At 69.6% G+C, this 115343-nt stretch carries 102 protein-coding genes, 2 tRNA genes and 2 pseudogenes (2 of these 106 cut by a window edge); 73 read left to right on the top strand and 33 right to left on the bottom strand.

The window, feature by feature from the left end; translation table 11 throughout:
* From CPY97_RS10315 to CPY97_RS10305, 3 genes are all read left to right on the top strand, one after another.
* Positions 1–279: the 3' portion of a MaoC family dehydratase gene (locus tag CPY97_RS10315; RefSeq protein ID WP_096422470.1), read on the top strand. Its footprint begins 201 nt before the window's first position; 279 of the gene's 480 nt are visible here — the last part of the coding sequence; its start codon lies beyond the left edge, outside the window; it ends in the stop codon at positions 277–279.
* On the top strand, positions 279–1097 hold the full coding sequence (locus CPY97_RS10310; protein WP_269457850.1) for an HpcH/HpaI aldolase/citrate lyase family protein: 819 nt from the start codon (positions 279–281) through the stop codon (positions 1095–1097). Before CPY97_RS10315 ends, CPY97_RS10310 begins: the two co-directional genes overlap by 1 nt.
* A 62-nt stretch (positions 1098–1159) precedes the next feature.
* A complete protein-coding gene (locus CPY97_RS10305) occupies positions 1160–2113 on the top strand; it encodes an SDR family oxidoreductase (RefSeq protein ID WP_096422468.1) in 954 nt (317 codons plus the stop codon).
* Here CPY97_RS10305 and CPY97_RS10300 read toward each other — a convergent pair.
* The 5 genes from CPY97_RS10300 to CPY97_RS10280 all read right to left on the bottom strand — a co-directional run bounded on the left by CPY97_RS10300 (position 2052) and on the right by CPY97_RS10280 (position 8788).
* On the bottom strand, positions 2052–2648 hold the full coding sequence (locus CPY97_RS10300; RefSeq protein ID WP_096422466.1) for a DUF2510 domain-containing protein: 597 nt from the start codon (positions 2646–2648) through the stop codon (positions 2052–2054). The genes CPY97_RS10305 and CPY97_RS10300 overlap by 62 nt on opposite strands.
* Before the next feature lie 4 nt (positions 2649–2652).
* Positions 2653–3066, bottom strand: coding sequence for a globin (locus CPY97_RS10295; RefSeq protein ID WP_096422464.1), 414 nt, complete (start codon positions 3064–3066; stop codon positions 2653–2655).
* On the bottom strand, positions 3067–4077 hold the full coding sequence (locus CPY97_RS10290; protein WP_096422462.1) for a mechanosensitive ion channel family protein: 1011 nt from the start codon (positions 4075–4077) through the stop codon (positions 3067–3069).
* A gap of 133 nt (positions 4078–4210) precedes the next feature.
* Positions 4211–6757 (bottom strand): aminopeptidase N, encoded by a 2547-nt coding sequence (gene pepN, locus CPY97_RS10285; RefSeq protein WP_096422460.1) that lies wholly within the window; start codon positions 6755–6757, stop codon positions 4211–4213.
* A 63-nt stretch (positions 6758–6820) separates the two neighbouring features.
* Positions 6821–8788 (bottom strand): alpha-amylase family glycosyl hydrolase, encoded by a 1968-nt coding sequence (locus CPY97_RS10280; protein WP_096422458.1) that lies wholly within the window; start codon positions 8786–8788, stop codon positions 6821–6823.
* 39 nt (positions 8789–8827) lie between these two features.
* Here CPY97_RS10280 and CPY97_RS10275 point away from each other — a divergent pair, with 39 nt between their 5' ends.
* Together CPY97_RS10275 and CPY97_RS10270 are read left to right on the top strand one after the other, a co-directional pair.
* Complete coding sequence (locus CPY97_RS10275; protein WP_096422456.1) at positions 8828–10249, top strand: NAD(P)/FAD-dependent oxidoreductase; 1422 nt, start codon at positions 8828–8830, stop codon at positions 10247–10249.
* Positions 10246–10593, top strand: a complete 348-nt coding sequence (locus tag CPY97_RS10270; protein ID WP_231923921.1) for a cupin domain-containing protein — start codon at positions 10246–10248, stop codon at positions 10591–10593. Before CPY97_RS10275 ends, CPY97_RS10270 begins: the two co-directional genes overlap by 4 nt.
* A 30-nt stretch (positions 10594–10623) precedes the next feature.
* Here the strand turns inward: CPY97_RS10270 and CPY97_RS10265 are convergent, their stop codons facing one another.
* The gene (locus CPY97_RS10265) at positions 10624–11400 is read right to left on the bottom strand and encodes an SDR family oxidoreductase (RefSeq protein WP_096422454.1); all 777 of its coding nucleotides are present in this window, start codon (positions 11398–11400) and stop codon (positions 10624–10626) included.
* A gap of 119 nt (positions 11401–11519) precedes the next feature.
* Here CPY97_RS10265 and CPY97_RS10260 point away from each other — a divergent pair, with 119 nt between their 5' ends.
* The 4 genes from CPY97_RS10260 to CPY97_RS10245 are packed head-to-tail and all read left to right on the top strand — an operon-like array spanning position 11520 to position 15103.
* Positions 11520–12005: a ribose-5-phosphate isomerase gene (locus CPY97_RS10260; protein ID WP_096422452.1), complete on the top strand. Its 486-nt coding sequence runs from the start codon at positions 11520–11522 to the stop codon at positions 12003–12005.
* A 5-nt stretch (positions 12006–12010) separates the two neighbouring features.
* Positions 12011–12994, top strand: coding sequence for an Fpg/Nei family DNA glycosylase (locus CPY97_RS10255; RefSeq protein ID WP_096422450.1), 984 nt, complete (start codon positions 12011–12013; stop codon positions 12992–12994).
* An 8-nt stretch (positions 12995–13002) separates the two neighbouring features.
* Positions 13003–13641 (top strand): FMN-binding negative transcriptional regulator, encoded by a 639-nt coding sequence (locus CPY97_RS10250; RefSeq protein WP_096422447.1) that lies wholly within the window; start codon positions 13003–13005, stop codon positions 13639–13641.
* Complete coding sequence (locus CPY97_RS10245; RefSeq protein WP_096422445.1) at positions 13622–15103, top strand: amidohydrolase; 1482 nt, start codon at positions 13622–13624, stop codon at positions 15101–15103. Before CPY97_RS10250 ends, CPY97_RS10245 begins: the two co-directional genes overlap by 20 nt.
* Positions 15104–15139: 36 nt before the next feature.
* Here CPY97_RS10245 and CPY97_RS10240 read toward each other — a convergent pair whose 3' ends face one another.
* Both CPY97_RS10240 and CPY97_RS10235 read right to left on the bottom strand, forming a co-directional pair.
* On the bottom strand, positions 15140–15625 hold the full coding sequence (locus CPY97_RS10240) for a Dps family protein (RefSeq protein WP_096422443.1): 486 nt from the start codon (positions 15623–15625) through the stop codon (positions 15140–15142).
* 117 nt (positions 15626–15742) lie between these two features.
* Positions 15743–20212, bottom strand: a complete 4470-nt coding sequence (locus tag CPY97_RS10235) for an SCO7613 C-terminal domain-containing membrane protein (protein WP_096422441.1) — start codon at positions 20210–20212, stop codon at positions 15743–15745.
* A 139-nt stretch (positions 20213–20351) separates the two neighbouring features.
* Between CPY97_RS10235 and CPY97_RS10230 the strand changes: the two genes are divergently transcribed.
* On the top strand, positions 20352–20846 hold the full coding sequence (locus CPY97_RS10230) for an RNA polymerase sigma factor (protein WP_161494116.1): 495 nt from the start codon (positions 20352–20354) through the stop codon (positions 20844–20846).
* A gap of 32 nt (positions 20847–20878) precedes the next feature.
* On the top strand, positions 20879–22288 hold the full coding sequence (locus tag CPY97_RS13615) for a hypothetical protein (RefSeq protein ID WP_096422437.1): 1410 nt from the start codon (positions 20879–20881) through the stop codon (positions 22286–22288).
* Between the two features lie 312 nt (positions 22289–22600).
* Here the strand turns inward: CPY97_RS13615 and CPY97_RS10220 are convergent.
* A tRNA-Gly gene (locus CPY97_RS10220) sits at positions 22601–22674 on the bottom strand.
* A gap of 151 nt (positions 22675–22825) precedes the next feature.
* Here CPY97_RS10220 and CPY97_RS10215 point away from each other — a divergent pair.
* From CPY97_RS10215 to CPY97_RS10200, 4 genes are all read left to right on the top strand, one after another.
* A tRNA-Pro gene (locus CPY97_RS10215) sits at positions 22826–22902 on the top strand.
* A gap of 35 nt (positions 22903–22937) precedes the next feature.
* Positions 22938–24281 (top strand): trigger factor, encoded by a 1344-nt coding sequence (gene tig, locus CPY97_RS10210; RefSeq protein ID WP_096422435.1) that lies wholly within the window; start codon positions 22938–22940, stop codon positions 24279–24281.
* Positions 24282–24469: 188 nt separating this feature from the next.
* Positions 24470–25060: an ATP-dependent Clp protease proteolytic subunit gene (locus tag CPY97_RS10205; protein ID WP_096422433.1), complete on the top strand. Its 591-nt coding sequence runs from the start codon at positions 24470–24472 to the stop codon at positions 25058–25060.
* A 35-nt stretch (positions 25061–25095) separates the two neighbouring features.
* A complete protein-coding gene (locus tag CPY97_RS10200) occupies positions 25096–25758 on the top strand; it encodes an ATP-dependent Clp protease proteolytic subunit (protein WP_096422431.1) in 663 nt (220 codons plus the stop codon).
* Positions 25759–25833: 75 nt separating this feature from the next.
* Here the strand turns inward: CPY97_RS10200 and CPY97_RS10195 are convergent, their stop codons facing one another.
* The 3 genes from CPY97_RS10195 to CPY97_RS10185 form a co-directional block, all read right to left on the bottom strand.
* Complete coding sequence (locus CPY97_RS10195) at positions 25834–26541, bottom strand: copper resistance CopC family protein (RefSeq protein ID WP_161494115.1); 708 nt, start codon at positions 26539–26541, stop codon at positions 25834–25836.
* Between the two features lie 87 nt (positions 26542–26628).
* Positions 26629–27285 (bottom strand): DUF1775 domain-containing protein, encoded by a 657-nt coding sequence (locus CPY97_RS10190; protein ID WP_096422427.1) that lies wholly within the window; start codon positions 27283–27285, stop codon positions 26629–26631.
* 90 nt (positions 27286–27375) lie between these two features.
* Positions 27376–28032, bottom strand: a complete 657-nt coding sequence (locus CPY97_RS10185; RefSeq protein ID WP_150129256.1) for a hypothetical protein — start codon at positions 28030–28032, stop codon at positions 27376–27378.
* Positions 28033–28205: 173 nt separating this feature from the next.
* On the opposite strand from CPY97_RS10185, the gene clpX reads away from it, so the two are divergent.
* Positions 28206–29483 (top strand): ATP-dependent Clp protease ATP-binding subunit ClpX, encoded by a 1278-nt coding sequence (gene clpX / locus CPY97_RS10180; RefSeq protein ID WP_096422423.1) that lies wholly within the window; start codon positions 28206–28208, stop codon positions 29481–29483.
* A gap of 40 nt (positions 29484–29523) precedes the next feature.
* On the opposite strand, the pseudogene CPY97_RS13895 reads toward clpX, so the two are convergent.
* From CPY97_RS13895 to CPY97_RS10170, 3 genes and pseudogenes are all read right to left on the bottom strand, one after another.
* Positions 29524–29676 (bottom strand): annotated as a pseudogene (locus CPY97_RS13895) (alpha/beta hydrolase); the annotation flags it as partial.
* A gap of 65 nt (positions 29677–29741) precedes the next feature.
* A complete protein-coding gene (locus CPY97_RS10175) occupies positions 29742–30965 on the bottom strand; it encodes an IS256 family transposase (protein ID WP_096420889.1) in 1224 nt (407 codons plus the stop codon).
* A gap of 73 nt (positions 30966–31038) precedes the next feature.
* Complete coding sequence (locus tag CPY97_RS10170; RefSeq protein ID WP_161494114.1) at positions 31039–31644, bottom strand: alpha/beta hydrolase; 606 nt, start codon at positions 31642–31644, stop codon at positions 31039–31041.
* Between the two features lie 198 nt (positions 31645–31842).
* Here CPY97_RS10170 and CPY97_RS10165 point away from each other — a divergent pair, with 198 nt between their 5' ends.
* The 11 genes and pseudogenes from CPY97_RS10165 (at position 31843) to CPY97_RS10115 (ending at position 44172) form a co-directional block, all read left to right on the top strand.
* Positions 31843–32367 (top strand): pyridoxine/pyridoxamine 5'-phosphate oxidase, encoded by a 525-nt coding sequence (locus CPY97_RS10165; protein ID WP_096422419.1) that lies wholly within the window; start codon positions 31843–31845, stop codon positions 32365–32367.
* A gap of 146 nt (positions 32368–32513) precedes the next feature.
* Positions 32514–33728, top strand: a complete 1215-nt coding sequence (locus CPY97_RS10160) for an ROK family transcriptional regulator (RefSeq protein WP_096422417.1) — start codon at positions 32514–32516, stop codon at positions 33726–33728.
* Entirely contained in the window at positions 33725–34711 is a 987-nt protein-coding gene (locus tag CPY97_RS10155; RefSeq protein WP_096422415.1) for a carbohydrate ABC transporter permease, read from the top strand. The genes CPY97_RS10160 and CPY97_RS10155 overlap by 4 nt, the downstream gene beginning before the upstream one ends.
* Positions 34704–35534: a carbohydrate ABC transporter permease gene (locus CPY97_RS10150; RefSeq protein WP_096422413.1), complete on the top strand. Its 831-nt coding sequence runs from the start codon at positions 34704–34706 to the stop codon at positions 35532–35534. Before CPY97_RS10155 ends, CPY97_RS10150 begins: the two co-directional genes overlap by 8 nt.
* A 64-nt stretch (positions 35535–35598) precedes the next feature.
* Positions 35599–36870 (top strand): ABC transporter substrate-binding protein, encoded by a 1272-nt coding sequence (locus tag CPY97_RS10145; protein WP_096422411.1) that lies wholly within the window; start codon positions 35599–35601, stop codon positions 36868–36870.
* A gap of 83 nt (positions 36871–36953) precedes the next feature.
* Positions 36954–38099 carry a glycoside hydrolase family 15 protein gene (locus CPY97_RS10140; RefSeq protein ID WP_173826880.1) on the top strand — a complete coding sequence of 382 codons (1146 nt, stop codon included), beginning with the start codon at positions 36954–36956 and terminating at the stop codon, positions 38097–38099.
* On the top strand, positions 38096–40327 hold the full coding sequence (locus tag CPY97_RS10135) for a TIM-barrel domain-containing protein (protein ID WP_096422409.1): 2232 nt from the start codon (positions 38096–38098) through the stop codon (positions 40325–40327). The genes CPY97_RS10140 and CPY97_RS10135 overlap by 4 nt, the downstream gene beginning before the upstream one ends.
* 79 nt (positions 40328–40406) lie before the next feature.
* A pseudogene (locus CPY97_RS10130) lies at positions 40407–41606 on the top strand (benzoate/H(+) symporter BenE family transporter); the annotation flags it as partial.
* On the top strand, positions 41603–42403 hold the full coding sequence (locus CPY97_RS10125) for a hypothetical protein (protein WP_096422405.1): 801 nt from the start codon (positions 41603–41605) through the stop codon (positions 42401–42403). The pseudogene CPY97_RS10130 and the gene CPY97_RS10125, both read left to right, overlap by 4 nt.
* Before the next feature lie 9 nt (positions 42404–42412).
* Positions 42413–43741, top strand: coding sequence for a GNAT family N-acetyltransferase (locus tag CPY97_RS10120; protein WP_096422403.1), 1329 nt, complete (start codon positions 42413–42415; stop codon positions 43739–43741).
* Positions 43742–43827: 86 nt separating this feature from the next.
* Positions 43828–44172 (top strand): hypothetical protein, encoded by a 345-nt coding sequence (locus tag CPY97_RS10115; protein ID WP_096422401.1) that lies wholly within the window; start codon positions 43828–43830, stop codon positions 44170–44172.
* 13 nt (positions 44173–44185) lie between these two features.
* Here CPY97_RS10115 and CPY97_RS10110 read toward each other — a convergent pair whose 3' ends face one another.
* Together CPY97_RS10110 and CPY97_RS10105 are read right to left on the bottom strand one after the other, a co-directional pair.
* Positions 44186–44617 (bottom strand): aldehyde dehydrogenase, encoded by a 432-nt coding sequence (locus CPY97_RS10110; RefSeq protein WP_231923920.1) that lies wholly within the window; start codon positions 44615–44617, stop codon positions 44186–44188.
* A gap of 79 nt (positions 44618–44696) precedes the next feature.
* Entirely contained in the window at positions 44697–46727 is a 2031-nt protein-coding gene (locus tag CPY97_RS10105; protein ID WP_096422397.1) for a M3 family metallopeptidase, read from the bottom strand.
* Between the two features lie 150 nt (positions 46728–46877).
* Between CPY97_RS10105 and CPY97_RS10100 the strand changes: the two genes are divergently transcribed.
* Complete coding sequence (locus CPY97_RS10100) at positions 46878–47489, top strand: ArsR/SmtB family transcription factor (RefSeq protein WP_096422395.1); 612 nt, start codon at positions 46878–46880, stop codon at positions 47487–47489.
* Positions 47490–47833: 344 nt separating this feature from the next.
* Here the strand turns inward: CPY97_RS10100 and CPY97_RS10090 are convergent, their stop codons facing one another.
* From CPY97_RS10090 to CPY97_RS10075, 4 genes are all read right to left on the bottom strand, one after another.
* Complete coding sequence (locus tag CPY97_RS10090; RefSeq protein ID WP_419866104.1) at positions 47834–48058, bottom strand: hypothetical protein; 225 nt, start codon at positions 48056–48058, stop codon at positions 47834–47836.
* A gap of 27 nt (positions 48059–48085) precedes the next feature.
* Positions 48086–48529 (bottom strand): GNAT family N-acetyltransferase, encoded by a 444-nt coding sequence (locus CPY97_RS10085; protein WP_096422389.1) that lies wholly within the window; start codon positions 48527–48529, stop codon positions 48086–48088.
* A gap of 54 nt (positions 48530–48583) precedes the next feature.
* Positions 48584–51172: a valine--tRNA ligase gene (gene valS, locus CPY97_RS10080; RefSeq protein ID WP_096422387.1), complete on the bottom strand. Its 2589-nt coding sequence runs from the start codon at positions 51170–51172 to the stop codon at positions 48584–48586.
* Positions 51173–51312: 140 nt separating this feature from the next.
* Positions 51313–52710, bottom strand: coding sequence for an MFS transporter (locus CPY97_RS10075; protein WP_231923919.1), 1398 nt, complete (start codon positions 52708–52710; stop codon positions 51313–51315).
* Between the two features lie 275 nt (positions 52711–52985).
* Here CPY97_RS10075 and ileS point away from each other — a divergent pair, with 275 nt between their 5' ends.
* The 13 genes from ileS to CPY97_RS10015 all read left to right on the top strand — a co-directional run bounded on the left by ileS (position 52986) and on the right by CPY97_RS10015 (position 65065).
* The gene (gene ileS, locus CPY97_RS10070) at positions 52986–56261 is read left to right on the top strand and encodes an isoleucine--tRNA ligase (protein WP_096422385.1); all 3276 of its coding nucleotides are present in this window, start codon (positions 52986–52988) and stop codon (positions 56259–56261) included.
* Positions 56262–56306: 45 nt separating this feature from the next.
* Positions 56307–57665: a bifunctional folylpolyglutamate synthase/dihydrofolate synthase gene (locus CPY97_RS10065; RefSeq protein ID WP_096422383.1), complete on the top strand. Its 1359-nt coding sequence runs from the start codon at positions 56307–56309 to the stop codon at positions 57663–57665.
* Entirely contained in the window at positions 57662–58129 is a 468-nt protein-coding gene (locus CPY97_RS10060; RefSeq protein WP_096422381.1) for a DUF4233 domain-containing protein, read from the top strand. Before CPY97_RS10065 ends, CPY97_RS10060 begins: the two co-directional genes overlap by 4 nt.
* Positions 58130–58552: a nucleoside-diphosphate kinase gene (gene ndk, locus CPY97_RS10055; protein WP_096422379.1), complete on the top strand. Its 423-nt coding sequence runs from the start codon at positions 58130–58132 to the stop codon at positions 58550–58552.
* 63 nt (positions 58553–58615) lie between these two features.
* Complete coding sequence (gene ftsY / locus CPY97_RS10050) at positions 58616–59488, top strand: signal recognition particle-docking protein FtsY (RefSeq protein WP_096422377.1); 873 nt, start codon at positions 58616–58618, stop codon at positions 59486–59488.
* Positions 59489–59513: 25 nt separating this feature from the next.
* A complete protein-coding gene (gene ffh, locus CPY97_RS10045; RefSeq protein ID WP_096423593.1) occupies positions 59514–61094 on the top strand; it encodes a signal recognition particle protein in 1581 nt (526 codons plus the stop codon).
* Between the two features lie 44 nt (positions 61095–61138).
* Positions 61139–61369, top strand: coding sequence for a hypothetical protein (locus CPY97_RS13610; RefSeq protein ID WP_197702225.1), 231 nt, complete (start codon positions 61139–61141; stop codon positions 61367–61369).
* Positions 61323–62474 (top strand): amidase, encoded by a 1152-nt coding sequence (locus tag CPY97_RS10040; protein WP_197702224.1) that lies wholly within the window; start codon positions 61323–61325, stop codon positions 62472–62474. Before CPY97_RS13610 ends, CPY97_RS10040 begins: the two co-directional genes overlap by 47 nt.
* A gap of 126 nt (positions 62475–62600) precedes the next feature.
* Positions 62601–63071 (top strand): 30S ribosomal protein S16, encoded by a 471-nt coding sequence (rpsP, locus tag CPY97_RS10035; RefSeq protein WP_096422375.1) that lies wholly within the window; start codon positions 62601–62603, stop codon positions 63069–63071.
* A 5-nt stretch (positions 63072–63076) separates the two neighbouring features.
* The gene (locus CPY97_RS10030) at positions 63077–63313 is read left to right on the top strand and encodes an RNA-binding protein (protein WP_096422373.1); all 237 of its coding nucleotides are present in this window, start codon (positions 63077–63079) and stop codon (positions 63311–63313) included.
* Complete coding sequence (gene rimM, locus CPY97_RS10025; protein WP_419866103.1) at positions 63310–63942, top strand: ribosome maturation factor RimM; 633 nt, start codon at positions 63310–63312, stop codon at positions 63940–63942. The genes CPY97_RS10030 and rimM overlap by 4 nt, the downstream gene beginning before the upstream one ends.
* A gap of 2 nt (positions 63943–63944) precedes the next feature.
* A complete protein-coding gene (trmD, locus tag CPY97_RS10020; RefSeq protein ID WP_096422371.1) occupies positions 63945–64628 on the top strand; it encodes a tRNA (guanosine(37)-N1)-methyltransferase TrmD in 684 nt (227 codons plus the stop codon).
* A complete protein-coding gene (locus CPY97_RS10015) occupies positions 64625–65065 on the top strand; it encodes a hypothetical protein (RefSeq protein ID WP_096422369.1) in 441 nt (146 codons plus the stop codon). The genes trmD and CPY97_RS10015 overlap by 4 nt, the downstream gene beginning before the upstream one ends.
* On the opposite strand, the gene map is transcribed toward CPY97_RS10015, so the two are convergent.
* Both map and CPY97_RS10005 read right to left on the bottom strand, forming a co-directional pair.
* Positions 65049–65816, bottom strand: a complete 768-nt coding sequence (gene map / locus CPY97_RS10010) for a type I methionyl aminopeptidase (RefSeq protein ID WP_096422367.1) — start codon at positions 65814–65816, stop codon at positions 65049–65051. The two genes, CPY97_RS10015 and map, sit on opposite strands and share 17 nt — an antisense overlap.
* A complete protein-coding gene (locus CPY97_RS10005) occupies positions 65813–66472 on the bottom strand; it encodes a TetR family transcriptional regulator (RefSeq protein WP_231923918.1) in 660 nt (219 codons plus the stop codon). Before CPY97_RS10005 ends, map begins: the two co-directional genes overlap by 4 nt.
* A 225-nt stretch (positions 66473–66697) precedes the next feature.
* Between CPY97_RS10005 and rplS the strand changes: the two genes are divergently transcribed.
* The 8 genes from rplS (at position 66698) to CPY97_RS09965 (ending at position 73202) form a co-directional block, all read left to right on the top strand.
* On the top strand, positions 66698–67045 hold the full coding sequence (gene rplS, locus CPY97_RS10000) for a 50S ribosomal protein L19 (RefSeq protein WP_096422365.1): 348 nt from the start codon (positions 66698–66700) through the stop codon (positions 67043–67045).
* A 118-nt stretch (positions 67046–67163) separates the two neighbouring features.
* Positions 67164–67931, top strand: coding sequence for a signal peptidase I (lepB, locus tag CPY97_RS09995; RefSeq protein ID WP_096422363.1), 768 nt, complete (start codon positions 67164–67166; stop codon positions 67929–67931).
* Positions 67932–67935: 4 nt separating this feature from the next.
* Positions 67936–68616: a ribonuclease HII gene (locus CPY97_RS09990; protein ID WP_096422361.1), complete on the top strand. Its 681-nt coding sequence runs from the start codon at positions 67936–67938 to the stop codon at positions 68614–68616.
* Between the two features lie 10 nt (positions 68617–68626).
* Positions 68627–68950 (top strand): DUF2469 family protein, encoded by a 324-nt coding sequence (locus CPY97_RS09985; RefSeq protein ID WP_096422359.1) that lies wholly within the window; start codon positions 68627–68629, stop codon positions 68948–68950.
* 97 nt (positions 68951–69047) lie between these two features.
* Positions 69048–69398 (top strand): YraN family protein, encoded by a 351-nt coding sequence (locus CPY97_RS09980; RefSeq protein WP_096423587.1) that lies wholly within the window; start codon positions 69048–69050, stop codon positions 69396–69398.
* Entirely contained in the window at positions 69398–70927 is a 1530-nt protein-coding gene (locus CPY97_RS09975) for a YifB family Mg chelatase-like AAA ATPase (RefSeq protein WP_096422357.1), read from the top strand. Before CPY97_RS09980 ends, CPY97_RS09975 begins: the two co-directional genes overlap by 1 nt.
* Positions 70924–72270, top strand: a complete 1347-nt coding sequence (gene dprA, locus CPY97_RS09970) for a DNA-processing protein DprA (RefSeq protein ID WP_231923917.1) — start codon at positions 70924–70926, stop codon at positions 72268–72270. Before CPY97_RS09975 ends, dprA begins: the two co-directional genes overlap by 4 nt.
* The gene (locus CPY97_RS09965; protein ID WP_096422355.1) at positions 72267–73202 is read left to right on the top strand and encodes a phosphodiesterase; all 936 of its coding nucleotides are present in this window, start codon (positions 72267–72269) and stop codon (positions 73200–73202) included. Before dprA ends, CPY97_RS09965 begins: the two co-directional genes overlap by 4 nt.
* 3 nt (positions 73203–73205) lie before the next feature.
* Here CPY97_RS09965 and CPY97_RS09960 read toward each other — a convergent pair whose 3' ends face one another.
* A complete protein-coding gene (locus CPY97_RS09960; protein ID WP_096422353.1) occupies positions 73206–73718 on the bottom strand; it encodes a MarR family transcriptional regulator in 513 nt (170 codons plus the stop codon).
* Positions 73719–73811: 93 nt separating this feature from the next.
* On the opposite strand from CPY97_RS09960, the gene CPY97_RS09955 reads away from it, so the two are divergent.
* Positions 73812–75989 (top strand): MMPL family transporter, encoded by a 2178-nt coding sequence (locus CPY97_RS09955; RefSeq protein ID WP_096422351.1) that lies wholly within the window; start codon positions 73812–73814, stop codon positions 75987–75989.
* 4 nt (positions 75990–75993) lie between these two features.
* Positions 75994–76932: a tyrosine recombinase XerC gene (locus tag CPY97_RS09950; protein WP_231923916.1), complete on the top strand. Its 939-nt coding sequence runs from the start codon at positions 75994–75996 to the stop codon at positions 76930–76932.
* A gap of 37 nt (positions 76933–76969) precedes the next feature.
* Here CPY97_RS09950 and CPY97_RS09945 read toward each other — a convergent pair whose 3' ends face one another.
* A complete protein-coding gene (locus CPY97_RS09945; protein ID WP_231923915.1) occupies positions 76970–77509 on the bottom strand; it encodes a murein hydrolase activator EnvC family protein in 540 nt (179 codons plus the stop codon).
* Positions 77510–77799: 290 nt separating this feature from the next.
* Here CPY97_RS09945 and rpsB point away from each other — a divergent pair, with 290 nt between their 5' ends.
* From rpsB to CPY97_RS09895, 10 genes are all read left to right on the top strand, one after another.
* A complete protein-coding gene (rpsB, locus tag CPY97_RS09940) occupies positions 77800–78774 on the top strand; it encodes a 30S ribosomal protein S2 (RefSeq protein ID WP_096422347.1) in 975 nt (324 codons plus the stop codon).
* A gap of 28 nt (positions 78775–78802) precedes the next feature.
* Complete coding sequence (gene tsf / locus CPY97_RS09935) at positions 78803–79630, top strand: translation elongation factor Ts (RefSeq protein ID WP_096422345.1); 828 nt, start codon at positions 78803–78805, stop codon at positions 79628–79630.
* Positions 79631–79747: 117 nt separating this feature from the next.
* The gene (gene pyrH, locus CPY97_RS09930; RefSeq protein WP_096422343.1) at positions 79748–80461 is read left to right on the top strand and encodes a UMP kinase; all 714 of its coding nucleotides are present in this window, start codon (positions 79748–79750) and stop codon (positions 80459–80461) included.
* A gap of 223 nt (positions 80462–80684) precedes the next feature.
* Positions 80685–81260, top strand: coding sequence for an EamA family transporter (locus tag CPY97_RS09925; protein ID WP_197702279.1), 576 nt, complete (start codon positions 80685–80687; stop codon positions 81258–81260).
* A gap of 51 nt (positions 81261–81311) precedes the next feature.
* On the top strand, positions 81312–81866 hold the full coding sequence (gene frr / locus CPY97_RS09920; protein ID WP_096423581.1) for a ribosome recycling factor: 555 nt from the start codon (positions 81312–81314) through the stop codon (positions 81864–81866).
* On the top strand, positions 81866–82858 hold the full coding sequence (locus tag CPY97_RS09915) for a phosphatidate cytidylyltransferase (protein ID WP_096422341.1): 993 nt from the start codon (positions 81866–81868) through the stop codon (positions 82856–82858). Before frr ends, CPY97_RS09915 begins: the two co-directional genes overlap by 1 nt.
* Before the next feature lie 44 nt (positions 82859–82902).
* Positions 82903–83451 carry a DivIVA domain-containing protein gene (locus CPY97_RS09910; protein ID WP_096423579.1) on the top strand — a complete coding sequence of 183 codons (549 nt, stop codon included), beginning with the start codon at positions 82903–82905 and terminating at the stop codon, positions 83449–83451.
* Positions 83452–83497: 46 nt separating this feature from the next.
* Positions 83498–84196: a transglycosylase SLT domain-containing protein gene (locus CPY97_RS09905; RefSeq protein WP_231923914.1), complete on the top strand. Its 699-nt coding sequence runs from the start codon at positions 83498–83500 to the stop codon at positions 84194–84196.
* Positions 84197–84289: 93 nt separating this feature from the next.
* Positions 84290–84508: a hypothetical protein gene (locus tag CPY97_RS09900; protein ID WP_331716202.1), complete on the top strand. Its 219-nt coding sequence runs from the start codon at positions 84290–84292 to the stop codon at positions 84506–84508.
* Positions 84509–84516: 8 nt separating this feature from the next.
* Entirely contained in the window at positions 84517–85257 is a 741-nt protein-coding gene (locus tag CPY97_RS09895; protein ID WP_096422339.1) for an alpha/beta hydrolase, read from the top strand.
* A 37-nt stretch (positions 85258–85294) separates the two neighbouring features.
* Here the strand turns inward: CPY97_RS09895 and CPY97_RS09890 are convergent, their stop codons facing one another.
* On the bottom strand, positions 85295–86356 hold the full coding sequence (locus CPY97_RS09890; RefSeq protein WP_096422337.1) for an AI-2E family transporter: 1062 nt from the start codon (positions 86354–86356) through the stop codon (positions 85295–85297).
* 37 nt (positions 86357–86393) lie between these two features.
* Positions 86394–88577, bottom strand: coding sequence for a DivIVA domain-containing protein (locus CPY97_RS09885; RefSeq protein WP_161494113.1), 2184 nt, complete (start codon positions 88575–88577; stop codon positions 86394–86396).
* 305 nt (positions 88578–88882) lie between these two features.
* Between CPY97_RS09885 and CPY97_RS09880 the strand changes: the two genes are divergently transcribed.
* Entirely contained in the window at positions 88883–90763 is a 1881-nt protein-coding gene (locus CPY97_RS09880) for a hypothetical protein (protein ID WP_096422333.1), read from the top strand.
* Entirely contained in the window at positions 90760–91770 is a 1011-nt protein-coding gene (locus CPY97_RS09875) for a tetratricopeptide repeat protein (RefSeq protein WP_096422331.1), read from the top strand. The genes CPY97_RS09880 and CPY97_RS09875 overlap by 4 nt, the downstream gene beginning before the upstream one ends.
* Here CPY97_RS09875 and glgB read toward each other — a convergent pair.
* On the bottom strand, positions 91767–93959 hold the full coding sequence (glgB, locus tag CPY97_RS09870) for a 1,4-alpha-glucan branching protein GlgB (protein ID WP_096422329.1): 2193 nt from the start codon (positions 93957–93959) through the stop codon (positions 91767–91769). The genes CPY97_RS09875 and glgB overlap by 4 nt on opposite strands.
* Positions 93959–95977 carry an alpha-1,4-glucan--maltose-1-phosphate maltosyltransferase gene (locus tag CPY97_RS09865; protein WP_419866102.1) on the bottom strand — a complete coding sequence of 673 codons (2019 nt, stop codon included), beginning with the start codon at positions 95975–95977 and terminating at the stop codon, positions 93959–93961. Before CPY97_RS09865 ends, glgB begins: the two co-directional genes overlap by 1 nt.
* A 431-nt stretch (positions 95978–96408) precedes the next feature.
* On the opposite strand from CPY97_RS09865, the gene glgP reads away from it, so the two are divergent.
* On the top strand, positions 96409–98961 hold the full coding sequence (gene glgP / locus CPY97_RS09860) for an alpha-glucan family phosphorylase (protein ID WP_096422325.1): 2553 nt from the start codon (positions 96409–96411) through the stop codon (positions 98959–98961).
* Positions 98962–99149: 188 nt separating this feature from the next.
* On the top strand, positions 99150–100283 hold the full coding sequence (locus tag CPY97_RS09855) for a hypothetical protein (RefSeq protein WP_096422323.1): 1134 nt from the start codon (positions 99150–99152) through the stop codon (positions 100281–100283).
* On the opposite strand, the gene ybaK is transcribed toward CPY97_RS09855, so the two are convergent.
* Both ybaK and glgX read right to left on the bottom strand, forming a co-directional pair.
* Positions 100280–100759, bottom strand: a complete 480-nt coding sequence (gene ybaK, locus CPY97_RS09850; protein WP_096422321.1) for a Cys-tRNA(Pro) deacylase — start codon at positions 100757–100759, stop codon at positions 100280–100282. The two genes, CPY97_RS09855 and ybaK, sit on opposite strands and share 4 nt — an antisense overlap.
* A complete protein-coding gene (gene glgX, locus CPY97_RS09845; protein ID WP_096422319.1) occupies positions 100752–102851 on the bottom strand; it encodes a glycogen debranching protein GlgX in 2100 nt (699 codons plus the stop codon). The genes ybaK and glgX overlap by 8 nt, the downstream gene beginning before the upstream one ends.
* Positions 102852–102931: 80 nt before the next feature.
* Between glgX and CPY97_RS09840 the strand changes: the two genes are divergently transcribed.
* The 5 genes from CPY97_RS09840 to CPY97_RS09820 all read left to right on the top strand — a co-directional run bounded on the left by CPY97_RS09840 (position 102932) and on the right by CPY97_RS09820 (position 110351).
* Complete coding sequence (locus CPY97_RS09840; protein WP_096422317.1) at positions 102932–104131, top strand: cysteine desulfurase family protein; 1200 nt, start codon at positions 102932–102934, stop codon at positions 104129–104131.
* A 134-nt stretch (positions 104132–104265) separates the two neighbouring features.
* Positions 104266–105489 (top strand): tRNA 2-thiouridine(34) synthase MnmA, encoded by a 1224-nt coding sequence (gene mnmA, locus CPY97_RS09835; protein ID WP_096422315.1) that lies wholly within the window; start codon positions 104266–104268, stop codon positions 105487–105489.
* A gap of 141 nt (positions 105490–105630) precedes the next feature.
* Complete coding sequence (gene ligA / locus CPY97_RS09830) at positions 105631–107901, top strand: NAD-dependent DNA ligase LigA (RefSeq protein WP_231923913.1); 2271 nt, start codon at positions 105631–105633, stop codon at positions 107899–107901.
* 427 nt (positions 107902–108328) lie between these two features.
* Complete coding sequence (locus CPY97_RS09825) at positions 108329–109828, top strand: alpha/beta hydrolase (RefSeq protein ID WP_096422313.1); 1500 nt, start codon at positions 108329–108331, stop codon at positions 109826–109828.
* A gap of 70 nt (positions 109829–109898) precedes the next feature.
* Positions 109899–110351 carry a hypothetical protein gene (locus CPY97_RS09820; protein WP_096422311.1) on the top strand — a complete coding sequence of 151 codons (453 nt, stop codon included), beginning with the start codon at positions 109899–109901 and terminating at the stop codon, positions 110349–110351.
* A gap of 66 nt (positions 110352–110417) precedes the next feature.
* Here CPY97_RS09820 and CPY97_RS09815 read toward each other — a convergent pair whose 3' ends face one another.
* Entirely contained in the window at positions 110418–110873 is a 456-nt protein-coding gene (locus CPY97_RS09815; RefSeq protein WP_096422309.1) for an META domain-containing protein, read from the bottom strand.
* Between the two features lie 192 nt (positions 110874–111065).
* Here CPY97_RS09815 and gatC point away from each other — a divergent pair, with 192 nt between their 5' ends.
* On the top strand, positions 111066–111365 hold the full coding sequence (gene gatC, locus CPY97_RS09810; RefSeq protein ID WP_096422307.1) for an Asp-tRNA(Asn)/Glu-tRNA(Gln) amidotransferase subunit GatC: 300 nt from the start codon (positions 111066–111068) through the stop codon (positions 111363–111365).
* A complete protein-coding gene (gene gatA, locus CPY97_RS09805) occupies positions 111362–112867 on the top strand; it encodes an Asp-tRNA(Asn)/Glu-tRNA(Gln) amidotransferase subunit GatA (RefSeq protein ID WP_096422306.1) in 1506 nt (501 codons plus the stop codon). The genes gatC and gatA overlap by 4 nt, the downstream gene beginning before the upstream one ends.
* On the opposite strand, the gene CPY97_RS09800 is transcribed toward gatA, so the two are convergent.
* Entirely contained in the window at positions 112864–114525 is a 1662-nt protein-coding gene (locus tag CPY97_RS09800) for an HNH endonuclease signature motif containing protein (RefSeq protein WP_096422304.1), read from the bottom strand. The genes gatA and CPY97_RS09800 overlap by 4 nt on opposite strands.
* A 110-nt stretch (positions 114526–114635) precedes the next feature.
* On the opposite strand from CPY97_RS09800, the gene CPY97_RS09795 reads away from it, so the two are divergent.
* Positions 114636–115343: the 5' portion of a DUF6498-containing protein gene (locus tag CPY97_RS09795; RefSeq protein WP_096422302.1), read on the top strand. It continues 114 nt past the right edge of the window; 708 of the gene's 822 nt are visible here — the first part of the coding sequence; the start codon lies at positions 114636–114638; its stop codon lies beyond the right edge, outside the window.

Here is a 115343-nt window from a genome sequence, read left to right as displayed (position 1 = left end):
ATGATGACGCTCGCCGTCATGGTCGGCGCCTCGGTGCAGCAGCTCACGCAGGGAACGATCGTCGCGAACCTGGGCCTCAGCGACGTGCGCTTCCCGCACCCCCTGCACCACGGCGACACCCTCTACAGCGAGACGCTCGTCGTCGAGAAGCGCCTGTCAGAGTCGCGGCCCGGCCAGGGCATCGTGACACTCGAACACACCGGCCGCAATCAGCACGGCGACATCGTCGGCGTCGCCCGCCGCGCCGTGCTCATCTGGCAGGAGGGTGCCGCACGGTGATCGCCTTCGCAATGGGGCCCGCGCTGCTGTTCTGCCCGGCCGATCGGCCCGAGCGCTACGTGAAGGCGGCCGAGCGCGCCGACGCCGTCATTCTCGATCTTGAGGATGCGGTCGCTCCCGATTCAAAGGATTCGGCGCGCGAGGCGCTCGCCGCCTCCCGCCTCGACCCCGCCACGACGATCGCGCGCATCAATCCGCTGGGAACGGCCGACGCCGAGGCCGACCTCGAGGCGCTCGCCGGCACCGAGTACCGCACGGTGATGGTCGCGAAGGCGGAGGACGCCTCGGCGCTCGCCGAGCTCGTCACTCGCGGCTACTCCGTCATCGCACTCTGCGAGACGGCCGCGGGCATTGTCGCCGCGGGCGAGCTCGCCGCCGTCGACGGCCTCGTTGCCCTCATGTGGGGAGCGGAAGACCTCGTCGCATCGATGGGCGGCACCGCGAGCCGGGATCCGCACGGCCGGTACCGCGCGGTCGTCCAGCACGCGCGCGCCAGCGTTCACCTCGCCGCCGCCGCCCGCGGAAAGGCGACGATCGACGCCGTGCACCTCGATATCGCCGACGAGGCGGGACTCGCGGAGGAGGCGGCGGATGCCGCAGCCCTCGGATTCGTCGCGACCGCGTGCATCCACCCGAGCCAGGTCACCGCGATCCGGCGCGCGTACGCACCGAGCCCCGAGCAACGCGAGTGGGCGAAGCGCGTGCTCGCCGCCTCGGTGGGGGAACGGGGCGTCTTTCGCTTCGAGGGCCAGATGGTCGATGAGCCCGTGCTGCGCCACGCCCGCTCGGTGCTGGCGCGGCACCGTTCCTCCGACTGAGGAATGCGCGGGGTCGGCGGCGGGTTACTGTCGACGTCCCGCCCCCACGCGAAGGAGTTCCCATGTCGATTGCCGTTCTCGGAGCCACCGGCCACCTCGGCCGCGCCGCCATCGATCACCTGCTCGCCCGTGGTGTCGCGCCAAGCGAGCTGATTGCCGCGGGCCGCGCCGTTGAGAAGCTCGACGGGCTGCGCGAGCGCGGCGTCGACGTTCGCGCCGTCGACTATGCCGACGCGGCATCGATCGATGCCGCCCTGGCGGGCAGCCGCGTCGTGTTGCTCGTCTCGGGCAGTGAGATCGGCCAGCGCGTCGCCCAGCACGCCGCGGTCATTGCCGCAGCCGAGCGCGTTGGCGCCCAGCGCCTCGTCTACACGTCGATCGTCAACGCGCTCGACTCGCAGCACCTGCTCGCTCCTGAGCACGCCGAAACCGAGCGGATGCTCGCTGCCAGTTCCCTCGCGGTGACCGTTCTGCGCAACAACTGGTACATCGAAAACTTCGCCGCCGACGTCGCGACCGCCGCCGAGACGGGCGTCGTCGCCTCGGGCGCCGGCGAGGGGCGCATCGCGAGTGCCACCCGTGACGAGTACGCCGAGGCGGCCGCCGTTGCTCTGCTCGACGACGATCATGCGGGTCAGACGTACGAGCTGACGGGCCCCGAAGCCTGGAACCACCTCGAGCTGGCGAGCGCGCTCAGCGAGCTACTCGGCCGCGAGGTCGTGTACGACGCGCTCGACCCGGAGGAGCAGCGCGCGCAGCTGACTTCTGCCGGCCTCGACGACGCCACCGCCGGCTTCATTGTGGGGCTCGACGCCAACACGCGCGCCGGCGAGCTCGCTGCCGTGAGCGCAGACCTCGAGCAACTGCTGGGCCGCCGCCCGCGCGATCTCCGCGCGCAGCTCGCCACGCTGATCAGCGCGGGGCCGAGCGGCCGCTTGGCCGGGTCAGCCCTACCTACAGCGGAACAGCCGACAGTGTCGCGTTCACGATCTGCACCGAGATCGAGAAGACGATGATGACGAGCAGGGCCTGCAGGGCGATCGTCGCCCACATCGGGGTGAGGCCCGTGCCGGTGCGGCGGCGCGCCACGATCGAGCGGCCGATCACGTAGACAAGGCTCCAGAGAATCGCCCAGGCCCAGTGAAACGGGCGGTCGATCTGGCGCGCGCGCAGGGCCCGCCAGTCGAGCAGGGCGATGCCGATGCCGGCGATCCAGGCCACGAGGCCGAGGGCGTTTGCCGCGGGCGCCGTGACCGGTGCCCCGCCGGTGACCGTGCCGTCTGGGTCGACCTCGACGGCGGCGAGTGTCTGGGCCAGCACGGCCTCCACGTCGAGCGTGAGCGCCGACCAGATGCTGATCAGCGGCGCGAGAGCCAGCAGCCAGATCCAGATGGTCGTCGGCGAGGTTCCCGCCGGGGCGGGCTGGGGTTCGTAGGCCGGCGCCGTGTAGCGGTGGCGGGTCTTCTCCGACCACTCTTCCCCGTCCCACCAGCGCTCAGCGGCTTCGCCGTTCGGGTCGGGGTACCAGCCGGCCTGCGTCGGTCGTGTCATCGCGTTACTCCTCGAACGTGTTGACCATGGCGTAGGCGGCGCGCTGCAGGTAGTCCCACAGGGCCTCCTCGTGCATCGGGGGCAGCGCGAGTTCGTCGAGCGCCGCGCGCATGTGCGTGAGCCAGCGGTCGCGCGCATCCGGGTTGACCTTAAAGGGCATGTGCCGCATGCGCAGGCGCGGGTGGCCGCGCTGCTCGCTGTACGTGCTCGGGCCACCCCAGTACTGCTCGAGGAAGGCCGTCAGGCGCCACACCGCGCCGTCCATGTCGTTATCGGGGTACATCGGGCGCAGCACCTCGTCATGCTCGATGCCCTCGTAGAAGCGGCGCACGAGGCGTTCAAAGGTCGCGTGCCCGCCGATCTGCGTGAAGAAGCTGTCCGTGGGCCCGCCGGTGGGGCCGAGCGTGATGTCGGCCACCTAGGCGTCCTTCTCGGATGCGACGGGCAACTGCTTCGTCTTCGGCGCACCGCCGCGCGTGCTCGGCTTCTGCTCGGTTGCCTTGCCGGCACGGTCGAGACCGTCCATGACGACGCGGTTGAGCGCGGGCAGCGCCACCCCGAGCTCGTCGAGGGCGAGCTTCAGGCGCAGGCGCAGCTCGCGCGCCACTTCGAACTGCTCGGGGCCGCGCACCTTCATGACGAGGCGCACGACGAGCGCCTCGGCTGAGATCGACTCGATGCCCCAGATCTCGGGCTTTTCGAGCACCTTGCGGCGCCACTTCGGGTCGTCCGCGAGTCGCTGAGCGGTCTCGAGCATGGTGCGCTCGACCGCCTCGACATCGCTCGTGTACGGAGCCGGAAGGTCGATGATGACGCGCGCCCAGCCCTGCGACTTGTTGCCGACGGTCACGATCTCGCCATTGCGCACGAACCACAGGGTGCCGCCGACGTCGCGCACCTGCGTGACGCGCACGCCGACCGACTCGACGACTCCGTCGACCGGCCCCTGCGTCGACTGCAGCGAGACGATGTCGCCCACGCCGAGTTGGTCCTCGAAGACCATGAACAGGCCGTTCAGCATGTCCTTCACGAGGCTTTGGGCCCCGAAGCCGAGGGCGGCGCCCAGCACACCGGCCGAGGCGATGAGGGCCGTGACCGAGAAGTTCAGCTCGCTCAAGATCAGCACGATCGTGACGGCGACGATCGACCACGTCACGAGGTTGCGCAACACACTGCCGATCGTGCGGGTGCGCTGCACGACGCGCACAGCGTGCAGCGGCGACGCGCTCAACTCGACGGTGTGTTCGACCGCCTGTGCCTTCTTCACGCCCGACACGACGCGGTCGACGACGCGTCGAATCGAGATCAGCAGCACCCAGCGCAGGATGACCGCGCCGACGATCACCCCGGCGATGCGGAACACCGCCTCGTTCGTCTGCACGAACGTGACGATGCCCTCCCAGAGCCCTGCCCAACTGAAACCGTCCATTGCGGCAAGCCTAGCGACGGGGTCTCTGCGTTCGGATCAGGCGGCCGGCGGTCAGCGCAGACGCGACTCAGCCCCGCGCATCCCGATGGGCGAGTGCGCGGGGCTGAGATCGTGAGCGGATGCTCGGCGCGGGTTACGCGCGCGCGTCGCGACGCTGCGCCTGAACGGCCCGCTCGACGCCGGCCAGGTTCTCACTGACCATGCGACGCAGGGCCGCGGGCTGCTCGGCGTTCGCCTCGAGCCACGCGCGCGTCTTCACGATGAGGTTCTCGTTCGCGAGCGCGGCCGGGTACAGGCCGAGAATCAGGTACTCGGCGATCTTGTAGGTGCGCGACTCCCAGATCGGCACGATCGCGTCGAAGTACGCGTCGACGAGCTCGGCGAAGCCGGTTGGGCCATTGGCGTGCTGCCAGCCCATCGTCGTCATGCGCACGATCGCGTTCGGCACGCTGTCGTCGTTCACCAGCTGGTCGAAGACGGCGCGCTTGGCGTCGGCTCCGGGCAGGGCGGCCCGGGCGCGCGCCGCGGCCTGCTGACCGTTCGACGTGTTGTCCTTCTCGAGCGCGGCGTCGATCTCGCTCGTGCCGATCGCGCCGTTCAGGGCGAGGCCTTCGATGAGCAGCCAGTCGAGGTCGGTGTCGACCTCCAGGCCCGGCAGCGTGATGGTGCCGTCGCGCAGCCCGCTGAGGGTTGCCACGTGGGCGGGCGTCGCGGCCATGTTCGCGAAGTACTGCACGAACTGGAACTGTGCGTCGCTACCCGGCTCGGCCTCGGCGGCCAGCTGCCACAGGCCGTCGGCGACGGCGACGACCGTTTCCTCGCGGGTGGACGGCTCGACGTAGGTGCGGGCGACCTGCGCGAGCTGCATGAGCGTCGTGCGGATCGTCGTCGACTCGGTCTCGCTCGCGATGTTGTTCAGCACGAGCCGCACGTAGTCGCGCGGCGCCGTTTCGCCGTCGCGCGTCGCATCCCACGCGGCACCCCAGACGATGGCGCGCGCGAGGGGGCTCTCAATCGCCTTGAGGTGCGCGATGGCGGTCTCGAGCGACGCGTCGTCCAGGCGAATCTTCGCGTAGGCAAGGTCGTCGTCGTTCAGCAGGATGAGCGCGGGGCGGGTCATGCCCACAAGCTCAGCGACCTTGGTGCGCTCGCCGTCGACGTCGAGCTCGTGACGGTGGGTGCGCACGAGTGCGCCGTCGTTGAGTTCGTAGAAGCCGATCGCCATGCGGTGCGGGCGGATCGTGGGGTAGTCGGGGTGCGCGCTCTGCAGCACCGCGAACGACGTGATCCGCCCGTTGTCGTCGATCTCGAGCTCGGGACGCAGCGTGTTGACGCCGGCCGTCTCGAGCCACTTGGCGCTCCAGTCGGTCAGCTCGCGGCCGCTCGTCGCCTCCAGCTCGCGCAGCAGGTCGACCAGCTCGGTGTTGCCCCAGGCGTGCTTCTTGAAGTAGTTCGAGACGCCCGCGAAGAAGTCCTCCTCGCCAACCCACGCGACGAGCTGCTTGAGCACGCTGCCACCCTTGGCGTAGGTGATGCCGTCGAAGTTGACCTGCACGTCTTCGAGGTCGCGAATGTCGGCGACGATCGGGTGGGTGGAGGGCAGCTGGTCCTGCTTGTACGCCCAGCTCTTCTCCATCGCCTGGAAGGTCGTCCAGGCTTCCGTCCACTCGGTGGCCTCGGCGGTCGCGATGGTCGAGGCCCACTCGGCGAACGACTCGTTCAGCCACAGGTCGTTCCACCACTTCATGGTGACGAGGTCGCCGAACCACATGTGGGCGAGTTCGTGCAGGATCGTGACGACGCGGCGCTCCTTCACGGCGTCGGTCACCTTCGAGCGGAAGACGTAGACCTCGGTGAAGGTCACGCAGCCCGCGTTCTCCATCGCGCCGGCATTGAACTCGGGCACGAACAGCTGGTCGTACTTCTCGAAGGGGTATGGCACGTCGAACTTCGACTCGAAGTAGGCGAAACCCTTGCGGGTGATGTCGAAGATGTAGTCGGCGTCGAGGTACTCGAACAGCGACGCTCGAGCGTAGATGCCGAGCGGAATGGTGCGGCCGTCGCTGGAGGTGAGCTCGGAGTGCACGCTCTGGTACGGGCCGGCCACGATGGCGGTGATGTAGCTCGAGATGCGCTGCGTCTCGGGGAAGGCGAAGACCGCGCTGTCGCCCTCGACCGTAGGTTCGGGGGTGACGCCGTTCGAGACGACCTTCCAGTGCTTCGGCGCGCGCACGGTGAAGGTGAACGTGGCCTTGAGGTCGGGCTGCTCGAACACGGCGAAGACGCGGCGGCTGTCGGGTACCTCGAACTGCGAGTAGAGGTAGACCTCGCCGTCAACGGGGTCGACGAAACGGTGCAGGCCCTCGCCGGTGTTCGTGTACTCGTGGTCGGCGACGACCGTCAGCTCGTTCTCGGCGGCCAGGTTCGGCAGCTGGATGCGAATGCCGTCGGCCACCTCGGCCGGGTCGAGCTCCACCCCGTTCAGGGTGACCGCGTGCACCTCGCGCGTGATGGCGTCGATGAACGTCGAGGCGCCGGGCGTCGCCGTGAACGTCACCGTCGACGTCGAGCGAAAGACCTCCGGCCCGGTCGTCAGGTCGAGTTCGACGCGATAGCTCTGGGTCGATACGAGCGACGAGCGCTCGCTCGCCTCCACGCGGGTGAGGTTGTCTGCGGGCACGGTTGCGGCCTCCTTCGGCGACGGACGTGAGTGGCGCGGCTCGTGGCCGCACAGCCGCCCAGCCTAGTGCGCGGGCCCGAGCGCCGCCCCGTCGTTCACCGAGGCAAGCGCCGGGTCGTCGACCACGCGCATCCAGACGATGCCGTGTTCGGGAATCGTGAGGTCCGTGCGCAGCGACCGCCGCTCGCCGGTGATCAGGTCGACGCCGGTCGGCGGCTGACCAGACAGGGTCAGCGCCGTGACCGTCTGCGGCTGGTCGGCCATGTTCGCGAAGCACAGGATGCGCGTGGCCATTCCCTCGTACACGCCCGGTCGCTGATACCCGAGCACGTGCGGGTTCTTCGCGTCGAAGCCGATGAGCGCGCCCCCCGCGAACTCGGGGGTGCGGCGGCGTAGCTCGATAAGGGCCGTCAGCATCGTGTAGAGCCGGCCGGCATCGGTCGTCGGATCGTGCCGCGACGCATACTTCTCGGCCGGGTAGAAAGGCCGCCCCGACCACCGGCTGTCGTCGGCCTTGCCGGGGTCGTCGCGGTACGAGTAGTCGTTCGTCTGGCCGACCTCGTCGCCCAGGTAGATCAACGGCAGGCCGCCGGTCGACAGGGCGATCGAGTGGGCGAGCACGATGCGGTCGATCGCGCCGCGGTCACCCGCCTCGAGCCCCGTCAGCGACGCGGTCGCCCCGCTGATGCGGCAGTCGCCCGTCTTCGGGTTGTCTTGGAATGGAATGCCGCGGGCGAAGCTGCCGGGGAATCGCCCGACGTAGAAGTTGTTCAAGAAGCGCCGGTGCTCGAAGCCGTTGATTCCGAGCTCGGCGGCGTCCTCGTCGGCGAAGGTCCAGCCGATGTCGTCGTGGCTGCGCACGTAGTTCACCCACGCCGTGCCGTCGGGCAGATTGTGGCGGCGGTCGAGCGCCTGTTGCAGAAAGCGTGCATCCCGCGTCGCCAACGAGTTCCAGATGAGCGCCATTTGCAGGGGGTTGTACGAGATCTGGCACTCGCCCGGCGAGATGTACTCGATCACCTGGTCGGGGTGCACGATCGCCTCGCTCTTGAAGATCAGCGCGGGAGCGGCGATGCGGCACACGGCGTTGAAGGCCTGCAGCAGCAGGTGCGCTTCGGGCAGCGACTCGCAGCTCGTGCCGAGCTTTTTCCAGATGAAGGCGACCGCGTCCATGCGCAGCACGTCGATGCCCTGGTTGGCAAGGAAGAGCATCTCGCCGGCCATCGCGCGGAACACCGCGGGGTTCGCGTAGTTGAGGTCCCACTGAAAACTGTGGAAGGTGGCCCACACCCAGCGTCCCGATCCGTCGGGCATGGGCACGAACGAGCCGGGGTGGTCGTCGGGGAAGATCTCGCGCACCGTCTCTTCGTACCGATCGGGCATGGTGCGGTCGGGGAAGATCCAGTAGTAGTCCTCGAACTCCTTCTCGCCCGCGAGCGCGCGCTGGGCCCACTCGTGCTCGTTCGAGGTGTGATTGAAGATGAAGTCGACGACGAGGGCGATGCCGTTTGCCCGCAGGTCGGCGGCGAGTTGCGTCAACTGCTCCATGTCGCCGAGCGCGGGGTTGACCTCGCGGTAGCTCGACACCGCGTAGCCGCCGTCGCTGTTCGGCTCGGGCGCCAAGAACAGGGGCATGAGGTGCAGATACGTCAGCCCGAGTTCGCGAAAGTACGGGATGCGCGCGCGCACGCCCTCGAGGTCGCCCGCGTACCGGTCGACGTACGCAACGCCGCCGAGCATCCGATTTGACTGGAACCAGGTGGGTTCCGCCTCGCGGGCCGCATCGAGTTCCTTCAGATCGGCGGGGCGCCGCTGCCAGCTCGCGGCGAGCTCGCCGAGCAGCGCCTCGAGGTGCCGCGCCACCGACGCGTCGTCGCCGTATACGCGCTCGAACAGAGCGGCGAGTCGCGGAACCTCGCGTTCGGCGCGCGCTCGGAAGGCGGACCAGTCGGCGTCGGAGGTCTCGGGCCGCCGCGCCGTCTCCAGGATGCTCGTGTCGATACCGAGAGGATGCTCCATTGCCTGCCTCATCTATTGTCCAAGTGGATAACCTCTGGCACTCTGGAGGTTATGGCCTCCACGGTATTCGAACGACGCCCTGCCGACCCTGCGCTCGTGCGCGCGGCGCTCGCCGACTCGCGCCTCAGCGTGTTCTGGCTCGACGACCTTCCGGCTAGCGAGCGGCAGCCACGACTCACTCGGCGGATCCACGCCGACCTCGCCGTCGTCGGTGGCGGCTACACGGGCCTGTGGACGGCCCTGCGCGCGAAGGAACGCGACCCCGAGCGGCGCGTCGTGCTCGTGGAGGGCAAGACGATCGGCTGGGCGGCATCGGGTCGCAACGGCGGCTTCGTCGAGGCGAGCCTCACCCACGGCGAGAAGAACGGTGAGGCTCGCTACCCCGACGAACTCGAGACGCTCGACCGCCTCGGCATGCAGAACCTCGACGAGATTCAGCAGACGGTTGAGTCACGCAACTGGCAGTGCGACTTCGAGCGCGTCGGCTCGTTCGCCGTTGCGACCGAGCCGTATCAGGTGGCTGAGCTCGCCGAGGCGCACGACGGCGAGACCGAGCACTTCTACGATGCCGAGGCGATGCGCGCGCAGATCGCGTCGCCGACCTACGAGGGTGGTCTCTGGTCGACCCGCGATACCGCGCTCGCCCACCCGGGCAAACTCGCGCGCGAACTGCTGACCGCGTGCCTCGAGGCGGGCGTCGAGGTCTTCGAGTCGTCGCCCGTGCTCGAGCTTCGCGCCGAGCCCGACGCGGTCGAGCTGCGCCTGCGCGACGGGGGAGTGGTGCGCGCGAACCGCGTCGCGCTCGCCACCAACGCCTTCCCGTCGCTGCTCAAGCGCTACCGCCTGCACACCGTGCCGGTCTACGACTACGTGCTCATGACCGAACCGCTCACGGATGCTCAGCTCGCCTCGATCGGCTGGTCCGGTCGTCAGGGGGTCGCCGACTCGGCGAACCAGTTCCACTACTACCGACTGTCGGCCGACAACCGGATCCTCTGGGGCGGCTACGACGCCATCTACCATTTCGGCGGACGCATCCGCCCCGAGTACGACGACCGCCGAAAGAGCTACGAGCGTCTCGCGAGCCACTTCTTCACGACCTTCCCGCAGCTCGAGGGGGTGCTCTTCACCCACCGCTGGGCGGGCGTCATCGACACCTCCAGCCGCTTCTTCGCCTTTCACGCCACGGCGCATCGCGGACGCGTCGCCTACTCGGCGGGCTTCACGGGTCTCGGCGTCGCCGCCACCCGTTTCGCTGCCGACGTCATGCTCGACCAGCTCGCGGGGCTCACGACGGAGCGCACGTCGCTGAAGGCCGTGCGCGACATGCCGCTGCCTTTCCCGCCGGAGCCCGCGACCTTCCCGGCCGTGCAATCGGTGCGCTGGGCGCTCGACCGCGCCGACCACAATCACGGCCGCCGCAATCTTTTCCTTCGCACCCTCGACGCTGTCGGCCTAGGCTTCGACTCGTGAGCGAATTGCCCCTCGACGCAGCCACGGTGCTGCAGGCCCTCGAGCTACCGCTCGAGCACGAGCCCGTCGACGCCGACCAGGTGATCGACGGCTCGCCCACCACCGGCGTGGCGGCGCTGACCGAGATCGACGATTGGGAGATCGGCGTCTGGGAGATCACCCCAGGCACCGTCACCGACGTCGAGGTCGACGAGGTCTTCATCGTGCTGAAGGGGCGGGCAATCTTGCGCCGCGACGACGGCAGTGAGACCGAGCTCGTCGCCGGCAGTGTCGGCCGCCTCGAGGACGGCGAAGAAACCGAGTGGGAGGTCCACGAGACCCTCCGCAAGATCTACATCGCCTGATTCTCGATCAGCCGACCGCGTGCATCCGGCCTACCAGGTCGAGTCTCCGCGAATCACGACGTCGCTGCCGCCGTCGATGAAGACGACCTGTCCGCACAGGTGCGTGTTCTCGACGCTCGTGAGGTAGCCGATGAGGTGCGCGACCGTCTCAGGCGTGCCGACGCCGTTCAAGGGCATCGGCACCATCTCCAGCAGCTGCTTCTCGGCCTCGGGGGTCGCCATCATGTTCGCGGTCATCGGTGTGCGCATGACCCCCGGCGCGACCGCATTCAACGGGATGCCCGCGCCTGCCCACTCGGCGCCGGCCGCGTTCCGGCGAATCCAGCGCGCGAGCGCGCGCTTCGTCGTGCCGTAGATGGTGGAGGCCGTGCCTGCGTCGATGAGCTCCTGCGCGCGGTGCAACGCGGCCGGCTCGTCGTGGGCGAGCATCGCCTCGAGCAGCTCGTCGTCAACGGGGAAGAGCGACGCCATCGAGGCCGTCGCGACCGCGCGCGGCGAATCGGACCCGGCAAGGAGGGGCCGGAGTCCCTCGAGTGTGGCGAGCGCGCCGAAGTAGTTCACCCCGACCGTCGCGGGCAGTTCGCGAGCGAGCCCGGCGTTCGCGACGACCCCGTCGATCGTGCCCCCCGACAGTTCGCGCACGCGGGCAACCATGTGGTCGCGCCCCTCGTGCGTGGTGAGGTCGGCGGCGACGTCAGAGCCGTCGAGGTCCACCCCGATCACCGTGTCTCCGCGTGCGGTGAGCAGTTCGGCCGTTGCCTTCCCGATTCCGCTTGCTGCTCCTGTGACGACAATCGTGCGTGCCATGGGGATCGTGTCTCCTTCGACAGGGGGTGGGTGGGCACGGTCTGTGCCGCCGCCTCCAGCCTGTCGCAGACCCTGCACGGCGCGCCAGGGTCTTTCGGCCCGCGCCTAGAATTGCGGGTATGCGCATCCACGTTGCCACCGACCATGCCGGACTCGATTTCAGCCGCACGGTGCAGCAGCACGTGGCGAGCCAGGGCCACGAGGTCATCGACCACGGCCCGGTCGACTACGACCCGCTCGACGACTACCCAGCCTTCTGCATCAACGCCGCCCGCGCCGTCGCGCGCGACCGCGAGGCCGGCGTCGAGTCGCTCGGCATCGTCTTCGGCGGTTCGGGCAACGGCGAGCAGATGGCCGCCAATAAGGTCGAGGGCATCCGCGCCGCCCTCGTCTGGAACGAGGCCACCGCCGTGCTGTCGCGCGAGCACAACGACGCCAACGTCATCGCGATCGGCGCCCGCCAGCACGCCGTTGACGAGGCGCTGCGCTTCATCGACATCTTCATCCAGACCCCGTTCCCCGGCGAAGAGCGGCACGTGCGTCGCATCGGCCAGCTCGGCGAATACGAGACGACCGGTCAGATCACCGGCCACGAACTTCACTAGCCGACGTGCCCGAGGGTCACTCCGTCCATCGCATCGCGCGGCAGTTCGAGCGTCACTTCGTCGGTGAGACGGTTGCCGCGTCGTCGCCGCAGGGGCGCTTCGCCGAGGGTGCGGCACTGATCGACGGGCGCACCATGACGCAGTCGCGCGCCGTCGGCAAGCAGCTGTTCCTCGAGTTCGACGAGGCGCTGTACCTCCGCGTCCACCTCGGCATCTACGGCGCGTGGGATTTCGGCGGCGCGGTGAGCCGTGACGCGACCACGCGCGCGTCGCGTGGTCGCATGGGGCAGACCGGGATGCGCGGGGCCGCCGACGACACCGTCGTCGGCGAGCACGAAGACTCGCTCGCGTCGATCGGCGCCCCCCGGCGAACCCGCCTGCGCATGGCCGAGCAGGAGACCGAGACAGAAACGTTCGAGGGCTTCCCGCCCGAACCCGTCGGGCAGGTGCGGGCGCGGCTGCTCACGGAGACGGCCGTCGCCGACCTGCGCGGTCCGACCGCGTGCGAGGTCATCGACGCAGCCCAGGTGCAGCAGGTGATCAATCAGCTCGGGCCCGACCCCCTGGTCGACGACCCCGATGAGGGCGAAGAGCGCATGGTCGAGCGCGTCCGGAAGCGTCGCACCCCGATCGGGCTGCTGCTCATGGACCAGTCGGTGGTGAGCGGCATCGGCAACGTGTACCGCGCGGAGATCTTGTTCCGAGCGCGCCTTGATCCGCACATCCCAGGTTCGCAGTTGAGCGACGAGACCGTGCGCGACCTCTGGCGCGACTGGCGCTACCTGCTTGGAGTGGGGGTCGACACGGGTCAGATGCTCACGATGGACGACCTCGACGAGGAGGCGCGCGCCCGAGCGCTGCGCAGCCGGGCCGACCGGCACTGGGTCTACAAGCGCGAAGGGTTGCCGTGCCGCGTCTGCGGAACGCACATCGTTCTCGAGATGGCCGCCGCCCGCAAGCTTTACTACTGCCCGACCTGCCAGCGATAGGGGCCGCCATGCGCCACACACCGCACTACCTGCTCGAGGACCGTGACGAGGTGCGGCGGCTCGTGCGCGAGAACCCGTGGGCGACGATCGTGTCGCACGTGCCCGATCAGGGCATCGTCGCCTCGCACTACCCGTTCCTCCTCGACGAGGAGGCGAGTATGGGGGATGAGATCGTGCTCCTCAGCCATGTGGGCCGCCCCGATGAGCAGCTGCACCGGCTCGGGGACAGCGAAGTGCTCGTGATCGTGCAGGGTCCGCATGGCTACGTCTCGCCCAGCTGGTACGCGCCGGGCGACAACATCCCGACCTGGAATCACGTGACCGCGCACCTGTACGGCGTGCCCGAGATTCTCGACGATGCCGAGAACTTCCGTGTGCTCGCCCACCTCACCGACCACTTCGAGCGACTGGTGGGGGAGAGCGCACGAAGCCTCGCGTTCGACGAGGAGTATTCTCGGAGGGTCGCCCGGGGAACGGTCGGGCTCAGACTGCGGGTCACCCGCATCGACGCTCGACGGAAGCTCAGCCAGAACAAACCGGCCGAGGTCGTCGACCGCATCATCGACGAGCTCGAGGGTGACGGACCGTACGCGCACAACGGGCTCGCCCGCGAAATGAGGAGGGTGCATGATCCGCGCCGTTCGTAACGCCCGCCCTCTCGGCGGTCACGACCCGGTCGACCTCGTGCTGCGCGACGGCATCATCGCGGCCGTCGCCCCCGCCGACGCTCTCGATATCGCGAGTGGGCCCGACGTGATCGACGCGGACGGCCGTTTCGTACTGCCGGGCCTGTGGGACGAACACGTGCACATGACGCAGTGGGCACAGGCGCGGCGTCGCATCGATGTCGGCGAGGCCGAGTCGGCTGCCGAGGCCGCCGCCATCGTGCGCAGCGCTCTCGCCGGACGCACGGACGCCGACGACGTCATCGTCGGCATCGGTTTCCGCGACGGGCTCTGGCCCGACACCCCGACGGCCTCCGTGCTCGACGCGGTCGTCGCCGACCGTGCGCTTGTGCTCATCAGCGCTGACGTGCACTCCGTGTGGCTGAACTCGGCCGCCATGGTGCGCTTCGGCGTCGAGAGCGGCGACGGGCTGCTGCGTGAGGAGGCGGCGTTCGCCGTCACTCGCACCCTCGATTCCGCCAGTGACACGGTCATCGACGAGTGGGTGCGGGAGGCGGCTGCCGATGCTGCCGCTCGCGGCGTGGTGGGCATCGTCGACCTAGAGATGCGGTGGAATCTCGACGACTGGATGCGCCGGGTCGGCGGCGGATTCGACGCCCTGCGCGTCGAGTTTGGCGTGTACCCCCAGCACCTCGACCGCGCGATTGCTCAGCGTCTGCGTAGCGGCCTGCCGGTTGCCGGCGAGGTGTCGGTCGGCCCGCTCAAGGTCATCACGGATGGTTCGCTCAACACCCGGACCGCCTACTGCTGCGACCCGTACCCGGATGCGACGGAGCACGCGTACGGCCTGCTGACGGTTCCGCCGTGCGATCTGCAGCCGCTCATGGCGCGGGGGCACGCTGCGGGGTTCCGCCTCGCGATTCACGCGATCGGCGACGCCGCCAATCGTCTCGCGCTGGACGCGTTCGCGCGCCTCGGCCACGGCGGCCGCATCGAGCACGCTCAGCTGGTTCGGCGCAGCGATCTGCCACGCTTCGCGGCCCTCGGCGTCACCGCGAGCGTGCAACCCGAGCACGCGATGGATGACCGCGATGTCGCCGAACGCTACTGGCCGGGCCGCACGCACCGCGCTTTCCCCCTGCGCGACCTGATCGACTCGGGTGCCCACGTAGTGCTCGGCTCGGACGCGCCGGTCGCACCTCTTGACCCCTGGATCGCGATCTCGGCCGCGACCGCCCGCACGCGCGACGAGCGGGCACCGTTCCACGCCGAGCAGGCCATCACCGTCGCCGAGGCGCTGGCCGCCTCGACACGCTCGCGCATCGCCGCGGGCGAGCACGCCGACCTCGTGCTCGTCGACGCCGACCCGCTCGAGAGGGATGCTCGTCAGCTGCGATCGATGCCGGTCGCGCACACCCTGATGGCGGGCCGTCCCACCTTCGGGCCCGCCGTCGCCGCGCAGCGGGACGCCGCCACGGCCTAGGGCCGCAGCGGCGTCGATCGCGCTATCGCGCGTCGCCTATTCGGCGATGTGCGAAAACAGGAACCAGCGGTCTTGCTCGAGGCCGTTGGTGATCGCGATGGCGATGTCTTGGCTCACCTCGTCGAGTTCTTCCAGCCCCTTGATGGCGGCGCGCAGGGTGACGAGCGACGCGTCGATGCCGGCGATGATGTCGGCGATCAGCAGGTCGGTCTGCTGGAATCCCGCCCGCACGGGCGGGACGGTGGTTTCTTTCGCCACCGTCGCAGCGCGCGCGTCGAGCGGAAGCCCGAGGGCTGCGATGCGTTCGGCGGCCTGGTCGCTGTATTCGCGGGCGTGGTCGACGAGCGTGTCAAGCAACTCGTGCACGGCCTGGAAGTTGCTACCGCGCACGTGCCAGTGCGCCTGCTTGCCCTCGAGGGCGAGGGCCGTCAAGTTGATCACCACGGGAGCGAGGTACTGCGAGACGCCCGAGATCATGTCGGGGTCGGTGGTCTGCTCGGGTGCTGCGGCGACGTCAGTCATGGCGTCCTCTCTATCGGTGTCGCCCCACGATCGGCAGGGCTCTGCTCCCACCGTATTGCGCCATCAGCGCTCATGGACACTTCTTCCAGGTGCCTCCAAGCGACTATCAGGTGACCGTCAGCGCAGTTCCGAAATGCGCCGCACGGTGTTCTTGACGTTCTGCACGCGGCGCTCGTAGCGCGCGGCGACGGCGACGATGGCGACGCCAGCGATTCCGAGCCACAACCACCACTCGATGCTCTGGCCGATCTCGGCGATGAGCGGCCACGTCTGAATACCGGCGTGCACGAGCAGCACCGTGACGCCGACGAGGAACGGCGCCTGAAGTCGCCGGACGACGCCGCCGATCAGGATGATCGTGGCGGCGATGCCGAGCGCCGCGATTCGCCACACGCCCCCATCGACGTCCACGGCGATGAGGCTGGGGAGCAGCAGCGCAACGAAGCCGGGCGTCAGCCAGGGGAGGCTGCGCGCTGCCGCACGCCGGTCGAGCTCGAAGGTGCCGATGAGCAGCAGGGCGAGGGCGAGCGGAATGGCGATGAGTTCGACCTGCTCCATGGCGCCCGAGAGGCCGATGATGGCAGAGCAGAGAGCGGCGGTGCCGGCCGTCGCGGCGGTGGTCACGCTCACGGTGCGCGGAACGGCGAGCTCGTCTGACCGGGGAAGGGTGACCCAGGTCGCGGCCGCGGTACCGATCAGCATCACGACGATGAGCACGGCAGCGACCTGGAGGGGGGCATCGACGGGCGTGCCCCCTCGGGTGGCCGCTTCCAGATCGACGCGCACCGTGACACTGATGGAGAGCACCACCTGCGTGACGACCGCCACTCCCAGCAGGAGCTGCGGCAGGCCCCGCCAGCGGATGCCGGAGTGCACGCGACCGATGATGACGGCGAGCACCAGCGCGGTCGCGATGACCCCAACGCTCGCCCCGCGGGTTACGGGTCCCTCTCCGGCAAGCGCGGCGAGCGGGAGGCCCGCGACGGCGAGGGCGCTCACGGCGATGATGGTCGGGCGCGAAACGGTCCGGGTAGCCGAGTCGGCAACAGGGACGCGCGCGAGGAGTCCGGCGATGGCCAGCAGCACGGCGGCCAACGGAAGGGTGAACGGTTCGGGGTTCTCGACTCCTCGATCGGCGAGGAAGCTCCACAGCGCGGCGGTCGCGCTGGCGAGGGCGGCCCAGCCGAGGAAGCGGCGTTTGCTCTGCGAGCCGAACAGCCCGTCACGGCTGATGGCCACGGCGAGGAGCAGGACGGCGCTCATGGTCAACGGGAGCGAGAACCGGCCTCCGTCGGTCACGAGGATGGCCGTCGGAACGGCGATCGCCGCGAGGCCGATGTCGAGGGCGAGTCGGTCGCGGCCACGCACGGTGAGCGCTCCGATCACGGCCAGCACCGTCATGGCGCTGAGGGCAGCGAGCGCCAACTGAGCGTCCGGAACCCGAACGTCATCGTCGATGAGGGCGACCGCGGTGCGGATTCCCTGCGCAGTGACGAGTGCGGCGGCGAGGCCGAGCGTCGCGAACGCGGCGGTGCGATCGATGCCGCGGCGAGCATCCGTGAGCAGGGCGGTGAGGGCGAGCAGAAGCGCGGCAATGGCGCCGGCGGCCAGCAGGGTCCGGTCGCCGCTTTCGACGACAATCGCGAGGGCGAGCACGAGCGCGACGGGCACGGTGGCGGCGACGGTCGCCGCGCGCTCGGCGATGTCACGGCGCGGAAGCCGAGCGAGCCCGAGAACGATGGCGGCAAGCAGAAGCGTGGTTGCCCCCGTGTCGACAGCGAATGCGGTGGCGACGGTCGGGCCGAGTGCGACCACGATGAGGGCAGCGACCGCCGCGGAGAGCGCTCGTCCCGGACCGTCGGCGGGCGTGCGCCAGCGCAGCGCCACGGTCACGGCGAGGAGCGCGGCCCCGATGGGCAGCACGGTTGCGGCCTCGTTCCGGGCGATGGTGTCGCCGAGGAAGAGCGCGAGCGCGACCACGGCGAGGAGGAGCGTGGCCGCGGCAGCAAGCACGCGAAGGAGTTGCGGGGTCGCAGTCCAGTCCCGGGCGGCGAGCGCCAGCGCTCCGACGGCGGCAATGAGCATCGACAGCGGCGCGAGACCGCCGTCGAGTGCGACGGGAAGGGCGGCGATCGCGGTCACCCCGACGCCGCTGTCGACCACCCAGCGCGCGGTGCGTCGGGTGGTGAGGGCCGAGGCCGCCGCGACGAGCACGAGAGTTGCCAGGGCGACGATGGCCCGCTCGTGTGTCGACACGGAGGTGGCGGCGGCGCTCGCCGCAACGCTGTCGATCACGACCCGGTCGCTGAGAGCAACCGCTGCCAGGGCGACCAGGGCGAGTCCTGCGTAACGCCCATACGTGCTACGCGGGTCGCTCGCGACAACGACGACGGCGATCAGGAAAGTGAGCGTACTCACCACCGGCTGCAGGCTGGTGGTGGCCGGGGTCACCACCAGTTGCGCAATTGCCAGGCTGAGCCCGAGGGGCAAGAGGGTGGTGCTGAGGAGGGCGCGTTCACCTGGCTCCCGGCTGAGCACGCGGCCAAGGATCACCACGACAGAGACGACGGCGAGGCTGAGCGCGACCGGGTCGAGCGCCGTGATCGACGCAATGCTCGGCGCTGAGGCGGCGGCGAGCAGACCGCTGACTGTCGTCGCCACCGCACGCGCATTCGCATTGTGTGCCGCCCGCCGCCCGAGGCCCAGGGCGACGAGTGCGACGACGATGCCGACCCACCAACTGTCGTCGACGGCCCATCCGAGACTCACGGCGATGAGTGCGGCAGCGACGGCGGCAACGCTGAACCCGAGTCGCACTGCCGCGCGGCCGATGCTGTCGCCGCGCGTGCGACGGAACGAGAGCGCGAGGGCGGCGGCAATGCTGACGACGGTGGCGCACGTCATGAGCGCCCACCACGTCGGCATGACGGCCGACGTCAGGGCAACCGTGAGTCCGGCGCCGGCGGCCAGTGGCAGGGCCCGCCCCGATTCACCGAGACGGCCTGCGGCGCGCGCCGCTGCGACGAGGATGGCGATCGCCACGGCGAGGCCGGCGACCGCGGTCACCTGCAGCGAGCCCACTCCGAGCACGTCGGAGGTGACCGTCCGATCGGCGTCGGCGCGCGAGGCGACGGCGTCACCGAGCGGTGTGAGCACAATCACCAGCGCGAGCGTCGCGGCCAGGGCGCCCACGATCGCCGCACTGATCCCAGCGGCGGTGATGGCGGGTCGCCCGGGGTCGGTCCCCATGCGCATCCGGGCGATGTCGGCGGTCGCCAGCAGCGTGGCCGGGGCGAGCAGGGCAAGGGCGAGCGTCGCCGCCTCGGACTCGGTCGCGGCAGCCGCGACGGTGAGACCGGTCAGCAGTCCGATCGAGCCGAGCGCCGCGAGCGCTGCGGCGATCACGGTGTCGAGGGTGCCACCACCCGTGCGGGTGAGCAGCCATGCGGCAAGGCCGGTGAGGAACGCGACGCCGATGACGACGGCGGTGCCCCACCACCAGCCGGATGTGCTGAGCATCGCAACCCCGATGAGCGCCGCCACGGCCGCAACGACGAGAGCGACGAGGGGCGTGCGTGCGGCGGCGCTCACCACGGCTGACGTGTGCGAGATGGCGAACGCGCGTCGGCCGGCGACCAGCACGACCACGGTGGCGGCGGCCGCGACGAGCGCAGCCAGCGACGGTGCGGCGCCGCGCGGCAGGTCTGAGGCGAGGTGAACCGCGAGCAACGCCGAGCCAGCGGGAATGAGATTCGCTCCCACCAGCAGCGGCGAGCGGTGCCCACCCAGACGCGCCCAGATGAGAGCGATGACGGCGACGACGAGCAGGGCGCCGCCCCAGTAGCCGGTTTCGGGAACGGCGCCGAGCCCCGCGACGTCGGTGCGGCGAACCGCCCACGCATCGAGAAGCAAGATGACGGTTCCGAGCGCGGCGAGACCTTCCGCGGTTGCCCCGAGCCCGCGACGGGCGAGCAGGCTGGCAACGACGAGGGTCGCGAGAGACGCGAGCGCAATGATGACGGAGCGGGCGACCACACCGTAGGCGATGAAGACGTAGATGACCCCGAACAGGGCGAACACGCTGAGCAGCGCGATACCGACGATGACCAGCGCGATCTGGATGCCCGATCGGCGCGGCCGCTCGTCCACCGCTGGCGGCGCGACGGCAGTCGGCGGCGCGGCGGTCTGAGCGGCCGGCACAGGTTCTGGGGACGGGAGCGGTAACGCCGGTGCGGGGGGCGCGACGGCGGGTTCACGAACCTCCGGTGCGGTGGTCGCCGAGCGCGCAACGGCGGCCGGGGGAGCGGTGGTGGGCGCGGCAGCCGGCGCGGCCTGAGCGGGCTCTGCGGGGGCGACCGGCTCGCGACGCATGCGGTCGATGATTCGCAGCCGGGCATCCAAGCCGTCGGCGATCGTGGTCGACAGTGACGCGAGTTCCGCCGCCAACGGATGCGCGAGGTTCAGCCCGCAGACGTGGCACACGGCGGCGCGCAGGGGTGCGAAGCATGCCGGGCACTGTTCGGTCGAGCGCAGGTCGTTCGGCGATCGGGGGAAGCTCGCCGTTCCGGGCGCGGGGGTGGGCCTCATGCCGCCACACGCTAGCGCTCAGCGTGTCGGCGGCAACAGACCACCGCACTGTTGGGGATGAATCAGGGCTGGGGAGAACGCAGGGCGGCACGACGTGTCGTGCGCGCCTCGCGCGGACGCGGGGCTCCACAATGGCGTCGTGCCCCCCGAAAGCGACCCCTTCGTCGCGGTCTACACGCAGCACCTCGGTGCCGTCAGCGCCTACCTTGCCCGACGCGTCGACCGCGACGCCGTCGACGACCTCGCGGCCGACGTGTTCGCGATCGCGTGGCGCAAGCGCGACAGGGTCGCTGCGGGGGAGGAACTGCCGTGGCTCTACCGCATCGCCTCGTACGTCGTCGCGAACCACCGCCGCCAACTCGCCTCCCGCACGAGCGTGCTCGCCCGGCTCACCGCACAGGATTCCGCGCCCTCCGCGGAGGACATGGTTGTGGCCGACCGGGCGCTCGCCGAGGCCTGGCGGGCGCTCTCTGCCCGCGACCGCGAGGTGCTCGCCCTCGGGGTGGTGGAAGGCCTTAGTCCGGAGGAGGTTGGGACCGCTCTGGGCGTCACCGCTAATGCGGCGAGCATTCGCCTGCACCGTGCCCGCACCCGCCTCGCCGAGCTGCTGCAGAAAAATTCTGACCCGAGCTGAAAGATTGGCCCGCCCCGCGACGTAATCAGGGCATGGGCACCACTCCCGACGACCTCGACGGTCGCCTCAAGCGGTCACTCGACGTCGGCGCGCCCGACCTCTCGAGCGACATCGTCACCGGTGCGCCGGGCCGCAAGGCCCCGCGCATGGTCAACCGCGGTCGGGTGGCGCAGGTCGCCGCCGGCTCGCTCACCGCGGTCGCCGCCGTCAGCGTCGGCGCACTCGTCATCGGCGGTTCGCTCACCGCGACCCAGCCGCCCCTCTTCACTGCGGCATCGGGCGGCGCCGACGGCGCGCGCATCGCCGGCGCTGAGGCTGCCATCGGGGCCGACGCCATGATCATGCCCTGGGTGCAGTATGAATACCTGGCGGGGGATGCGCTCGGCACCTCGGGCGGGACGGGATCGGTCTACGAGCTGCGTCGCCTCGGCACTCCCGAGGACACGCTTGCGCGGATTGCCGGCCTCTACGGCGTGGAGGGTTCGGTCGAGCGCTCGGAGTGGTTCAGTGACGACTACCCCAGCTTCGTGGTCGGCCCGGAAGACGGCACCGCGCCCGCGGTGACCACCACCTGGGTGGGCACCGGCAACTGGTGGTACTCGAATCCACTCCCGTTCCGCGAGGATGTGCCGAGCCCGAGTCTCGCGCCGAGCGGCGCGGAGGCGCAAAGGCTCGCCGCCGAGCTGTTCGCCGGTGCGGGCCTCACGATCTCGCCCGACCAGATTGTCGTTTACGCCGACGAGTGGCAGACCACCGCGACGGGTCACCTGGTCGTCGCCGGGCAGCGCACTGCGCTCGACTGGTCGGTGTCGTGGTCGGCGACCGGCGACATTCAATGGGCGAGCGGACACGCCGTGGAAGCCGTCGAGCGCGGGTCGTTCGGCACGGTCTCGGCCCGCGACGCCGTCGAGCGTCTCGCCGACTGGCGCTGGGGCGCCGCCCCCGGCCCCGATTTCCAAGGTGACGTGAGCTTCATCGCCGCCGATGCGCCTGTGTCGAGCGGGATGGCCCGCACCGAGGGTGACCTGGTTGAGCCAGCGCCCGGCGAGCCGGGCGTGTCTGAGCCGGGCAGCCCCGGAGAGGGTGTCGACCCTGTCGAGCCGACCGAGCCGACCGAGCCTACCGAGCCGGAGCCCGCACCCGAGCCCGAGCCGACGGTCGAACCGGCACCCGAGCCGACGGTCGAGCCCGCACCGGAGCCCCTGCCCGAACCTCTTCCTGAGCCCGAGGTGGTCACCGTCACGCTCGACGAGGCCACCCCGACACTGCTGCTCATGTGGGATGCCGACGGCAACGCCTGGCTCGTCCCCGGCTACGCCTTCGAGATGCCGGACGGTTGGTTCTCGGGTGTCGTCTCGCTCGTCGAGGGCGTCATCGCCCTCCCCGAGCCCGTGGAGTTCGACATCCTGCCCATTGAGGAGGGCGTGGTCGAGGACCGTTAGACAGCGCGGGTGTCCGCGGCGTCAGCTGAGGTCCCAATCGCCGGCGTGTCCTCCTCCGACACGCCGGCAACGACCCGTCGCGGCCGACGTCGCGGACACTCTGGCCAACAGCCAGCAACACGAATGCCCTGCCAGGCGGCCGGTGGCCACCCGTCAGGGCACTGGAGGGGATGACGGGAATCGTCCCCACCGCCCCTCCACCCGCCGCTGACGCGGCGCGCGGAGCCTCCGGCGGCGTGGGCCCACCCAGGGGTTCGATTCGCAGCAACACGAATGCCCTGCCAGGCGGCCGGTGGCCACCCGTCAGGGCACTGGAGGGGATGACGGGAATCGAACCCGCACCATCAGTTTGGAAGACTGAGGCTCTACCATTGAGCTACATCCCCGCGACGGGCGTGCGAACCCGCGCAGTGCACCAGCGTAGCGCACCCAGAACCACGGTCGGCGGTCGCACGCGGCAACTCGGCTAGACTCGCTACGGCCATTTTTCGTCCGCGACCGTTCGTCGTGACGCGCGCATGGTCACGGTCGCGGTCGCGGGGCGTAGCTCAGCTTGGTAGAGCGCCCGCTTTGGGAGCGGGAGGCCGCAGGTTCAAATCCTGTCGCCCCGACCAGGCCCCCACACGTCCACACACCCAGGAGATCCCCTTTGGTCCAGTCCACGGTCGAGAAGCTCAGCCCGACGCGCGCGAAGCTCGTCATCACGGTTACCCCCGATGAGCTGAAGCCCAGCATCGAGCACGCGTACAAGCACATCGCCGAGTCGGTCACGATTCCCGGCTTCCGCAAGGGCAAGGTGCCGCCGCCCATCATCGACCAGCGCGTCGGCCGCGCCGAGGTGCTGAACCACGCGGTCAGCGAGGGCCTCGACGGCTTCTACCGCGCCGCGATCACCGAGCAGGGCATCCGCGCCCTCGGCCGCCCATCGGCCGACGTGACCGCCTGGCCGAACGAGAAGGACTTCTCGGGCGACCTCGAGGTCACCGTCGAGGTGGATGTTCGCCCCGACTTCGACCTGCCGGCATACGAGAACGAGACGGTCACCGTCGAGGCCGCCGAGGTCACCGACGCGGAGATCGACGAAGAGCTCGAGAACCTGCGCACCCGTTTCGGCACCCTCGTCACCGTCGACCGCCCGGCGAGCAAGGGCGACTTCGTGCAGCTCGACCTGGTCGCGACCGTCGGCGGCAACACCGTCGACAGCGCCAACTCCATTTCGTACGAGGTCGGCTCGGGCGAGCTGATCGACGGCATCGATGAGGCGGTCGACACGCTGACCGCCGGCGAGTCGACCACCTTCGAGTCGAAGCTGCTGGGCGGCGACCACGAGGGCGAGACGGCTCAGATCGAGGTGACCGTGCAGTCGGTGAAGGAGCGCGAGCTTCCTGAAGCCGACGACGATTTCGCGCAGATCGCGAGCCAGTTCGACACGATCGGCGAGCTGAAGGACGACATTCGCGAGCAGCTCGCTCAGCGCAAGTCGTTCGGTCAGGGCGCTGAGGCGCGCGAGAAGCTGCTCGAGTGGATGCTCGAGCAGGTCGAGATCCCCGTTCCCGACGCGCTCATCGAGGATGAGGTGCACCGTCACCTCGAGAACGAAAACCGTTTGGAGGACGACGAGCACCGGGCCGAGGTTCACGTCTCGACCCGCAAGACCTTCACGACGCAGATCCTGCTCGATGCCCTCGCCGAGAAGGAGGAGGTGAAGGTCAGCCAGGACGAGCTGACCCAGTTCCTCATCCAGGGCGCGCAGCAGTACAACATGGAGCCGGGCGAGTTCATCAAGATCCTCGACCAGAACGGCCAGATCCCCGGCATGGTCGGCGAGGTCGCCCGCTCGAAGGCGTTGTCTGTCGCGCTCAGCAAGGTGACCGTTGTCGACACCGCCGGCAACGCCGTCGACCTGTCGCGCTTTACTGCCGCGGCGACCGCCCCGGTCGGCGACGGCGTCGTCGAGGGCGACAACGACGCGCACGAGGGGCACGACCACTAAGCGTTCCGCGATCGGGGGGCCCCGTGCATCCCGAATCGACCGGGCCCGCATCCGTCCAGGGTGCGGGCCCGTCGTCGTTTCCTGAAGACCAGCCGACACCCGCTCTGCCCACGGCGAACACGGCCGGGCAGGGGCACAGCGGTCGCGTAGATTCGGTTGCACAGAGACGACCCCAAGGAGCTTTCTCAATGGCCGAACCGGCACTGCCCAACAACGTCTTCGACAAGCTGCTGAAAGACCGCATCATCTGGCTCGGCTCGGAGGTGCGCGACGAGAACGCCAACGAGATCGCGGCGAAGCTGCTCTTGCTCGCGGCCGAAGACCCCGAGAAGGACATCTACCTCTACATCAACTCGCCCGGTGGCTCGATCACCGCGGGCATGGCGATCTACGACACGATGCAGTTCGTGCCGAACGACATCGTCACCGTCGGTATCGGCATGGCCGCCTCCATGGGGCAGTTGCTGCTCACGGCCGGCACGAAGGGCAAGCGGTACATCACGCCGAACGCGCGCGTGCTGCTGCACCAGCCGCACGGTGGCTTCGGCGGCACCTCGAGTGACATTCAGACGCAGGCCGCGCTCATCAACGACATGAAGCGTCGCCTCGCCGCGATCACGGCCGACGCGACCGGCAAGACGGTCGAGCAGGTCATGGAAGACGGCGACCGCGACCGCTGGTTCACCGCCGACGAGGCGCTCGAGTACGGCTTCGTCGACCACATCCGCGCCTCGGCGAGCGATGTCGTCGGCGGCGGCGGCACCGAGCACGCGAAGTAACCCGGCCGGTACAGAAGAGACATAAAGGACTGATCATGCAGATGCCCACCGGCGGAATTCCCGCGCACCTCATGCCCCACAGCCGCTACATCCTGCCGAGCTTCGAAGAGCGCACGGCCTACGGCTATAAGCGTCAAGACCCGTACGCGAAGCTGTTCGAAGACCGCATCGTCTTCCTCGGCGTGCAGGTCGACGACGCGAGCGCCGACGACGTGATGGCCCAGCTGCTCGTGCTCGAAAGCCAAGACCCCGAGCGCGACATCGTGATGTACATCAACTCGCCCGGTGGCTCGTTCACCGCGATGACGGCGATCTACGACACGATGCAGTACATCCGCCCGCAGATTCAGACGGTTGTGCTCGGCCAGGCCGCGTCGGCCGCCGCCGTGCTGCTCGCCGCTGGGTCGCCTGGAAAGCGCCTCGCGCTGCCGAACGCCCGCGTGCTGATCCACCAGCCCGCCACGGGCGACGCGGGTCGCGGCCAGGCGTCCGACATCGAGATCCAGGCGAAAGAGATCGCGCGCCTGCGCGAGTGGCTGGAAGAGACGCTGTCGAAGCACTCGAACAAGTCAATCGAGGAAGTGCACAAAGACATCGACCGCGACAAGATCCTCATCGCGCAGGAGGCGCTCGAGTACGGCCTCATCGACCAGGTGCTCACGAGCCGCAAGACGCAGCCGGCGCTGACGGCCAGCTAACGCTCCGCGCGCTCCGCGAACGACGAGAGCCCCGCATCCAGAATGAGGATGCGGGGCTCACGTCGTCAGAGACCGTTACACACGGCGTCGGCGCGAGTACACGACACCGCCGACGATGGCGGCGATGAGTGCCAGCACACCAAGGCCGATCCCGATCGCGAGACCCGTTGGGATGCCCATGGCTGCGGACGCGTCGTCGGTCGCCGGAGCCTCCGTCGCATCGGGCTCGGGCGCCGGCTCGGCGGTCGCGTCGGGCTCAACGACCTCGAGCTCGGGCGTCGACTCCGGCTCGGTGCCGGGCGCGGGGTCGCCACACACGAGCGGCGCCTCGCTGCCCGGCGTGATCGCCGCGGCGGGATCCGGTTGGTAGTCGAACTGGTAGGTGCCCGACAGGGTGTGGCTGTCGGCCGAAATGAACTGATACGACACGGTGTAGGTGCCGGTGTCGCCGAGCCAGGCACCCATGCTCATGCCGACGCCGTCGACGACGAGGCATCCGTCGCCGTAGAACTGGCCCTGCTCATCGGTGACCTGCAGGGCGAAGCCGGTGGCGTCGCCGGCGATGTCGAGCAGGTTCTCGTTGGTGAGAATCTCGAAACGCTCCGGCGGGAGGGTGACGGTTGCGCCCTCTCCGGGGTTTGTCGACACGACGAAGTTGTGGGCGGTCGCGGGCAGCGCCGGCGCGAGAGCCAGTAGGCCCGCGGCGGCAATCGCGGTCGCGGCGAGCGAGCGAGATCGCCGTGGAGTGCGTGTGCGGGGTGATGTGGTGCGTGAGTACGTCACGAAAGTGCCTCCTTGGTAAACAAACACGGTAGGGGAGGCGGTCGAAGGCCCCGGTGTGAGACCTTTCGACCACCTCCGAATCGGGTGCTACGCCGTCGCGCGACGGCGGACGCTCCACAGGCTCACGCCCAGAGCGCCAGCGCCGAGCGCCAGACCGCCCCCTCCGACCACGCGCGCGAAAACGTCGTCATCGGTCGCCGCGCCGGTTTCGCTGGCACCGTGTCCGTGGGCGTCGCCGGTCGCAGCCGTCACGGTGAAGGCGGGGACGTCGTCGCCCACCCACTCAGCAGTGCCCTCGGTGCAGGTCTGCACGGTGGGGAATTCGAGGCTCTCCCCTTCCGCGTCGTCCGGCACCCGGAACGATAGCTCGAACACGTCGCGCAGATCGGCGGCGAGCGGCTCGGCGATCGCCGTGTAGACGACGGCCGTGACCCGGTTCGGGTCGGCGGCATCCTCGAACTGCTTCTCGACACTCCAGTTGGGGTTCACCGTCGGCGTGACCGATGGCACCGACTCGGGCATCGAGATCGTCACGACCTCGGTGGGTGATGCCTCACAGCCATGAGGAACCGAGAACGCGACAACCGTGTACGAGCCTGCGGCGGTCGATGTGGCGCTTGCCGAGACATGGGCGCTGGCGGATAGCGGCGCCGCGAGGGCGAGCCCTGCTCCGGCGACCACGGCCGCGGTCGCCATTCCGAGACGGGATGCGCGAGCGGGAGTAGAGGAACGAACAGTGGACATGGTGAAACCTTTCTCGTCGGTAGGGGCGAACGCGCGACGCGCGCGTTCGCGGGCGAACGCTCGCAGCGCGAGCGCTCGCCACCCGCGGCCTCAGAGGGAGACCGTGCGGGTGGAGGTGACGAGAGAGGTCGGAGGGCCGCGCCTCGGATGGACGGCGACGGCGACGGCTGAAGGTGCCGGTCGGTGAGCTGCGGCGGGATGCGCGGGACGGGTCGACGGAGCTGCCAGCGCGATCGGCGTGGCACCGAACACGATCAGGATGCTGTGGGCGACGCTGGCGAGTGCGCGTACGATCGCGGCGCGCCCGTACATGAGGGTGGCGAACGCAACGACCGCCGCACCGGCGTGGGAGGCAAGCATGGGCGCGGCGCTCAGCGCGGCGATGGCTGGGGGAGCGTCAATAGCGATCCCCGCCACACCGTGGTGAGCGTGTCCCCCCGAGGGGGTGGGCGAACCGGCGTGTCCGAAGAAGGAGAACAGGCCGTGGAAGATCGCCTGGTCGATGAGGACGCCGGCGGCCGCTCGACCGGCCGTCAGTCGGCGACCGATGACGAGCATCCCGAGGGGGACGCCGACGAGAAGTGCGGCCACAAGTGCGGGCGCGGAGGCGATGCCCCCGCCGGCCAGACCGTGGGCAGTCGCGGCTGCGGTGATGGCAACGACGGCGACAACTGCAGACGATGCGACGCGAAGGCGCCGGGCTCGCATACGTTCGTCGATCATCATCGCCCTCTCAGCGTAGGTCACGCGCTGTGCGTGTTCCTGCGAGTGATTCGCGGCTGTCGCCCGCCAGGTTTGGTCGGTCTCGTCGCTTCGTGGTTATGTTCGGGCGACGCGCCCGGGGGAGAGCGCGTGCGCGAACGTCGGTGGTGGGGGTTAGGCTCGACCCACACCGTTCACGGTCAGGAAGGGAGGCGCTCATGGCCCGTATTGGTGAGAGCGCCGACCTGCTCAAGTGCTCGTTCTGCGGCAAGAGTCAGAAGCAGGTTCAGCAGCTCATCGCTGGCCCCGGCGTGTACATCTGCGACGAGTGCGTCGAGCTGTGCAACGAGATCATCGAAGAGCGCCTCGCCGAGTCGGGCGAGGCCGCGTCTGCCGACTTCGAGCTGCCGAAGCCGCGCGAGATCTATTCCTTCCTCGGCGAGTACGTCATCGGCCAGGAGGCAGCGAAGCGCGCACTGTCGGTGGCCGTCTATAACCACTACAAGCGCATCCGTGCCGGCCAAACCATTCAGCCGGCCGATCAGAAGGCCGACGACGTCGAAATCGCGAAGAGCAACATCCTGCTCATCGGCCCGACCGGATGCGGCAAAACCTACCTGGCACAGACTCTCGCGAAGCGCCTCAACGTGCCATTCGCCGTCGCCGACGCCACCGCGCTGACTGAAGCCGGTTACGTCGGCGAAGACGTCGAGAACATCCTGTTGAAGCTCATCCAGGCCGCCGACTACGACGTCAAGCGTGCCGAAACGGGCATCATCTACATCGACGAGGTCGACAAGATCGCCCGCAAGGCCGAAAACCCGTCCATCACGCGCGATGTGTCGGGCGAGGGCGTGCAACAGGCGCTGCTGAAGATTCTTGAGGGCACCGTGGCGAGTGTTCCCCCGCAGGGCGGGCGCAAGCATCCCCACCAAGAGTTCATCCAGATCGACACGACCAACGTGTTGTTCATCGTCGCGGGCGCCTTCGCGGGGCTGGAAGACATCATCAGCCAGCGGGCAGGCAAGCGCGGCATCGGCTTCGGTGCGCCGCTGCACGACAAGTCGAAAGAGCTCGACCTCTTCAGCGAAGTGCTGCCCGAAGACCTGCACAAGTTCGGGCTGATCCCCGAGTTCATCGGGCGCCTTCCCGTCGTGACGACCGTGTCGCCGCTCGACAGCGACGCACTCATCGACATTCTCACCACCCCGCGAAACGCGCTCATCAAGCAGTATCAGCGCATGTTCGAACTCGACGGTGTCGAGCTCGAATTCTCGCAAGAGGCGCTTGACGCGATCGCCGACCTCGCGGTGCTGCGCCAGACCGGCGCCCGCGGCCTGCGCGCGATCCTCGAAGAGGTGCTCGGGCCCATCATGTTCGACGTGCCGAGCGACGACGACGTGCAACGCGTGATCGTCACCCGCGAGGCCGTCATCGACAATGCAGCGCCGACCATCGTGCCGCGCCGGCCCGCCCGTCGCGAGAAGTCGGCCTAACGACTCCCGGGCATCCGCCCACTCTCTCCCGGCGCACGCCTCAGCGCGTGATACGGCCGACAAGCTTGGCGGTAGCCTGCGTGATCTGCGCTTGCACGGCATCCGTGGACACCGACGCCTCACCGACACCGAACTGCGTGCCATAGTCGCCGAACAACGAATGGTTCGCGCCTTCAACAGTGACCGTGACGGTATCATCGGGTGACGTCCCTTTGAGTGGTGGAGTTTCTCAACAACGTGCGGGATCAGCTTCTGTGATTATGCCGCAGCGAGTTCGGGGATCGCGACCTCCTCTTTTTCGACGTTGAGGAGCTTCATGGAGTGCTCGCTGAAGTAACGGCGGTCGGCCCCGTCCCATTCGTCGTGTTGCTCGATGAGGACGTGTCCGGCGAGGCGCAGCAGCGCCGCCGGGTTCGGGAACGTGCCGACGACATCGGTGCGGCGCTTGATCTCCTTGTTCACCCGCTCGAGCGGGTTCGTGGACCAGATCTGCCGCCAGTGCTGCTGCGGGAATCCGCAGAACGCGAGGATGTCGTTCTTCGCCTCTTCGAGCATGTCCGCGATCTTCGGGTGCGAGCGGGTGAGCATCCGGGTGACTTCGTGGAACTGCGCGAAGACGTGCTCTGTGTCGGGTTGGGCGAAGATGGTGCGGATGATCGACGCGACCATCGGGCCGGCGGTCTTCGGGACCTGGGAGAGCACGTTCCGCATGAAATGCACCCTGCATCTCTGCCAGCCGGAGCCTTGGAACACCGTCTCAATCGCAGCGATCAGTCCGGTATGGGCGTCGCTGATGACCAGCTTGACCCCGTCGAGGCCGCGGGCCTTGAGGGAGCGGAGAAACGTCGTCCAGAACGGCTGCGACTCGGTGTCGCCGACCTCGAAGCCCAGCACTTCCCTGCGCCCGTCCGCGGCGACGCCGATGGCGACGACGACGGCTTGAGAGACGACACGCCGGCCGACCCTCGCTTTGCAGTAGGTCGCGTCGAGGAACACGTACGGGTACGTGGTGTCGGCGAGCGGGCGGTCTCGGAACGCGGCGACATCCTCGTCCAGGTTGGCGCAGATCCGCGACACCTCGGACTTGGAGATCCCGGTGTCGGCGCCGAGCGCTTTGACGAGGTCGTCGACCTTGCGAGTCGAGACACCGTGGACGTACGCCTCCATCACGACCGCAAACAGGGCTTGGTCGACCCGGCGGCGGCGTTCCAGCAGCGACGGGAAGAACGACCCCGCGCGCAGCTTCGGGATCCGCAGATCGAGATCCCCGGCCGTGGTCGAAAGGGTGCGGGGTCGGGTCCCGTTGCGGACCGCGACCCGACCCTCCGAACGTTCGTAGGGGGCAGCGCCGATGAACGCGGCAGCCTCGGCGTCGATCAGCTCCTGGTAGAGCGTCTCGGTCGCGACCCGGATCCGGTCGGTGACATCGGTGAGTTTCAGTTCCCCGAGGAGCTCGAGGAGGGCAGACTGGTTAAGAGCCATCGTGCGTTTGTGTCTTCCTGTGAGTGACTTTGATCGGTACTCACTGACCATCGCACGATGGCTCACCACGTTCTCAACGTGACACTCGAGCCGGGAAACTACACCACCACAGGGGACGCCACCTATCATCGGGCAGCAGATTCGCCCGCTCAGCGATGTCCTTGGGTGTTCTGATGCGGTCGTTGCTCGCGACCAACGATGTAACGGCGAGCGTGGAGGTCGACAGATCGCTGGCGCAGTGGCTGCCGAGCAGCAACAGCCCGGCCACGTCCGGGGCGGCGTGAACACCATGTTCGCTTCCCGCCGCCAGCGCCCACTCGCAGGCGAGCGTGCCGCCAGAGGAGTGCCCTCCGACAATCCAGCGGCCGATCTCCGGCGCCTCCGCTGTAAACGCTTCGAGGGCTCGAGACTCGAGAGCCGGCAGGTTGAGGGCCGGGCGGATGATGACGACCGTCGTCCCCGTGGTGGCCACGATCCCGCTCAACTTGTAGAGGTAGGCCGACGACTCAACCCGAGCCGAGGGAACGAACACGAGCCCAATCCCCTCACCCTCTCCGCCCCCGATGGTCGGCCGGATCACGAACGCTCGGTCGGTGCCGGTGATCTCGATGGCGTTGCTACGCCAGGCCGCGAGGAACGGGTCGGCGTCGGCCCGGTACGGAGTGAATGCGTACAGCAAGAAGCCCGCGACGACAAGGCCGAGCAGCGCGAGTGCCGCGCCGACAACGATGAGTGCACGGCGGGCGCGAGCGGCATGGTTCGAGTGAACGCGATGGGGGAAGGTCGCCGCAACGGGACCGTCGAAGTCTCAGCCTGCCGCCACACTTCTCACAGTGATCGCTGGCGGGTGATCAGGCTCGGGGGATACGCTTCGGCCATGTCGGACACGCTGCGTTCCCGCCTCCGGGCCCTGCCCGATTTCCCCGACGAGCTGCCGGTCTTCGACCGCGCTCACGCCCCCGACGACCCGCAAATTCTCTTCCTGCAGTGGCTCGATGACGCTCTGTCGCACGGACTCCTCCAGCCCCACGCCTTCACCCTGTCGACCTCCGGCCCGACCGGGCACGTCACCGCCCGCACCCTCATTCTAAAAGACCTTGACCGCGGGCAGTGGATCTTCGCCGGTGCCCGCTCGACCCGCAAGGGCATCGACCTGGCCGCGAACCCGAGCGCCGCCATGACGTTCTTCTGGCCCCAGCGTGGCCGTCAAGTGCGCGTGACCGGCGAGGTGGAAGAACTGCCCGCCGACGTTGCCGCCGCAGACTGGCGCGCCCGCCCCGAGACCGGCGACGACGTGAACCCCGACTGGGCGGCGTGGGCACTCACCCCCAGCGAGATCGAATTCTGGCAAGCCCGGCGCGACCGCGATCACGTGCGCCACTGGTACCGCTACGGCAGCTGACCAGCCCTTTTCTTCTTCCGCGGCCAGCGCGCTCTGACGAGATCGCCGCTAGCCACGCCCGCCTACTTGCGCGCCAGAAAATTGTTCTTGACATCGTTCGTGACTTCATTCTACGTTTTGTTTAGTCCTGAACTAAGGGGAGAACAATGGCGATCCGCCCCACGGCCCGCACCGACGTGACCCGCTCGGCGGTGCTCGCGCACCTCGGTGCTCACGGGCCCGCGTCGCGCGCGGACCTCGCCCGCAACCTCTCCGTCTCCCCGGCCCTCATGACCCAGCTCACAAAAGACCTGCTGGGCGACGGACTCATCCGAGAGCTTGCCGAAACCCGCTCGCAGGGCGGCCGCCCCGCACGGATGCTCGGCCTCGTCCAGAGCGCCGGTCGCGCCGTTGGCGTGAAGGTGGCCGCTGACCACCTTGCCCTCGTCGAAGTCGGCATCGACGGCGCGGTCTCCCGCGCTGAGAGCGTCGCGTTCGACGCCTCGAGCGCGACCATGCTGAGCGACCTGGCCGCGAGCATCCGCGCGTTCATCGGCAGCCGTAGTGCGACCCCGCTGCTCGGCATCGGCGTTGGGGTTCCCGGTGATGTCGACCGGCAGGGCACCGGCGTCGTGCATTCGGCGCAGCTCGGCTGGCAGAACACCCCGCTCGGCGACGTACTGCGTCGCGAGCTCGGACTGCCGGTGCTCGTCGAAAACAACGTGACGGCCCTCGCCATCGCCGAGCGCCTCCACGGTGTGGGGCGTCAGCACGAAAACTTCCTCGTCGTCACGATCGGCACCGGCGTGGGCGCGGCGATTGTGGTCGACGGCTCGGTCGTGCGCGGCGCCCGCGGGGGAGCGGGCGAGATCGGCCACCTGCCCGTTGTCGACGGGGGCCCCCGTTGCCGCTGCGGCAACGCCGGCTGCCTTGAGGCGTTGGTCGGCGAAGACGCGCTCGTCGCTCGAGGCCGCGAGCGTGGCGTCATCGGGGGCGCCGACGGCATCGAGCAGTTGCGAGACGCGGCTGACCGCGGCGACAGTGCCGCCACGTCGATCTTCGGAGAAGCCGGACACACCCTCGGCCGCGCGCTCGCCGGCCTCGTACACACGCTCGACCCCGAGATCGTCATCGTGCTCGGAGAGGGCACGGCCGCATGGCAGCACTGGTCGTTCGGCTTCGAGCCCGCCTTCCGCGCCTCCCTGATGCCGTCCCGCCGCGGGGTACCCGTTGCCGTCGAAACGTGGCAAGACGAGAGCTGGGCGCAGGGCGCCGCGGCCCTCGTCATCTCGACCCCCTTCGACGCCGAGGGCGTCGCCGGAGAGCAGGGCACCGAGGTGCGCCGCCGCCTCGTCGAGCAGGCCGGGGGCAGCGACTCATGACGAGCATCCTGCCGCTGACCGAGCCGGCGATTGCCGCGCGCGCCGCGACTGACAGCGACGACGCGTCGGCTCCGCCGGCCGCGCCACGCCGCACCGCTCGAGGTTCCCGCGCCCGCCGCGTGCGGTACGCCCTCACCGTTCTTGCGTTCCTGTTGCCGAGCGCGATCCCGCTCACCCTGTTCGTGCTCACCCCGATGGTGAGCGCAGCCTGGATCAGCCTGCACGACTGGAACTTGCTCAGCCCCATGACGTTCGTCGGGCTCGACAACTTCGCGGGCCTCATCGCCGATCCCGACACCGCGCGCGTCTTCGGCAACACGATCTCCTACATCGTCGGCTACCTGCCGCTCGTCTATATCGGTGGCCTCGCGCTGGCCCTCGGCCTCAACCGCGCCATGCGCGGCCGGAACCTGCTGCGCGGCATCTACTTCCTGCCCGTGGTCACCAGCTGGATCGTTGTCGCAATCGTCTGGCGCTGGCTCCTCGCTCCTGAGAACGGCGTCGTCAACGGCGTGCTCGGCTTCCTCGGCATCGACGGGCCGGGATGGTGGACCGACCCGAGCTGGTCGATGCCGTCCATCATCCTCGCGAGCGCGTGGAAAGACCTCGGCTTCGTCATGGTGATCCTGCTCGCGGGCCTGCAGTCGATCAACACCGACCTCTACGACGCCGCCAAGGTCGACGGCGCGGGGCCCTGGCGGCGCTTGATCAGCGTCACCCTCCCCATGCTCAGCCCCAGCACGTTCTTCGTTGTCGTCATCTCGCTCATCAACGGCTTCCAGGTTTTCGACCAGGTCTACGCGATGACGGGTGGAGGGCCGGCAGGCTCGAGCCAGGTCGTCGTCGGCGAAATCTATGACCTCACCTTCCGCTACGGCTCGGCCGGCGAGGCGAGCGCTCTGTCCTGGATGCTCTTCGTCGTCATTCTCGCCGTCACCGTCGTGCAGGTCATCGGCCAGAGGAGGTGGGTGCACTATGCGTGAGGTATCCACCCGAAACCGCGCTACGCGCATCCTGATCGCCGGTGTGCTCGTCGTCGGCGGGCTCGCGATGATGTTCCCGTTCGTCTGGACGGTCGTGACCTCGCTCACGCCCGGCGCGAACCTCGGCAGCCCCATTCGGCTGTGGCCCGAGAACCCGTCCCTCGGGGCGTACGAGACTCTCTTCACCGAGAGGCCGTTTGCACGGGTCGCGATGAACAGCCTGATGCTTGCGGCCATCACCACGATCGTGCAGTTGTTCACGAGCGCGACCGCGGCCTACGCGTTCAGCCGCCTGCCGTTCCGCGGCCGCGGCATCGTGTTCGCCGTGTACCTCGCGACGATGATGATCCCGCTGCAGGTGCTGATCGTGCCGCTGTTCGCCCAGCTGCGCACGTTCGGGCTGCTGAACACCTACCTCGGCGCGCTCTTGCCGACCTTCGCCACCGCGTTTGGCATCTTCCTGCTGCGCCAGGCCATCAACCAGGTGCCGCGCGAGCTGGACGAGGCGGCCACGTTGGATGGTGCCGGCCACTTTCGGATCTTCGCCACGATCATCCTGCCGAACATCAAGCCGGCGCTCGCGACGCTCACGATCTTCGCCTTCATGGGCAGCTGGAACAGCTTCCTGTGGCCGCTGATCGTGCTGCGCGACCCCACCCTGCAGACGCTGCCCATCGCCCTCGCGGGGTTGCAGGGCCAGTACACGACCGCGTGGGACGTGGTCATGGCCGGAAGCGTCATCAGCGTGCTGCCCATGCTCGCCATCTATCTGTTCGCCCAGAAGTACATCATTCAGGGCGTCGCCAGCTCGGGGATCAAGTAGCCCCGGGAATCACCCCATCCGATCCGCACCACCGGAACCGCAGTATCAAAGGAGATATCACCCCATGAAGCGCACATTCCGCCTCGCCGTCGGCATTGCCGCCGTCGGCGCCCTGGCACTCACCGCCTGCGCCGCCGAGGCGCCCACCGACCCGGCAACCCCGGGCGGCGAAACGCCGACCGAAAACGTCACCATTACCTACACGAACTTCATCTCGAACGGCGGCAACGAAGAGAACCTTCAGACCATCGTCGACGCCTTCGAAGAGGAAAACCCCGGCATCACCGTCGATGTGACCACGTTGCCCTACGGCGACTACGGCACGGCGCTGCAGACCGACCTCGCGGCCGGAACGGTGAGCGACGTGTTCGACATCGAGTACGCGAACTATGCCGCCTACCAGGCAAACGGCGTGCTCGCGCCGCTCGAGGTGTCGGACCCCAGCGCCTACCGCCCCTCGCTGCTGGAGGCGTACGCGACGGACGGTCAGTCGTACGCGTTGCCGAGCTCGTTCTCGACGGTCGTCTTGTTCTACAACGCCGACCTGTTCGATGAGGCCGGCCTCGACTACCCCACGAACGACTGGACGTGGGCCGACGAGCAGGCGGCCGGCGAGGCGATCTCTGCCCTCGGCGACGACATCTGGGGCAGCCACCAGCCGGTGTCGTTCTACGAGTACTACAAGGTGCTCGAGCAGAACGGTGAGTCGTTCCTCAACGACGACAACACCGCGGTTGCCTTCAACACCCCGGGCGGCATCGAGGCCGCCGAGTGGCTGACCGGCAAGAGCGGCACGCTCATGCCGACCATTGAGGCCGGTCAGGGCACGCCCGACTTCGACACGAACCTCTTCCTCGAGGGCCGCCTCGGCATGCTGCACACGGGCATCTGGATGTTCGGCGCCTTCGCCGACGCGCCGTTCGCGTGGGACATCGCCGTGGAGCCGGGCAACACGCAGCAGGCGAGTGCCGTGTTCTCGAACGCGGTCGGCGTCTCGGCGTCGAGCGCGAACATCGAGGCGGCGACGAAGTGGGCCGAGTTCCTCACCAGTTCGCAGACGATGGTCGACATCCGCCTCGACGCCGGCTGGGAGCTGCCGCCGATCGCCGACGACAGCCAGCTCGAGGTCTACCTGGCGAAGGACAACCCGGCGAACCGCCAGGCCGTGTTCGACTCGCTCGACGCGGTCGCTCTTCCTCCGGTTGTGGCGACCGGGCAGACTGAGATGCAAGACATCATCGGCGAGGAACTCGTCGAGGCGCAGGCCGGCCGCAAGTCCGTCGCCGACGCCCTGGCGAGCGCCGAAGAGCGCATCAACGCCGCCATCGGCGGCTGACCGGCCTGACCCAGCTCGGGCGGGGCTCGGCCGGACACACCCGGCAGGGCCCCGCCCCCGTCACGCCCCGGAGGGCCGATACCATGACCGCACTGACCACCCCGGTCGGCACCGACGCGCTCGCCGACCTCGCGCGCTCGAGCGTCTCGCTCATCACCTCTCTTCAACATCCCAGCGGCGCCTACCCCGCCAGCCCCACTTTTTCCGCCTATCAGGGCTACAGCTGGTTCCGCGACGGCGCGTTCATCGCCGACGGCGTGTCGAGCGCCGGTGCCGTCAACAGCGCATCCCGCTTCTTCGATTGGTGCCAGCGGATGCTCGTCGAGCGCCGTTCGCGCATCACCGAGATCGTCGAGGCGGCGGCCGCGGGCCGTCCCCTGCCCGACGAGCACATGCTGCCGACCCGCTTCACCATGGAGGGTGCGGAGGGGGACGACGACTGGTGGGACTTCCAGACCGACGGCTACGGCACGTGGGTGTGGGCCGCCGTCGCTCACGCCGACCGCCACGGGCTCGACGTCGCGCGCTGGCGTGATGGCATCGCCCTCAGCGTCGACTACCTCGCGGCCACGTGGTCACGCCCCTGCTACGACTGGTGGGAGGAGCACCGCGAGCAGGTGCACGTCTCAACGCTTTTGTGCATCGTGGCTGGCCTTGAGGCCGCCGTTCGCTCAGCCGCCGTTGAGGGCGATCGCGCCGACGCCGCCCGCGGGGCCGCCGCGGCCGCGCGTGACCTCGTCGCCCGACGCGGCGTGCACGACGGCCACCTGACCAAGTGGCTCGGGTCGACCGACGTCGACGGGTCACTGTCGGCAGCGATCGCGCCGCTCGGCGTCATCGACGCGACGAGCCCGCTCGGCCGCGCGAGCATCCGAGCGGTCGACGACGCTCTCGACGTGGGCGGGGGCGTGCACCGCTTCTCGTTCGACACCTTTTACGGTGGCGGCCAGTGGCCACTGCTGAGCTGCATGCTCGGGCTGGCATACGCCGCCGCCGGCGATCGGCCGGCCGCGCTAGCCCGACTCGAGTGGGCGGCCCGCACGGTCACCCCCGAGGGTTACCTGCCCGAGCAGGTGTCCGACCACCTGCTCGCGCCCGAGCGGCGCGCCGAATGGGTCGAGCGCTGGGGCGACGTGGCAACCCCCCTGCTCTGGAGCCACGCCATGTTCGTGCGCCTGGCCATCGAGCTCGACATCATCACGCCGCACGTCCCGGAGGAGGGCGCATGATCCGGCACCGCCCCTCCGGCAGCGGCCACCCGTACTCGGTCGACACCGAGCAGCGCGATCCGGTCGACCCGGTTGCCGGGTCGCCGCTGACGCTCGGCGTGCGCGTCACCCCCGACGTCGACCAGGTCACGCTGCAGTGGGACGACGGTGACAGCGTCACCACGCACCCCCTGACCCGCACGCAGCGCCGCTCGCGCGGGCAGGCCGTCGACGGCGGGCACCTCGCGAGCGCGCAGGCGCGCCTGGCCCGCGCGGCCGGGGGTTTCTCGGTCACGCTCAATGGGCTTGCCTCCGGCACCCACGCTCGCTACCGCTTCGTCGGCGGCCCCGACGGCGCGCCCGAGTCGCAGCGCACCCGCTGGTTCGCGGTGCGCGTCGCCGGCTGGCGCGCCGCCGCAGACGACACGGTCGCCGCCGATCCGGCCGTGGGGCTCGTGCCCGGCAGCGTCGCGGTGCTCGACGACGGCGAGCGCCTCCTGCGGGTGCGCTTCGCGCTCACGCTCGCCGATGGCGAGAAGGTGGCCGGTTTCGGGGAGCGTTTCGACGCGCTCGACCACCGTGGCGCATCCCTCGACTCGGTCGTCTTCGAGCAGTACAAGTCGCAAGGTCTCGAGCGCAAAACCTACCTGCCGATGCCGTTCGCGCACGTCGTGGGCGGCCGCGGCTGGGGCTTTCACGTGCGCACGAGCCGCCGCGTGTGGTTCGACGTGGGCCAGACGCGGGGCGACCGCCTTGTGATCGAGGCCGAGGTCGATGCGGCGAGCGCAGCATCCGGCGTTCTGTCGGTCGGCGGATACGAGGGCGACCCGCACACCGTTCTCGATGCGTTTCTCGCCGAGGTGGGCCGACCCGAGCAGCTGCCCGACTGGGTTCTGCGACTGTGGGCTAGCGGCAACGAGTGGAACACGCAGGCCGAGGTCATGCGGCAGGTCGACCTGCACCGCGAGCACGACATTCCGGTGGGCAGCGTCGTCATCGAGGCGTGGAGCGACGAAAGCACCTTCCACATCTGGCGGGATGCGCAGTACACGCCGCGCGAGGACGGCGGCCCCATGCGGCTTGCCGACTTCACCTTCCCGGCCGACGGCGCCTGGCCCGACCCCAAGGGCATGGTCGACGAGCTACACGCGCGCGACATAGCGCTGCTGCTGTGGCAGATTCCGCTCATCAAGATGCGGCCCCACCCGCGCGGCCAGGTTCGGCACGATGCGGATGCGGCCGTGCGTGAGGGTGTTCTGATTCGCGAGCCGGGCCCCGACGGTCGGTTGCGCCCCTACCGCAACCGCGGCTGGTGGTTTCCGCTCAGCCTCATGCCCGATCTGACCGACGAGCGCGCCGCCGAATGGTGGACGAACAAGCGCCGGTACCTCGTCGAGGAGCTCGGCATCGACGGCTTCAAGACCGACGGCGGCGAACACGCCTGGGGCCGTGAGTTGGCCTACCTCGACGGACGCCGCGGCGACGAGGCGAACAACACGTTCCCCGTCGCGTACGCGAAGGCGTACGGCGACCTGTTGCGCCGGGCCGGGAAGGCGCCGGTGACGTTCTCGCGCGCGGGCTTCACCGGTTCGCAGTGCCACGGCGCGTTCTGGGCGGGCGACGAGAACTCGACGTGGGAGGCGTTTCGCTGGTCGCTCTTCGCGGGGCTCAACGCCACCGCGAGCGGCATCCTCTACTGGGGGTGGGATATCGCCGGCTTCAGCGGCGAGATCCCGACGGCCGAGCTTTACCTGCGCTCGATGGCGGCGGCGACGTTCGTACCGATCATGCAGTACCACTCCGAGTTCAACCACCACCGCACGCCCAGTCGTGACCGCACGCCGTGGAACATCGCCGAGCGCACCGGCGACGACCGCGTCCTTCCGGGCGTGCGTCGGCTCGTGCACCTGCGCGAGCGTCTCGTGCCCTATCTCTCTGCCGAGAGCGCGTGGGCGATCGGGCAGGGAACGAGCCTCATGCGGCCGCTGTTTTTCGACTGGCCGAACGATGAGGCGCTCTGGGCGCACCCCCTGCAATGGATGCTCGGCCGCGACATCCTCGTCTCACCGGTTACCCAGGAGGGCGCCACGACCCACACCGCGACCCTCCCGGACGGCGACTGGGTTCACGCCTTCACGGGGGAGAGGGTCGGGGGCGGCGCCGACACCCGGGTCGTTCCGTGGGACGAAGTGCCCGTGTACGTGCGCGCCGAGGCGTGGGCGACCCTGGCGGAGGTGTTTGGTTCGTAATTCAGGAAGCCGGCGCCCCGAGCGTTAGCTCTCGCGCTGTACACGCGCCGGTTCCTGAGTTACGAACGACGCCGCGGCTAGGCTCAGCCTCGTGCTGCAGCCGATCATCGCCGGGGTCATCGGCGCGCTGACGGGCTTCGCCAGCTCGTTCGCACTCGTCATCGCCGGGCTCATCGCCGTCGGTGCGTCACCCGCGGAGGCGGCGAGCGGCCTGCTGATCCTGTGCATCGCGCAGGCGCTGCTCGCCGGGCTTTTGTCGTGGCGCTTCCGCCTGCCGCTGTCGTTCGCCTGGTCGACGCCGGGTGCCGCGGTGCTGGTGGCCGCCCAGGGTGTCACCGACGACTACTCGGCCGCCATCGGCGCGTTCCTTGTGTGCGGGGTGCTGCTCGCCATCACGGGACTCTGGCCGGCGCTCGGCCGCGCGATGACGCGCATCCCGATGCCGATCGCGGGCGCGATGCTGGCGGGCATCCTCGTTCCGATCTGCATCGCCCCCGTGACGGCGTTGATCGAGCAGCCGGTGCTCGCCGCGCCGGTGATTGTCGTCTGGCTGGTGCTTCTGCGCTTCGCCACGCGGTGGGCCGTGCCAGCCGCCATGCTCGTCGCGATCGTCGGCATCGTCATCACCGGCGCCGATGCGGTTGCCGAGGCACCGCTCGCGCCGGTGCTCGCGCTCACCCCGCCCGCGTTCGATGCCGCCGTCATCGTCAGCCTCGGCGTGCCGCTGTTCATCGTCACGATGGCCGGGCAGAACGTGCCCGGCTTCGCCGTGCTGTCGACGCTCGGCTACCGCGAGGTGCCCGCCCGCGCCATCCTGACGTCGAGCGGCGCCGCGACCGTGCTCGCCGCCCCCTTCGGCGGCTTTGCCCTGAATCTTGCGGCGATTACCGCCGCGTTGATGGGCGGTCCGGATGCGCATCCCGACCCCTCGAGGCGCTTCATCGCCCCGATCGCCGGCGGCGCCACCTACATCGTGCTGGGGCTTGCGGCCGGCGCAGCGACGGCGCTCGTGACAGCCGCGCCGCCGATCCTGATCATCGCCGTGGCGGGCCTCGCGCTGTTCTCGGCCCTCGCGTCGGGACTCGTGGCGGCCTTCGAACCGCCCGATACCCGCGTTGTCGCCGCGGTCACTCTCGTCGTCGTCGCCTCGGGCGTCGTCGTCGCCGGAATCGGAAGCGCTTTCTGGGGACTCGCCGCCGGGTCTATCGTGATGCTCGTGACCCGCACGCGGTCACCGCGCCCGGCAGCGCTGCCGGAAGAACAGGGTGAGGCGCCATGAACCCCGACATCATCTCCGCGGCCCGCAAGGGTGCCATCTACGGCATCATCATCTCGTTCTCGGCGGCCGCCGTCGTGGGGATCGTCGCCCTGCTGGGCGGCGACTTCGGCGAAACGCAGGGCAAGATCCTGCTCACCACCGTCCTGTTCGGCGCGGCGTCGATCACCGCGCTGTGCCATCTCGCGATTGCGGACCGCTCGATGCGCATCGTTGCGGCCGCCGGCCTCCTCGCCAGTCTTGCGGCGCTCGTGCCCGGCATGGTGCTGATCTGGCGCGACTGGAACCTGCCCGACCTCGACACCTGGCTGCAGGCGTTCGGAGTCGCCGGAATCCTCGCGGTGAGCCTCGCCCACGCGAACCTGCTGCTGCTTCTCGCCGGCCGTCGTCGACGTCCCATTCGCATCGGGCTTGCCGCCACCCTCGTGGCGATCGGCATCGTGGCGATCCTGCTGATCCTTCCGATCGTGACCGAGGGCGACATTCCAGGCGACGACGGCGACCTGTATTGGCGGGTGTTCGGCGTGATCGCCATCCTCGACGTGCTCGGCACGGTCGTCGTACCCGTGCTCGCCATCTTCGTGCGCGACGAGCCGCGCCAGCCCGTGCCGCAGGTTTCGGGGCGCGCGTCGCTACACGGCGCTGACGACGACCCGAACGCCCTCGTGCTCACGGTGCCGGGCACGATCGCAGAACTCTTGCAGGCCCGTGCGATCGCGTCGGGCGTTCCCGTCGAGGTCGTCGCGATTGAGCTGCTTCGGCAGGGAGCGAGCGTCGGCGCGGACGACGCCGACCGCTAGCCTGGCGCCATGCCGCGTCACCCGTTCCAGTCCCTTCCCGTTCCTGCCGAGCAGGCGGCCGCCCTCGCCGCCCGTGGTCTCCGCTTCGGCCTCGTCGACCTCGATGACGAGGCGCAGTGCGCGGCGTGGCTGCGCGCCGACCTGCGCGGCTTCTACGCCGACGACCCCGAGGATGGCGAGCTCGCCGACCGCTTCACCCCCTTTCGCGACAGTCGTCTCGCCGCCGTGTGGGATGACTCTGCTGCCGACCCGGCGACCCCGGTCGCGACGGTCAGTTCGTGGCCAACAAGGCTGACAACCCCGGGCGAGCGCTACGTCGAGGCCTGGGCCATCAGCTCAGTCACGGTCGCGCCGACGCACCGCCGCCGCGGCATCGCTCGCGCCCTGCTCGAGTCAGAGCTGGCTGCTGCGCGTGAGCACGGCGCTCCGCTCGCGGTGCTCACGGTCTCAGAGGCGACCATCTACGGGCGCTTCGGGTTCTCGCCCGCCGCCTTCGCCGCATCCCTCTCGATCGAGCAACGCCGCGCCAACTGGACCGGTCCCGTTCCTGAGGGCCGCGTGCACCTCGTCGAGCGGGCTTCCCTACGGCAGCAAGCGCCCGAGATCGAGCGCCGCGCGCGCCACGGAGTTCCCGGCGAGATCGACCGCTGGCCACGACTGTGGGATCGCATGTTCGCCCTCACCGGTGACACGAAGAAAGACGCGGGAGCCCTGCGCGCGGTGCGCTACGACGACGCCGACGGCGAGCCGCAGGGGTTCGCGCTCTACCGCGTCGCCGAGCAGGGCAGCGACTTCACGAAGCACCGCGTGACGGTCACCGAGCTGATCGCAGCCACCCCCGACGCGTACGCCGCGCTGTGGCGCTACCTGCTCGACCTCGACCTCGTCGCCGGGATCACGGTCGACTTGCGCAGCGTCGACGAACCGCTGCGCTGGCAGGTCGCGGATGCTCGTGCCGTGCGCACGACGGACGTCACCGATCATCTGTGGGTGCGCATCCTCGACGTGCCGGCCGCCTTCGCCGCGCGCGGCTACGCAGCCGAGGGCAGCCTCCTGCTCGACGTGGACGACCCCGACGGTATCGCGGCAGGACGCTACCTGCTCACCGCCCACACCGACGGGTCGGGGGAGTGCGCGCCGCTCGACGGGGATGCGCCCGACGGCGCGGCGCACCTCGCGCTCGACGTGCGGGCCCTCGGCTCGCTGTACCTCGGGGGCGTCAATGCGGCCACCCTCGCCGCCGCTGGCCGCATTGCCGAGCAGACGCCGGGCGCCGCCGTCGCCGCCGACGCGATGCTGCGTAGCCCGATCGCTCCGCGCCTCAGCATCTGGTTCTGACGGGGCGCGTCGCACCGAGCGCCGCGTATTGCGTCGTGTGACGCGATCGCTGGCGGCGGGGGGCAGCGCCTTCGTATCGTTGCCGCATGTTCGCCGACTCGACCTCGCACTCGCAGCGCCAGCACTCGCTGATTGACTGCGACGCGATGTGCACGTCGAGCGCGGCGGGCCACGCCGTGTCGCCGATACAGGACCGCGTGTCGTCCGCGACGCCGGGCAAGTGGCGCGACGCGATCGTTGTGGCAGCCTCGGTGGGCGGCTGGATCGAGGTCGTCACCCTGTGCGACGACCAGTCGATCATGCTGTGGAACCACGCCGACCTTACGGGCGAGCTTCTGCCGGGTGCCCCGGTGTCGCTGCACGCGGTCTACGACGTGCTGAAAACGGCCGACGCGAAGCACAGCGTGCTCCGCGTCGGGGTTGGTGTGTAAGACCCTCGAGTCGTTAGCTCATCTGGCGCATCGAGGCCATCATGTCCTCGCACGCGGCGACCAGCTCGTCGCACGCCCTCGCGCACATGCGGCAGTGATCGTTCATGTCGGCGTGCATCGAGCACTCGGCCGAACACGCCTTCGCCATCATCATGCAGGCCTGCATGGCGGCCATCATGGCATCCATCTCCATGCCGGCAGGGCGCATCATCATGCGCATCATCGTGTTGCTCATGTCGGCGCAGTTCATGCAGCGGGCGCTGCACGTCTCCATGCCGTCCATGCCCATCATGCTGCTCACGCACATCGTGCACGCCTGCTCACAGGCGGCGGCAGCCTCCACGAGATTCTGCATCGCCTCCATATCCATACCCTCGACCATCGAGTCGGCCATCATCATGCGCATATCCATCGGGAGTCCACCCTCTCCGTTGTTGTTCGTCATCGTGTCCGTACTGCGTGACGACACGTTACGCGCGTGCTCGACGCGTGGCTAGGGATTGCGCCTGCGACGAAGCTGACAATTAGGCCGCGAGCCCCCGGCGCTCGAGCAGCGGCTCGATACGGGCCTCGCGGCCCCGGAACTCGCGGTACGCCTCGAGCGGGTCGCGCTTGCCGCCGATCCCGAGCACGTATTCGCGGAAGCGGTCGCCGTTGGCGCGGGTCAGGCCGCCGTTCTCTCTGAACCACTCGACCGTGTCGGCGTCGAGCACCTCGCTCCAGATGTAGCTGTAATACCCAGCGTCGTAGTCGCCCGAGAACGTGTGGGCAAAATACGTCGAGCTGTAGCGGGTCGGCACGGCCGGGTTGTCGAGTCCGACCCGGGCGAGCGCCTCCGCCTCGAACGCGGCGACGTCGGTGACCGCGTTCGCCTCCTCCGGGCTCAGCCGGTGCCACGCCTGGTCGAGGAGGGCGGCAGCCAGGTACTCGCTCGTCGCGAAACCCTCGCCCCACGTTTCGCTCGCGCGGATCTTCTCGATCGTCTCGGCCGGAATCGGCTCGCCGGTTTCGTGGTGAACGGCGTAGTCGTCGACGAGACCGGGCCACAGCATCCACATTTCGTTGACCTGGCTCGGGAACTCGACGAAGTCGCGATAGACGTTTGTACCCGTGAAGTGCGGGTAGGTAACGTGCGCGAACAGACCGTGCAGGGCGTGCCCGAATTCGTGGAAGAACGTGTTCACCTCGTCGAAGGTGAGCAGGGTCGGCGCGCCTGCCGGGGGCTTCGGCACATTCAAGTTGTTGACGACCACGGTCGGGTGGTCGAGCAACTCGTTCTGGCCGATGAGCTCATTCATCCAGGCGCCGCCGCGCTTCGCGTCGCGGGTGTACAGATCGAGAAGGTAGAGCCCCAGCTCGCTGCCGTCCTCGTTGTGCACCTCGAACACCCGCACGCCGTCGGTGTACCCGACGAGGTCGATGCGCTCGGTGAAGGTGATGCCGAACACCTGGGTGGCGGCGGCGAACACGCCCTTCTGCAGAACGCGCTCCGCTTCGAAGTACGGACGCAGGGCGGCGGTATCGACGTCGAACTCGGCGGCGCGCACCTTCTCGCTGTAGAACGCCCAGTCGTGCGCCTCGATGGGGTGACCGGCAAGAGCCTCAAGCTTGTCCTGCTCGGCCCGCGCATTCTGTGCCGCCGCCGGGGCAAGCTTCTCGAGCATGGCGGCGATATTCTCGGGTGTCTTCGCGGTCTGGTCGGCCGCGACAAATGCGGCGTGGTTGTCGAATCCGAGCAGACGAGCGCGCTCTGCCCGCAGCCGCACGATCTCGAGCAGCACCTCGCGGTTGTCGTGCTCGCCACCCCGACCGCCGCGGGCTCGTGAAGCGGCCATGATGCGTTCGCGCAGTTCACGGTTCGTGAGTGACGCGAGGTAGGGGTGACCCGTCGGCAGCACGAGCGAGACGAGGTACTTGCCGTCCAGCCCGCGGTCGGCAGCGGCTTGCGCACAGGCGGCGATCTCGCCCGAGGTCAGTCCGTCGAGCTCGGCCACGTCGTCGACGACGACGGCGAGGTCGTTCGTGTCCGCCAGGAGATTCTTCTCGAACTTCGTGGTGAGCGTCGACAGGCGGCTGTTCAGTTCGCCAAGGCGCGCCTTTGCGGTGTCGTCGAGCCCGGCGCCGGCGAGCGACATCTCGGTATGGCGCCGCTCGATCAGATACCGCTGCTCGTCCGTGAGGTCGAGCTCGTCAAGCCGTGAGTGCAACGTGTCGATGCGGGCGAACAGTGCGGCATCGAGTGTGATTGCATCCTGGTGCGCCGACAGCAGGGGAGCGTACTGCTCCTCCAGCGCGTTCGTCGCGTCAGACGAGTTGGCGCTCGACTGGTTGTAGAACACTCGCAGCACGCGCATGAGCAGCTGGCCACTGCGCTCGAGCGGTTCCATGGTGTTGGCAAATGTCGGCTCATCGTTTTGCGCGGTGATCGCGGCGATCTCGGCGCGCTGCTCGGCCATGCCGGCGTCGATCGCCTCGGCATAGTGCTCCTCGCGGATCTCGGCGAACGGAGGCAGCTGGTAGGGCAGGGTGCTCGGCGCGAAAAACGGATTCGTCATCCGGCCACTGTATGCCGCTTGCTTTGGTGCGCGTGTCAGGGATGCACGCCCCGGCTCTCGCACAGTGCGCCGACGGCAAAGAAGCGCTTGCAAATAAAACAATGCAAAGAATTGCTTGCAAAGGAAACTTTGCAATGCTATCTTTGTGACATGACCTCCACCGACACCACCGACGGCCGCGTCGCCGACCTCGACGGCCTCAAGGCGCTGGCACATCCGCTGCGCGTGCAGATCATCGAGGCGCTGTCGACCTACGGTGCGCATACCGCGAGCACCCTGGGCGAGCGGCTCGGAGAGTCGAGCGGGGCCACCAGCTACCACCTGCGCCAGCTCGAAAAGCACGGCTATGTGCGCGAGGTCGAGGGGCGCGGCACCGCCCGCGAGCGCTGGTGGGAACGCACTCCCGGCCCGATCACGATGGGCGGGCCCGAGCTCGACCAGAGTGAGGCGGGCAAACAGGCCAGCCGCGTCATCATGCGCGAGTGGCTGCACCACCGCGAGGCGGGGGTGCGCGACATCGTCGAGCGCGGCATGACCGAGCTTGCCGAGCGCTGGCAGCACTCCACCATGCTGCACTCCGCCAGTGTCCACGTGACCGCTGAGCAGCTCCACGAATTGAACGAGCAGATCTTCGATCTGGTCAGTCAGTTCGCTGCCGAGCATCGCGGCCAACGGGTCGTCGGTTCCCGACCCGTCCAGATCCAGTACTTCGCCTTCCCCGTGCTCGATGGGCACGAGATCACCGAGGAGGACGCGTCATGACCACCATGAGCATCCCCGTAGTTCCCCGCATCGCCCGTCGGCGACCGGTCGTTCGCCGACTGGCGCTGGCGGCTGGCGTCGCGCTCATCGCCTGGGCCAAGATGCCCAGCGCACATGCAACTCACGAACAGCAAGCGCTCAGGCTGCGGGCAGAGACTGACCGCAGACGGGCTGCTGAAGGGTTCCGATTCGGGATCGCGCAGTAGCCCGCCCTAGGTCACACCTCGCACCCCGCATCACGCGGCGCAGGAATCGATGGCACCGAACGGATGTTCCGAGCATCCGCCATCGACCGGGAGATACGCCCCGGACCTCCCGCCGCGTGAGGCGGGGTGCGAGCCTGTCTAGCGGTCGAGCTCGTCGGCGTCGTCCTCGTTCGAGACGTGCACCCGACCGCTCGGGCTCACCCGGATCGTCGTGCCATCGTCCAGCTGCACGACCGGCCGGCCCTCGAGCCACGTCAAGGTCCAGCGCCACTGCGTCGTGTCGAAACCGAGCAGCTCACCCTCCACGCGGTGAATCGCCGCGACGACCTCGGGAGTCAACTGCGGCGGGGGAGTATCGCCCACGGCCCATCGTGTACCCAGTTGCACGTCTCAGATCTCCTTCTCGTAGGTGACCCAGGTGGTACGGGTCGCCACCCGGTCGTACACGCGTTGTGCGCGTTCGTTGTCGGCGGCCGTGATCCAGCGCAGTGTCCCGCCGCCGTGGCGGGCCGCGTGCTCGCTGATCGCCTCGATCAGGGCCGTTGCGATTCCCTGACCCCGTGCATCCGGGTCGGTGAACAGGTCGTCAAGGTACCAGCCGGGCCCCGCGGTGAACGTGTCGGGTTGCTCGCGCACGTGAGCGAATCCGACGATTGTGCCCGCGTCATCGTCGGCTACAAAACAGAGCAACGGATGCTCGGGATCGCGAATCCACGCCCAGACGCCCTCGAGCGCGCTCGCCGGAAACTCGGTTTCGTAGAAGACGCCGTACGCCGTGAACAGTTCGCGCCAGCGCGCGTGATCACCCTCGTCGATCGGCCGAACGTGAACCATCGCACCAGTGTGGCAAAGGTGCGCATGCCTCCGCCAGCAGATGTCAGGCTGCGGTCAGCTGGTCGGCAGCTCGCCGAGCTCGATCGACACGACCGCGATCTCGTCGGCCTCCGTCAGCTCCAGCTCGGCGATGCGGCCGACGGCCTTCAGGTCGTCCACGGCGAACGACAGCAGCGCGGGGGCGGCGAGCACGGCCCGGGTCACGGGCGTCTTCTGCGAGGCCTTCGCGTCGGTCTTCGCCCGGCGCACGCCGATCAGGGCCTGCGAGACGAGGGCAAGCAGCCCGCCGTGCTGAGCGTCGACACCGATCTCGTCGACGGTCGGCCACGCGGCGGTGTGCACGCTGCCGTCGTGCGTCCAGCTCCAGACCTCCTCGGTCGCGAACGGCAGCACGGGGGCGAAGAGGCGCAGCATGACGTCGATCGCGAGGCGCAGGGCCGCGACGGCGCTCGCCTGGCCGACTTCGCCCTGCGAGCCGTAGGCCCGCTCCTTGACGAGTTCAAGGTAGTCGTCGCAGAACGTCCAGAAGAACTGCTCGGTGGTCTCGAGCGCCCGCGCGTGGTCGTAGCCGTCGTACGCGGCGGTCGCGGTCTGGACGACCTCCGACAGCGTGGCGAGCATGTCGATATCGAGCGGTTCGGTGACAGCTTTGCTGCCGGCCTCGGCCGCCTCGGGTGCGGGGAATGAGTAGACGAACTTCGCGGCGTTCAGCACCTTGATCGCGAGGCGCCGGCCGATCTTCATCTGCTTCGGGTTCTGCGGGTCGAAGGCCGCGTCGGTGCCGAGGCGCGAGCTAGCTGCCCAGTAGCGCACCGCGTCGGAGCCGTGGGACTCGAGCATCGCGGCGGGGGTCACGACGTTGCCCTTCGACTTCGACATCTTCTTGCGGTCGGGGTCGACAATGAAGCCCGAGATGCCGGCGTTCGTCCACGGCACCGTGCCGTGTTCAAGCTCGGCGCGCAGCACGGTCGAGAACAGCCAGGTGCGAATGATGTCTTGGCCCTGGCTGCGCAGGTCGTAGGGGAACACCAGGTCGAACAGCGCGGGGTCTTCCTCCCAGCGACCGGCGATCTGCGGCGTCAGGCTCGAGGTCGCCCAGGTGTCCATGATGTCGACCTCGCCGACGAAGCCGTTCGGCTCACCGCGCTGGGCCTCGTCGAAGCCGGGGGCCGGCATCGATGACGGGTCGACCGGCAGCTGGTCCTCGCTCGGGACGATCGGCTCGCCCGTGATCTCACCCTGCTCGTCCAGTCGGTACCAGACGGGAATCGGCACGCCGAAGAAGCGCTGACGCGAGATCAGCCAGTCGCCCGAGAGGCCGCCGACCCAGTTCTCGTAGCGCACGCGCATGAAGTCGGGGTGGAAGGCGACCTCGCGGCCGCGCTCGATGAGGCGCGCATTGAGGGCCTCATCGCGGGCGCCGTTCGTGATGTACCACTGGCGGGTGGTGACGATCTCGAGCGGCTTGTCGCCCTTCTCGAAGAACTTCACGGGGTGTGTGATCGCGCGCGGCTCGCCGTGCAGGTCACCTGACTCGGTCAGCAGCTCGACCATGCGCGCCTTCGCGCTGAACACGGTCTTGCCGGCGAGCTCGGCGTACACCTCGGCGGCGGCGCCCTCGATGCCGGGGGGCGGGTCGGCGAGAATGCGCCCGTCTTTGCCGAGAATCGGGCGGGTCGCGAGGTCGAGCTCGCGCCACCAGATCACGTCGGTGACATCACCGAAGGTGCAGACCATCGCGATGCCCGATCCCTTGTCCTGCTGGGCGAGACGATGCGCGACAACGGGAACCTCGACGCCGAAGAGCGGTGTGCGAACGGTCGTGCCGAAGTAGGGCTGGTAGCGCTCGTCATCGGGATGCGCGACGAGCGCCACGCAGGCCGCGATCAGTTCCGGCCGGGTCGTCTCGATCTCGATCGTGCCGCCGTCGGGCGTGTGGAACGACACCCGGTGGTAGGCGCCGGGCATCTCTTTGTCTTCGAGCTCAGCCTGGGCGACGGCGGTGCGGAAGGTCACGTCCCACAGCGTCGGGGCGTCGGCCTGGTAGGCCTCCCCTCGGGCAAGGTTGCGCAGGAACGCGCGCTGCGCGGCACGCTGCGCCTCGTCGCCGATCGTGCGATAGGTGAGCGACCAGTCGACGCTCAGGCCGAGCGCCCGCCACAGGTCTTCGAACTGCTTCTCGTCTTCGACGGTGAGCTTCTCGCACAGCTCGATGAAGTTGCGGCGGCTGACCGGAACCTGGTCGGCGGCCTTCGACGACTTGTTGTCGCCGCCCTCGAACGGCGGGGCGAAGTCGGGGTCGTAGGGCAGCGACGGGTCGCAGCGCACGCCGTAGTAGTTCTGCACGCGACGCTCAGTGGGCAGCCCGTTGTCGTCCCAGCCCATCGGGTAGAACAGGTGCTTGCCGCGCATGCGCTGGTAGCGCGCGGCGAGGTCCATGTGGGTGTAGCTGAACACGTGGCCGATGTGCAGCGAGCCCGACGCGGTCGGCGGGGGAGTGTCGACGGCGTAGACGCACGACTTGCCGGCGGCCTCGGCTGCGGCCCGGTCGAAGCGGTACGTGCCCTGGCGCTCCCACGCCTCGCCCCACTTCGCTTCGAGTCCTTCGAGGGCGGGCTTGTCGGGCAGGGCGGCGTGGGACATCGAAAAACTCGCTTCGCTATGGGCGGCACCGTGTCAAGAGGTAAGGGTGCCTGAGTGTGGGGTCGGCGTTCAGTGTACCGGCGGCAGAACGGGGGCCGACTGGGCGTCGACCCCCGTTCGCGCGGCGTGCGAAGCGCGCGTTACGCGGCGGCGGTGTCTGCCGGGATGCGCGCGGCGGCCGGATCGTCCTCGTCGCGATCAACGCGCATCCGGATCGCGATGAGGGCGCTCACGAGCGTGATGGCGCTCATCGCGGCGAGCACGACGCCGGGGTGCCACCACGCGTTCCCGGACAGCTCGCCGATCGTGAGCGTCAGCGCGGGTACGAAGCCCGACACGACGGCGGCCAGCGAGTAGGCGAAGCCGAGGGCCGAATAGCGGTAGCGCTCGTCGAAGAGCTCGGTGAAGATGCCCCCGAGGGCAGCCCAGCTCATCGTGGGCAGGATGCCGCCGATCACCATCATCGCCACCAGCACGCCGAAGTTCGCGAACTGCAGGAAGAAGTAAATCGGGAACGCGACGAGCAGGGTGCCGAGGGCGCCCCACGCGATGACCTGGCCGGAGCCGATGCGGGTCGCCCACGCGCCGAACAGCGGAATCGTGACGAGTTGCAGTAGGCCGCCGATCGTCGTCGCGATCAGCAGTTGGTAGTACTCGAAGCCGAGCTGCGTCACGCCGTAGTTGATCGTGTACGTGTTCATCAGCGAGTACGAGCCGATGCCGAGCAGGGCGACGCCGACGGCGACGAGGATCGTCACCGGCTGGCGCTTCAGCAGCTCGGCGAGCGGCACGCGCACGCGCTTGTTGGTCGTTGCGACGGCCTGGAAGACGGGCGTCTCGGTGACGGTGACGCGCAGGTAGAGCGACACGAGCAAGAGGGGAATCGCGGTGAGGAACGGCAGGCGCCACGCCCACTCGGTGATCTGCTCGTTCGTGAGGGCGAGGGTCAGCCAGATGAAGGCGCCGGCCGACAGGATCGAGCCAATCGGCGAGCCGAGCTGCGGCATCGCGGCGGCGAAGGCGCGCTTCGCGCGGCTCTCGTGCTCGGTCGCGATGAGCACCGCGCCGCCCCACTCTCCGCCGAGCGAGATGCCCTGCAGGAGGCGGAGCACCACGAGGATCGCGGCGCCGAACCAGCCGGCCTGCTCGTAGGTCGGCAGCACACCGATGAGGCCGGTCGCGACGCCCATGAGGGTCACCGTGACGATGAGTGTCATGCGGCGACCGAGCCGGTCACCGATGTGACCGAAAATGATCGCGCCTACCGGGCGGATCACGAAGGCGAGCGCGATCGACAGGAACGCCGCGAGGGTTCCGCCGAACCCGCCGAGCGGGTCGAAGAACAGCGGGCCGACGAAGAAGGCCGCGAAGTACGCGTAGATGTAGAAGTCGTACGACTCGAGCGAGGTTCCGACGAGCGACGCCCAGCGCGCGCGACGCGCGATGCGGGGGTCAGAGGGTGCTGCGAGGTCGCGGGGCGCCGCGGTGCTCGCCGAGGGGGACGTGGTGGGCGCTTTGCCACGTGCGTTATCAGACACGAGTAGTCGAGCGTACGCGGTGCGCCGCCTATTCCCGCATCCCGCTAGAATCGGCGCATTGACTGCGATCCGGCCATCACCGGGGAGTCCTCGGAAGAACGTGGCCCAGGCCGCCAGTAGACCCGAGCGGGGCAGGCCCGTCACAGCCGGTGAGTGAGAGGCGCGCGGCCCCGACGGCGGGGGTGCGGGCAAGCGGGGTGGTACCGCGGCAGGCCGTTTTTCGGCCGGTCGTCCTCGCGGTACGTGAGCTGACGCATCCACTGACCGGAGACACCATGGGTTACCCGCTGCATCGCGACACCGACGGCATCGTCGCCTCCCCGCGCTTTCCTGAGCTCGAGCGCGAGGTGCTCGACTATTGGGCCACCACCGACACGTTCCGCCGGTCGGTGGCGAACCGCGACGGATGCGACGAGTGGGTCTTCTACGACGGCCCGCCGTTCGCCAACGGCCTGCCGCACTACGGGCACCTGCTGACGGGATACGCGAAAGACCTGTTCCCGCGCTTCCAGACGATGCGCGGCAAGCAGGTGCATCGCCGCTTCGGCTGGGACACCCACGGCCTGCCCGCCGAGCTGGAGGCAATGAAGCAGCTCGGCATCACCGAGAAGGCCGAGATCGAGGCCATGGGCATCGAGGCGTTCAACGCGAAGGCGCGCGAAAGCGTGCTCGTCTACACGAAAGAGTGGGAAGACTACGTCACCCGCCAGGCCCGCTGGGTCGACTTCGAGAACGACTACAAGACCCTCGACATCTCGTTCATGGAGAGCGTGCTGTGGGCGTTCAAGACCCTCATCGACAAGGGTCTCGCCTACGAGGGCTACCGCGTGTTGCCCTACTGCTGGCGCGACGAGACGCCGCTGTCGAACCACGAGCTGCGCATGGACGACGACGTCTACCAGATGCGTCAGGACCAGTCGGTGACGGTCACATTCCCGCTCGTCGGCGCGAAAGCCGAGGCGCTCGGGCTCACCGGCGTGAAGGCCCTCGCCTGGACGACGACCCCCTGGACGCTTCCGACGAACGCGGCGCTCGCCGTCGGCCCCGAGATCGCTTACGCGATCGTGCCGGCGGGCCCGAACGGCGCGGCGGATGCTCGGGGTGCGGCGAGCGCGGACGACGCGGTCGAGGGCGAGTCGCTGTATCTGCTCGCCGCCGACACCATCGCCGCCTACGCCAAGGATCTCGGGTACGAGTCGGCAGCGGATGCGCAGGCGGCCGTCACGCGCACCCTCACCGGCGCTGAGCTCGGCGGAGTTCACTACGACCGACTGTTCGACTACTACGCCGACGTCGAGACGTACGGCATGCAGAACGCCTGGCAGATCCTCGTCGCCGAGTACGTCGCCACCGGCGAGGGCACCGGCATCGTGCACCAGGCGCCCGCCTACGGCGAGGACGACCAGAACGTGTGTGCCGCGGCCGGCATCCCGGTCATCATCTCGGTCGACGATGGCGGCACGTTCCTCGACCAGGTGAGCGATGTGGCGGGCCTGCAGGTGTTCGAGGCCAACAAGACGCTCACGCGCATGCTGCGTGAGGCGGGCCGCCTGCTGCAGGTGCGTAGCTACGAGCACAGTTACCCGCACTGCTGGCGCTGCCGCAATCCGCTCATCTACAAGGCCGTGTCGAGCTGGTTCGTGCGTGTCACCGAGATCCGCGACCGCATGCTCGAACTCAACGAGCAGATCACGTGGGTGCCCGACAACGTCAAGCACGGCCAGTTCGGCAAATGGCTCGAGGGTGCGCGCGACTGGTCGATCAGCCGCAACCGGTACTGGGGCAGCCCCATTCCGGTGTGGAAGAGCGACGACCCGAACCACCCCCGCATCGACGTCTACGGCTCACTCGCCGAGCTCGAGGCCGACTTCGGCGAGCTTCCCCGTAACGCCCACGGCGAGGTCGACCTGCACCGCCCGTTCATCGACTCGCTCACCCGACCGAACCCCGACGACCCGACGGGCCGGTCGACGATGCGCCGCATCGAGGACGTCTTCGATGTCTGGTTCGACTCGGGCTCGATGCCGTTCGCGCAGGTGCACTACCCGTTCGAGAACGCCGACTGGTTCGACAGCCACAACCCGTCGGACTTCATCGTCGAGTACATCGGGCAGACCCGCGGCTGGTTCTACACGATGCACATCCTCGCCACGGCCCTGTTCGATCGCCCGGCATACAAGAAGGTCATCAGCCACGGCATCGTGCTCGGCAACGACGGGCAGAAGATGTCCAAGAGCCTGCGTAACTATCCCGACGTCGGTGAGGTGTTCGATCGTGACGGCGCGGATGCGATGCGCTGGTTCCTCATGTCGAGCTCAGTTATCCGCGGCGGCAACCTCGTCGTCACCGAGGAGGGCATCCGCGCGGGCGTGCGCGAGTTCCTGCTGCCGCTGTGGAGCACGTACTACTTCTATGGGCTCTACGCGAACGCTGCGGGTCTCACGGATGCGCGGCGCCGCACCGACTCCAACAACGTGCTCGATCGTTACCTGCTCGCGAAGACCCGCGGACTCGTCGAGACGGTCACCTCAGAGCTTGAGAACCTCGACTCGCCGATGGCGGCGGCAGCCCTCCGCGACTTCGCCGACGTGCTGACGAATTGGTACGTGCGCCGCTCACGTGAGCGCTTCTGGTCGGGGGATGACCGTGCCGCGTTCGACACGCTGCACACGGTTCTCGAGACGCTCGCCCGCGTCGCCGCCCCGCTCGCCCCGCTCGTGAGCGAGGAGGTCTGGCGGGGCCTCACCGGTGGCAACAGCGTGCACCTCACCGACTGGCCAGAGGCCGAGGAGTTCCCCGCCGACGACGCACTGGTCGCGGCCATGGACCGGGTGCGCCAGCTCGCAAGCGCGGGCCTCGCCCTGCGCAAGGCCCGCGGCCTGCGGGTGCGCCTGCCGCTCGCGCGCCTCACCGTGGTTACCCCCGAGGTGACCGCGCTCGAGCCGTTCGCCGACATCGTGCGCGACGAGCTGAACGTCAAGCAGCTCGACCTCGTCGAGTTCGACGACTCGCTCGTCGAAGCTCACGGCATCACCCGCCGGCTCGCGGTCAACGCCCGCGCCGCCGGCCCCCGCATCGGCAAGCAGGTGCAGCAGGTGATCCAGGCCGCGAAGGCCGGCGACTGGAGCGTCGACGGCGAGACCGTCGTCGTGGGCGGCGTGCCGCTCATCGAGGGCGAGTACACGCTCGAGCTCGACCTCGCCGACGGGAACGCCGCCGTCGCATTCCTGCCCGGTGGCGGCTTCGCCCTGCTCGACACGACGCTCACTGCCGAGCTCGAGGCCGAGGGGCTCGCCCGCGATGCGGTGCGCGCCATCCAGCAGGCACGCAAGGACGCCGGCTTGGAGGTCAGCGACCGCATTCGCCTCACCGTGACGGCAGACACGGCCGAGACGCAGGCGGCGATCGATGCACACCGCGACCTCGTCACCGGCGAAACCCTCGCCGTGGCGCTCGAGACCTCGGTCGCCGAACTCGGCTCCGCCGACGACGCGGTGCCGGTCGGCGCGGGGCGCATCCGCGTCGCTGTCACGCGCGCCCCCGACGCCTGAGCATCCGACCCGCGTGAGAATCGGACAGCCTGAAAGGATGGTCGCATGAGCGACGACCAGCACGACGCCGACCGCGCCGACGCCGACCGGGTGTACGCCGAGCTGCTCGACCGCATCGGTGAGCACGCCCCGCAGCCGAGGCTCGAGCCGACCCGGCGCGCTGTCGAACTGCTGGGCGACCCGCAGCGCAGCTACGGGATCATCCACATCACCGGCACCAACGGCAAGACGTCGACGAGTCGCATCGCCGAGAGCATCCTGCGCGCCCACGGCCTGCGCACGGGGCTCATGACGAGCCCGCACCTCGTGCGCGTCAACGAGCGCATCGTCATCGACGGCGAACCCATCAGCGACCGGGCGCTCGCCGACAACTGGGATGACATTCAGCCCTACCTGCTCATGGTCGACGCCGAGTTGGCCGCCAACGGCGAGCAGGCGCTCAGCTACTTCGAGGCGCTCACGGTGCTTGCCTTCGCCTGCTTCGCCGACGCGCCCGTTGACGTCGCAGTCGTCGAGGTCGGCATGGGCGGCGAGTGGGATTCGACGAACGTCGCCGACGGCGACGTCGCCGTGCTCACCCCGATCGCGCTCGACCACACGAACCGCCTCGGCCGCACGGTCGCCGAGATCGCCCGTACGAAGGCGGGCATCATCAAGCCGGCGGCCCAGGTCGTCACCGCGCTGCAGACAACAGAGGCGATGGACGAGATCACCCGCGCCGCCGAACTCGATGAGGCGACCGTCGTCGTCGAAGGGGTCGACTTTCAGGTCACGGATGCTCGCCTCGCCGTCGGCGGTCAGGCCCTGACCGTGCGCGGTCGCGCCGGCACGTACGACGACCTGCTCCTTCCCCTGTTCGGGCCGCACCAGGCGCAGAACGCCGCGGTGGCGATTGCCGCCGTCGAATCGTTCCTCGGCGCCGGGACGCAGCCGCTCAGCCCCGAGGTGCTCGCCGAGGGGCTTGCGGAGGTGACGAGCCCCGGCCGCCTGCAGGTCATCGCCACCGAGCCCACCGTGATCGTCGACGCGGCCCACAACCCGCACGGCGCCGAGGCGCTCGCTCGGGCCCTCATGGGTTCGTTCGCGTTCACCTCCGTGACCGCCGTCGTCGGCGTGCTCGACGACAAAGATGCGCACGGCATCATCGCCGCCCTCGACCCGGTCGTCGAGCGCTTCGTCGTGTCGCAGTCCGACTCCGAACGGGCGATTCCCGCCGCACAACTCGCCGAACTGGTCGCGCAGATCGCCGGGCCCGACCGCGTGCAGGTGGCACCCGCGCTCGATGAGGCGATCGCCGCCGCCCGCGAGAGCTGCGAGCCGACCGGCGCCGTGCTCGTGACCGGGTCCGTCACGCTCGTCGGTCAGGCGTTCTCCATCCTCGGCCGCCAGAATGGTGACTCGTGAGCGAGACCGCAGGCGCGACTGACGAGCCGGCCGACGCACGTGCCAGCGGCGACGAGACCGACGCGAGCACAGCATCCCCGCCGCGCCGCCCCAAGCGCGACAAGACGGCCACCGAGTCGCTGATGACCGCGACGATGGGCATGGAGATTCCGGTCGTCCTGTTCGGCGCGATCGCGCTGTTCGGCGTTCGCGTGACCGACCCACCCGCGCTCGCCTTCCTCGGCGGCGTCGTGCTGATCGTGCTGCTCGCGATCGGCATTCGCCTCGCCCGCTACTCGTGGGGCTACTGGTACAGCGGTGCGCTGCAGGTGCTGCTGCTCGCCACGGGCTTCGTCGAGCCGCTCGCCGCCGTCACCGCGGCGATCTTTGTCGGCTTTTGGATCTACAGCCTCGTGCGCGGCCGTCAGCTCGACGAAGCGAAGCGTCGCCATTTTGCCGAGAACCCCACCGATCAGGAGAACTAAATCGTGACCAGCATCGAAGAGACCCTCGTCCTCATCAAGCCCGACGGTGTCGCCCGCAACCTGACCGGCGAAATCCTTCGCCGCATCGAGGCGAAGGGCTACCAGCTCGTCGACCTGCGGATGGTGCAGGCCGACCGTGACCTACTCGCCCAGCACTACGCCGAGCACGAAGGCAAGCCGTTCTACGAGCCGCTCATCGAATTCATGGAGTCGGGCCCCGTGGTCGCCGCGCGTGTCGCCGGCAACCGCGTGATCGAGGGCTTCCGCTCGCTGGCCGGAACGACCGACCCGACGACCGCCGCACCCGGCACGATCCGCGGCGACCTCGGCCGCGACTGGGGGTTGAAGGTTCAGCAGAACCTCGTGCACGGCTCCGACTCTCCCGAGACGGCCGCGCGCGAGCTCGCCCTCTGGTTCGGGTAGGCGGCGCCGTCGGCGCGGGGCCGCACACCGGTCGCCCGGCGTCGCGCCACTAGCCTGGACTCCATGGCCGAACGCAGCTGGAGCCTCGGGGGAGCACTCCGCGGACTGTTCACGACCCCGGTAGTCGACGACGAGATGTGGGACGACCTGGAAGCGGCCCTCATCGGCGCCGACTTCGGGCCCGACCTCACCGACGAGATCCTCGACCACCTCCGCAGCGAGGTCGAGCGGCTGCGCATCACCGACCCGGCCGACGTCAAGCGCCTGCTGCGCGAGACGATCGAGGAGCGGCTCGCCGCGCACGACCCGACGCTTCGGCTCAGTGAGCGGCCCGCCGTCGTGCTCGTCGTCGGGGTCAACGGCGTCGGCAAGACAACCACGATCGGCAAGTTCGCGAAGTTCCTGACCGGCTACCAACGCAGCGTCGTCGTGGGGGCGGCCGACACCTTCCGTGCGGCCGCCGTCGACCAGCTCGCCACCTGGGCCGAGCGCGCGGGCGCCGCAGTCGTGCGCCCGCAGCAGCAGGGTCAAGACCCGGCGAGCGTCGCCTACCAAACGGTCGAGCGCGCGATCGCCGACGGCACCGACATCGCCATCATCGACACCGCCGGTCGCCTGCAGACAAAGGCGGGGCTCATGGATGAGCTCGCCAAGGTGCGTCGCGTCGTCGAGAAGCTCGCGCCCATCGCCGAGGTGCTACTCGTGCTCGACGGCACGACCGGGCAAAACGGCGTCGCCCAGGCCGAGGCGTTCATCGAACACGCCGGCGTCACGGGCCTCGTCATCACGAAGCTCGACGGCAGCGCGAAGGGCGGCTTCGTCTTGCGCGTGCAGCAGCAGACGGGCATCCCCATCAAACTGATCGGACAGGGCGAAGGGATCGGCGACCTGACGGGCTTCACCCCCCACGTCTTCGCACAGAGCCTCGTGCCCTGACGCCCCACCTAGAATGGGGGCCATCATGGCGACTTTCGGCACCCTCTCCGACCGGCTCACTCAGACCTTCAGCGCGCTGCGCACGAAAGGCAAGCTGAGCCCCGCCGACGTTGACGGCACGGTCCGCGAGATTCGTCGCGCCCTGCTCGACGCCGATGTCGCGCTCCCCGTGGTGAAAGACTTCACCGGCCGCGTGCGCGAGCGTGCCCTCGGCGATGAGGTCAACAAGGCGCTGAACCCGGCCCAGCAGGTCGTGAAGATCGTGAACGACGAGCTCGTCACCATCCTCGGTGGCGAGCAGCGCCGCCTGCAGTTCGCGAAGTCGGGCCCCACCGTCATCATGCTCGCTGGCCTCCAGGGTGCCGGTAAGACGACGCTCGCCGGCAAGCTCGCCAAGTGGCTGAAGAACGACGGCCACACGCCGATGCTCGTGGCGGCCGACCTGCAGCGCCCGAACGCCGTGCAGCAGCTGCAGGTCGTCGGCGAGCAGGCCGGCGCGACCGTGTACGCCCCCGAGCCGGGCAACGGCGTCGGAGACCCGGTCCGCGTCGCACAAGACGCGATGAAGGTCGCCCGCGACAAGCAGCATGACGTCGTCATCGTCGACACGGCCGGCCGCCTCGGTGTCGACGCCGAACTCATGAAGCAGGCCGCGAGCATCCGCAAGGCCGTCGACCCCGACGAGGTGCTCTTCGTCATCGACGCGATGATCGGTCAAGACGCCGTCGCGACCGCGCAGGCGTTCCAGGAGGGCGTCGACTTCACGGGCGTGGTGCTGTCGAAGCTGGATGGCGACGCGCGCGGCGGTGCCGCGCTCAGCGTCGCGAGCGTCACCGGCCGCCCCATCATGTTCGCCTCAACCGGCGAGGGCCTCGACGACTTCGAGCCCTTCTACCCCGACCGCATGGCGAGCCGCATCCTCGACCTGGGCGACATCCTCACGCTCATCGAGCAGGCGCAGAAGGCCTTCGACGAAGACCAGGCCCGCAAGACGGCCGAGAAGTTCGCGACCGACAGCTTCACGCTCGAAGACTTCCTCGAGCAGATGCAGCAGCTGAAGAACATGGGCTCGATCAAGGGCATGCTCGGCATGCTGCCCGGCGCCCGCGGCATGAAAGAGCAGCTCGACAACTTCGACGAGTCTGAGCTCACGCGCACCGAGGCGATCATCCGCTCGATGACGCCCGCCGAGCGCCGCCTGCCGAAGCTGCTCAACGGCTCACGGCGTCTGCGCATCGCGAAGGGCTCGGGCACGACCGTCACCGAGGTCAACCAGCTCGTGATGCGCTTCGAGCAGGCCGCCAAGATGATGAAGACGGTCGCCAAGGGCGGTATGCCCCAGATTCCCGGCATGGGCCCGCTCGGCATGGGCGGAGGCCCGGGCGCCCGCAGCGCCCGCAAGGCCGCGAAGAAGAAGGGCAAGGCGGGCTCGCGCTCGGGCAACCCCGCGAAGCGCGCGGCCGAAGAGGCCGCGAAGGCGCAGGGCGGCTCTGCCGGCGGCGCCGCAACCGGTTCCGGCTTCGGCCTCGGCGGGGGAGGGGCGGCCGGCAATCAGGCCCCCAGTGCGGAAGAGCTCGAAGCGCTGCAGAAGTTCCTCGGCCGGTAGCAGGCCGTCGGCACGCGGCACCCCACCACGACAGGCACAGTGACGTGACTGACCCCCGCTCGGCAACCCCGACCGCCTCGGCGATCGCCGCCGCCGTGCGCGCCGGCGACAGCACCGCGGTCGCCGAGGTGACGGCGGCGCTCGGCCGCATCGCCGAGCACGATGCGGCCATCGGCGCCTTCCAGCTCGTTCGCGCCGAGAAAGCGCTCGCGGAGGCCGCGATCGTGGATGCGCGAGGGCAGTGCCGCCACGAGTGCCGAGCCGCAGTCGGCTGACCATCCCGTGGTTGAGCGGCTCCGCACCGCGGGAGCCGTCGTCGTCGGCCTCACCCGCGTGCCGGAGCTGTGCGTGTTCGGCACGACCGACTCGGTCTACGGCACGACCCGCAACCCGTGGAACCTCGAGCGCACGTCTGGCGGCTCCTCGGGAGGGTCGGCCGCCGCGGTCGCCGCGGGGATGGTGCCCGTCGCGCACGCCGCCGACGGTATGGGGTCGATTCGTATCCCCGCCGCCAATTGCGGCGTCGTCGGCCTGAAGCCCGGTGCCGGGCTCGTTCCTGCCGAGATGGGTGCGCACAGCTGGTTCGGCATGAGCGAGAACGGCCCCATGGCGACGACCGTCGCCGACGCCGCCCTCATGCTGTCGGTCATGGCGGGACGACCCGAGCTCGCCACGGTTAGGTCGCCAGCCAGCCCGCTACGCATTGGCCTCGCCCTCGCGGTGCCGACCCCGCTCGCGCGGCTCGACGCCGGGTTCCGCGCCGCCGCCGTGCGCACCGCACGAGCGCTTGCCGCCGCAGGCCACGAGGTCGTCGAGCTGGCTCTGCCATACCCCGCGAACCCGTTACCCGCGCTCGCCCGCTGGTTCGCGGGTGCCGCCTCCGATGCCGTGCACGACGGGCTCGACCTCGCCGCGCTCGAGCCGCGCGTGCGCGCTCACATTCGCGCCGGTCGCATTCTCGAGCGTCTCGGCGGGCTGCGAGCAGCGCCCGTCGAGACACTGCGTGAGCGGATGCTCGTCGCGACCGCCGACGTGGACGTCGTGCTCGCCCCCGCTCTTGCCCAGCCCGGCCCGACCGCCGACGGCTGGCACCGCCGTAGCTGGATCGCCAACATGCGCGTCAACATCGGCTACGCGCCGTACGCCGCGATGTGGAACCTGCTCGGTTGGCCCGCGGCCGTCGTTCCCGCCGGGTGGCACCCCGAGGCTGCCGTTCCGAGCGGCGTCCAGCTAGTCGCGCGTCCTGCGGCCGGCGGTGCGGGCGAGGCTCTTCTTCTGACCGTCGCCGCCGAACTCGAGCACCGAACCCCGTGGATGCGCGTGGCCGGCCCTCCCGACACCGGCCCCGTCCGCGAGCGGGCTGAAAATCTGCCAGAATAGGCGGTCGAGTGTTCGCGCGCCCGACCCTCTATCAGGCGCGCCGAGCATCCCTATAGAGCTTTCGCGCCGAGTGTGCCCCACACAATTGGCGGCGAGCCACCCATCATCAACACTTTCCGGAGAAACGTGGCTGTCAAGATTCGCCTCAAGCGCATGGGCAAGATCCGTGCACCCTACTACCGCATCGTCGTCGCCGACTCGCGCACCAAGCGCGACGGCCGTGTCATCGAAGAGATCGGCAAGTACCACCCCACCGAAGAGCCTTCGTTCATCGAGGTGCAGTCGGAGCGGGCGCAGTACTGGCTGAGCGTCGGCGCGCAGCCGACCCCGCAGGTTCTCGCCATCCTCAAGCTCACGGGTGACTGGGGCACCTTCAAGGGCGAGAAGGGTGCGAAGAGCACCGTCAAGACCGCCGAGCCGAAGCCCGAGTTCGTCGTCGACTCGACGAAGAAGCCGGTTCTGAAGCCCAAGGCAGAGAAGAAGACTGAGGAGGCCCCGGCCGCCGACGAGGCACCCGCGGCTGCCGAGGAGGCCGCCGTCGAGGAGGCCCCCGCCGCTGGCGAGGCTGCCGCCGACGCTGAGGCTGACAAGGCCTAATCGTCGTGCTTGCTGACACGCTGGAGCATCTCGTCAAGGGGATCGTCGATCACCCCGACGACGTCGTCGTCGCGTCGCAGAACTCCGGCCGCGGCGAGGTCCTCGAGGTGCGTGTGCACCCCGAGGACCTCGGCCGCGTCATCGGCCGCGGCGGCCGCACCGCCAAGGCCCTGCGCCAGGTCATCTCGTCGCTCGCCGATGGTCGCCGCGTTCGCGTCGACGTTGTCGACACCGACGCGTGATCGTGGGCCCAGCCAAAGCTGACCCACCCGGCTCGCCCGCAACGAGGCTTCGGGTCGGGCGACTCACGAAGGCCCACGGGCTGAAGGGCGCCCTCAAGCTCGAGCTGTTCACCGATGACCCCGAGCGGCGTTTCACGCCCGGGGCAAGCTTCTCTCTGCAGGTTCCGACCACGTCGCCCTGGCACGGGAAGAACCTGACGCTCACCGAGCTGCGCTGGTACAACGGCCAGCCTGTCGGTTTCTTCGAGGGGGTTGCTGACCGCACGGCCGCCGAGTCGCTCGCCAAGGCCATCCTCTGGATCGAGCAGCCGACCGACGAGCAGCCCGAAGACGACGCCTGGTACGACTTCCAGCTCGTCGGCCTGCGCGTGCTGCGTGATGGCGACGACGTCGGCGAGGTCATTCGCGTCGAGCACTTCCCCGCGCAAGACCTGCTCGTCGTGCGTACGGCTGAGCGCGATGTCCTCGTGCCGTTCGTCTCGGCGATCGTGCCGAGCGTCGACATCGAGGCCGGAACCCTCGTCGTGACACCGCCCGACGGGCTGTTCGACGACCTCGACGGGCCCGCGCCTGGCGGGGCGGGCGACACCGCCGCACGCACACCGACAACCCCACCCAGCGAGCAGTAGCCGTGCGGGTCGACGTCGTCACGATCTTCCCCGACTTCTTCGGCGTGCTCGACGTGTCGCTGCTCGGCAAAGCGCGCGCCGCCGGCGTCATCGAGTTCGGGGTGCACGACCTGCGCGCCCACACCCACGACAAGCACCGCACCGTCGACGACACACCGTACGGCGGCGGCGCCGGCATGGTCATGCGCCCCGAGCCGTGGGGAGAGGCGCTGGATGCACTCATCACCGACCAGACGACGCTGATCGTTCCGAGCCCCGCCGGTCACCGCTTCACCCAGTCGGCCGCCCGCGAGCTTGCGGCCAAGCCCCACCTCGTCTTCGCCTGCGGCCGCTACGAGGGCATCGACCAGCGGGTCATCGACCACTACTCTGAGCGCATCGAGGTGCGCGAACTCAGCCTCGGCGACTACGTGCTGAACGGCGGGGAGGTGGCAGCGATGGCGATGATCGAAGCCGTCGGTCGCCTGGTCCCCGGCGTCGTCGGCAATCCCCAGAGCCTCGACGAAGAGAGTCACGAAGACGGCCTGCTCGAGTACCCGAGCTACACGAAACCCGCCAGCTGGCGCGGCCACGAGGTACCGCCGATCCTGTTGAGCGGCAACCACGCGGCGATCGCCGCCTGGAGGCGTGAGCAGCAGCTCGATCGCACCGCGCGCATCCGCCCCGACCTGCTAGGTGAGCAGTGACCGGCGCCGAGCGTATGTGGCTGTGGGCGCAGCCGCTGCTCGCCATCCTGGCCGCGGTCGCCGGCGTCGCGGCCTGGGTCGTGCAGGCACTCGGCGCGTACGCCTTCCTGCCCTCGGTGCAAGCGGTCGTCACCGGCACCTTCGTGTTGCCCGGCCTTGCCGTCTCACTCGGCATCAACCATCTCATCGTGATGGCGAGGCGGCCGCCGGTGCTCACGAGCGGCGAGAAGATTCTGCTCGGCGTTCAGGCGCTCCTCGTCGTCGTGACCGTGCTGACGTCGCTCGACCCGGCTGCGCTCATCGGCGGGTTCCTGCTGTGGCCGCTGCTCATCGCCGCCGCCGTCACCGCGTGCGTCACCATGGCGCGCACCACGCTGCAGATGCGGCGGGGCGCGTACGCCCCGGTCGTCGAATCGGGCGTCAGTCCCGCGCCGTAAGCACGATGGGGCCGTCGGCGGTGATCGCGACGGTGTGCTCGGCGTGTGCGGCGCGCGTGCCGGTGCGGCTACGCAGGGTCCAGCCATCGTCGTCGGTGTAGATCTCGTCGGTGTCGGGAATAAACCACGGCTCGATCGCGATCACGAGACCCTGCTTGAGCTTCAGCCCCCGGCCGCGACGGCCGTCGTTCGGCACGTGCGGCTCACCGTGCATCGTGCGGCCCACACCGTGCCCACCGAAGTCGAGGTTCACGGGGTACCCGGCCTCGTAGGCGACGTCCCCGATGGCCCCGGAAATGTCGCCCATGCGACGCCCGTGTCTTGCCTGCTCGATGCCGGCCGCCAGCGCGCGCTCCACGGTGTCGATGAGTTCCTGATCGCCCTCGCGCGGCTCGCCGACGATCACGCTGATGGCCGAGTCGCACACCCAGCCGTCGACCGCCGCGGCGAAGTCGAGCGACAGCAGGTCGCCGTCGCGCAGCACGTAGTCGTGGGGCAGTCCGTGCAGCGCGGCGTCATTCACCGAGGTGCAGATGACCTTGCCGAACGGCGATCCGCCGAACGACGGGTGATAGTCGATGTAGCAGCTCTCAGCGCCTTCGGCGCGAATCATCTCGTGCGCCAGCGCATCGAGATCCAGTAGGTTGACGCCGACGTCGGCGGCGCGTGACGTGGCCTCGATGACGCTCGCCACGAAGCGCCCGGCGGGCCGCATCTGCTCGATCTCGTCGGGGGTGCGCAGTTCGATCACGGGGCGACCGTCAACGGGATGTTCGTGCGCAGGTAGTCACCGCACAGCTGTCGGGTGGCCTCGATGAACGCCTCGTCGCCCTGCGGGTCGAGCTGGAAGGCGCGCGCGAGCAGGCCCGAAGCGATTTCGACCGCGACCTCCAGGTGAAAGACGAGTGTCGCATCCGGTGCGAAGTTGTACGTCTCGCCGACCTGATCGGCGAACTTGCGCGCGAGAATCTGGTTGTTGCTGAGTTCGGGGTTCATGAAGCGCTGGTCGATCACGTCGCCGAAGCGCAGAGCGCGAAAACCCGGCTCGTGGCGCGTCATGTCGACGAAGGCGTTGAGGGTCGAGTCGAACGACGACCACGGCTCGGGGCCGGAGTTTTCGACGCCGTGCCATACCCGCTCGAGGTAGCGCTCCATGTTGCGCACGGCGAGTGCGCGCAGCAGAGACTGAATGTTGGGGAAGTAGCGGTAGACGACCCCCACCGACGAGCCGGAGCGCTTCGCGACCGCGCTCGTGGTGACGCCGTCGATGCCGCCCTCATCGATGAGCTGGGCGGCGGCGTCGAGCAGCAATTCGATGCGTTCGGCGGAGCGCTGCTGCACGGGCTCGGTGCGCATCACGACCCGATCGGTCGCGAGCGCGGGAGTGTCAAGAGTGTCGTGGGCCACGCGTGGTCCCTCCCCCCGGAGGCTTGGAAAAGCTGAAACGGATGCGCGAACAGTCTGGCAGGGGATGCTCGCCGTTTGGCTGGAATCGGCTCAGTATGGCATCATTTCCCTTTGTGCTCCGGCTGAGTCCTGCCATGGGGGGACCAGCATCTTTCGGACCAGGCACACCCCGACGAATCCCGTAAACCCGCGTCCGACCTGTGGCGGCGCAGAGAGCGAATCATCATGCACATCCTCGACCACGTCGACGCGGCTTCGTTGCGTAGCGACATCCCCGACTTCCGCCCCGGCGACACCGTCAAGGTGCACGTGAACATCGTCGAGGGCAGCCGCTCGCGTATCCAGGTGTTCCAGGGTGTTGTCATCGGCCGCTCAAACGAGGGCATCCGCGAGACCTTCACCGTTCGCAAGGTGAGCTTCCAGGTCGGCGTCGAGCGCACGTTCCCTGTGCACTCGCCCGTCATCGACCACATCGAGGTCGTCACCCGCGGTGACGTGCGTCGCGCGAAGCTCTACTACCTGCGTGGCCTCCGTGGCAAGAAGGCCAAGATCAAGGAGAAGCGCGAAAGCTGAGCCGCGCGCTCACCTACACGTCCCGACGGCCCCCACGAGTTTTTCTCGGCGGGGGCCGTCGGCGTCTTTCCGCCTCCCCTCGGCCCGTAGACTGATGCGGCACTAACCCAGGGGAGACATGACCGACGAGACCGCGCCGCCCGCATCGGCCGCAGCCGCCGACCCGAGCGCGACACCGACGGAGGACAGCGCCCCGAGCGCCGGTCGCCAGGTAGCCGGCTTCCTGCGCGACGTCGTCATCATCATCGCCGCGGCGCTGATCATTTCGTTCCTCATCAAGACGTTCCTGATCCGCTCGTTCTTCATCCCGTCCGCGTCGATGCAGCCGACCCTCGAGATCGACGACCGCGTCATCGTCAACCAGCTCGTGCCCGAGCTCGTCCCGGTGAACCGCGGCGACGTCGTTGTCTTCCGCGATCCCGGTTCGTGGCTGCAAGGCACCCCGCCGCAGCCGCGCACGCCGATCGAAGCGGCCGGCGACTGGCTGCTCTCGCTCGTCGGCCTGAGAGCCAGCGACAGCGAAGAGCACCTCGTGAAGCGCGTCATCGGCGTGGGCGGCGACCGCGTGGTCTGCTGCAACGACCTGGGTCAACTGCTCATCAACGGGGTGCCGATCAACGAGCCATACGTGCGCACCCCCGCGGGCGCCTCCGACGTCAGCGGCGTCGACTTCCAGGTCACAGTTCCCGATGGTGCGCTCTGGGTGATGGGCGACAACCGCTACGAGTCGAGCGACTCGCGCTACAACCGCACCGGTGATGCCGAGGGCTTCGTGCCGCTCGACGACGTCGTCGGCCGTGCCATCGTCATCAGCTGGCCGCTCGACCGCTGGATCTGGCTCGACAACTACCCCCTCACCTTCGACGGCGTCGAGCCCGCCGAGTAACACCGTGCCCACCGACGCCACCCTTGAGGTCGAGCGGGGCCTGTTCGCCACCGGCGCCCCCGTCGTCATCGGAATCGACGAGGTCGGCCGCGGGGCGCTCGCGGGGGTTGTCGCGGTCGGAGCGTGCGCGATCCTGCCGACGTGCGGCGAGAATCCCGCAGGCCTGCGGGATTCGAAGCTGCTGTCGCCGTCGAAGCGCGCGAGCCTCGTGCCGCTCGCGCACGACTGGGCGCTCGCGATCACGGTCGGCGAGGCCGAACCGGCCGAGGTCGACGAGGTGGGAATCATCGGCGCGCTCGGCCTCGCCGGGCGACGCGCGCTGATCGCCCTGCACGCCGTCGGCGTCGACGTGGCCGCAGCCCAGGTGCTCGTCGACGGGGTGCACGACTGGCTGAGCCCTGCGCTGATGAGCCCGCCGAGCATCCGTACGCGGGCGAAAGCCGACCGCGACTGCGCGTCGGTCGCGGCCGCGTCCGTCATCGCCAAAGAGCATCGGGATGCGCTCATGCGCGCCGATCACGCCCGTCACCCGGTCTACGGCTGGGACGGCAACAAGGGCTATGGCTCGGCCGCGCACCTCGCGGCGATCGCCGAACACGGCCCGTCGCCGCGGCACCGGCACAGCTGGCTTCGCGCACCGGCCGGCACGGGGGATGCGCGTGGCGCGTCCGTCGCGGAGGTCTAGACTGACCGCAATGGACGACGAGGAATTCGAGGACTACGACCGCGAGGTCGAGCTGGCCCTCTACCGCGAGTACCGCGACGTGGCGTCGCAGTTCCAATACGTGGTTGAGACCGAGCGGCGCTTCTACCTCGCGAACGAGGTCGAACAGGTGGTGCGCGAGGTTGCCGGCGACTTTTACTTCGAGCTGACGCTCACCGACGTGTGGGTCTGGGACGTGTACCGCTCCGACCGCTTCGTCAAGAGCGTCAAAGTCTTGACCTTCAAAGACGTGAACGTCGAAGAGCTCGGCAAGAAAGACCTGAAGCTGCCGAAGGAACTCGCGCTCGACGAGTAGCGCGATCGCTCCTCCCCAGGCTGGCATCGTGGCCGCCGAGCCTCGGATGCGACGCCGCCGCTGACCTCGCGCCGTGCGCGCGGCCATCCTTACGCGCATGGCACGCAAAGACATCGTCGGTCGCACCGGCGAACAGATCGCCGCCGACCACCTCGAGGCCGCCGGCTACCGCATCATCGAGCGCAACTGGCGCTGTCGCGCCGGCGAGCTCGACATCGTCGCCGAACGCGACCGCACCGTCGTGTTCGTCGAGGTGAAGACGCGCAGCGGAACGGGCTACGGGCATCCGTTGGAGTCGATCACCGCCCACAAGCTCGCCCGCCTGCGACGGCTCGCCGCGGCCTGGTGCGCCGAGAACGGACCGGTTCATGCGATCCGGCTGGATGCGATCGCGGTCGTCACCGCGCGCGGCCAGACGCTCGTCGAACACGTCGAGCAGGTGGCCTGATGCCGGTCGTCAGCACGCACGCCGTCGCGCTCAACGGCGTCGACGGAGCGCTGGTGCAGATCGAAGCCGACCTGTCCCCGGGCCTGCCCGCCTTCGCCATCATCGGGCTGCCGGACGCCGCCCTGGGCGAGGCGAAAGACCGGGTGCGCTCGGCAGCCCTGAACTCGGGTGTCGAGCTGCCGAACCGCCGCGTCACCGTCAACTTGTCGCCCGCGGCCGTTCCGAAGCATGGCTCGGGCTTCGACCTGGGCATCGCGGTCGCCGCACTCGCGAGCGGCGGCACGGTGCCGGCCCACGCGATCGCCGAAACGGTGCACATCGGTGAACTCGGCCTCGACGGCCGGTTGCGGCCCGTGCACGGTGTGTTGCCCGCGGTGTTGGCCGCCCAGCGCTCAGGGGCGCGACGCGTCATCGTGCCGAGTGGCAACGCCGACGAGGCGTCGCTCGTGCCCGGCGTCGATGTGGTGGCGCTGCCCTCGCTGCGGGCCGTGCTCATTCACCACGGGGCCGAGCTCGACGACGTGCCGTGCGATGCCGTGCACCGACCGTCGGCCGAGACCGCCGTCGAGGTCGAGGCCGAGCTGTCAGACGTGGTGGGTCACCCCGACGCCGTGCAGGCCCTCGTCACGGCCGCCGCCGGCGGTCACCACGTGCTCATGCATGGCCCGCCCGGCGCAGGCAAGACGATGCTCGCCACCCGCCTTCCGGCGATCCTGCCAGACCTCGACACGGAGGCGGCCATCGAGGTGTCGTCGGTGCGCTCGCTCTGCGGCGAGCCGGTGTCGACGCTCATCGTGCGTCCGCCCTTCCAGGCCCCGCACCACAGCGCGACGATGGCGTCGCTCGTCGGCGGAGGCAGCGGCATCGTGCGGCCGGGCGCCATCTCGCGGGCCGCGCACGGCGTGCTCTTTCTCGACGAGGCACCCGAGTTCTCGGCAAGCGTGCTCGACGCGCTGCGGCAGCCTCTCGAAACCGGGTGGATCACGATTCACCGCGCCCGCTCCGTCGCACGCTTTCCCGCCCAGTGTCAGCTGCTGTTGGCCGCCAACCCCTGCCCCTGCGGCAACGCGGGCACGGTCGACGACGAGTGCACCTGCACCCCGATCATGCGCCGCCGCTACCTCGGGCGCCTCTCGGGGCCGCTGCTCGACCGCATCGACGTGCAATTCGCCGTGCGCCGTGTCGCGGCCGCCCACCTCACGGCCCCTGACCGTGACGGGCTCACAACGGCCGCGGCGCGCCAGCTCGTTCGCTCGGCGCGCGCCGCCGCGGCCGCGCGCTGGGCGTCCCTCGGCGTCGACCTCAACAGCCGGGTGCCCGGTCCGGTTCTGCGCTCGCGCGAGTGGCGGCTGCCGTCCAGCGCGCGGGCCCCGCTCGACCGCGCGCTCGAGCGCGGGGCACTAACCATGCGCGGCTACGACCGCGTGCTGCGCCTCGCCTGGAGCGTTGCCGACCTCGACGGGGCACCCTCGCCCGGCCTCGAGCACGTCGGCCGGGCCCTGTTCTTGCGCAAGGGGGTGCCCGCGTGAGTGGGGGAGCGTGGCGCATCCCCGATGCCCAACTCGACGCACTGCTCGAGGGTGTCGGCCGCGCCGTCGGCAGCGCCGAGGAGCGCGACGACCTGATCGCCCGCGCCCTCTGGCACGTCGTCGCCGAGCCCGGTGACGCGGCCGTCGGGGCGCTCGCCGACGGTGCAGGGCTCGCGGCGTCCGCCCGCGCGCTCGTTGATGGTGCCGACCCCGGCGTGCTCATGCGGCTGTCCCGCGGCGAGTTGAGTGCCGAAGCCGCCGCGACGGCCCTGCGCCGCTGGACGCCCCGGCTGCGCGCCGACGACGTCGTGCGCGCGCTGGACATCGCCGGACGCGTCGACGCCCGGATGCTCGCTCCCGACGACGACGCCTGGCCCGACGACCTCGCCGTCCTCGGCCCCCACCGCCCCCACCTGCTGTGGGTGCGCGGTAACGCTGCATTGCTGCGCGCGCCCGGCGTGGCCCTCGTCGGCGCCCGTGCCGCGACCGGCTACGGCGAGCACGTCGCCATGGAGCTTGCGGCGGGGCTCTGCTCCCGCGACATCGTCGTGGTCTCGGGTGGCGCCTACGGCATCGACGGGGCGGCCCACCGCGCGGCCCTCGCCGCGCAGGGAGACACCATCGCCGTGCTCGCCGGCGGGGCCGACCGGCTCTACCCCAGCGGGCACGACGCGCTTCTTCGGCGCATCATCGAGCGTGGCGCCGTTGTCAGCGAGACGCCGGCGGGTACCCCACCGACCCGCTGGCGATTCCTGCAGCGCAACCGCTTAATCGCTGCGCTGAGCGAAGCGGTCGTGGTCGTCGAGGCAGGGCACCGCTCGGGCGCGTTGAACACCGCGCATCATGCGGCGACCGCCGGCATTCCCCTCGGCGTCGTGCCGGGCCCGATCACCTCGGCCGCAAGCGCGGGATGTCACCGCTTGCTGCGCGAGGCCGCGGCGCAGTGCATCACGTCCATCGGCGACATCATCGAGCTGGCGTTCGGCGGCCTCGACCAGCGTACCGACGATGCACGCCTGAGGTTCGACGCGGTCGGCATCGGGGGAGCGGGCACTCACGGTGCGGCACGGGAGGAAGCGGCCCGCCGACGCCACGAGCGCGGCGGCGGGTCGTCGGCAACCCGGGTCGCCGACGCGCTGCGACCGCGCCGTTGGCAGAGCGTCGACGAGTTGGCGCGTGCTTCCGGGCTCGCCGTCGCCGACGTGCAGGCCGCACTCGGGCTCCTGCAGTTCGACGACCGTGCCATCGAAAGCGAGAGCGGTCACTGGCGACGACCATCGCCGAAACAGCAGGGGCACAAGCCTGAAACGCCGTCACCCAAGGGGGGTAGCATGCGCGCATGACCCAGCTCGGCCAGTACCCGCCCCCGATGCGCACGATCATCCACCTCTCCGACACCCACCTGCTCGGGGAGGGTCGCGAGCTCTACGGCAAGGTGCCGGTCGAGCAGCGGCTGCATACCGCGCTCGAGCGCATCGAATGCAGCGCAATCGCGCCCGACGCGTTCGTCTTCACCGGCGACCTCACCGACCTCGGCGAGGCCGACGGGTACCGGCGACTGCGGGCAGCCGTCGAGCCCGTCGTCGAGCGCCTGGGCGCCGAACTCATCTGGGTCATGGGAAACCACGACGACCGCGGCCACTACTCCTCGTTACTGTTCGACCTCGATCCGAGCGACGCCCCCCAAGACCGCGTGTACGACCTCGGTGGCCTGCGGGTCATCTCGCTCGACACGACCGTTCCCGGCTACCACCACGGCGAGCTCGAACTGAGCCAGCTTGAGTGGCTGCGCGCAGAACTCGCGACACCGGCGCCGCTCGGCAGCATCCTCGCCGTCCACCACCCGCCCGTGCCCACGCCGCTCGAAGTGATGTCGGTGCTCGAGCTGCACGACCAGCCGGCGCTCGCCGCCGTCCTCGCCGGCAGCGACGTGCGCGCGATCCTCGGCGGCCACCTGCACTACTCGACCCACGGCACCTTCGCGGGCATCCCGGTGCACGTAGCCTCCGCTACCTGCTACACCCTCGATCTCGGCGCCGACCGCGATCGCCTACTCTCAGGCGTCGACGGCGCGCAGTCGTTCGACGTGATCTCCGTGTACGAGCACGCGGTCGTCTCGTCCACCATTCCCGTCATCCCCGGCCCCGAGGTCACCGGGTTCGCCTCGACCTTCCGCCCGATGATCGAGGGCATGACCCCCGAGCAGCGACTCGAGCAGCTGTCGAGCAAGAGCTCGCACCTCAACATGAATGAGGCCGCCGCGAGCGACGTGTAGGGCTTAGCGCCCCGCCGCTTCCGGCGCATCAGGCGTGCCGAGCCGCGCGCTGTGGCCGCGGTACGTCTCGACGACGCGAGAGAGATACCGGGTAATCACCTGCTGGTCGCGCTCGTCGAAGTCGTCGAGCACCGCGTCGACCGCGCCGATCATCGGCATGAGCAAGCCCATCGCCCTCTGGCGCGACTCGGGGCGCGCCTCGACGAGAACGCTACGCCGATCGTCCGGGTTTGCCCTGCGGCGCACGTGACCGACCGCTTCGAGGCGATCGATGGCCGTTGTCATCGCGGCCGTCGACAGTCCGACCCGCTTCGCAAGTGCGCTCGGCGACAACGGCCCCGCCATGATCAGGTGCTGCATGGCGTCGAGATCGGTCAGATTGACCTCCAGCCGGTGGGCGAGGGCAGCGGCGAAGTCGTCCGAGACGTCAAGCAGGTCGCGCAAAGACTGCGTCGCCGGGCGCGCTGCGGGCCGCGCTGATTCGCGACCCTGAGCATCCGGTGAATGCGTTTGCATGCGCTTGAGTCTACGCGCTATCTTTTCGAATATCTAGTAGTTCGATCATCGAACTAAACCCGATCCGTCGTTTCTGCCCGCGAAAGGCCGCGCGTGTCCGCCTACCTCCGCCTCATCACCTCAAAGGCCACCTCGTGGCTCGTTCTGCTCGCCACCGTTCTCGGCGCCGGCGCGCTGATCGCGCTGTCAGGGCAGGAAGAAAACGACGCCGCGCCGCCCGTCGGCTTGCCCGACAGTGCCGAGTCGGTGCAGGTGCAACAGCTGCAAGAGCAGTTCCCCTCCGCGGACGGAACAAGCGCGATCCTCGTCGTCGCCGCCGAGACCGGCACCCTCACCGACGAGCAGCTCGCCACTCTTGGCGACAACTCCGCCGAGCTGGCGCAGATCGCCGACGTCGAGTTCCTGCCCCCGCCGATCGTCAGCGACGACGCGACCGTCGCCTTCGTCGTCGTGCCGCTCGACCCGATCACGAGCGTGAGCGAGCGTGCCGAGCGCGCGGATGAGTTGCGCGCGGCGGCGTCCGCCGACCTCGCCGGCGCCACCGTCTACCTCACGGGCGCGGAGGGCTTTGAGGTCGACCTCGCCGCTGTCTTCGAGGGTGCCAACGTCACCCTGCTCGGCACGACCGTACTCGTCGTCGCCGTGCTGTTGATCCTCACGTACCGCAGCCCCTGGCTGTGGCTTGTCCCGCTCGCCGTCGTCGGGCTCGGCGACCAGGTTGCGGGCACGATCGCACGCCTGGTGGCTGGCGCCGTCGGCGTTGAACTCGACGCGAGCGTCACCGGCATCCTGTCGGTGCTGGTCTTCGGCGCGGCGACGAACTACGCGCTGCTGTTGATCGCGCGCTACCGGGATGAACTGCGGCTGTTCGAGGACCGCCGCGAGGCTATGCGCCGCGCGGTGCGGGGTACGGCGCCCGCCATCCTCGCCTCCGGTGGCACCGTCGCGCTCGCGCTCGCGACCCTCCTGTTTGCCGAGCTGTCGGGAAACCGAGCGCTCGGTCTCGCTGGCGCGATCGGCATCGTCGTCGCCATGTTCTTCGGGCTCGTCGTCTTGCCGGCGGCGCTCGTGTTGTTCAGTCGAGGCCTGTTTTGGCCCTTCGTCCCGCGCTACGGCGCGCCCGACTTCGTCGCGAAGAGCCCCTGGGGGCGCCTCGGCCGCCGGGTCAGCCGTCGCCCCGTCATTGTTGCCACCGTGGGCTTCCTCGCCCTCGCCGGCTTTGCGGCGGGTCTCGTGGGCGCGAACGTCGGCCTATCGCAGAACGAGCGCTTCATCGAGAAGCCGGAAGCCGTCGTCGGCCAGGAGGTGCTCGCCGATGCGTTCTCAGCCGGTTCGACCTCGCCGGCCGCGGTGATCGTGCCGAGCGATGAGGCCGCGGAAACCCTCGCCGCTTTGCTTGCGCTCGACGGCGTCGACTCGGGCGAGGTGGGCGAGTCGACCGACGAGTGGACCCAGCTCGACGTCACGATCGATGCCGACCCTGAAAGTGCTGCCGCCTTCGACACCATTGAACGGATGCGCGCCTCCCTCGACGACGTCGGTACCGGCCAAGCGCTCGTCGGCGGCATCGATGCCCAGGCGCTGGATGCCGCCAACGCTCAAGAACGCGACCAGGCGATCGTGATCCCGCTCATCCTCGTGCTGGTCTTCATTGTGCTCGTGATCCTGCTGCGCGCCCTGCTCGCCCCGCTGCTCCTGCTCGGAGCGGTCGTCGCGAGCTACTTCTCGGCCGTTGGCATCGGGTGGATCCTCTTCCAGACCGTCTTCGGCTTCCCCGCCATTGACACGACGGTGCTGCTGTTCAGCTTCCTGTTCCTCGTCGCGCTCGGCATCGACTACTCGATCTTCCTCGTGACGCGGGCGCAGGAGGAGGCTGAGCGGCTCGGAATCAAGGAGGGCATGATCCGTGCGCTCGCCGCGACCGGCGCCGTCATCACGAGTGCGGGCATCCTACTCGCCGCCGTGTTCGCGGTGCTCGGAGTGCTGCCGCTCATCACGCTCACGCAGATCGGCATCATCGTCTGCATCGGCGTGCTCATCGACACGCTGCTCGTGCGCACCGTCATCGTGCCGGCCTTCGCATTCATCGCGGGCGACCGGTTCTTCTGGCCGCGGAAGCCCCGCGTGACGATCGCGGATGCGGAGGCCCGCGGCCTGACCGCGCAGCAGATGTCGACCGTGGTGAACCCCGCAGACGGTGGCGACGCCGAACCGGAGCTGGTGGGCGCGGGCGCGCCGGACGGCGACGGCGGCGGCGAGCGCGCATCCTGAAGGGGTGCACGCGGCCACGACTGAGCTGAGCGAGGCGATCGACGCCTACCTCCGCGCGGTCGCGCTCGAACGCGGAGCCTCGCCGCACACCCTGCGGGCGTACGCAGCAGACCTGCGCACCCTCGCCGAATTCGTCGAGGAGTCGGGAGCCGAGGCAGACCCGGCGCTTCTCGACCTTGAACTGTTGCGCGAGTGGGCGTGGCATCAGCGGGATGCGGGACTCGCGACGGCGACGCTGGCCAGACGCACGTCGACCGTGCGAGGCTTCACCGCCTGGCTCGCCCGCACGGGGCGCGCGGCCGCCGACGCGGGCGTGCGGCTGCGGGCACCCCGTCCCGACCGGTCCCTACCGCGGGTGCTCACGCGCACGCAGGTCGACGAGCTGCTCGCCGGTCTCGCCGACCGTGCCGCCACGGATGACCCGAACGCCCTGCGCGATCTCGCCGTCGTCGAGGTGCTCTACGCGAGCGCGCTGCGCGTGAGCGAGCTCGTGGGGCTCGACCTCGACTCGATCGACGACGGGCGGCGCACACTGCGGGTGCTCGGCAAGGGTGCGAAGGAACGCGTGGTGCCGTACGGCCTCCCCGCCTCGCGCGCGCTGGCCGCCTACCTCGACCGCGGGCGCCCCGCGCTCGCGTCGGGCGCGCCGTCGGACGGGCAGGCAGAGGCGGCGCTTTTTCTGGGCGCGCGCGGCAAACGCCTGTCGACGCGGGCGGTCTACACGCTCGTCGCCGGCCTCCTCGCCGACCTTCCCGGTTCGGGGCCCGCCGGCCCGCACGCGTTCCGACACTCGGCCGCGACCCACCTTCTCGACGGCGGGGCCGACCTTCGCGCCGTGCAAGAACTGCTCGGGCACGCGAGCCTCGGCACCACGCAGATCTACACGCACGTGAGCGCCGAACGGCTCGCCGCCGCCTACCGCACCGCCCACCCGCGCGCATAGTTGCCCGCCGCGCCGCCCCTCGCGCCGCCTCGCGCGGCTACTCGCCGTGCGCGCTGAGCGGAAGGAGGACGGCTCGCCGTAGGCCGCCGAGGTACAGCAGGGGAGACACGTACTCACCGTCGACGCGCACGCCGAGGTGCACACACGGCGTCGCCGCGCAGTGCCCACCCTGCAGCAGGCCGATCGCGTCGCCGGCGCGTACCCAGTCGCCCGCCTCGACGCTCGGCTCCACCGGTTCGACCGTGACGAGCAGGTGTCCGCTGCGCACCGTCACCACCGGCCGATCGACCACGGTGCCCGCGAAGTGCACGACCCCGTGGGTCGCCGCCCGCACGACCGCGCCCGCGCCCGGAGCCGCGAGGTCAACCCCGCGGTGCCCCGCCGCGTACGGGCTCGGTGGCGCTGCGAACGGCCGCACGACGGTGCGCACGCCGTCGACGGGCCACGCCCAGTCGGGATGCGCGCGGGAGACACCGCCGTCGATGACGGGAGCGGCGCTCGTCGGCGCCGCGAGCATCCCGAACGCGATCGCGAGCAGGATCGCGACCGACATGGGCGAGAAAGGACGGCGGCGCACGGCCCCCACACTGCCTGGGGAGGGCACCCGGAGGGATGCTCACGGCGAGGGTCGGGGACAACGCCACCACCCAGCATCTCGTGGGGGAGGGAGGTTCCGCGGTGCTAGAGTATGACCAGCAGTCGCCTCGGCGGCTGACTTCGCGTGTCCGAATGCGGCGCACATCCCCATCAGTCCTGCACCGCCCGGGAAACCGGGCAACAACCGTGCGGGTGGGGACAGCGCCCGGGCACCAGGGCCCCGGCCGACCGGCTCGGGGCGACAACTGAGAACACAGAAGGAGTACGGCCATGGCCGTCGTCACCATTCGCCAGCTGCTCGACAGCGGCGTGCACTTCGGGCACCAGACCCGCCGCTGGAACCCGAAAGTCAAGCGCTTCATCCTGACCGAGCGCTCGGGCATCCACATCATCGACCTGCAGCAGTCGCTCGCCTACATCGACAAGGCCTACGACTTCGCCAAGCAGACCGTCGCCCACGGCGGCACGATCCTCTTCGTCGGCACCAAGAAGCAGGCGCAGGAGTCGATCGCCGAGCAGGCGACCCGCGTCGGCCAGCCCTACGTCAACCAGCGCTGGCTGGGCGGCCTCCTCACCAACTTCCAGACCGTCTCCAAGCGCCTGCAGCGCATGAAGGAGCTGGAAGAGATCGACTTCGACGACACGACCAAGGGCTTCACCAAGAAGGAGCTCTTGATCAAGAAGCGCGAGCTCGACAAGCTGCACAAGTCGCTCGGCGGTATCCGCAACCTCACCAAGACCCCGAGCGCCATCTGGGTTGTCGACCCCAAGCGCGAGCACCTCGCCGTTGACGAGGCCAAGAAGCTCGGCATCCCCGTGATCGGCATCCTCGACACGAACGCCGACCCCGACGAACTCGCCTACCCGATCCCGGGTAACGACGACGCGATCCGCTCGGTCGCGCTGCTGACGCGCATCATCGCTGACGCCGCCGCCGAGGGCCTCATCCAGCGCCACCAGGCGCCCGAGGCCGAGGGCAACGTGTCGGCTGTCGAGCCGATGGCCGAGTGGGAGCGCGAGCTGCTCGAGGCCGGCCAGGCTGACGAGGCCGCCGCGGTCGAGAAGCCCGCCGCCGAGGAGGCACCCGCTGAGGAGGCCCCCGCCGCGGAGGAAGCCCCTGCTGCTGAGGAGGCCCCCGCCGAGAAGCCCGCCAAGAAGGCTCCGGCGAAGAAGGCCCCCGCGAAGAAGGCTGCCTCAAAGAAGACCGAGGCTGACGCTTCGGACGCGGCGCCCGAGTCCGAGTAACGACCGACCCCTTTAGGAGACACATTCCATGGCTAACGTGAGCCTGGCCGACATCAAGGCCCTGCGCGAACAGCTCGGGACCGGCATGGTCGACACGAAGAACGCTCTCGTGGAGGCCGACGGCGACATCGCCAAGGCGACCGAGATCCTCCGTCTGAAGGGCGCGAAGGGCAACGCCAAGCGCGCCGACCGCTCGACGAGCGAGGGCCTCATCGCCGCCCACGAGGGCGACGGCGCTGTCACCATGATCGAGCTCGCCTGCGAGACCGACTTCGTCGCCAAGGGCGACAAGTTCGTCGCGCTCGGTGACAAGGTCCTCGCCGCGGTTGCCGCCGCGGGCGCCTCGACCGCCGAGGAGGGCCTCGCCGCCCCCGCTGAGGGCGGCACCGTCGCCGAACTGATCGACGGCGAAGCCGCGATCATCGGCGAGAAGATGGAGCTGCGTCGCGTCGCTCGCCTCACGGGCGACAACTTCGCCGTGTACCTGCACCGCACCAACAAGGACCTGCCCCCGCAGGTCGGTGTGGTCGTGGCCTACACCGGTGACGACGCCGAGACCGCGCGCAGCATCGCGCAGCACATCTCGTTCGCCGACCCGCAGTACCTGAGCCGCGACGACGTGCCGGCCAAGACGGTCGACAACGAGCGCCGCATCGTCGAAGAGATCTCGCGCAACGAGGGCAAGCCCGAGGCCGCCCTGCCGAAGATCGTCGAGGGTCGCGTCGGCGCCTTCTTCAAGCAGGTGGCCCTGCTCGAGCAGGACTACGCCCGCGACAACAAGCTCTCGGTGTCGCAGGTGCTGAAGGACGCCGGTCTCACCGTGACCGGCTTCGCCCGCTTCAAGGTCGGCGCCTAAGCCGTGCCGCTTCGGGGTCCGGTCCGCAACTCGTTGCGGATCGGGCCCCTTCTTTCTGCGCCGAGCAGACCGCTAGCCTGATCCGAACGACCACCGCGACATCCCTCAAGGAGCCCTGTGTCCGCATCCCGCCGCCGCGTCCTGTTGAAGCTCTCTGGTGAAGCGTTTGGAGGGGGAGCGCTCGGTGTCAACCCCGACATCGTGAGCGGAATCGCCCGCGAGATCGCCGAGGCCGCGGCGAGCGGCGTCGAGGTGGCGATTGTCGTCGGTGGCGGCAACTTCTTCCGCGGTGCGGAGCTCAGCCAGCGCGGCATGGAGCGCGGTCGCGCCGACTACATGGGGATGCTCGGCACCGTCATGAACGCCCTCGCACTGCAAGACTTCCTCGAGCAGGCGGGCGCCGACGTTCGCGTGCAGTCGGCGATTCAGATGACCCAGGTCGCCGAGCCGTACATCCCGCTGCGCGCCGTGCGCCACCTCGAGAAGGGGCGCGTCGTCGTGTTCGGCGCCGGTGCCGGCCTTCCCTACTTCTCGACCGACACGGTCGCCGCGCAGCGCGCGCTCGAGATCAAGGCCGACGAGGTTCTCGTGGCGAAGAACGGCGTCGACGGCGTCTACAGCGATGACCCGCGTACGAACCCCGACGCTCACAAGCTCGACGAGATCACGTACCAGGACGCGCTCGTGAACGGTCTCAAGGTCGTCGACTCGACCGCGTTCAGCCTCTGCATGGACAACGGGATGCCCATGGTCGTCTTCGGCATGGAACCCGGCGGCAACATCGCGAAGGCGATCTGCGGCGAGGCCCTCGGCACCCGCGTCACGCGCTAGAGCCCGCCGCCCGTGACCGCGGCGCTGCTCATTCTGTTCGCGGCGGTCGCGCACGCGGCGTGGAACGTCCTCGTGAAGAGCCAGGGCGCATCCGGGCCCGTGTTTTTCGCGCTCGTCGCCGGATCGGCGACGGTGCTCGCCGCGCCGTTCGCGATACCGCTGCTGATCGCGACGGAGCCGCGCGCATCCTGGCTCGGGTGGGCTCTCGTGAGCGCCGCGTTTCATACGGCGTACATGCTGCTTCTGCAGCGCGGATATCGCGTCGCCGACGTCGGCGTCGTGTACCCGCTCGCGCGCGGGTGCGCAGGGTGCCGGTGGCTCCACCGAGCGGGTTGGCGCAGTAGCAGCAGCCCACGACGCCGCTGCTCGGCTGCGCCGTGGGGTCATCTACGGATCGGCCGTCGGGGTCTCCATCGCGGGCTACACGCTCTGGGACGCCGCCGCCGTGACCGGCGCGGGCCGTACCCCCCTCGGCCACTTCTGGGCGAGCCTCGCCCTGCAGACGGTCATGCTCGCGGGGTTGGCGCTGCGCGGAAGACCTGCCCCGCGCATCCTGCGGGAGGAGGCGCGACGCCACCTCCCGGTCGCGGTCGCCGTCGGCGTGCTGTCGACCGCGTCGTACCTGGCGATCCTCACCGCCTACGGCTTCGCGCCCGTCTCGGTGGTGGCCCCCGCCCGCGAGCTCAGCGTCGTGCTCATCGCGCTCGCCGGTTGGCTGCTGTTTCGCGAGCCGCATCCGGCGAGGCGGCTCGCGGGCGCGGTGGTCGTGCTGGCCGGCGTCGCGCTCCTCGCTGTCTGACGGGCGCCGCCCACTAGACTCGATGCCGACCTGAACCGAGGAGTGGTGCGCGTGATCGCGGATGTACTGGCGGAAGCCGCCGAGAAGATGACCAAGGCCGTTGACGTGGCGAAGGAGGACTTCGCAACCGTCCGCACGGGCCGCGCGAACCCGCAGCTGTTCCAGAAGATCCTCGTCGAGTACTACGGCACGCCGACGCCGCTCGCGCAGCTCGCGAGTCTGCAGAACCCCGAGGCGCGTGTGCTCATCATCACGCCGTACGACAAGAGCGCCCTGAAAGAGATCGAGAAGGCGATCGTCAACTTCCCGAACCTGGGCGCGAACCCGAACAACGATGGCGAGATCATCCGCGTGACAATGCCGGAGCTCACCGAAGACCGGCGCAAGGAGTATGTGAAGATCGTCAAGGGCAAGGCCGAGGACTGCAAGGTCGCGATCCGCAACATCCGCCGCAAGGCGAAGGACGACCTCGACGCGCTGAAGAGCGAGGTCGGCGACGACGAGGTCGCACGCGCCGAGAAAGAGCTTGAGGCGATCACCAAGAAGCACGTCGAGGCGGCCGACGAGGCGCTGAAGAAGAAGGAAGCCGAGCTGCTCGAGGTCTGATGGCCGACGGCAGAAACGACGAGGCGTCGACGGCGACGGATCGCATCCGGCGTAAGGCGCGCACGGCCCGCGGCGAAGTCGAGGGTCGCATTCACGAGGTCGAGGAGCGCATCCACGACATCGAGGCGCGCGCCCGCGAAATGGATGCACGCATCGAGAAGCGCGTCGGACGCAACCTCCCCAAAGCCCTCTTCTTCGGCTTGGTGCTCGGCTTCGCCCTGCTGTTCAGTCTGATCTTCGTCACTGAGCTGTTCATGCTGTTCGGCGCGGCGCTCGTCGTCTTCACCTCGTACGAGCTCGCCAGCGCCCTGCGCTTCGCGGGCCGTGATGTGCCGCGCATCCCTGTCGTCATCGCGTCGGTGGGCGTCATCGCACCCGCGTATTACTTCGGCGCAGCGGGACTCTGGTGGGCGTTCCTCGCGGGGGCGGCGCTCGTCACGGTGTGGCGCCTCGTCGAGCAGCTGCGCCCGTCGCTGCGGAACGACCCGGCGGTGTCGCTGTCGACCGATCTCGCTGCCGGCATCTTCGTGCTCGCCTACGTGGCCCTGCTCGGAGGCTTCGCCGTGGTCATGACCGCGGCCGAGGGCGGCGAGTGGTGGACCCTCGCCTACCTGATCATCGTGATCTGCATCGATATCGGGGCGTATGTGAGCGGGCTGTCGTTCGGCAAGACGCCCATGGCCCCCAAAATCAGCCCCAAGAAGACCTGGGAGGGGTTCGCCGGCGCCGTCGCGGTCGCTCTGCTGGCCGGGGTGCTGCTCGCGATCTTCATGCTGGGCGAAGCGTGGTGGGTCGGGCTGATCCTCGCCGGCGCGATGATCGTCACCGCGACGGTCGGCGACCTGACGGAGTCGCTGTTGAAGCGCGACCTCGGCATCAAGGACATCTCGACCTGGCTTCCCGGGCACGGCGGCTTCCTTGATCGCCTCGATTCGATCCTGCCGTCGACCATCGCCGCGTACCTCGTGTTCCTCGCCTTCGGTGGCTCGTGAGCGACGCGGTGGGGCCCCGCCGGCGCGCGCGGCAGAATGAGAACGTGACGACCACATTTCCGCTCGCGCGTCGCGGCGAGCCCGCGTACGACGCTGAGCACGTGGACGCGTTCCTCGCCGAGGCCCGAGCCGCGTACGCCGACCCGGCCAACACCTCGCTGTCGAGCGACGCGATTCGCGGGGCGGCATTCCGAGTCGTGCGACGCGGCGGGTACGCGGCGACGCGGGTCGACCAGGCTCTTGAGCGGCTCGAGGAGGCCTTCGCCGCGCGTGAGCGCGAGCGGGCCATCGCCGCGCAGGGCGAGGCTGCCTACTACGCGGAGGTACGTGCGGCCGCCCAGGAGATCGTCGACCGGCTTGCCCGGCCGGAGGGGCAGCGCTTCCGTCGGGTGGGCCCGCTTACGCGGGGATACCGTCCGAGTGATGTCGACGCGCTCTGCGATCGACTGTCAGGGTACTTTCAGCGAGGCGAATCGGTGCCGGTACACACGGTGCGCACGATCGCCTTCCGCCCGCGGTTTGGCGGCTACGACGAGCGTCAGGTCGACCTCCTGCTCGACACCGTTATTCGTGTCATGCTCGCCGTGCGCTGACCCCGACCCTGCCAGATCGGCACTCGTGGGCTAGACTCTTGCTCTCGTGGGTAGACATTCAGCGACAGAGACGCGCTCGTCCGCGTCCTCCTGGGCGGGTTCGAGCGGTATTCGCCGTACCCCGCGCGCTGACGTCGTGGTGCGGGTTCCGACCCCGGAACGCCATGTGCGCCGCACCTGGACCCTCCCGGTTTTCTCATTCCTCGCGACGCTCTCGTTCGTCATGGTGTCGGTGATCGACCCCACTTCCGGTGCTGCGGCCGACGTCGAAACCTCCGCCCCGGCTGAGCGCGCTCCCGTGCAGCAGTTCGCGGTCGAGGGCGACGTTGAGCACGGCGTTGAGACGGCGTCGTACGAGATCATCGAGCCCGAACCCGAACCCGAACCGGCACCCGCCCCCGCCGCTGCGAGCGGCTTCGCTCCGCCGGCTGGCACGCCCGACCCCGGCACCGCTCAGGCCATCGCGGCCGACATGGTTGCCGCGCGTGGTTGGGGTGGCGGTGAGTTCGACTGCCTCGTGGCGCTGTGGAACAAAGAGTCTGGCTGGAACGTCTACGCCATGAACCCGTACTCGGGCGCCTACGGAATCCCGCAGTCGCTGCCCGGCAACAAGATGGCGACGGCCGGCGCCGACTGGCAGACGAACCCGGCCACCCAGATCACGTGGGGCCTGAACTACATCCAGGGTCGCTACGGCAGCCCCTGTGGCGCCTGGGCCCACAGCCAGCAGGTCGGTTGGTACTAGGCCACCGCCGTGCCGCGCAGTAACCGGTCACGGCGGCGGCGCGGGGCACAGACGGACCCCGAGCCGCTAGATCTCGCGCGTATCACCGCGGGCATGAAGCGCACCGAGCAGAAGCGTTCGGGCACCTGGATGGTGCAGCCCTCGGGTGCCGCATCGGCCGAGAAGGTCTACACCTGCCCCGGCTGCGGCGGCACGATCGCCTCGGGCGTCGCCCACGTCGTGGTCTGGCGCACCGACCACTTCCTCGGCGACGACGCGGCGCTGTCCGAGCGTCGGCACTGGCACACGCGCTGTTGGCGCATCGAACCGTGAAAGGCCCCATGCACAACGACCAGGCGACGACCGAGGGTGACGAGATCCGCGGCAGCACCCTGCTGCCCGCCCGCCGCGAGAACATCGAGCTGACGACGGCCGACGGGCTGACGCTGGTCGGCGAACTGAGCCTGCCCGAACACGGCGACCCGGTCGCGACGCTCGTGTGCCTGCATCCGCTTCCCACCGCGGGCGGGTTCATGGACTCGCACATCATCCGCAAGGCCGCTGCGCGCCTTCCTGCCCTCGCCGACCTCGCGGTGCTGCGATTCAACTTCCGCGGCGTGACGTCGCCCCGCGGCACGTCCGACGGCGAATTCGGCCACGGCGACCTCGAGCGGCACGACCTCGCGGCCGCCGTCGCGTTCGCCGCCGCGCGGTCGCTGCCGAATCCGTGGCTGCTGGGCTGGTCGTTCGGTACCGAGGTCGCCCTCAAGCACGGTCTCGCCCACGACGTTGTGGGCGCGATCCTGCTCTCTCCGCCGCTGCACCGTACGAGCGAGGACGAGGTCGCCGCCTGGGCAGGTAGCGGGAAGCGCCTCGTTGCTGTGATTCCCGAACTCGATGACTACCTGCGCCCCGCGGAGGCGCGTGAGCGCTTCTCGTCCGTGCCGGAGCTCGACTTCGTCGCGGTCGAGGGCGGCAAGCACCTCTGGGTCGGCGAGAACCAGACGTACCGCGTGCTGAGCGAGATCGTGGCGCGGCTGAACCCCGCCGTGCTGCCGTTGCCCACCCACTGGCCCGCGTAGCCCATCGGGGCGCCGACGGTGGCGCGACGAAGGGCAGCTACGCCGCCTCCTGGCGAGGAACGATCACCTGCTCGATGATGATCAGCACGGACGCGGCGACCGGAATCGCGATGAGGGCTCCGAGAACGCCGAGCAGCGTGCCTCCCGACAGTGCCGCGATGACGACGACGACCCCGGGAACCCGCACGGCGCGGCGCATGATGTTGGGCGCCAAGAGGTATGCCTCGACCTGCATGTAGATCAGGTAGTAGATCGCGGCGACGATCACCGTCGAGATCGACTCGGGGTTCACGAGCCACTGCGTGAGCACGATGATCGTGGAGCCCGTGATCGTACCGACGAGCGGCACCAGCGAGAACAGGAACGCGACGAACGCGAACAACGCCGGATACTGCGCGCCGATGATGCTCAAGAACGCGAAACTCAGGACGCCGTTGCCGAGCGCCAACGTCACCTGGCCGACCACGTACCGGCCGACAGCCATCGACACCTGCTCGGCGATGCGGATGAACCCCTCGCGCTTCGAGGCGGGCACCAGTCGATAGAGCGCCGCCTTGATCGAGTTCAAGGATGAGGCGAAGAACAGCGTCAAGATCAGGATGATCAGCCCGCCGAAGAGGCCCGCGGCGATCCCTATTCCCACGGACAGCACTCCGCCGCCGATTTCGGCGACGTTCGCCGGATCGCTGAGGAAGGCGAGCGCTGATTCGGCTGATTGCCTAACGTTCAGGATCTCGACCGGGATGAAGCTCTGCGCGTTGTCGAAGAACTCGTCGAGACTCTCGATCGATTGCAGGTACCGCGTGATCTGCGTGATGAGGCGATCGGTTTGCTCGACGATGACGGGCACGAGCGCGAACACCAGTCCCGTGAAGAGGGCGACGACGCCGGTGAGCACCGTGATGATCGCCGACCACCGGGGCCAGCCCCGCTTCTCGAGCCACGTGATGAGCGGGTCGAGCCCGAGCGCGAGGAAGATCGCTGCGCCGATGTAGGTGATGATCGTCGCGAGCGAGACGAACGCACCACCGATGACCAGTGCGACCAGCACTCCGAGCCCGCCCAGTAGGCCGACGCGAAAAGCGCTCTGTATCTTCACCGGCTACCTCGCACTCTCTCGTCGGGCGCCGGGTGACTCAGTCGGACCCGGCGAGCTTCTCTGCGTGCGACAGTACTCCGCGCATGCCCTCAAAGTAGCCAGCCACGGCGTCACGCTCGACGCGGATCCGGGCGAGGCGCTCCTCGGCGTCGGCGACGAGCTCGGCCGTGCGCTTCTCGGCGTCGGCGATCATCGCCGCGGCGCGGCGCTCGGCATTCTCGAGCACCTCCCGGGCGGTGGCATCGGCGGCCGCGCGGCGTTCGTCGGCGTCGCGCGAGGCAGTAGCGTCGAGCTCGGCCGCAACCCGGCGCGCGTCGGCGGCGCGGGCCTGGGCTGCCGTGAGTTCGGATGTGGCCTCGTCGAGGTATTTCTTCGTCTGCGCCACGGCCTCCTGCTGGCGCGACAGGTATTCCTTCTCGGCGTCGTCTCGGCGCGCCGAGAGCTCCACGTCGAGGTCAACGCGGGCCTGCTCGGCCTCGCGCGCCAGCCGTGCCGACTGTTCTTCCGCCTCGTGCGTGAGTTGCGCCCGCAGCTTCGCCAGCTGGTCGGTGAGGCTGATGCGCTCGGTCTCGAGCTCGTGCAGGCGACTCGCGCGCTCGGCCTCGAGTTCGCGCTCGGCGTCGAGCCGGGCCGCCGACAGTTCGCGGTCGAGTGCTTCGCGGCCCGTGGTCTGCTCGTCAGCGAGCCGCGCACGGGCGGCCTCAATGTCGGCGTCCACCTGCGCGCGCGTCGCAGTGACGTATCGATCGGTGTCGGCCCTGCGCTCGCTGACCTCGCGGTCGAGCTCGGCGCGGGCGCTCGAGAGTTCTCGTTCGAGGTCGGCGCGGGCGGCAGTAACGTCGCGTTCAAGGTCGGCGCGAGCGGCGGCGATGTCCTGCTCGAGCGCGGTACGCCGCTCGCTGTTCTCACGATCGACGGTGGCGCGGCTTTCGGCGAATTCGCGTTCCGCGTCGGCGCGGGCGGCGGCCAGCTCCTGGTCGAGTTCGGTTCGTGCGCGGGTGAGCTCTTGCTCGAGATCGGCGCGGGCGCGGGCGAGTTCCTGCTCCAGCGCGGCGCGGGCGTCGGCGGCTTCGCGGTCGAGCCCGGCGCGCGCCTCCGCGAGTTCGGCGGCCAGGGCACTGCGTGCCTCGGCCAGTTCGCGCTCGAGGTTCGCGCGAGCCTCGCTCTGCTCGCGTTCTAGGTCGGCTCGCGTCTCCGTCACCTGGCGGTCGAGGTCGGCGCGCGTCGTCGAGACTTCCGTGGCGAGTTCGGCGCGAGTGCGCTCAGACTCCTGGGCGAGGTCGGCGCGGGCGGCGGCCAGTTCCTGCTCGAGCCGGGCGCGTGCATCCGTCAATTCGGTGTCGAGGGCGGCGCGGGAGCGTGTCTCGAGTGCGTCGACGGCGGCGCGGCGGCGCTGCTCCTCGGCCTCCCACGCCGTGCGCCGCTCTTCGAGCTCGGCGAGCACGCGTTCCCGCTCGCCCACAACTTCGGACTCGTATTCGGCGCGCTTCGCGGCGAGGTCGGCGTCGAGCTGCTCGCGCTGCGCGGTCGACTCGCTCTCGAACTCGGCGCGCAGGCGCTCGGTATCGCGGGCGAGCGCCGCGGCGGCCTCGCGGGCCTCAGCGGCGTCGCGGTCGGCGACGACCCGAAGCTCGGCGATCTCGCGTTCCGCTTCTGCGCGAAGGGCCGCGGCTTCGCGCTTCGCGGTGGTGCGCGTCTCGGCTGCCTCCGTGGCGACGGCGCCGCGAATCGCTGCGGCCTCGCGCTCGGCCTCCGCCCGCAGGGCCGCGGCATCCGACTCGGCCTGATCTCGGGTGGCCTGCGCGTCGCGGGTCGCCGCGTCGATCGCCTCGTGGGCGCGACGGGTGGCGTCATTGACCAACTTCTCGACTCGCGCCGCGGTCTCCTGCTGCAGCTTCTCGGCCTCGGCGCGGGCCTCGTTTCGAACGCGATCGGCGTCGATGTCGGCCTGACTGATGAGCCGGGTCGACTGCTCTTCGGCGACTCGAAGGGTCTGCTCGAGCTTGGAGCCGAGACCTGCGTAGGTGGGTCTACCGACCTCGTCGAGCTCCTCCTGCAGGTCTTCGATAACCGCCTGCAGGCGCTTCAGCTCTTTCGCCGACTCGGCGCGCTCGGTATTCGACTGGATGAGCTCGCGTCGCAGCTCTTGCAGGGCGCGGTCGACCTCCTCGCGCTTGTATCCGCGCATCTCGGTGCCGAAGGTCGCATCATTCGCTGCCACGTGTGGTCGTCTCCCGGGGGTCGGCGGCTCAACCCTCCGAGTGTAACGATCCGTGCGCCGCCGCACGGGTCGAGGGCGGTTCGAGAACGTACGGGGATGCGCGGCTGGGGGGCCGGTCAGCGACGCCGGTGCGCGCATCCGCTATTCTGGGATGTCTTTGTTCTGCTGGCCAGCCCCGACCATCGGGGCGACCGCCCGATGACGCGCACCGCCGGTACCCCACGTTTTCGCGGTCCCGCCGCAGTGTTCACGGCCTCGGGCTGCGCAGTACTCTGCGCGCCGGGTCGGCCGGAAAGGAGAAGCCCGTGCGATTTCTTGTCGCCATCGTGCTGTTTGTCGTCGCTCTCGCGAGCGGCGGCCTCGGACTCGCTCAGCGCACCGTTTTGGCCCCGCCCGACGCGGTGACCTCCGAGTTGCAGCTGTCGTCGACGGCGCCGATCACCGTGATCGACGGTGCGGCCTTGAACGCCTACGAGGGCAGCCAGACGATCACAATCGCCGGCGGTGTCGAGGCGCCCGAAACGGATGCTGCTCCCGCGGACCCGACGGACGGCGACGCCACCGACGGCGAGGCCACCGAGGGCGAGGCGACGGAGGGCGGTGCTGCCGAGGGTGACGCCGCCGACGTGGTGACGCAAACCGACGCTGTGGCCGTAACGTACGGCCGCACGGTTGACGTGATCGGCTGGGTGGGGGAGGCCCCGTACACGCTGATCACGCTGGACACCGAGACGGGCGAGCTCGTGGCGCAGGCGGTGCGCGGCACCGAATCGCAGGTGCCGTCCCCGCTGGGGAGCGACCTCTGGTTCGGCGAGTTCGAGGGCGAGGGTGACCTGGGTCTCACGCTGAACGTACCGGCCGACGTGTCGCTGCTCGTCGTGTCTGACGGCACGCTGCCGGCCCCGCAGGGCTACACGGTGACCTGGCCGCTCGACTCGTCGACGCCGTACTCGGGCTGGCTGATCCTTGCCGGCATCGCCTTTATGGTGCTCGGCTTCATCGCCCTCTTGTGGGGGCTGTTCCACTGGCGCCGCCAGCGCGGGCCGCGCCGCAAGACGCCCCGCATGCCGAAGGCGCCTCGCCCCTCGCGTTATCGCCCCACCCGCCCGCGGGCCGCGATCGCGCGCCCCAAGGGTCGTCGCGCGATCGGCCGGGGCATGGTCATTCCGGCTCTCGCTCTCGGCACGGCCCTGACGCTCGGTGCCTGCACGGCCGACGGTGTCATGACGTTCGGGCCGAGCCCCAGTCCGTCGGCCAGCGAACCGGGCGACGAGCTGGTGACCCCGCCGATCGCCGTCAACGAGCGCCAGCTGGAGCGGATCGTCGCTCGCATCGGCGACCGGATCGCGCAGGCGGACGAGGACCTCGACGCTGACCTCGCCGCGACACGCATGGCGGGGCCGGCGTTGGAGCTGCGTCAGGCGAGCTACGCCATTCGCGCGGAGGACTCCGACCTCGGTGCGCTTCCGGCGATCCCGGTCGGCAATGTCCGCGTCGCACTGCCGCAGCAGACCGACATCTGGCCGCGCACGGTGTTCGCCGTGGTGGAGGACGCCGAGGACGAGACGCTGCCGCCGCTCGCCATGGTGCTCATTCAGGAAGACCCGCGCAGCCAGTACAAGGTGCACTACGCGGTGACCGTCGTGCCGGCGAACCCGTTCCCCGACAGTCCCCCCGCGAGTATTGGTACGGCACGACTGCCGGCCGACACTTCGCTGATGTCGGTGGTGCCGCAGGACATCGCGCCGGCCTACGCCGAGTTGCTGCTCGAGGGCACCGAGGCAGAGGGTGCCGCACTGTTCGACCTCGACAGTGACGTACTGATCGAGCAGATCGGCGCGGCGGCGAAGGCCGAGCGGGCTGAGTCGTTGCCCGAGACGGCAGAGATCGCGTTCTCGAACGCGGTCGGGGAGGGCGAGACGATCGTGCTCGCCACGAATGACACCGGCGGACTCGTCACCGCCTACATCATCGAAACCGAGACGGTCACCCCGATTCAGGACGGTGCTGCCGTCAACGCCAGCGGTGCCGTCCAGGCGCTGTCGGGCGTCGAGCAAAGCACGAACGGCATCGTCGCCCGCTACGGCGTGCAACTGCTGTTCTACGTGCCGCCGCTCGGCAGCGACGCCCCCGTTCTCTTGCTCGGCTACACCCAGGGACTCATCTCAGCTTCGGAGGTATCGTGACCGACGCGTCGTTGAACCCGGCCAGCCTGCGCGGCGCCGTTGACCTGTCGTCGCTCGTGCGACAGGCGCAGCAGCCGCCTGCAGCCCGACCCGCCGCACCCGCACCCAGCGGTGCGTCGCCGGGGAGCCCCGCCGGTCCGGGAGCCCCGGGCTCGGCACCCGGAGGCGAGGGTGCGGCCGCGCCGGCCGTCTCGGCCCCCATCGTGTCGGAGGCCGACGACCAGAGCTTCGGCCACGCCGTCGAGCTGTCGCGGACCGTGCCGGTCATCGTCGAGTTCTACGGCGGCGGCATCGAGCCCTTCCTCCCGGCCATTGTCGAGAGCTATGGCGGCCGCCTCGCGCTGATCACCGTCGACGGCAACCGCTCGCCGCAGGTCGCCCAGGCGTTCCAGATCACCCAGGTGCCGGCGGTGGTGGCTCTCATCGGCGGACGCCCCGTGCCCCTGTTCGTGGGCATGGCCGCCGAGGACGAGGTGCGCGGAGTGTTCGAGCAGGTGCTCGAGTTGGCCGCTCAGAATGGCGTGACCGGCACCATCGGCGGGGCAACGGAGCCTGGCGCCGAGGGCGCCGACGCAGAGCCCGTGGAGCAGCCTCTGCCGCCGCTCCACCAGGAGGCCTACGACGCCGTCTCGCGCGGCGACCTGGATGCGGCGATCACCGCGTTCGAGACGGCGATCGCCCAGAATCCCCGCGATGACGACGCCGTCGCCGGGCTTGCGCAGGTGTCGCTGTTGAAGCGGCTGGAGGGCGCGGACGCGGCGACGATCCGCAGTGCCGCTGCCGAGCATCCCGACAGCGCGGACGCGCAGTTGGCGATCGCCGACCTCGATGTCAGTGGCGGTCACGTGGAGGATGCGTTCGCGCGTCTGCTCACCGTGTTTCCCCGGCTCGACGCTGACGGCAAGGCGGCTGTGCGCACGCGCATGCTCGACTACTTCCAGCTGGTCGGCGCCGACGATCCGCGCGTCGTCACCGCGCGGCGTCAGCTCACCAACCTGCTCTACTAGCCCTCGGGCTGTAGCCAGAGCCCCGCGAGCGGGGGAAGCGTCAGCTCGACCGAGGCGGGGTGGCCGCCCCACGGGGTCTCGTCTCCCTCGACAGCGCCGAGGTTGCCGACTCCCGAACCGCCGTAGTCGGTCGCGTCGGTGTTGACGACCTCGCGCCAGCGACCGGCGTGGGGGAGCGGCAGTCGGTACGGGCCGACCGGGTTGCCGCTGAAGTTGAACGCGCACACCGTCGGCGGCTCGTCGCCATCACCGCGGCGCAGGAACGCAATCACGTTGTTGCCCGCGTCGCCGCCCTCCAGCCACTCGAAGCCGTCTGGCGTGTTGTCGCGCTGCCAGAGCGACGGCGAGTCGCGGTAGACCCGGTTCAGCTGCCGCACGAGGCTCAGGAGCCCCTGATGCACGGGCTGGTCGAGGATCCACCAGTCGAGGCCGCGCTCTTCGCTCCACTCGCTCGGCTGGCCGAACTCTTGACCCATGAACAGCAGCTGCTTGCCGGGGTGCGCCCACATGAACGACAGATACGCGCGCACGTTGGCGAGCTTCTGCCACTGGTCGCCGGGCATCTTGTGCAGCAGGGAGCCCTTGCCGTGCACGACCTCGTCATGGCTGATCGGCAGCATGAAGTTCTCGCTGAACGCGTACAAGAAGCTGAAGGTGATCTCGCCGTGGTGGTGCGAGCGCCACATGGGGTTGCGCTGGAAGTACGACAGGGTGTCGTGCATCCAGCCCATGTTCCACTTCATACCGAAGCCGAGACCGCCCGCATCGGTGGGGCGGCTCACGCCGGGGTACGAGGTCGACTCTTCGGCGATCATGATGATGCCGGGCTGGCGCTTGTAGGCCGTCGCGGTCGCCTCCTGGAGGAACGCGATCGCCTCGAGGTTCTCGCGCCCACCGTGTTGGTTCGGCAGCCACTGACCCTCCGCGCGCGAGTAGTCGAGGTACAGCATGCTCGCCACGGCGTCGACGCGCAGGCCGTCGATGTGGAACTCTTCGAGCCAGTACAGCGCGTTCGCGACGAGGAAGTTGCGCACCTGGCTGCGGCCGAAGTCGAAAATGTAGGTGCCCCAGTCGGGGTGCTCGCCGCGTCGCGGGTCGGGATGCTCGTACAGCGCGACGCCGTCGAATCGCCCGAGTGCCCACTCGTCTTTCGGGAAGTGGGCGGGCACCCAGTCCATGATCACGCCGATGCCGGCCTGGTGCAGCCGGTCGATGAGGTACCGCAGGTCGTCGGGGTGACCGAAGCGCGAGGTGGGGGCGAAGTAGCCGGTCACCTGGTAGCCCCAGCTCGGGCCGTACGGGTGCTCGGCGAGCGGCAGGAACTCGACGTGCGTGAATCCCGTGTGTTCCAGGTATTCGATCAGCGGGTCGGCGATGTCGCGGTACCCGAGCCCCGGCTTCCACGAGCCGAGGTGTAGCTCGTACACGCTCATGGGGCCGTTGTGCGGGTCGCGAGCGGCGCGGGCCGCCATCCAGTCGCCGTCGTTCCAGCTGTAGGTGCTGTCGCCGACGACCGACGCGGTGGCGGGCGGCACCTCGGTGTAGCGGGCCATCGGGTCGGCGCGCTTCACCCACTCGCCCGACGGGGTCAGCAGTTCGAACTTGTAGGTCGAGCCGGCCCCGAGGCCCGGCACGAACAGCTCCCACACCCCGTTGTCGTCGAGACGGCGCATGGCGTGCAGTGCGCCGTTCCAGTCGTTGAAGTCGCCGACGACACGCGCTGCCTGCGCGTGCGGGGCCCAGACGCTGAACCCGGTGCCCTCGACGCCCTCGTGGGTCTTCTTGTGCGCGCCGAGCACCTGCCACAGCTGCTCGTGGCGGCCCTCTGCCCAGAGGTACAGGTCGACCTCCCCGACGCTCGGCACGAAGCGATACGGGTCGTCGGCGTGCCAATCGGGCCCGCCGTCGTAGGTGGTGTGCACTGTGTAGGCCTGGCCGTCGGTCGGCCCGCCGGGAAGGAGGCCGTGCCAGAGGCCGTCGGCGTCGTGCTCGAGAGCGTGCCGTGTTCCGTCGGCGCGCTCGATCGTGACGCTCGCCGCCAGCGGCCGCAGCACGCGCACGAGCCAGCCGCCGTCGACGGCGTGCTGCCCGAGCGCGTCATGCGGTTGCGGGTGCCGCGCCTCAACGAGCGCCCTCCGGTGGTCGGGGTGCAGGGTCGGGATGCGCGGTGCCGGCTTCTTCGTAGCCATCAGACGCCCTTCGGGTAGTCGATGCGGAGGATGTGCACGGGGTTCTGGAACGCGTCAAGCCGCACGTAGTTGTCGGCACCCCACGAGTACCGCTCCTGCGTGATCAGGTCGGTGACGTCGAAGCGGCCTCCGGGCTCGAGCCCGAGCACCGTGAGGTCGAGGTGCACCGTCGTCTCACGCACCGAGTGCGGGTCGACGTTCGCGACGATGATGAGACCGTCGGGACGTCCGGTGCCGGTGAAACGCGCATCCATCGTCTTCGAGTAGACGAGGATCGCCTCGTCGTCGCTCCAGTGGGTGCGGAGGTTGCGCAACTGACGAAGCGCCGGGTGCGCCGCCCGGATCGCGTTCAACTGGGTAATGAACGGCGCGATCGACCTGCCCTCGGCCTCGGCGGCCGCCCAGTCGCGGTTCTTGTACTCGTACTTCTCGTTGTCGATGTTCTCTTCGCTGCCCGGCCGCGCGACGTTTTCGATCAGCTCATAGCCGGCGTACACGCCCCATGTCGGGCTCGCTGTCGCCGCGAGCGCCGCGCGAATCTTGTACGCCGGAACCCCCCCGAACTGCAGGTACTCGGTCAGGATGTCGGGCGTGTTGACGAAGAAGTTCGGCCGGAAGTGCGTGCTCGTGACCTGCGACACCTCGGTGAGGTAGTCCTCGAGCTCCTGCTTCGTGTTGCGCCAGGTGAAGTAGGTGTACGACTGGTGGAAGCCGACCGCGGCGAGCGACTGCATCATCGCAGGGCGGGTGAACGCCTCGGCGAGGAACACCACGTCGGGGTAGTCGCGGCGCACCTCGGCGAGCAGCCACTCCCAGAAGCTCAAGGGTTTGGTGTGCGGGTTGTCGACCCGGAAGATGCGCACGCCGAGCTCGATCCAGTAGGTGACGATGCGCAGGATCTCGCGGCTCAGACCCTCGGGGTCGTTGTCGAAGTTCAGCGGGTAGATGTCTTGGTACTTCTTCGGCGGGTTCTCGGCGTAGGCGATCGACCCGTCGGGCAGCGTCGTGAACCACTCGGGATGCTCGGTGACCCACGGGTGGTCGGGCGCGCACTGCAGGGCAAGGTCGAGCGCCAGCTCGAGCCCGTTCTTGTGCACGGCCTTCACGAACGCCCGGAAGTCGGCCACGGTGCCGAGGTCGGGGTGGATCGCGTCGTGGCCGCCGTCGGCCGAGCCGATCGCCCAGGGGCTGCCCGGGTCGCCCGGGCCCGGCGTCAGCGTGTTGTTTGGGCCCTTCCGGTTGACCGTGCCGATCGGGTGGATCGGCGGCAGGTACAGCACCTCGAACCCCATCTGGGCGACGGCGGGGAGGCGCTTCTGCGCGGTGCGGAAGGTGCCAGACACCCAGGTCCCGTCCTTCTTTCGCCTCGCGCCTTCGCTGCGTGGGAAGAATTCGTACCAGGCGCCGACGCCGGCCCTGGTGCGCTCAACCCGCAACGGGATCGACTCGGACAGCGTCTCGAGGCTCATCAGGCGGTTGGCGGCAACCGCCGACACGACGCGGGGGTCGCGGGCGACGGCGAGCCGCTCGGCGGGGGTCTTCGTCGTCTTCTTCATGGCGGTGCGGGCGTTCGTGAGCACGCGCTGGGCCGGAGTGCCGGAGGCGAGCTTTGCCGCACGGGTGAGCAACTCGATCCCGGCCATGAGCATGACCTCGCTGTCGACGCCCGCTTCGATCTTCACGGTTGCGGCGTGCAACCACGTTGCCCAGTCGTCGGTGTAGCCGCGAATCTGCCACGACCAGTCGCCTGCGACGTCGACGAGCGCGTCGGTCTCCCAGCGGTCGGTTCCCGGGGCGCCCGTGTGCAGCGGGTGCTCGGTGACGGATCCATCGGGGCGTCTCAGCAGCAGATCGGCACCGAGAATGTCGTGTCCCTCACGGAACACGGTCGCCGCGAACGGCACGACCTCGCCGACGAAGGCTTTCGCCGGCCAGCGGTGTTCGGGCTGCTGCGGGCTCAGGTGTCGGATGGGCACTCGGCCAATGCGGCCGCTGAATGTCGTGTTGGTGGTCGCCACCCATCGACCGTACCCCTCTCGCGTGTGGCGGGGGAGGGGTGAGTCGGTGGCCCCCGTTCGGGTGTCCGCACAAGGGCGGACAAAATGTACCCCGGCCGGGGTACGCGAATATGCGTCACTCTCCTTCCGCACGCGCCCGTTCGGAGTACCGTGGTGTTCGGAAATCGAACAGGCGGAATACCCGAATCCGACCTGTTCCCCGAACATCACGCGGCGACCCGAGCGCTCGCGTGAACCAGGACCGTGACTCGCATCCCCCCAACGCGAGGCCGGTCCTGTTCGGCGTTAACGGCGCTTTTCGGCGGGACTGACGGTGGATGCGCGTCCCGCCTCCCGCAAATATGGAACCGGTTCCCGAAACGGCCGCCGCTCACTTAGGCTTGACCGATGGGCCCACGACGTCCCATCCGCCCCGGCCGAGGAGTTACCGCGTGAAGGCGATCCGCCGCTTTACCGTCCGCACTGTCCTGCCCGCCGAGCTTGCCGCCGTCGGCGAGCTCGCCGCGAACCTGCGCTGGTCGTGGCACGAGCCGACGAGGCGCCTGTTCGCCTCGATCGACCCCGTGCTCTGGAACGAGCTCGACCACGACCCCGTCGCGCTGCTCGGTGCCGTTGAGCCCAGCCGCCTCGACGCGCTGGCCCACGACGGCGCCTTTATCGCCGAAGCCGAGCGCCTCGTGGCCGACCTCGAGTCGTACCTCCGCGAGCCGCGCTGGTACCAGGGCCTCGCCGATGCGCCGGCCCGCATCGCCTACTTCTCGCCCGAGTTCGGCATCGCCAGCGCGATTCCTCAGTATTCGGGCGGACTCGGCATTCTGGCCGGTGACCACCTGAAGAGCGCGAGCGACCTGGGCGTCCCGCTCATCGGCGTTGGCCTGTTCTACCGCGCCGGTTACTTCCGCCAGGCAATCGACCGCGACGGGTGGCAGAAAGAGAGCTACCCCGTGCTCGACCCCGACGGTCTGCCCATGCAGATGCTGAAAGAGCACGACGGCACCGCGGTGCGCATCACCCTCGCACTGCCCGAGGGGCGCGCCCTGCACGCCCGCGTCTGGAAGATGCAGGTCGGCCGCGTCGAGCTACTGCTGCTCGACACCGATATCCCCGACAACGGCGACGACCTGCGCGGCGTCACCGACCGTCTCTACGGTGGCGGCGGCGAGCACCGCCTGCTGCAAGAGCTGCTTCTCGGCATCGGTGGCGTGCGCGCCCTCGGCCGCTACGTCGAGCTCACCGGCACCGAGGCGCCCGAAGTGTTCCACACCAACGAGGGGCACGCCGGCTTCCTGGGGCTTGAGCGCATCAGCGACCTCATCGCCGAGGGCCTGACCTTCGCCGAGGCGCTGCAGGTCGTCCGCGCCGGCACCCTCTTCACAACCCACACGCCCGTGCCGGCGGGTATTGACCGCTTCGACATCGGCCTCATCGAGCGCTACTTCTCGACGGAGCTGCTGCCGGGCGTCGACGTGCACGACGTGCTCGCCCTCGGCGCGGAGGACTACGAGTCGGGCGACAGCGGCGTGTTCAATATGGCCGTCATGGGCCTGCGCCTCGCCCAGCGCGCGAATGGCGTCTCGCAGCTGCACGGTGACGTGTCGCGCGGCATGTTCGGCCAGCTGTGGCCCGACTTCGACCAGGACGACGTGCCGATCACCTCGGTGACGAACGGCGTGCACGCCCCGACCTGGACCGACCCCATGATGATGGCGCTCGCGAAAGAGAAGCTCGGCACCTACGACACGGCCGCCGCCGACTGGGCGTCGGACGCGGTCAGCGACGCCGACCTCTGGGCCGTTCGTCGACGGATGCGCGAACAGCTTGTTCAGGACGCTCGCCAGCGCGTCGTCGCCGCCTTCGAGGAGGAACACCCCGGCGCGACCGCCCCGGCGTGGATGCACAACGTGCTCGACCCCGATGTGCTCACGATCGGCTTCGCGCGCCGCGTGCCCACCTATAAGCGCCTGACGCTGATGCTGCACGATCAGGACCGCTTGCGGGCGCTCCTGACCGACCCCGAGCGGCCTGTGCAGCTCGTCATCGCGGGCAAGTCACACCCCGCCGACGACGCGGGGAAGGCGCTCATTCAGCGCCTCGTGAAGTTTGCGCAGCATCCCGATGTGCGCGAGCGCATCGTCTTCCTGCCCAACTACGACATCGCGATGGCGCGCCTGCTGTACCCGGGCACCGACATCTGGCTCAACAACCCGCTGCGGCCGCTCGAGGCCTGCGGCACGTCGGGCATGAAGGCCGCCCTGAACGGCTCGCTGAACCTGTCGATTCTCGACGGCTGGTGGAACGAGTACTACGACGGCGAGAACGGCTGGGCGATTCCGTCGGCCGACGCCGCCGGCGATGGCGCCGAGCGTGACGCGCTCGAGGCGCAGTCGATGTACGACCTTGTCGAGCACCAGATCGCTCCGCGCTTCTACGCGCGCGACGCCGACGGGCTGCCGCGCCGCTGGCTGCAGTCGATTCGTCACACCCTCTCGACGCTCAGCCCCGAGCTGTCGGCCGACCGCATGGTGCGCGAGTACGTCGAGCGCCTGTACGTGCCGGCGGCGCACAGCCGCCGCACGATCACGGCGCACGGCCTGCAGCCGGCCCGCGATCTCGCGGCGTTCAAGGTGCGGGCTGCCCAGCAGTGGGATCACGTCGCCGTCACGCACGTCGAGTCGGGCGGGGTACAGAGCCCCCAGGTGGGCGACGAGCTCAAGGTGCGCGCCCACGTGCAGCTCGCCGAGCTCGACCCGAGCGAAGTGCTCGTCGAGGTCGTGTTTGGCCGCGCGGGTGCCGGCGATGACCTCGCCGAGACGCACCGCCGTGAGCTGGTGCTCGACTCGAACGAGCTCGGCCAGCCGGCGACGTTCGTCGGCACGGTGCCGCTCGAGCGCTCCGGCTCGTGGGGCTACAACGTGCAGGTCACGCCGCGCCACGCGCTGCTCGCGAACCGGGCCGAGACGGGGCTCGTCGCGGTCGCGCACTGACGCTGACTGCTGACGCCGGTGTCGATCGTCGAGCGCATCGGCGGCACGCACGCCTTTCCGTGAAACGTCAGTAGTGGGGCTTTCGCACTGTCGAAAGCACCACTATTGACGTCTCGGCTCGGATTTATGGCGCGATGCCTCAGCAGCGACTCCGCTACTGAGGATCGATCAGCGGTAGCCTCGCTGACATGGTGCTCACGGCTGAGACCCTGCTTGACGGGCCGCGCGGTCGGCGGCTCGTGCTCGAGTGGGTGGTGGGGCGTGGTGACCATGACCCCGCGTGCCGGCGACTGCGCCAGGTGCTGTTCGACGCCGCATACGGGCAAGGGCGCGACCGCGGTCACGCCATCTCGATCGTGTCCTATGGGAGCGGCGGTTCTCGGCTGGAACACTCGACAACGACGCCGTCGGCTGTGGCCGTAGTGCTGGACGATCTTCCGGATGCGCCCCCGCCGACCCCAGGCGAGCTGCGGAGCGCGCTGCGCGCGTCCGTCGATTCAGCGCGCTATTGGCAAGACCCGGACGGCGAAGACCACGTTGTGGCCGACCCGGCGGTGCGCCGCGCCCTCCGGCGATTCGCCGCTGCGCTGCTGGACTCGTCGGCCGCCGCGGGATGGTCGGATGACGTGCGCCGAAGCGAGCAGGTCACCGTGCGCTGGTTCGAGGGCGATGATGAGCCGGCGGAGAAGCCTGCGGTCGATCCCAGGACCGCGAGGGAGGTGCTCGCAGCGTGGCGGACGGCCACGATCGAGGACGACCTCCGCGCGCGTCGCGAGCGCCCCACTGATCCGACGGCGAACTGGTCCGGCACCTGGTGGTCGAAACCGCCGACCCAGCTCACGCGTTCCACCGGCCTGCGGGTCGACGGGCGGCCGCTGGGCGTTGAGCTCGTCGAAGATCGATTCAGTTGGACGGCAGCAGAAGTCCGGCCAGTCACGGTGCCGGGCGGCCTGCGCGTGCTCGAGGTGCGCTCGGCCGACGATTGGGCCGCGCTGTGCCGCGCGCATCCGCTGGATGTGACGGGCGAGAAGCGGCACGACTGGTATCACACGACCGGCCGCGTCAGCCGCTGGGTGATGCCTGACTGGTCGGCCGTGGCGCGAGAGGTCGACGGCGTCCATCTCACTCTCGAGGGATACCTGCGCTGCGCGGGGCGTGCGATCGATGTCGGTCTGTCCGGCGCGCTGGCTGGCGACGCGGCGAGTGTCATTGCCGGGTGGAACCCCGACGAGACGGTCTGGTTTTCCGACGCAGTCACTGTCGCGACGGAGTGCCAGCGCTGGGTGTGGGTCGGCCGTGACGGCTGGACGCTGGTGCGTTAGCGGGCGATGTCGGCGACGGCTGCGCTCGTCACCGCGATGAGGTCGGCGGGGGCGAGCTCGATGTCGAAACCGCGGCGACCGCCCGAGACGAGCACGGTGTCGAACAGCTCGGCGCTCTCGTCAATGACGGTCGGGTGCGCGGTCTTCTGCCCGATGGGGGAGATGCCGCCGACGACGTAACCGGTCCGGCGTTCGGCGAGTTGGGCATCCGCCATCGCCGCCTTCTTGCCGCCGACGGCGCGCGCGAGAGCCTTCAGATCGAGCGTGGTCGACACCGGCACGATGCCCACGACGAGCCGTCCGTCAACGTCGGCGAGCAGGGTCTTGAAGACGCGCTCGGGGTCCACGCCCAACGCCTCGGCTGCCTCGAGCCCGAAGTTGGTGGTCGCCGGGTCGTGCGTGTACTGCCGGGGCGTGAAGGCGATGCCGGCCGCCGTCAGTGCGACGGTCGCGGGCGTGCCCGGGGCCTTACTCATCGACCTCGTCGGGGGCAGGCTCCTCGTCGGTGGCCACCACCTGCTCGCCGTGCGCGACGAACAGCAGCATCGACGTGGGGCCGACCTCGAGCCGCTCGCCGGGAACGTGGTGCCGCTCGATGCCGGTGATGTCGTCGTGCGCCGAGTCCCAGACGAGCGTGTAGCCGTCGACCCCGGCATGCGTCGGCAGCGTGACGGTGACGGGCTGCTCGAGCCCGTGCACGATCAAGAGGATGCGGTTGAACGCTTCGTGTTCGGGCGTCGAGGCGGCGAGGTACTGCAGGGTGCGCTCGGAGGGCGAGTCCCAGTCGTCCATCGTCATCGACTCGCCGGTCTTGTTGTACCAGTCCATCTGCGTGGCGCTCGGCACCGTCTCGCCAAAGCGGCCATAGCGCGAGGGGCGCAGCGCCGGGTTCTCACGCCGCAGCTGAATGAGCTTCCGCGTCACCCGGTAGAGGTCTTCCTGCCAGCCGGCCGTGTCCCAGTCGACCCAGGTCAGCTCGCTGTCGTGGCAGTAGGCGTTGTTGTTGCCGCGCTGGGTGCGGCCGCGTTCATCCCCGGCGGTGATCATCGGGATGCCTGCACTGAGCAGCAGGGTTCCCATCAGGTTGCGCATGGCCCGTCGCCGGTCGCGGAGGATCTGCGCCTCGGCGGTCGGCCCCTCGAGCCCGTGGTTATACGAGCGGTTGTTGTCGGTGCCGTCGCGGTTGTCTTCGCCGTTGCCGAGGTTGTGCTTCTCGTCGTAGCTCGTGAGGTCGGCGAGGGTGAAGCCATCGTGGGCGGTCACGAAGTTGACGCTCGCGAGCGGCCCGCGTTCAGCGGCGAACACGTGGGCGCTTCCGGTGATGCGGCGGGCGAGCGGGCCGATGCCGTGCGGGGCCGAGCCGTGGGCGCGCGCGTCGCGCACATCGGTCAGCCAGAAGGCGCGGGCACGGTCACGGAAACCGTCGTTCCACTCGCTGTAGCCGTGCGGGAAGTTGCCGACCTGCCAGCCGCCCATCCCGACATCCCACGGTTCGGCGATCATCTTCGTGTCGGCGAGCGCCGGGTCGTCGAGGATCGCCCGCAGCAAGGGATGCTCGGGGTCGAATTCTGCGCGCTTATCGCGCCCCAGCGTCGCCATCAGGTCGAAGCGGAAGCCGTCGATTTGCACCTCGTCTGCCCAGTAGCGCAAGCTGTCGAGCACGAGGCGCTGCGCAGCCGGCAGCGAAAAATCGACCGTGTTGCCGCAGCCGGTCACGTCGATATAGCGACCGTGCGCATCCTGTCGGTAGTAGTGCTGGTCGTCGAGGCCGCGCAGGCTGGTCGTGGGGCCGTCGACGCCCTCTTCCGCGGTGTGGTTGTAGACGACGTCGAGGATCACCTCGATGCCGGCCTCGTGCAAGAGCTTCACCATGCCCTTGACCTCGCGCAGCACGGCGCCCGGCCCACCATTTTGGGCCGCCGCCGTGGCGTACTGCGTGTGCGGGGTGAAGAAGTTGAGGGTGTTGTAGCCCCAGTAGTTCGTCAGGCCCTGGGCGAGCAGCCGCTGTTCGCTGAGCGACTGGTGAATCGGCAGCAGTTCGACGGCGGTCACGCCGAGGTCGTGTAGGTACGCGATCGTGGCGGGGTGCGCGAGGCCGGCGTAGGTGCCGCGCAGTTCGGGTGGCAGGTCGAGGTTCGCGGCGGTCAGGCCCTTGACGTGGGCTTCGTAGATGACGGTGCGGTCGAGGGGGGTGCGCGGCTTCTGCGCCCCGGCCCAGTCGAAGCCGCCGTCTTGCACGTAGGCGCGCCATTCGCCGTCGTGGGTGCGCACGAGCCCCTTGGCGTACGGGTCGATGAGGTGCTGCTCAGGGTCGAAGCGGTGCCGCCGGCCGTCGTGGCCGTGGGCGCGCAGCGAGTAGCGGGTGCCCGGGGTGAGCCGCTCGTCGGCGACGTGCCAGACCTTGCCGGGCCCGCGGTGCATCGGCACGCGGTCGGTGATCCACGTCGGGTCGGCGGCGTCGAGCAGGCAGAGTTCCATGCGCGAGGCCGATGCGCTGTACACGCGCAGTTCGCCGCCGCGCTCGGTGGGCGTGACGCCGAGCGCTCGCAGCGGATCCCTGGCACTCATTTGCCTAGGCTATGCGGTGGGCGCGCGCCATTCTGACCACGCCGCATCACGATTCGACCCTGTGCCGGAGGGAGGCCGCCGTGACCGTCTACCTCGACCACGCCGCCACCTCACCCATGCCGGCGAGCGTGCGTGCCGCCTTCGCTGAGGCGCTCGCCGTGGTCGGCAACCCGTCGTCGATCCACTCGGCGGGTCAGGCGGCCCGCGCCGTGCTCGACGACGCGCGGGCCCGCATCGCGGCAACGCTCGGGGTCGACGCCGTCGAGCTGACCCTGACGGGCGGCGGCACCGAGGCCGTGAACACCGGTGTGAAGGGTCTTTACTGGCGCCGCCAGCGTGACGCCACGCGCCCCGTCATTCTCATGACGGCCGCCGAGCATCACGCCACGCTCGACGCCGTCGACTGGCTGATCGCGAACGCGGGGGCCGAGCTCGTCACGATTCCTGTCGATGGGGCGGGCCGGATGCGCGTCACCGCTCTCGAAGATTCGCTCGTCGCCCACGGCGACCGCGTCGCCCTCGTCACGATGCTTGCCGCGAACAATGAGGTCGGCACGCTGCAGCCGGTGGCGGACGCCGCTCGGCTGGCGGCCGCGCGCGGCGTTCCCCTGCACGTCGACGCGATCGCCGCCTACGGGCAGCTGCCGCTCGCGCCGCTGCCGGCCGGTGTGAGTGCCGTGTCGATCTCGGCGCACAAGATCGGCGGGCCCGTCGGGGTGGGCGCGATCGTGATCCGGCGCGGCGTCGACGTCGAACCGCTGCTGCACGGTGGCGGCCAGCAGCGCGGACGCGCCGGCACGATGGACGCCGCGGGGGCCGTCGCCTTCGCCGTCGCCGCCGAGCACGCGCACGCGGCCCTCGAGAGCCGCGCCGCCCACAAGCGTGCGCTGCGTGATCGGCTGGCCGCGGGCATCCGTGAATCGGTGCCGCAGGCGGTGCTGTCGGGGGCGCTCGCCGACGGGGCGACGGGCGACGCGCTGCCCGGAACCGTGCATCTGCGCGTGCCCGGCGCCGAGGGCGACTCGCTGCTGTTCCTGCTCGACCAGGCGGGCTTCGCCGTCTCGACCGGGTCGGCCTGCCAGGCGGGGGTGCCCGAACCGTCGCACGTGCTGCAGGCGATGGGCGTCTCCGAATCGGATGCTCGCGGCGCTCTGCGCATCACCCTCGGCCCCGACACGACGGCCGCCGACATCGACGGGTTGCTCGCCGCCCTCCCGCCGGCCGTCGAGCGGGCGCTCGCGGCGGGGCTCGCGGCCCGCACGCCGCGGCTGGGGCGGTAGCGCGGACGCGGCCGCGCCGCCCGGGGCGGCAGCCCGGACGACGTCGTGCCGCCACCGCGAGGCCGTGCGGTTTCCCGGGTAGTCGCGCCGCGCATCCCCCTGCCGATTTGCGGGCCCCGCGTACCCTTGTAGGTATGCGTGTTCTGGCGGCGATGAGTGGCGGGGTCGACTCCGCGGTGGCTGCCGCGCGCGCCGTCGACGCGGGCCACGAGGTCGTCGGCGTGCACCTGGCGCTCAGCCGCATGCCGGGCACCCTGCGCACCGGCAGCCGCGGCTGCTGCACGATCGAAGACTCACTCGATGCGCGGCGTGCGGCCGAGAAGCTCGGAATTCCGTTCTACGTGTGGGATTTCTCGGAGCGCTTCGCCGACGACGTCGTGAACGACTTCATCGACGAGTACGCCGCCGGCCGCACCCCGAACCCCTGCATGCGCTGCAACGAGCGCATCAAGTTCGCCGCCGTGCTCGAGAAGGCGCTCGCGCTCGGCTTCGACGCCGTCGTCACCGGCCACTACGCGCACATCGTCACCGACGAGAACGGCAACCGCGAGCTGCACCGCGCGGGCGACGAGGCGAAAGACCAGTCGTACGTGCTGGGCGTGCTCACGAGCGAGCAGCTGGCCCACGCGATGTTCCCGCTCGGAACGACCCCGTCGAAGGCGGAGGTGCGCGCCGAGGCCGCCGCCCGCGGGCTGTCGGTCGCACAGAAGCCCGACAGCCACGACATCTGCTTCATCCCGGACGGCGACACGCGCGCGTGGCTGGGGGAGCGCATCCCGCCCCGCCAGGGGCTCATCGTCGACCGCGAGGGCGCGGCCGTCGGCGAGCACGACGGCGCGACCAGCTTCACGGTCGGCCAGCGCCGCGGCCTGAACCTCGGCCGGCCCGCGCCCGATGGGCGTCCGCGCTTCGTGCTCGAGGTGCGCCCGAAAGAGAACACGGTCGTCGTCGGCCCGAAGGAGGCGCTCGCGATTCGCGAGCTCGCCGGGGCCCGCTTCACGTGGGCGGGGCTTGATCCGGTCGCGAGCGGCATCGCGTCGGGGGATGCTCGCGGTCGCGTCTCCGAGTTCGCCTGCGAGGTGCAGGTGCGCGCGCACGCCGACCCGGTGCCGGCGGTCGCGCAGGTCGTGAGCGCGACGAGCGGCGATCGCAGCGACGGTGCCGAGCGCGGCGACGCTAGTAAGGGCGACGACGCAGACAACGCTGGCAACGCTGGCGCGCTCGAGCTCGTGGTGCGTGTCGACGAGCCGCTCATGGGCATCGCGCCCGGCCAGACCGCGGTCGTCTACGTCGGCACGCGGGTGCTCGGCCAGTGCACGATCGACCGCACGGTGAGCGCAGTGCCGGTGCCAGCCTAGAAGCACACCTGTCGCACGCAGCGCCGTGGGCGCAGACGACTGAACGGTCGGCCCCGACTCTGCCGGGGCGGAACCCGCGCGCCTGAGCGTCACCTGCACGCCTCCCGGCTGCGCGTCGGGCCTCACCCCTACACTTTCGGCGTGACCGCCGAGAACGCCTTCCGCTCGCCGACCGACCCCGTGCCCGACGACCTCGACGCCGCGCGCACCGAAGCGAGTGCGTTGACCGAGCGCATCCTCGAGTTGCGCGAGGCGTACTACCAGCGCGACCAGGTCATCGAAGACGACGCGACGTATGACGGCATGATCGCGCGGCTCGAAGCGCTCGAGCACGCGCACCCCGAACTGCAGAGCCACGACAGCCCCACCCAGACCGTCGGCGGCCGCGCCGAAACCACCCTGTTCGCGCCGGTCGAGCACGCCGAGCGCATGCTCAGCCTCGACAACGCCTTCACCGACGACGAGTTGGCCGCGTGGGCGGCGAAGGTCGAACGCGACGCGGGCCGCACCGTGGCGTGGCTGTGCGAACTGAAGATCGACGGGCTCGCCCTCAACCTGCGCTACGAGAATGGGCGCCTCGTGAGCGCCGCGACCCGCGGTGACGGCGTGGTCGGCGAAGACGTGACCGAGAATGCGGTGCGTATTGCGGGCATCCCGCAGCGCCTCGCGACCGACGACCCGCCCGCGCTCGTCGAAGTGCGGGGCGAGGTCTACCTGCCGAAGAGGGCCTTCGACGAGCTGAATGAGCGCCAGCGCGAGGCCGGCGAGCGCGAGTTCGCGAACCCGCGCAACGCCGCGAGCGGCTCGCTGCGGCAGAAGGCCGAGGGCAAGAACGCCGCCCAGCTCGAGCGCATGGACGACCGGCTGTCGCGCCTGCGCATGCTCGTACACGGCATCGGGGCGTGGCCGAACCCGCCGGTCGATGCCCAAAGCGAGGTGTACGCGCTGCTGCGCGAGTGGGGGCTGCCGACGAGCGACAACGTTCGCGTCGTCGACGGCGTTGAGGGGGTGCTCGAGTACGTTGCCCACTACGGCGAACACCGGCACTCGGTCGAGCACGAGATCGACGGCGTCGTCGTCAAGGTCGACGAGCTGGCCCTGCACGGCGAGCTCGGCGCGACCAGCCGCGCCCCGCGCTGGGCGATCGCCTACAAGTACCCGCCCGAGCAGGTGAACACGACACTGCTCGACATCGTCGTCAGCGTCGGCCGCACGGGCCGCGCCACCCCGTTCGCCGTCATGCAGCCGGTGCGCGTCGCCGGGTCGACCGTGCGCCAGGCGACCCTGCACAACCAAGACGTGGTGCGCGCCAAGGGCGTGCTCATCGGCGACACGGTGGTGCTGCGGAAGGCGGGCGACGTGATCCCGGAGGTGCTCGGTCCCGTTGTCGAGCTGCGCGACGGCAGCGAGCGCGAGTTCGTCATGCCGACCACCTGCCCCGAGTGCGGCACTGAGCTGCGCCCCGCGAAAGAGGGTGACGTCGACCTGCGCTGCCCGAACGCGCGCAGCTGCCCCGCCCAGGTGCGCGGACGCGTCGAACACATCGGCAGCCGGGGCGCCCTCGACATAGAAGGCCTCGGCGAGATCGGCGCGGCCGCCCTCACGCAGCCGGTCGTGCCCGAGACGCCGCCGCTCGTCACAGAGGCGCCGCTGTTCGACCTGACCATCGACGACCTGCTGCCGATCGAGGTCATCGTCACCGACGCCGAGACGGGCCTGCCGAAACTCGACGACGACGGAGAGGCGAAACGGCGCAGTCCCTTCCGCCGCAACCCGACCGCGGCCGAGAAGCGCGACGGGCTCACCGGTGAGCAGCCGAGCGCGGTCGCGCTGCAGCTCATCGACGAACTCGAGAAGGCGAAGACGAAACCCCTCTGGCGGATGCTCGTGTCGCTGTCAATCAGGCACGTCGGCCCGGTCGCGGCGCGCGCCCTCGCCGACCACTTCGGGTCGCTCGACGCGATCCGAGCCGCCTCGGCCGAGGAGCTCGCCGCCGTTGACGGGGTTGGGCCGATCATCGCCGAGGCGCTCATCGACTGGTTCGCGGTCGACTGGCACGTCGAGATCGTCGAACGCTGGGCGGCGGCTGGCGTTCAGTGGGCAACGCCCGGCCACCCGGGGCCGGGAGCGGCGGCGCGCGGGGGAGTCCTCGAGGGGCTGACGGTCGTCGCGACCGGGACGCTGGAAGGCTTCACGCGCGAGGAGGCGCAGGAGGCGATCATCGCCGCCGGCGGCAAGGCCGCCTCGAGCGTGAGCAAGAAGACCGACTTCGTCGCGGCGGGGCCGGGAGCCGGCTCGAAACTCGCGAAGGCCGAACAGCTGGGCGTGCGCATCATCGACGCGGCGCAATTCGCGGTGCTCGTCAGCGAGGGCCCCGACGCGCTGGGGGAGGCGGCCGCAGCAACCGAGTAGCGTCGCGACGAGCGACGGATGGCTGCGTCACCACGACAGGCCCGACACCGCGAACAGATTCCTCACGTGCGCCACATCATTACAGCGTCCCGTGACCGGCACAGTGGGCGTCTCCCCTCCCCATGTCGACACCCATCGGACCCCCAGCGGCGTCGCGCCCGCCACTGCCGCCCCCTCCAACCGACTCGCAAGCGCCACTTTGGCCCCTGTAGCCCCACGGTCCACAGGCGGCGATCAACCACAGTGACCCCTCCCGTCACACCTGCATCACCCCGATTTTCGGTTTCCTCCGTGTAACCGTTGCGTGAAGCCTGGGAGCTTCTCGAAAAAAATCCCCCATAAGTGGGGTAATTCGCTTACTCTGAGGGAACGCCGTGTGACCCATGCAGGGGTAGCCCGATCATTCGGCGGTTGAGGGGAATCTCGCGTGGTGGTCGATGCCGCAGCGGCAATCATCGCCTCGTTGACCGTAATGGCGGCGGCGGGGCCCTCAACCGCGCTCGAACACCCCCGCCCTGAGCTGTCGGCAAGCATCGTTCAGGCCGCCGCCCCCCACGCCCTCGGCCCCCTCGCATCGCTGCCCGAGGCGGCCACCACCCACGCGTCCGCGCCGGCATCTGCCCCCGCATCCTCGTCCGCCGGCCCCGCCGGCCCCGCCGCCTCCTCCGCCACGCCGGCCGTCGCGGCGATCCCCGACCTCACTCGTCTCACCTCCACCCGCGGAACCCAACTTCTCCGCGGTCTCGGCGCCCTCCCCGCCGCCGAGACCGCCCGGGTTCTGGCCGCCAACCCGCAGCTGGTCGAGCGCACCCTCGCTCGGCCGCCGGCCCCACGCCAGGTCGACCGCTGGTGGTCGAACCTCGACGCCGCGACGCAGCTCAGCCTCGTGAGCGCCGCCCCGCGCCTCGTCGGCAACCTCGACGGCGTGCCGTATGTCATGCGCGACATGGCGAACCGGTCGCACCTGCGCTCGGTCGTGAACGCCCTCGAACTCGCCGACCCGATGAGCCTTGGAGCCTCCGAGCGGCTGCAGCAGCGCGAGCAACTGCAGATGCTCTACTCGGTGCTCGACGCGCTCGGCCCCGCCACCGCGAACCCTCCGCGCCAGCTCATCAGCCTCGACGTCGAAGGTCAGGGCAAGGCGGCGATCGTCGTCGGTGACCTCGCCACCGCTGACTACGTCAGCTACATCGTGCCGGGCATGTTCATCAGCGTTCAGCAGAGCATGGTGGAGTGGGTCGACACCGCGGCCCGCCTGCACGACGAGCAGGTCACGTGGCTGACGCTGCTCGACAGCGCGACCGGCGCAACGCCCGCCACCGACGCAACTTCCGACACCGACGCGTCCACCCCCACGGTCGCCAGCGTCGCCTGGATCGGCTACCAGACCCCGCACCTGCTGAACGTCGGAAGCCTCGACCTCGCCTACGAGGGCCGCGATGCGATCGCCTCCGCCGTGCTTGGCCTGCAGACCCTCCGCGGCGACAACGCGCCCTACCTGTCGCTGCTCGCCCACTCGTACGGGTCGACGGCCGCGATGCTCGCTCTCACCGAAACCTCCGCAACCGTCGACGCCCTCGCGATGATCGGCTCGCCGGGCGCCCCCGGCGCGAGCGTTGCCACGCTGAACGTGCGCGGCGATGTCTTCGTCGGCGAGGCAGCGTGGGATCCGATCCCGAACTCGTCGTTCTTCGGCCTCGACCCGGGCTCGTCCGACTTCGGCGCCCGCGCCATGAACGTCGCCGGCGGCATCGACGTCATCACCAACCGCGTGCTCGAAGGCTCGACCGGCCACAACTCCTACTTCAGCCCCGGAACCGAGTCGATGCGCAACCTCGCCCTCATCGCTATCGACCGCGGCGAGCTCGTCACCGACGGCACGAGCACCGACGCCCTGCGCACGCTCGACTACGCGCTCACGTACTGACCTGTCAGCACTCTGCCCGCCGGCCGCGTCCCGGTGCTACCGTGCTTCGACCGGTCACCAATGGAGTCCCATGCCCCCCGCACGCGCGTTGCCCCGCACGGTCGCGTCTCTCGTGGCGGCGGCTCTCCTTCTGAGCGGATGCGCGCTGTCGCCCACTACGGACGTCACCGACCAGCATGCCCGCGACCGCTTCATCACCCTCGTCGACGCGGCGCAGCATGCCGCGGGCGGAACCTGGCAGGTGAAGGACGACCCGAGTCCGCGCGAGTGCACGATCCCGCTGTGGGTGACGGGGGCGCGCATCCCGGCGCTGCGCACCGGTCCGGCGCCGGGCGACGGCATCGAGGAGGCCGCCGGGCGCATGCAACGCCACTTCACCGACTCCGGGATGCGCACGACCGTCTCCGAGATCGGCGACGTGGTCGAGGTGCGCGCCGAGACGCCGGCCGGGGAGCTGCTGCTGTTTCGGGTGAGTGAGACGGCGATGACGATCACGGGCGAAAGCGAGTGCCGCCCCGCGTAGAGCGTCGAGGACTCACGCCGCCCGCACTACAGCGCCCCGCGCCGCGCCGCCGCCGCGCTGCTGTCCTTACTCGCGTTCGAAGCGCAGCCGCACGTCGTCGCCGGCGAGCACGAGGGCACCCTCGATGAGCTGCGCCTTCGTCGCCGACGTGAGGGCGCCGAGGTAACGCATTTCGAGGTCCATCAACTCCTCCGGCTCACACCACATGTAGGTGCTGAACACCTCACTGATCGTCATCTCGCCGGCGGAGGTCCGACCGACCGTGCCGGCGAAGTTCCCGCCGTAGGCGTTGCACACTTCGCCGCCGACGCTGCCGTCGTCGATGACGAGGGTGACGGGGCCGGCGTCGACAGGAAGGGGACCGTTCGCGTCGCTGGCGCTCACGAGCATCCAGGTGCCGTCGGGGGCGGAGCTGTCAGCGGATGCGCTGGCCGCGCATCCGGCAAGCCCCATCGCGAGCACGCCGGCGGTCGCCGCGAGGCCGAGCCGGGCGATGGCGGAGGTGCGAGTTCGGAAAGTCATGGCCGTTCCTTTCGGCGGGAGCACCCGTTCGGGTGCGCTTCTACTGGTCCAGACGCACGGCAACACGAAAACGTTGGGGGAGGCCCGCCCGCCCGCGCGCCCGTTCCTCGCGCGAGCCCTCAGTAGGATGGTCGGGTCGGCCCGCCGCTCGCGGGCATCCCCTCGATCGACCGCCAACGGCTGGAGTCGTGCATGTCTGAAATCACGCCCGAGAGCGTGCGCCACCTCGCGTCGCTCGCGCGCATCGCCCTCACCGAGGACGAGATCGCGTCACTGACGACCGAACTGGGAGCGATCGTCGACGCCGTCGCGACCGTGCAGCAGGTCGCGGGCGATGACATTCCGGCGACCAGCCACCCGATTCCGCTGACGGGCGGGATGCGCGTCGATGAGCCGGGCACGCCCCTCACGACCGCCGAGGCGCTCGCCGGCGCGCCCGACAGCGACGGCACCCGCTTTCGCGTCACCGCGATCCTGGGGGAGGAGCAGTGAGCGCCGAGCTGATCCACGCGACCGCCGCCGACCTGGCGCACCGTCTTTCGGCGGGCGAGGTCAGCGCCGTCGAGGTCACGCAGGCGCACCTCGACCGCATCGCGGCCGTCGACGGTGACGTGCACGCGTTCCTGCACGTGAGCGAGCAGGCCCTCGAGGTGGCCGCGCAGGTCGACGCCGACCGCGCCGCGGGCGACGCGCTGCCCGAGCTGGCCGGCGTTCCGGTGGCGATCAAGGACGTGCTGTGCACGCTCGACATGCCGTCGACGTCCGGGTCGAAGATCCTCGAGGGCTGGGTGCCGCCGTACGATGCGACCGTTGTCGCGCGCCTTCGCGCCGCCCGCATGGTGCCGCTCGGCAAGACCAACATGGACGAGTTCGCGATGGGCTCCTCCACTGAGTTTTCGGCGTATGGGCCGACCAAGAACCCGTGGGACCTGACGCGCATCCCGGGCGGTTCGGGCGGTGGCTCGGCGGCCGCGGTTGCCGCGTTCGAGGCGCCGTTCGCGCTCGGCTCCGACACGGGCGGATCGATCCGCCAGCCCGGCGCCGTCACCGGCACGGTCGGCGTGAAGCCCACCTACGGCGGGGTGAGCCGCTACGGCGCGATCGCGCTGGCGAGCTCGCTCGACCAGGTGGGGCCGGTGTCGCGCACGGTGCTCGACGCGGCGCTCTTGCACGACGCGATCGGCGGGCACGATCCGCGCGATGCGACGAGCATCCCGGATGCCTGGCCGTCGATGACCGCCGCTGCCCGCGAGGGGCTCACCGGCGACGCGCTGAAGGGCCTGCGGGTCGGCGTCGTGACCGACCTGGACGGCGAGGGCTTCCAGCCGGGCGTGCGTCAGCGCTTCCACGAGACGCTCGAGATGCTGTCGGCGGCGGGGGCGGAAATCGTTGAGGTCAGCGCCCCGCACTTTCAGTACGCGATCGCCGCGTACTACCTGATCTTGCCGGCGGAGGCGTCGAGCAACCTGGCGAAGTTCGACTCGGTTCGCTTCGGGATGCGCGTGGACGTTGCCGGCGGAACCGTCGAGGACGTCATGGCCGCGACCCGCGAGGCGGGCTTTGGCCCGGAGGTGAAGCGCCGCATCATCCTCGGCACGTACGCGCTGTCGGCGGGCTACTACGACGCGTACTACGGCAGTGCGCAAAAGGTGCGCACGCTGATTCAGCGTGACTTCAACGCGTGCTTCGCTCAGGCGGACGTGCTCGTGTCGCCGGCGGCGCCGACCACGGCGTTTAAGTTCGGCGAGAAGCTGGATGACCCGCTGGCGATGTACTTGAACGACGTGACGACGATTCCGGCGAACCTGGCGGGCGTGCCGGGCATGAGTCTGCCGATGGGGCTCGCGCCGGAGGACGGGCTGCCGACGGGTCTGCAGATCATGGCTCCGGCGCGGCACGACGCGCGGCTGTACCAGGTGGGCGCGGCGGTCGAGCAGCTGCTGGAGTCGGACTGGGGCGGCCCGCTCTGGGCGAAGGCCCCGCAGCTCGGTTAGTCGCTCGGCGTCCTTCGTCTCGCATTCGGCCCGGCTCCCATTGGGCCTGGCTCACTGCCACTGCGGCGTTCTCTCACTCGGATCGCGCGGGGGAGCACCCTGCTCTTGGTGGGCGCGGGTATCGGGCTTCGGCTCGGGTCGACGCCGGGTGGTGGCCGGAAGGCGAATCCGGCGGTGAGGTGGCGCTCGATCTGCCAACCGTTGTTGTGCAGCAGCATGTGGTGGTGTCGGCAGAGAAGGATTCCATTGGCGACGTCGGTTCTGCCCCCGTGTATCCATTCGGTGATGTGGTGGGCTTCCGTCCAGGAGGGCGGTCGCTCGCAGCCGGGGAACCGGCACCCTCCGTCGCGGGCGGCGAGCGCGAGGCGCTGGCGGCGCGTGTAGAGGCGGGTTTCGCGGCCGAGGTTGAGCACGTCTCCGGCGTCGTCGACGACGACGGCGAGGGTTCCGGCGGCGCAGCGGTGCCGTTCGGCGGTGGCGACGCTGACGGGCTCGCTCTGGCCTTCGACGCGGGCGAGGCCGGCTCGGGCGCGCAGGTCGCGTTCGGCGACGATCACCTGCACGGCGGGCGGGGCGACGCCGATGAGTTCGGTGGGGGCGACGTGCCCGCCGATGCGAACGAGTTCGACGAGCGCATCAACGGCGATCTGCTCGGTCGTGCGGGTGTCGTTGATGATGCGTTCGGCGCGTTCGATCTCGGATTCGCTCACAAAGCGCGGTCCTCCGCGGCGGGGTGAGGTGGCCCCGTCAATCGCGGAGCGCACCAGCGCGGCGGATTCGGGGTCGAGCAGCCCGGACAGTCGCGTCATGCCGTCGGGTTGCTGGGTCAGGTAGAGGTAGCGGCGGTCGCGGCGGGCCTGCTCGGCTTCGGCGGCGCGTTCGACGTCGGCGTCGGCGTCGAGCACGGCGCGGGCTTCGCGGGCGCGGGCGGCGAGCTGCTCGACCGTCACGGCGGGAGCGCACGCGACGAGCGCCCGGGCGGCCTCAGCCAACTGCGTAGCGGTCACCACGGTGCACACATGTGTCGGACGCGGGGATATCGCGTCGCTGCCAGCAGGCTCGGCGGCGTCGCGTGACTGACCGTCCGCAATCGCAGCACCAGCCTCGCTGAGGGGTGCCGCGGTCGCGCTTTCGTGCTCGGGGTGCGTACACGCCCCGGCATCGGGCTCGCCGAGCCCGACCTGGATCGCCGATGCCTGCTCGATCGTCAGCTGCGCCCGGGAGACGGCGTCGGTCACGCAGTCGAGCCACGGGCGGCGCGGCTGTCGAGACTCGGCCGGAGCAACGCCCGGCGCTTCGTCAGCGACCCGCGACTGAGCTTCAGCCTGCGCGTCGAGCAGCGACCCGACCCGCACGAGCGCGGCGGCGTCACGCGCGCTGCCGCCGGTCAGGGTCTGCACGAGCTTCTGCGGGGTCCGAGCCCCGAGCCGCTGGGCGAGCCCGTCGTGCCCGAGTTCGTGCCGCGAGCGGTAGGCGACCGCGGCAGCGACCAACGCTGCAGCCGCGTCAGCCCGCCGGCGCACCTCGGCGAGCACGCGTTGCAGGGAGATCAGCTCGTTGTCGCTGAGCCCATCGACCGCCGGAGCGGCGAACGGCTGCTCCGTTTCCACCAGCGACGCGACGAGCGTCAAGGTGAGTAATGCGTTCGAATTGGACATACTCCATTGTCTCAAGCAGTCGAACGTATGTACAGAGTGCGAGGCAACCTCGTGGAAAGGTTTTTCGCGGCGCGATTGTGGAGGAGAGGTGCCGTGTCAGAATCACACCGATGAGCGAGAGTGAGAGCGAGAACGAGCCCAACGCGACCGGCCGCGGCGACCCTGTCCCAGCAGGCAACGCGCCCTACCACAGCGCACCAGCGACCCCCGCACCCGCCGCCACCCCCGCTCTCACCGCACCCACCCCCGAATCGCACCCCGGCCCCACCCGCCTGGCCCCGCGCATCCTCACGATCGCGATCTACACGCTGCTCCCCATCGCCGGCGTGCTCTTCTTCGGCTGGGATTGGCGCGAAGTGATCATCTTGTACTGGCTCGAGAATGTGGCGCTGGGCGTCGCGATGGTGATCCGCATGCTGCGCACGATCGCCGACCCCGGCACCGACGCGCTGATCGTGAACGGCCGCCCGATCAACCCCGGCCCGATCGCGGTGATCGGCATGACGATCTTCTTCTGCTTCCACTACGGAATGTTCACGATCGTCCACGGTGTCTTCGTCTTCTCGATCGCCGCCGGCGCGTTCAGCATCGGCGCGAGCAACAACCCGAATTCCCTTGCCGGCCCCGACGCCCTCAGCCTCGCCACGATCGACTGGCTCGGTGTCTTCCTCGTCTTCGCGGTCGGCGGCCTGATCCAGCTCGCGATGGCCGCGTTCGGCCCGCTCGGCCCGAAGCGCGGCAGCGCGCTGATGATGAGCGCCTACCCGCGCATCATCGTGCTGCACATCACGATCATCGGCGGCACCTTCTTGATCGCG

Source organism: Microcella alkaliphila, assembly GCF_002355395.1.
GTDB classification, from domain to species: Bacteria; Actinomycetota; Actinomycetes; order Actinomycetales; family Microbacteriaceae; genus Microcella; species Microcella alkaliphila_A.
The sequence above is the reverse complement of the archived record's forward strand: the minus strand, read 5'-3'. Positions and strand labels throughout refer to the sequence as shown.

Coding starts and splice junctions, on each gene's coding strand:
- CPY97_RS10190 (WP_096422427.1), bottom strand. CDS start 27,285: ATGTCCACTGTTCGTTCCTCTACTCCCGCTCGCGCATCCCGTCTCGGA.
- CPY97_RS09820 (WP_096422311.1), top strand. CDS start 109,899: ATGCCCCCCGCACGCGCGTTGCCCCGCACGGTCGCGTCTCTCGTGGCG.
- CPY97_RS10135 (WP_096422409.1), top strand. CDS start 38,096: ATGATCCGGCACCGCCCCTCCGGCAGCGGCCACCCGTACTCGGTCGAC.
- CPY97_RS10290 (WP_096422462.1), bottom strand. CDS start 4,077: ATGGACGGTTTCAGTTGGGCAGGGCTCTGGGAGGGCATCGTCACGTTC.
- clpX (WP_096422423.1), top strand. CDS start 28,206: ATGGCCCGTATTGGTGAGAGCGCCGACCTGCTCAAGTGCTCGTTCTGC.
- CPY97_RS09980 (WP_096423587.1), top strand. CDS start 69,048: ATGGCACGCAAAGACATCGTCGGTCGCACCGGCGAACAGATCGCCGCC.
- CPY97_RS10100 (WP_096422395.1), top strand. CDS start 46,878: ATGACCTCCACCGACACCACCGACGGCCGCGTCGCCGACCTCGACGGC.
- CPY97_RS10250 (WP_096422447.1), top strand. CDS start 13,003: ATGCGCCACACACCGCACTACCTGCTCGAGGACCGTGACGAGGTGCGG.
- CPY97_RS10085 (WP_096422389.1), bottom strand. CDS start 48,529: ATGGTTCACGTTCGGCCGATCGACGAGGGTGATCACGCGCGCTGGCGC.
- rpsB (WP_096422347.1), top strand. CDS start 77,800: ATGGCCGTCGTCACCATTCGCCAGCTGCTCGACAGCGGCGTGCACTTC.
- CPY97_RS10265 (WP_096422454.1), bottom strand. CDS start 11,400: ATGGCACGCACGATTGTCGTCACAGGAGCAGCAAGCGGAATCGGGAAG.
- CPY97_RS13615 (WP_096422437.1), top strand. CDS start 20,879: ATGGGCACCACTCCCGACGACCTCGACGGTCGCCTCAAGCGGTCACTC.
- CPY97_RS09915 (WP_096422341.1), top strand. CDS start 81,866: ATGGCCGACGGCAGAAACGACGAGGCGTCGACGGCGACGGATCGCATC.
- rplS (WP_096422365.1), top strand. CDS start 66,698: ATGCACATCCTCGACCACGTCGACGCGGCTTCGTTGCGTAGCGACATC.
- CPY97_RS09975 (WP_096422357.1), top strand. CDS start 69,398: ATGCCGGTCGTCAGCACGCACGCCGTCGCGCTCAACGGCGTCGACGGA.
- ffh (WP_096423593.1), top strand. CDS start 59,514: ATGGCGACTTTCGGCACCCTCTCCGACCGGCTCACTCAGACCTTCAGC.
- CPY97_RS10235 (WP_096422441.1), bottom strand. CDS start 20,212: ATGAGGCCCACCCCCGCGCCCGGAACGGCGAGCTTCCCCCGATCGCCG.
- CPY97_RS09855 (WP_096422323.1), top strand. CDS start 99,150: ATGGTGCTCACGGCTGAGACCCTGCTTGACGGGCCGCGCGGTCGGCGG.
- CPY97_RS10175 (WP_096420889.1), bottom strand. CDS start 30,965: ATGGCTCTTAACCAGTCTGCCCTCCTCGAGCTCCTCGGGGAACTGAAA.
- lepB (WP_096422363.1), top strand. CDS start 67,164: ATGACCGACGAGACCGCGCCGCCCGCATCGGCCGCAGCCGCCGACCCG.
- CPY97_RS10120 (WP_096422403.1), top strand. CDS start 42,413: ATGCCGCGTCACCCGTTCCAGTCCCTTCCCGTTCCTGCCGAGCAGGCG.
- CPY97_RS10140 (WP_173826880.1), top strand. CDS start 36,954: ATGACCGCACTGACCACCCCGGTCGGCACCGACGCGCTCGCCGACCTC.
- CPY97_RS09985 (WP_096422359.1), top strand. CDS start 68,627: ATGGACGACGAGGAATTCGAGGACTACGACCGCGAGGTCGAGCTGGCC.
- CPY97_RS10125 (WP_096422405.1), top strand. CDS start 41,603: ATGAACCCCGACATCATCTCCGCGGCCCGCAAGGGTGCCATCTACGGC.
- CPY97_RS10160 (WP_096422417.1), top strand. CDS start 32,514: ATGGCGATCCGCCCCACGGCCCGCACCGACGTGACCCGCTCGGCGGTG.
- CPY97_RS10275 (WP_096422456.1), top strand. CDS start 8,828: ATGGCCTCCACGGTATTCGAACGACGCCCTGCCGACCCTGCGCTCGTG.
- CPY97_RS09800 (WP_096422304.1), bottom strand. CDS start 114,525: ATGTCCAATTCGAACGCATTACTCACCTTGACGCTCGTCGCGTCGCTG.
- CPY97_RS10065 (WP_096422383.1), top strand. CDS start 56,307: ATGAGCGACGACCAGCACGACGCCGACCGCGCCGACGCCGACCGGGTG.
- glgB (WP_096422329.1), bottom strand. CDS start 93,959: ATGGCTACGAAGAAGCCGGCACCGCGCATCCCGACCCTGCACCCCGAC.
- CPY97_RS10145 (WP_096422411.1), top strand. CDS start 35,599: ATGAAGCGCACATTCCGCCTCGCCGTCGGCATTGCCGCCGTCGGCGCC.
- gatC (WP_096422307.1), top strand. CDS start 111,066: ATGTCTGAAATCACGCCCGAGAGCGTGCGCCACCTCGCGTCGCTCGCG.
- valS (WP_096422387.1), bottom strand. CDS start 51,172: ATGTCCCACGCCGCCCTGCCCGACAAGCCCGCCCTCGAAGGACTCGAA.
- CPY97_RS10155 (WP_096422415.1), top strand. CDS start 33,725: ATGACGAGCATCCTGCCGCTGACCGAGCCGGCGATTGCCGCGCGCGCC.
- ftsY (WP_096422377.1), top strand. CDS start 58,616: ATGGCCGAACGCAGCTGGAGCCTCGGGGGAGCACTCCGCGGACTGTTC.
- CPY97_RS10240 (WP_096422443.1), bottom strand. CDS start 15,625: ATGACTGACGTCGCCGCAGCACCCGAGCAGACCACCGACCCCGACATG.
- CPY97_RS10040 (WP_197702224.1), top strand. CDS start 61,323: ATGCGCGAGGGCAGTGCCGCCACGAGTGCCGAGCCGCAGTCGGCTGAC.
- CPY97_RS10305 (WP_096422468.1), top strand. CDS start 1,160: ATGTCGATTGCCGTTCTCGGAGCCACCGGCCACCTCGGCCGCGCCGCC.
- CPY97_RS10165 (WP_096422419.1), top strand. CDS start 31,843: ATGTCGGACACGCTGCGTTCCCGCCTCCGGGCCCTGCCCGATTTCCCC.
- tsf (WP_096422345.1), top strand. CDS start 78,803: ATGGCTAACGTGAGCCTGGCCGACATCAAGGCCCTGCGCGAACAGCTC.
- CPY97_RS10260 (WP_096422452.1), top strand. CDS start 11,520: ATGCGCATCCACGTTGCCACCGACCATGCCGGACTCGATTTCAGCCGC.
- CPY97_RS10150 (WP_096422413.1), top strand. CDS start 34,704: ATGCGTGAGGTATCCACCCGAAACCGCGCTACGCGCATCCTGATCGCC.
- CPY97_RS10300 (WP_096422466.1), bottom strand. CDS start 2,648: ATGACACGACCGACGCAGGCCGGCTGGTACCCCGACCCGAACGGCGAA.
- CPY97_RS10245 (WP_096422445.1), top strand. CDS start 13,622: ATGATCCGCGCCGTTCGTAACGCCCGCCCTCTCGGCGGTCACGACCCG.
- CPY97_RS10115 (WP_096422401.1), top strand. CDS start 43,828: ATGTTCGCCGACTCGACCTCGCACTCGCAGCGCCAGCACTCGCTGATT.
- ybaK (WP_096422321.1), bottom strand. CDS start 100,759: ATGAGTAAGGCCCCGGGCACGCCCGCGACCGTCGCACTGACGGCGGCC.
- CPY97_RS09900 (WP_331716202.1), top strand. CDS start 84,290: ATGAAGCGCACCGAGCAGAAGCGTTCGGGCACCTGGATGGTGCAGCCC.
- CPY97_RS10105 (WP_096422397.1), bottom strand. CDS start 46,727: ATGACGAATCCGTTTTTCGCGCCGAGCACCCTGCCCTACCAGCTGCCT.
- CPY97_RS09965 (WP_096422355.1), top strand. CDS start 72,267: ATGACCCAGCTCGGCCAGTACCCGCCCCCGATGCGCACGATCATCCAC.
- CPY97_RS09895 (WP_096422339.1), top strand. CDS start 84,517: ATGCACAACGACCAGGCGACGACCGAGGGTGACGAGATCCGCGGCAGC.
- CPY97_RS10200 (WP_096422431.1), top strand. CDS start 25,096: ATGCAGATGCCCACCGGCGGAATTCCCGCGCACCTCATGCCCCACAGC.
- glgX (WP_096422319.1), bottom strand. CDS start 102,851: ATGAGTGCCAGGGATCCGCTGCGAGCGCTCGGCGTCACGCCCACCGAG.
- CPY97_RS09960 (WP_096422353.1), bottom strand. CDS start 73,718: ATGCAAACGCATTCACCGGATGCTCAGGGTCGCGAATCAGCGCGGCCC.
- CPY97_RS10280 (WP_096422458.1), bottom strand. CDS start 8,788: ATGAGGCAGGCAATGGAGCATCCTCTCGGTATCGACACGAGCATCCTG.
- CPY97_RS09815 (WP_096422309.1), bottom strand. CDS start 110,873: ATGACTTTCCGAACTCGCACCTCCGCCATCGCCCGGCTCGGCCTCGCG.
- CPY97_RS10110 (WP_231923920.1), bottom strand. CDS start 44,617: ATGACGAACAACAACGGAGAGGGTGGACTCCCGATGGATATGCGCATG.
- CPY97_RS10205 (WP_096422433.1), top strand. CDS start 24,470: ATGGCCGAACCGGCACTGCCCAACAACGTCTTCGACAAGCTGCTGAAA.
- mnmA (WP_096422315.1), top strand. CDS start 104,266: ATGCGTGTTCTGGCGGCGATGAGTGGCGGGGTCGACTCCGCGGTGGCT.
- ileS (WP_096422385.1), top strand. CDS start 52,986: ATGGGTTACCCGCTGCATCGCGACACCGACGGCATCGTCGCCTCCCCG.